Source organism: Paenibacillus sp. FSL M7-1046, assembly GCF_038007405.1.
Classification (GTDB): Bacteria; Bacillota; Bacilli; order Paenibacillales; family Paenibacillaceae; genus Paenibacillus_AQ.
Map to the genome: position 1 here is coordinate 4,670,554 of NZ_JBBOXB010000001.1, position 115,343 is coordinate 4,785,896.

The 115,343-nt window shown below is 49.9% G+C and carries 116 protein-coding genes and 1 pseudogene (2 of these 117 only partly in view); 95 read left to right on the forward strand and 22 right to left on the reverse strand.

Going from position 1 to position 115,343, the window contains the following annotated elements:
• From NYE29_RS20525 to NYE29_RS20535, 3 genes are all read left to right on the forward strand, one after another.
• Window positions 1–895: the 3' portion of an ABC transporter permease gene (locus tag NYE29_RS20525; protein WP_038594959.1), read on the forward strand. It extends 83 nt beyond the left edge of the window; only the last 895 of its 978 coding nucleotides appear in the window; its start codon lies beyond the left edge, outside the window; its stop codon occupies window positions 893–895.
• Between the two features lie 49 nt (window positions 896–944).
• Window positions 945–1,910: a carbohydrate ABC transporter permease gene (locus tag NYE29_RS20530; protein WP_081965903.1), complete on the forward strand. Its 966-nt coding sequence runs from the start codon at window positions 945–947 to the stop codon at window positions 1,908–1,910.
• Between the two features lie 97 nt (window positions 1,911–2,007).
• Window positions 2,008–3,603 carry an ABC transporter substrate-binding protein gene (locus NYE29_RS20535; protein WP_038594958.1) on the forward strand — a complete coding sequence of 532 codons (1,596 nt, stop codon included), beginning with the start codon at window positions 2,008–2,010 and terminating at the stop codon, window positions 3,601–3,603.
• 95 nt (window positions 3,604–3,698) lie between these two features.
• Here the strand turns inward: NYE29_RS20535 and NYE29_RS20540 are convergent, their stop codons facing one another.
• The 3 genes from NYE29_RS20540 to NYE29_RS20550 are packed head-to-tail and all read right to left on the reverse strand — an operon-like array spanning window position 3,699 to window position 8,053.
• Window positions 3,699–4,997, reverse strand: a complete 1,299-nt coding sequence (locus tag NYE29_RS20540) for an ABC transporter substrate-binding protein (RefSeq protein ID WP_052092223.1) — start codon at window positions 4,995–4,997, stop codon at window positions 3,699–3,701.
• A gap of 17 nt (window positions 4,998–5,014) precedes the next feature.
• Window positions 5,015–6,265: a response regulator gene (locus tag NYE29_RS20545; RefSeq protein ID WP_038594957.1), complete on the reverse strand. Its 1,251-nt coding sequence runs from the start codon at window positions 6,263–6,265 to the stop codon at window positions 5,015–5,017.
• Window positions 6,266–8,053 (reverse strand): sensor histidine kinase, encoded by a 1,788-nt coding sequence (locus NYE29_RS20550; protein WP_340897286.1) that lies wholly within the window; start codon window positions 8,051–8,053, stop codon window positions 6,266–6,268.
• A gap of 324 nt (window positions 8,054–8,377) precedes the next feature.
• Here NYE29_RS20550 and NYE29_RS20555 point away from each other — a divergent pair, with 324 nt between their 5' ends.
• The 8 genes from NYE29_RS20555 (at window position 8,378) to NYE29_RS20590 (ending at window position 18,340) form a co-directional block, all read left to right on the forward strand.
• A complete protein-coding gene (locus tag NYE29_RS20555; RefSeq protein WP_340897287.1) occupies window positions 8,378–10,567 on the forward strand; it encodes a copper amine oxidase N-terminal domain-containing protein in 2,190 nt (729 codons plus the stop codon).
• 237 nt (window positions 10,568–10,804) lie between these two features.
• Complete coding sequence (locus tag NYE29_RS20560; protein WP_076109008.1) at window positions 10,805–11,266, forward strand: Fur family transcriptional regulator; 462 nt, start codon at window positions 10,805–10,807, stop codon at window positions 11,264–11,266.
• 2 nt (window positions 11,267–11,268) lie between these two features.
• The gene (gene yidD / locus NYE29_RS20565) at window positions 11,269–11,532 is read left to right on the forward strand and encodes a membrane protein insertion efficiency factor YidD (protein ID WP_076108870.1); all 264 of its coding nucleotides are present in this window, start codon (window positions 11,269–11,271) and stop codon (window positions 11,530–11,532) included.
• Window positions 11,533–11,890: 358 nt separating this feature from the next.
• Window positions 11,891–13,912 (forward strand): methionine--tRNA ligase, encoded by a 2,022-nt coding sequence (gene metG / locus NYE29_RS20570; protein WP_340897288.1) that lies wholly within the window; start codon window positions 11,891–11,893, stop codon window positions 13,910–13,912.
• A gap of 259 nt (window positions 13,913–14,171) precedes the next feature.
• On the forward strand, window positions 14,172–15,179 hold the full coding sequence (locus NYE29_RS20575; RefSeq protein WP_076108872.1) for a metal ABC transporter solute-binding protein, Zn/Mn family: 1,008 nt from the start codon (window positions 14,172–14,174) through the stop codon (window positions 15,177–15,179).
• A 34-nt stretch (window positions 15,180–15,213) separates the two neighbouring features.
• Window positions 15,214–15,963: a metal ABC transporter ATP-binding protein gene (locus NYE29_RS20580; protein WP_076108873.1), complete on the forward strand. Its 750-nt coding sequence runs from the start codon at window positions 15,214–15,216 to the stop codon at window positions 15,961–15,963.
• Window positions 15,964–16,774: 811 nt separating this feature from the next.
• Entirely contained in the window at window positions 16,775–17,578 is an 804-nt protein-coding gene (locus tag NYE29_RS20585; protein WP_038594950.1) for a metal ABC transporter permease, read from the forward strand.
• Window positions 17,579–17,626: 48 nt separating this feature from the next.
• Window positions 17,627–18,340: a cytochrome c biogenesis CcdA family protein gene (locus NYE29_RS20590; protein ID WP_038594949.1), complete on the forward strand. Its 714-nt coding sequence runs from the start codon at window positions 17,627–17,629 to the stop codon at window positions 18,338–18,340.
• A 1-nt stretch (window position 18,341) separates the two neighbouring features.
• Here NYE29_RS20590 and splB read toward each other — a convergent pair whose 3' ends face one another.
• Entirely contained in the window at window positions 18,342–19,418 is a 1,077-nt protein-coding gene (gene splB, locus NYE29_RS20595; protein ID WP_340897289.1) for a spore photoproduct lyase, read from the reverse strand.
• Window positions 19,419–19,609: 191 nt separating this feature from the next.
• Between splB and mntR the strand changes: the two genes are divergently transcribed.
• From mntR to NYE29_RS20610, 3 genes are all read left to right on the forward strand, one after another.
• On the forward strand, window positions 19,610–20,035 hold the full coding sequence (gene mntR, locus NYE29_RS20600) for a transcriptional regulator MntR (RefSeq protein WP_038594947.1): 426 nt from the start codon (window positions 19,610–19,612) through the stop codon (window positions 20,033–20,035).
• 178 nt (window positions 20,036–20,213) lie between these two features.
• On the forward strand, window positions 20,214–21,890 hold the full coding sequence (locus NYE29_RS20605; RefSeq protein ID WP_038594946.1) for a family 10 glycosylhydrolase: 1,677 nt from the start codon (window positions 20,214–20,216) through the stop codon (window positions 21,888–21,890).
• Between the two features lie 94 nt (window positions 21,891–21,984).
• A complete protein-coding gene (locus NYE29_RS20610; RefSeq protein ID WP_038594945.1) occupies window positions 21,985–22,932 on the forward strand; it encodes a patatin-like phospholipase family protein in 948 nt (315 codons plus the stop codon).
• Window positions 22,933–23,058: 126 nt separating this feature from the next.
• Here the strand turns inward: NYE29_RS20610 and NYE29_RS20615 are convergent, their stop codons facing one another.
• A complete protein-coding gene (locus NYE29_RS20615; RefSeq protein WP_340897291.1) occupies window positions 23,059–23,394 on the reverse strand; it encodes a hypothetical protein in 336 nt (111 codons plus the stop codon).
• Window positions 23,395–23,401: 7 nt separating this feature from the next.
• Window positions 23,402–24,352: a DUF1385 domain-containing protein gene (locus NYE29_RS20620; protein WP_144024220.1), complete on the reverse strand. Its 951-nt coding sequence runs from the start codon at window positions 24,350–24,352 to the stop codon at window positions 23,402–23,404.
• Window positions 24,353–24,559: 207 nt separating this feature from the next.
• On the opposite strand from NYE29_RS20620, the gene NYE29_RS20625 reads away from it, so the two are divergent.
• The 4 genes from NYE29_RS20625 (at window position 24,560) to NYE29_RS20640 (ending at window position 28,281) form a co-directional block, all read left to right on the forward strand.
• Window positions 24,560–25,051, forward strand: a complete 492-nt coding sequence (locus tag NYE29_RS20625; RefSeq protein WP_340897292.1) for a YqhR family membrane protein — start codon at window positions 24,560–24,562, stop codon at window positions 25,049–25,051.
• A 74-nt stretch (window positions 25,052–25,125) separates the two neighbouring features.
• Window positions 25,126–26,196: a M24 family metallopeptidase gene (locus tag NYE29_RS20630; RefSeq protein ID WP_340897294.1), complete on the forward strand. Its 1,071-nt coding sequence runs from the start codon at window positions 25,126–25,128 to the stop codon at window positions 26,194–26,196.
• 45 nt (window positions 26,197–26,241) lie between these two features.
• Complete coding sequence (gene efp, locus NYE29_RS20635; RefSeq protein ID WP_076108880.1) at window positions 26,242–26,799, forward strand: elongation factor P; 558 nt, start codon at window positions 26,242–26,244, stop codon at window positions 26,797–26,799.
• 228 nt (window positions 26,800–27,027) lie between these two features.
• Window positions 27,028–28,281: an aspartate kinase gene (locus NYE29_RS20640; protein ID WP_076108881.1), complete on the forward strand. Its 1,254-nt coding sequence runs from the start codon at window positions 27,028–27,030 to the stop codon at window positions 28,279–28,281.
• 96 nt (window positions 28,282–28,377) lie between these two features.
• On the opposite strand, the gene NYE29_RS20645 is transcribed toward NYE29_RS20640, so the two are convergent.
• The gene (locus NYE29_RS20645) at window positions 28,378–29,244 is read right to left on the reverse strand and encodes a YitT family protein (RefSeq protein WP_052092222.1); all 867 of its coding nucleotides are present in this window, start codon (window positions 29,242–29,244) and stop codon (window positions 28,378–28,380) included.
• A 37-nt stretch (window positions 29,245–29,281) separates the two neighbouring features.
• Window positions 29,282–29,467 carry a hypothetical protein gene (locus NYE29_RS20650; protein ID WP_340897295.1) on the reverse strand — a complete coding sequence of 62 codons (186 nt, stop codon included), beginning with the start codon at window positions 29,465–29,467 and terminating at the stop codon, window positions 29,282–29,284.
• Window positions 29,468–29,585: 118 nt separating this feature from the next.
• On the opposite strand from NYE29_RS20650, the gene NYE29_RS20655 reads away from it, so the two are divergent.
• From NYE29_RS20655 to NYE29_RS20830, 36 genes and pseudogenes are all read left to right on the forward strand, one after another.
• Entirely contained in the window at window positions 29,586–29,849 is a 264-nt protein-coding gene (locus NYE29_RS20655) for a YqhV family protein (protein WP_445322178.1), read from the forward strand.
• A gap of 83 nt (window positions 29,850–29,932) precedes the next feature.
• Window positions 29,933–30,934 (forward strand): stage III sporulation protein AA, encoded by a 1,002-nt coding sequence (gene spoIIIAA / locus NYE29_RS20660; RefSeq protein WP_340897296.1) that lies wholly within the window; start codon window positions 29,933–29,935, stop codon window positions 30,932–30,934.
• The gene (gene spoIIIAB, locus NYE29_RS20665) at window positions 30,927–31,445 is read left to right on the forward strand and encodes a stage III sporulation protein SpoIIIAB (RefSeq protein ID WP_038594937.1); all 519 of its coding nucleotides are present in this window, start codon (window positions 30,927–30,929) and stop codon (window positions 31,443–31,445) included. Before spoIIIAA ends, spoIIIAB begins: the two co-directional genes overlap by 8 nt.
• Window positions 31,446–31,458: 13 nt before the next feature.
• The gene (gene spoIIIAC, locus NYE29_RS20670; protein ID WP_020426549.1) at window positions 31,459–31,662 is read left to right on the forward strand and encodes a stage III sporulation protein AC; all 204 of its coding nucleotides are present in this window, start codon (window positions 31,459–31,461) and stop codon (window positions 31,660–31,662) included.
• A gap of 9 nt (window positions 31,663–31,671) precedes the next feature.
• On the forward strand, window positions 31,672–32,061 hold the full coding sequence (spoIIIAD, locus tag NYE29_RS20675) for a stage III sporulation protein AD (RefSeq protein ID WP_038594936.1): 390 nt from the start codon (window positions 31,672–31,674) through the stop codon (window positions 32,059–32,061).
• Between the two features lie 48 nt (window positions 32,062–32,109).
• Window positions 32,110–33,375, forward strand: a complete 1,266-nt coding sequence (gene spoIIIAE / locus NYE29_RS20680) for a stage III sporulation protein AE (protein WP_076108883.1) — start codon at window positions 32,110–32,112, stop codon at window positions 33,373–33,375.
• A 96-nt stretch (window positions 33,376–33,471) separates the two neighbouring features.
• A complete protein-coding gene (spoIIIAF, locus tag NYE29_RS20685; protein ID WP_340897298.1) occupies window positions 33,472–34,239 on the forward strand; it encodes a stage III sporulation protein AF in 768 nt (255 codons plus the stop codon).
• Window positions 34,240–34,290: 51 nt separating this feature from the next.
• Window positions 34,291–34,935 (forward strand): stage III sporulation protein AG, encoded by a 645-nt coding sequence (spoIIIAG, locus tag NYE29_RS20690; RefSeq protein ID WP_038594934.1) that lies wholly within the window; start codon window positions 34,291–34,293, stop codon window positions 34,933–34,935.
• Between the two features lie 37 nt (window positions 34,936–34,972).
• Window positions 34,973–35,806 (forward strand): SpoIIIAH-like family protein, encoded by an 834-nt coding sequence (locus NYE29_RS20695; protein WP_340897299.1) that lies wholly within the window; start codon window positions 34,973–34,975, stop codon window positions 35,804–35,806.
• Window positions 35,807–35,957: 151 nt separating this feature from the next.
• Window positions 35,958–36,467: an acetyl-CoA carboxylase biotin carboxyl carrier protein gene (gene accB / locus NYE29_RS20700; RefSeq protein ID WP_038594932.1), complete on the forward strand. Its 510-nt coding sequence runs from the start codon at window positions 35,958–35,960 to the stop codon at window positions 36,465–36,467.
• Window positions 36,468–36,521: 54 nt separating this feature from the next.
• Window positions 36,522–37,865, forward strand: coding sequence for an acetyl-CoA carboxylase biotin carboxylase subunit (gene accC / locus NYE29_RS20705; protein WP_038594931.1), 1,344 nt, complete (start codon window positions 36,522–36,524; stop codon window positions 37,863–37,865).
• Window positions 37,866–37,982: 117 nt separating this feature from the next.
• Window positions 37,983–38,399 (forward strand): Asp23/Gls24 family envelope stress response protein, encoded by a 417-nt coding sequence (locus NYE29_RS20710; protein WP_038594930.1) that lies wholly within the window; start codon window positions 37,983–37,985, stop codon window positions 38,397–38,399.
• A 74-nt stretch (window positions 38,400–38,473) separates the two neighbouring features.
• The gene (gene amaP / locus NYE29_RS20715; protein ID WP_076108886.1) at window positions 38,474–39,013 is read left to right on the forward strand and encodes an alkaline shock response membrane anchor protein AmaP; all 540 of its coding nucleotides are present in this window, start codon (window positions 38,474–38,476) and stop codon (window positions 39,011–39,013) included.
• Window positions 39,014–39,027: 14 nt separating this feature from the next.
• Entirely contained in the window at window positions 39,028–39,261 is a 234-nt protein-coding gene (locus NYE29_RS20720; protein ID WP_038594928.1) for a DUF2273 domain-containing protein, read from the forward strand.
• 392 nt (window positions 39,262–39,653) lie between these two features.
• A complete protein-coding gene (nusB, locus tag NYE29_RS20725; protein WP_340897300.1) occupies window positions 39,654–40,103 on the forward strand; it encodes a transcription antitermination factor NusB in 450 nt (149 codons plus the stop codon).
• A gap of 45 nt (window positions 40,104–40,148) precedes the next feature.
• Window positions 40,149–41,006 carry a bifunctional methylenetetrahydrofolate dehydrogenase/methenyltetrahydrofolate cyclohydrolase FolD gene (gene folD, locus NYE29_RS20730; protein WP_076108888.1) on the forward strand — a complete coding sequence of 286 codons (858 nt, stop codon included), beginning with the start codon at window positions 40,149–40,151 and terminating at the stop codon, window positions 41,004–41,006.
• 10 nt (window positions 41,007–41,016) lie between these two features.
• Window positions 41,017–42,402: an exodeoxyribonuclease VII large subunit gene (xseA, locus tag NYE29_RS20735; protein WP_038594925.1), complete on the forward strand. Its 1,386-nt coding sequence runs from the start codon at window positions 41,017–41,019 to the stop codon at window positions 42,400–42,402.
• Window positions 42,374–42,631, forward strand: coding sequence for an exodeoxyribonuclease VII small subunit (gene xseB / locus NYE29_RS20740; protein WP_038594924.1), 258 nt, complete (start codon window positions 42,374–42,376; stop codon window positions 42,629–42,631). Before xseA ends, xseB begins: the two co-directional genes overlap by 29 nt.
• Window positions 42,618–43,565 carry a polyprenyl synthetase family protein gene (locus NYE29_RS20745; RefSeq protein WP_340897301.1) on the forward strand — a complete coding sequence of 316 codons (948 nt, stop codon included), beginning with the start codon at window positions 42,618–42,620 and terminating at the stop codon, window positions 43,563–43,565. The genes xseB and NYE29_RS20745 overlap by 14 nt, the downstream gene beginning before the upstream one ends.
• Window positions 43,566–43,661: 96 nt before the next feature.
• Window positions 43,662–45,566 carry a 1-deoxy-D-xylulose-5-phosphate synthase gene (gene dxs, locus NYE29_RS20750; RefSeq protein WP_340897303.1) on the forward strand — a complete coding sequence of 635 codons (1,905 nt, stop codon included), beginning with the start codon at window positions 43,662–43,664 and terminating at the stop codon, window positions 45,564–45,566.
• Between the two features lie 44 nt (window positions 45,567–45,610).
• Window positions 45,611–46,483 carry a TlyA family RNA methyltransferase gene (locus NYE29_RS20755; RefSeq protein ID WP_076108890.1) on the forward strand — a complete coding sequence of 291 codons (873 nt, stop codon included), beginning with the start codon at window positions 45,611–45,613 and terminating at the stop codon, window positions 46,481–46,483.
• A 121-nt stretch (window positions 46,484–46,604) separates the two neighbouring features.
• Window positions 46,605–47,051: a hypothetical protein gene (locus tag NYE29_RS20760; protein ID WP_038600318.1), complete on the forward strand. Its 447-nt coding sequence runs from the start codon at window positions 46,605–46,607 to the stop codon at window positions 47,049–47,051.
• Window positions 47,052–47,080: 29 nt separating this feature from the next.
• Complete coding sequence (gene ahrC, locus NYE29_RS20765) at window positions 47,081–47,530, forward strand: transcriptional regulator AhrC/ArgR (protein ID WP_038594921.1); 450 nt, start codon at window positions 47,081–47,083, stop codon at window positions 47,528–47,530.
• 42 nt (window positions 47,531–47,572) lie between these two features.
• A complete protein-coding gene (gene recN / locus NYE29_RS20770; protein WP_340897304.1) occupies window positions 47,573–49,300 on the forward strand; it encodes a DNA repair protein RecN in 1,728 nt (575 codons plus the stop codon).
• A 171-nt stretch (window positions 49,301–49,471) separates the two neighbouring features.
• Window positions 49,472–50,548 carry a SpoIVB peptidase gene (gene spoIVB, locus NYE29_RS20775; protein WP_340897305.1) on the forward strand — a complete coding sequence of 359 codons (1,077 nt, stop codon included), beginning with the start codon at window positions 49,472–49,474 and terminating at the stop codon, window positions 50,546–50,548.
• A 198-nt stretch (window positions 50,549–50,746) separates the two neighbouring features.
• A complete protein-coding gene (gene spo0A, locus NYE29_RS20780) occupies window positions 50,747–51,565 on the forward strand; it encodes a sporulation transcription factor Spo0A (protein WP_076108893.1) in 819 nt (272 codons plus the stop codon).
• Window positions 51,566–52,278: 713 nt separating this feature from the next.
• On the forward strand, window positions 52,279–53,571 hold the full coding sequence (gene ltrA, locus NYE29_RS20785) for a group II intron reverse transcriptase/maturase (protein ID WP_076108940.1): 1,293 nt from the start codon (window positions 52,279–52,281) through the stop codon (window positions 53,569–53,571).
• A gap of 605 nt (window positions 53,572–54,176) precedes the next feature.
• Window positions 54,177–55,499 carry a group II intron reverse transcriptase/maturase gene (gene ltrA, locus NYE29_RS20790; protein WP_340894771.1) on the forward strand — a complete coding sequence of 441 codons (1,323 nt, stop codon included), beginning with the start codon at window positions 54,177–54,179 and terminating at the stop codon, window positions 55,497–55,499.
• A 230-nt stretch (window positions 55,500–55,729) separates the two neighbouring features.
• Entirely contained in the window at window positions 55,730–56,119 is a 390-nt protein-coding gene (locus NYE29_RS20795) for a DUF6979 family protein (RefSeq protein WP_076108894.1), read from the forward strand.
• A 71-nt stretch (window positions 56,120–56,190) separates the two neighbouring features.
• Window positions 56,191–56,382: a hypothetical protein gene (locus NYE29_RS20800; protein WP_076108895.1), complete on the forward strand. Its 192-nt coding sequence runs from the start codon at window positions 56,191–56,193 to the stop codon at window positions 56,380–56,382.
• A 129-nt stretch (window positions 56,383–56,511) separates the two neighbouring features.
• A complete protein-coding gene (locus tag NYE29_RS20805) occupies window positions 56,512–56,859 on the forward strand; it encodes a hypothetical protein (RefSeq protein WP_076108896.1) in 348 nt (115 codons plus the stop codon).
• Window positions 56,860–57,375: 516 nt separating this feature from the next.
• Entirely contained in the window at window positions 57,376–59,160 is a 1,785-nt protein-coding gene (locus NYE29_RS20810; protein WP_076108897.1) for an AIPR family protein, read from the forward strand.
• A 251-nt stretch (window positions 59,161–59,411) separates the two neighbouring features.
• A pseudogene (locus NYE29_RS20815) lies at window positions 59,412–59,543 on the forward strand (sporulation initiation factor Spo0A C-terminal domain-containing protein); the annotation flags it as partial.
• Window positions 59,544–60,170: 627 nt separating this feature from the next.
• Entirely contained in the window at window positions 60,171–62,849 is a 2,679-nt protein-coding gene (locus tag NYE29_RS20820) for an ABC transporter permease (protein ID WP_340897307.1), read from the forward strand.
• Window positions 62,850–62,955: 106 nt separating this feature from the next.
• The gene (locus NYE29_RS20825; protein WP_340897309.1) at window positions 62,956–63,120 is read left to right on the forward strand and encodes a hypothetical protein; all 165 of its coding nucleotides are present in this window, start codon (window positions 62,956–62,958) and stop codon (window positions 63,118–63,120) included.
• Window positions 63,121–63,182: 62 nt separating this feature from the next.
• Window positions 63,183–63,887 (forward strand): ABC transporter ATP-binding protein, encoded by a 705-nt coding sequence (locus NYE29_RS20830; protein WP_076108899.1) that lies wholly within the window; start codon window positions 63,183–63,185, stop codon window positions 63,885–63,887.
• Between the two features lie 176 nt (window positions 63,888–64,063).
• Here NYE29_RS20830 and NYE29_RS20835 read toward each other — a convergent pair whose 3' ends face one another.
• On the reverse strand, window positions 64,064–65,803 hold the full coding sequence (locus tag NYE29_RS20835; protein WP_340897311.1) for an ABC-F family ATP-binding cassette domain-containing protein: 1,740 nt from the start codon (window positions 65,801–65,803) through the stop codon (window positions 64,064–64,066).
• A 305-nt stretch (window positions 65,804–66,108) separates the two neighbouring features.
• Between NYE29_RS20835 and NYE29_RS20840 the strand changes: the two genes are divergently transcribed.
• Window positions 66,109–66,885, forward strand: coding sequence for an RNA ligase family protein (locus NYE29_RS20840; protein WP_076108901.1), 777 nt, complete (start codon window positions 66,109–66,111; stop codon window positions 66,883–66,885).
• 23 nt (window positions 66,886–66,908) lie between these two features.
• The gene (locus NYE29_RS20845) at window positions 66,909–67,628 is read left to right on the forward strand and encodes a hypothetical protein (protein ID WP_076108902.1); all 720 of its coding nucleotides are present in this window, start codon (window positions 66,909–66,911) and stop codon (window positions 67,626–67,628) included.
• Between the two features lie 98 nt (window positions 67,629–67,726).
• Here the strand turns inward: NYE29_RS20845 and NYE29_RS20850 are convergent, their stop codons facing one another.
• Window positions 67,727–68,518 (reverse strand): FlxA-like family protein, encoded by a 792-nt coding sequence (locus NYE29_RS20850; RefSeq protein WP_340897312.1) that lies wholly within the window; start codon window positions 68,516–68,518, stop codon window positions 67,727–67,729.
• A gap of 171 nt (window positions 68,519–68,689) precedes the next feature.
• Between NYE29_RS20850 and NYE29_RS20855 the strand changes: the two genes are divergently transcribed.
• Both NYE29_RS20855 and NYE29_RS20860 read left to right on the forward strand, forming a co-directional pair.
• Window positions 68,690–69,349 (forward strand): helix-turn-helix domain-containing protein, encoded by a 660-nt coding sequence (locus NYE29_RS20855; RefSeq protein WP_038594913.1) that lies wholly within the window; start codon window positions 68,690–68,692, stop codon window positions 69,347–69,349.
• 120 nt (window positions 69,350–69,469) lie between these two features.
• Window positions 69,470–69,778 carry a hypothetical protein gene (locus NYE29_RS20860; protein WP_038594912.1) on the forward strand — a complete coding sequence of 103 codons (309 nt, stop codon included), beginning with the start codon at window positions 69,470–69,472 and terminating at the stop codon, window positions 69,776–69,778.
• Window positions 69,779–69,932: 154 nt separating this feature from the next.
• Here the strand turns inward: NYE29_RS20860 and NYE29_RS20865 are convergent, their stop codons facing one another.
• The 4 genes from NYE29_RS20865 to NYE29_RS20880 all read right to left on the reverse strand — a co-directional run bounded on the left by NYE29_RS20865 (window position 69,933) and on the right by NYE29_RS20880 (window position 71,986).
• Complete coding sequence (locus NYE29_RS20865; RefSeq protein WP_076108905.1) at window positions 69,933–70,112, reverse strand: sporulation histidine kinase inhibitor Sda; 180 nt, start codon at window positions 70,110–70,112, stop codon at window positions 69,933–69,935.
• Window positions 70,113–70,308: 196 nt separating this feature from the next.
• Window positions 70,309–70,671, reverse strand: a complete 363-nt coding sequence (locus tag NYE29_RS20870) for a LytTR family DNA-binding domain-containing protein (RefSeq protein ID WP_076108906.1) — start codon at window positions 70,669–70,671, stop codon at window positions 70,309–70,311.
• 137 nt (window positions 70,672–70,808) lie between these two features.
• Entirely contained in the window at window positions 70,809–71,324 is a 516-nt protein-coding gene (locus NYE29_RS20875) for an accessory gene regulator ArgB-like protein (protein ID WP_340897315.1), read from the reverse strand.
• A gap of 5 nt (window positions 71,325–71,329) precedes the next feature.
• Entirely contained in the window at window positions 71,330–71,986 is a 657-nt protein-coding gene (locus NYE29_RS20880; protein ID WP_076108908.1) for a hypothetical protein, read from the reverse strand.
• Between the two features lie 137 nt (window positions 71,987–72,123).
• Here NYE29_RS20880 and NYE29_RS20885 point away from each other — a divergent pair, with 137 nt between their 5' ends.
• The gene (locus tag NYE29_RS20885; protein WP_076108909.1) at window positions 72,124–72,642 is read left to right on the forward strand and encodes a DinB family protein; all 519 of its coding nucleotides are present in this window, start codon (window positions 72,124–72,126) and stop codon (window positions 72,640–72,642) included.
• Window positions 72,643–72,693: 51 nt separating this feature from the next.
• A complete protein-coding gene (locus NYE29_RS20890) occupies window positions 72,694–72,960 on the forward strand; it encodes a hypothetical protein (protein ID WP_076108910.1) in 267 nt (88 codons plus the stop codon).
• Window positions 72,961–73,011: 51 nt separating this feature from the next.
• Here the strand turns inward: NYE29_RS20890 and NYE29_RS20895 are convergent, their stop codons facing one another.
• On the reverse strand, window positions 73,012–73,581 hold the full coding sequence (locus NYE29_RS20895; protein ID WP_076108911.1) for a thymidine kinase: 570 nt from the start codon (window positions 73,579–73,581) through the stop codon (window positions 73,012–73,014).
• A 221-nt stretch (window positions 73,582–73,802) separates the two neighbouring features.
• Between NYE29_RS20895 and NYE29_RS20900 the strand changes: the two genes are divergently transcribed.
• The 3 genes from NYE29_RS20900 to NYE29_RS20910 are packed head-to-tail and all read left to right on the forward strand — an operon-like array spanning window position 73,803 to window position 77,646.
• Entirely contained in the window at window positions 73,803–74,012 is a 210-nt protein-coding gene (locus tag NYE29_RS20900; RefSeq protein WP_038594769.1) for a hypothetical protein, read from the forward strand.
• An 18-nt stretch (window positions 74,013–74,030) separates the two neighbouring features.
• Window positions 74,031–75,818 (forward strand): ABC transporter ATP-binding protein, encoded by a 1,788-nt coding sequence (locus NYE29_RS20905; protein ID WP_340897316.1) that lies wholly within the window; start codon window positions 74,031–74,033, stop codon window positions 75,816–75,818.
• Entirely contained in the window at window positions 75,799–77,646 is a 1,848-nt protein-coding gene (locus NYE29_RS20910) for an ABC transporter ATP-binding protein (RefSeq protein WP_340897317.1), read from the forward strand. The genes NYE29_RS20905 and NYE29_RS20910 overlap by 20 nt, the downstream gene beginning before the upstream one ends.
• A 113-nt stretch (window positions 77,647–77,759) precedes the next feature.
• On the opposite strand, the gene NYE29_RS20915 is transcribed toward NYE29_RS20910, so the two are convergent.
• The 3 genes from NYE29_RS20915 to NYE29_RS20925 all read right to left on the reverse strand — a co-directional run bounded on the left by NYE29_RS20915 (window position 77,760) and on the right by NYE29_RS20925 (window position 79,654).
• Window positions 77,760–78,488, reverse strand: coding sequence for a hypothetical protein (locus tag NYE29_RS20915; RefSeq protein WP_076108914.1), 729 nt, complete (start codon window positions 78,486–78,488; stop codon window positions 77,760–77,762).
• Window positions 78,488–79,207 carry an ABC transporter ATP-binding protein gene (locus tag NYE29_RS20920; RefSeq protein ID WP_340897318.1) on the reverse strand — a complete coding sequence of 240 codons (720 nt, stop codon included), beginning with the start codon at window positions 79,205–79,207 and terminating at the stop codon, window positions 78,488–78,490. The genes NYE29_RS20915 and NYE29_RS20920 overlap by 1 nt, the downstream gene beginning before the upstream one ends.
• A 141-nt stretch (window positions 79,208–79,348) precedes the next feature.
• Window positions 79,349–79,654: a DUF2627 domain-containing protein gene (locus NYE29_RS20925; protein ID WP_340897319.1), complete on the reverse strand. Its 306-nt coding sequence runs from the start codon at window positions 79,652–79,654 to the stop codon at window positions 79,349–79,351.
• 167 nt (window positions 79,655–79,821) lie between these two features.
• On the opposite strand from NYE29_RS20925, the gene lpdA reads away from it, so the two are divergent.
• The 5 genes from lpdA to lipB all read left to right on the forward strand — a co-directional run bounded on the left by lpdA (window position 79,822) and on the right by lipB (window position 85,840).
• The gene (lpdA, locus tag NYE29_RS20930; RefSeq protein WP_038594759.1) at window positions 79,822–81,243 is read left to right on the forward strand and encodes a dihydrolipoyl dehydrogenase; all 1,422 of its coding nucleotides are present in this window, start codon (window positions 79,822–79,824) and stop codon (window positions 81,241–81,243) included.
• Window positions 81,244–81,494: 251 nt separating this feature from the next.
• Window positions 81,495–82,526 carry a thiamine pyrophosphate-dependent dehydrogenase E1 component subunit alpha gene (locus NYE29_RS20935; RefSeq protein ID WP_076108917.1) on the forward strand — a complete coding sequence of 344 codons (1,032 nt, stop codon included), beginning with the start codon at window positions 81,495–81,497 and terminating at the stop codon, window positions 82,524–82,526.
• 3 nt (window positions 82,527–82,529) lie between these two features.
• The gene (locus NYE29_RS20940; protein ID WP_076108918.1) at window positions 82,530–83,516 is read left to right on the forward strand and encodes an alpha-ketoacid dehydrogenase subunit beta; all 987 of its coding nucleotides are present in this window, start codon (window positions 82,530–82,532) and stop codon (window positions 83,514–83,516) included.
• Window positions 83,517–83,675: 159 nt separating this feature from the next.
• Window positions 83,676–85,079, forward strand: coding sequence for a dihydrolipoamide acetyltransferase family protein (locus NYE29_RS20945; protein WP_076108919.1), 1,404 nt, complete (start codon window positions 83,676–83,678; stop codon window positions 85,077–85,079).
• 53 nt (window positions 85,080–85,132) lie between these two features.
• Window positions 85,133–85,840 (forward strand): lipoyl(octanoyl) transferase LipB, encoded by a 708-nt coding sequence (gene lipB / locus NYE29_RS20950; protein WP_340897322.1) that lies wholly within the window; start codon window positions 85,133–85,135, stop codon window positions 85,838–85,840.
• Window positions 85,841–85,919: 79 nt separating this feature from the next.
• Here the strand turns inward: lipB and prli42 are convergent, their stop codons facing one another.
• The gene (prli42, locus tag NYE29_RS20955) at window positions 85,920–86,021 is read right to left on the reverse strand and encodes a stressosome-associated protein Prli42 (protein ID WP_340897323.1); all 102 of its coding nucleotides are present in this window, start codon (window positions 86,019–86,021) and stop codon (window positions 85,920–85,922) included.
• Between the two features lie 95 nt (window positions 86,022–86,116).
• On the opposite strand from prli42, the gene NYE29_RS20960 reads away from it, so the two are divergent.
• Window positions 86,117–87,244 (forward strand): M20/M25/M40 family metallo-hydrolase, encoded by a 1,128-nt coding sequence (locus tag NYE29_RS20960; protein ID WP_340897324.1) that lies wholly within the window; start codon window positions 86,117–86,119, stop codon window positions 87,242–87,244.
• Window positions 87,245–87,748: 504 nt separating this feature from the next.
• Here the strand turns inward: NYE29_RS20960 and NYE29_RS20965 are convergent.
• Window positions 87,749–87,922: a hypothetical protein gene (locus NYE29_RS20965; RefSeq protein ID WP_340897325.1), complete on the reverse strand. Its 174-nt coding sequence runs from the start codon at window positions 87,920–87,922 to the stop codon at window positions 87,749–87,751.
• Window positions 87,923–87,998: 76 nt separating this feature from the next.
• Here NYE29_RS20965 and NYE29_RS20970 point away from each other — a divergent pair, with 76 nt between their 5' ends.
• The 11 genes from NYE29_RS20970 to NYE29_RS21020 all read left to right on the forward strand — a co-directional run bounded on the left by NYE29_RS20970 (window position 87,999) and on the right by NYE29_RS21020 (window position 98,514).
• Complete coding sequence (locus NYE29_RS20970) at window positions 87,999–88,571, forward strand: NUDIX hydrolase (RefSeq protein ID WP_076108922.1); 573 nt, start codon at window positions 87,999–88,001, stop codon at window positions 88,569–88,571.
• Entirely contained in the window at window positions 88,562–89,767 is a 1,206-nt protein-coding gene (locus NYE29_RS20975; protein ID WP_340897326.1) for an endonuclease Q family protein, read from the forward strand. The genes NYE29_RS20970 and NYE29_RS20975 overlap by 10 nt, the downstream gene beginning before the upstream one ends.
• Before the next feature lie 98 nt (window positions 89,768–89,865).
• Window positions 89,866–90,498 carry a stage II sporulation protein M gene (gene spoIIM, locus NYE29_RS20980; RefSeq protein WP_076108924.1) on the forward strand — a complete coding sequence of 211 codons (633 nt, stop codon included), beginning with the start codon at window positions 89,866–89,868 and terminating at the stop codon, window positions 90,496–90,498.
• Window positions 90,499–90,644: 146 nt separating this feature from the next.
• Window positions 90,645–91,724, forward strand: coding sequence for a hypothetical protein (locus NYE29_RS20985; protein WP_340897327.1), 1,080 nt, complete (start codon window positions 90,645–90,647; stop codon window positions 91,722–91,724).
• A gap of 152 nt (window positions 91,725–91,876) precedes the next feature.
• Window positions 91,877–92,344: a ferric iron uptake transcriptional regulator gene (fur, locus tag NYE29_RS20990; RefSeq protein ID WP_038594739.1), complete on the forward strand. Its 468-nt coding sequence runs from the start codon at window positions 91,877–91,879 to the stop codon at window positions 92,342–92,344.
• 265 nt (window positions 92,345–92,609) lie between these two features.
• Window positions 92,610–92,843, forward strand: coding sequence for a DUF4227 family protein (locus NYE29_RS20995; RefSeq protein ID WP_038594738.1), 234 nt, complete (start codon window positions 92,610–92,612; stop codon window positions 92,841–92,843).
• A 158-nt stretch (window positions 92,844–93,001) separates the two neighbouring features.
• Window positions 93,002–93,895, forward strand: a complete 894-nt coding sequence (xerD, locus tag NYE29_RS21000) for a site-specific tyrosine recombinase XerD (protein WP_076108926.1) — start codon at window positions 93,002–93,004, stop codon at window positions 93,893–93,895.
• A 285-nt stretch (window positions 93,896–94,180) separates the two neighbouring features.
• On the forward strand, window positions 94,181–95,359 hold the full coding sequence (gene deoB / locus NYE29_RS21005; RefSeq protein WP_038600282.1) for a phosphopentomutase: 1,179 nt from the start codon (window positions 94,181–94,183) through the stop codon (window positions 95,357–95,359).
• A gap of 56 nt (window positions 95,360–95,415) precedes the next feature.
• On the forward strand, window positions 95,416–96,240 hold the full coding sequence (locus NYE29_RS21010; protein WP_340897328.1) for a purine-nucleoside phosphorylase: 825 nt from the start codon (window positions 95,416–95,418) through the stop codon (window positions 96,238–96,240).
• Window positions 96,241–96,322: 82 nt separating this feature from the next.
• On the forward strand, window positions 96,323–97,183 hold the full coding sequence (locus NYE29_RS21015; protein ID WP_076108928.1) for a purine-nucleoside phosphorylase: 861 nt from the start codon (window positions 96,323–96,325) through the stop codon (window positions 97,181–97,183).
• Entirely contained in the window at window positions 97,183–98,514 is a 1,332-nt protein-coding gene (locus NYE29_RS21020; RefSeq protein ID WP_340897329.1) for a pyrimidine-nucleoside phosphorylase, read from the forward strand. The genes NYE29_RS21015 and NYE29_RS21020 overlap by 1 nt, the downstream gene beginning before the upstream one ends.
• A 170-nt stretch (window positions 98,515–98,684) precedes the next feature.
• On the opposite strand, the gene NYE29_RS21025 is transcribed toward NYE29_RS21020, so the two are convergent.
• A complete protein-coding gene (locus tag NYE29_RS21025) occupies window positions 98,685–99,707 on the reverse strand; it encodes a serine hydrolase domain-containing protein (protein ID WP_076108930.1) in 1,023 nt (340 codons plus the stop codon).
• Window positions 99,708–100,051: 344 nt separating this feature from the next.
• Between NYE29_RS21025 and NYE29_RS21030 the strand changes: the two genes are divergently transcribed.
• From NYE29_RS21030 to NYE29_RS21045, 4 genes are all read left to right on the forward strand, one after another.
• Window positions 100,052–101,002, forward strand: coding sequence for a DUF1177 domain-containing protein (locus tag NYE29_RS21030; protein ID WP_340897330.1), 951 nt, complete (start codon window positions 100,052–100,054; stop codon window positions 101,000–101,002).
• 62 nt (window positions 101,003–101,064) lie between these two features.
• On the forward strand, window positions 101,065–101,733 hold the full coding sequence (locus tag NYE29_RS21035) for an AroM family protein (protein WP_340897331.1): 669 nt from the start codon (window positions 101,065–101,067) through the stop codon (window positions 101,731–101,733).
• Between the two features lie 15 nt (window positions 101,734–101,748).
• Window positions 101,749–102,693: an aminopeptidase gene (locus NYE29_RS21040; protein WP_076108933.1), complete on the forward strand. Its 945-nt coding sequence runs from the start codon at window positions 101,749–101,751 to the stop codon at window positions 102,691–102,693.
• Window positions 102,694–102,747: 54 nt separating this feature from the next.
• Entirely contained in the window at window positions 102,748–103,401 is a 654-nt protein-coding gene (locus NYE29_RS21045) for an aspartate/glutamate racemase family protein (RefSeq protein ID WP_340897332.1), read from the forward strand.
• Between the two features lie 8 nt (window positions 103,402–103,409).
• On the opposite strand, the gene NYE29_RS21050 is transcribed toward NYE29_RS21045, so the two are convergent.
• Window positions 103,410–103,757 carry a hypothetical protein gene (locus tag NYE29_RS21050; protein ID WP_340897333.1) on the reverse strand — a complete coding sequence of 116 codons (348 nt, stop codon included), beginning with the start codon at window positions 103,755–103,757 and terminating at the stop codon, window positions 103,410–103,412.
• Window positions 103,758–104,049: 292 nt separating this feature from the next.
• On the opposite strand from NYE29_RS21050, the gene NYE29_RS21055 reads away from it, so the two are divergent.
• The 11 genes from NYE29_RS21055 to sigF form a co-directional block, all read left to right on the forward strand.
• Complete coding sequence (locus tag NYE29_RS21055) at window positions 104,050–105,576, forward strand: PucR family transcriptional regulator (RefSeq protein WP_076108935.1); 1,527 nt, start codon at window positions 104,050–104,052, stop codon at window positions 105,574–105,576.
• A gap of 256 nt (window positions 105,577–105,832) precedes the next feature.
• The gene (locus NYE29_RS21060) at window positions 105,833–106,843 is read left to right on the forward strand and encodes an ABC transporter permease (protein WP_340897335.1); all 1,011 of its coding nucleotides are present in this window, start codon (window positions 105,833–105,835) and stop codon (window positions 106,841–106,843) included.
• A 29-nt stretch (window positions 106,844–106,872) separates the two neighbouring features.
• Window positions 106,873–107,772 carry an ABC transporter permease gene (locus NYE29_RS21065; RefSeq protein WP_076108936.1) on the forward strand — a complete coding sequence of 300 codons (900 nt, stop codon included), beginning with the start codon at window positions 106,873–106,875 and terminating at the stop codon, window positions 107,770–107,772.
• Window positions 107,773–107,963: 191 nt separating this feature from the next.
• Complete coding sequence (locus NYE29_RS21070; RefSeq protein WP_340897337.1) at window positions 107,964–109,565, forward strand: ABC transporter substrate-binding protein; 1,602 nt, start codon at window positions 107,964–107,966, stop codon at window positions 109,563–109,565.
• A gap of 88 nt (window positions 109,566–109,653) precedes the next feature.
• On the forward strand, window positions 109,654–110,937 hold the full coding sequence (locus tag NYE29_RS21075) for a M20 family metallopeptidase (protein ID WP_340897339.1): 1,284 nt from the start codon (window positions 109,654–109,656) through the stop codon (window positions 110,935–110,937).
• Window positions 110,938–111,008: 71 nt separating this feature from the next.
• Complete coding sequence (locus NYE29_RS21080) at window positions 111,009–111,986, forward strand: ABC transporter ATP-binding protein (protein ID WP_038594710.1); 978 nt, start codon at window positions 111,009–111,011, stop codon at window positions 111,984–111,986.
• The gene (locus NYE29_RS21085) at window positions 111,983–112,945 is read left to right on the forward strand and encodes an ABC transporter ATP-binding protein (RefSeq protein WP_076108939.1); all 963 of its coding nucleotides are present in this window, start codon (window positions 111,983–111,985) and stop codon (window positions 112,943–112,945) included. Before NYE29_RS21080 ends, NYE29_RS21085 begins: the two co-directional genes overlap by 4 nt.
• A 163-nt stretch (window positions 112,946–113,108) precedes the next feature.
• A complete protein-coding gene (locus tag NYE29_RS21090; RefSeq protein ID WP_076109011.1) occupies window positions 113,109–114,296 on the forward strand; it encodes a D-alanyl-D-alanine carboxypeptidase family protein in 1,188 nt (395 codons plus the stop codon).
• Window positions 114,297–114,469: 173 nt separating this feature from the next.
• Window positions 114,470–114,823, forward strand: coding sequence for an anti-sigma F factor antagonist (spoIIAA, locus tag NYE29_RS21095; RefSeq protein ID WP_038594706.1), 354 nt, complete (start codon window positions 114,470–114,472; stop codon window positions 114,821–114,823).
• A complete protein-coding gene (gene spoIIAB, locus NYE29_RS21100) occupies window positions 114,820–115,275 on the forward strand; it encodes an anti-sigma F factor (RefSeq protein WP_038594704.1) in 456 nt (151 codons plus the stop codon). Before spoIIAA ends, spoIIAB begins: the two co-directional genes overlap by 4 nt.
• Before the next feature lie 11 nt (window positions 115,276–115,286).
• Window positions 115,287–115,343: the 5' portion of an RNA polymerase sporulation sigma factor SigF gene (sigF, locus tag NYE29_RS21105; RefSeq protein ID WP_038594702.1), read on the forward strand. Its footprint extends 699 nt past the window's final position; the window shows 57 of its 756 coding nt (coding positions 1–57); the start codon lies at window positions 115,287–115,289; the stop codon falls past the right edge of the window.

Below are 115,343 nucleotides of genomic sequence, written 5' to 3' on the forward strand. Positions count from 1 at the left end.
GAGGAAATATTGGGTGTTCTACGTGATGATGCTTCCGGCGATTGTGGTTCTGGTCATTAACAACTACATTCCGATGTTCGGGACGCTGATCGCCTTTAAGGATGTCAATTATCAAAAAGGGATTTGGGGCAGTGATTGGGTTGGTTTTTCCAATTTCAAATATTTGTTCTCTACAGAAACGGCATGGATCATTACAAGAAATACGCTGCTGTACAATACAGCTTTCATTGTGCTGACACTGGTGATTTCAGTCGCCTTTGCCATTATGTTTAACGAAATGCGCAACAGGCTGCTGTCAAAGTTTCATCAGAGTGCAATGTTCCTTCCGTACTTTCTGTCCTGGGTAGTGGTCAGCTATCTGGTGTACGGCTTTCTGAGCAATGAGCATGGATTCATCAATCAGACAGTGCTGCCTTTTCTCGGCCTTAAGCCGATAGAATGGTATTCTCAGTCGCAATATTGGCCAATTATTCTCGTAGTGGTGAAGATATGGAAGGAAATAGGCTATACGACGGTCATATATATGGCCGCCATTATCGGAATCGACCACGAATATTACGAGGCTGCACTTATTGACGGAGCTTCGAAATGGCAGCAGATCCGTAAAATTACGATTCCGCTGATCAGTCCGGTGATCATTGTCATGACGCTGCTGCAGATCGGGAGGATTTTCAACGCGGATTTCGGACTTTTCTTCCAGGTTACGCGGAATGCAGGCGCACTCTACTCCACGACTCAGGTTATCGACACGTATGTGTATCAGACCTTCCTGGCCATTGGAGATATCGGAATGTCATCCGCTGCCGGTCTTGTGCAATCGGTGGTAGGTTTTACACTGATCTACCTGTCTAACCTCGCGGTGCGGCGGATCAGCAAAGACGATGCCTTGTTCTGAGGCGGCCTTCGGCTATGCAGTTTTAAAACAATATTAAGAGGTGGGGAGCATGAGTGTAACAACGGAAACAGCAGATGGGTTAATTCTTAGACCCGGCAAAGTCTTGAAACGGCAAAAAAAGCCCAATGATATCTCCGGGATCTCCAATCTGCTCATAAATATATTCTTCTGGATCTACTCAGCACTTTGTATCATACCGCTCCTGCTGGTCATCATTGTATCGTTCTCGAATGAGGACGCCGTCCTCCGTAATGGATACAGCTTCTTCCCGAAGCAATGGGATACATCATCCTATGAGTTCCTATTGAAGGATTACAAGCAGATTCTTGATGCAGCAGCGGTTTCTTTATTCGTTACAGTGGCTGGAACGATTTTGAGCCTGCTTATTATGGCGCTGTATGCTTATCCAATTTCAAGAAGCGATTTTCCGCACAAAAATTTCTTCGCCTTCTTCATGTTTTTCACGATGCTGTTTAACGGGGGGCTGGTGCCATGGTATCTGGTCTATACACGGATGGTACATCTCAAGGATACTTTGTGGATCCTGATTATGCCGCTGCTGGTTTCTGCATTCTTTGTCATGTTGCTTCGAACGTTCTTTGCGAACACGATACCACCGGCACTAATCGAATCCGCTAAAATTGACGGCGCTTCCGAATTGCGGATATTCATCCGGATTATTCTGCCGTTGTCGTTGCCGGTCCTTGCTACAGTGGGGCTGTTTCAGACTTTGGCCTATTGGAATGACTGGTATCTCAGTCTGATCTTTATATCTCCGGATGGACATGTCAATCTGCAGTACCTCATGTATAAAACAATGCTGAACGTGCAGTTTCTGACGGCAAGCCCGCAGGCGATGGCGGCGCTCGCAGCACAGGGTGTAGAGATCAAGCTGCCTACAGAAACGGTGCGTATGGCAATGGCTGTTATAGGGATTGGCCCGATCGTGTTCGTCTACTCCTTCTTCCAGAAGTATTTCATCCAAGGGCTTACTGTCGGTGCCGTCAAGGGGTGACCGCAACTTGTTCCGGTTTTACCCGGCCGATTTGCGGCACTGCCGTTAAAGCGGCCGGTCCAGCATAAACAAAATAATTGGGGAGGTTATGTTTCAGATGAAGGTTGTGCGAAAAGGCTCCATAGTACTGTTGATGCTCATGGTTGTTTTCACACTTGGTTTATCCGGTTGTGGGGGGAATAACGGCAACAACGCCAATAAAGATACGGCGTCCCAGAAGCCTGCTGAAAATGCAAGCGCTGTCAAAACGGAGGCTAGCGCTGATCCGACGGCGGACCCGGCAAAGGAGCTTAAGCCTTACATTGTGAAGTTAATTTATGTTGGCGCTCCGCAAAAGGATGAAGTGATGGTAGAAGAAGCTATCAACAAAATCCTGGAGCCGAAGATTAATGCGAAGCTGGACATTGCACCGATTGACTGGGGGCAATGGGACAGTGAGACGAATCTCAAGATTGCCAGCCAGGAGAAATTCGATCTGATCTTTACGGCGCAATGGAGATATTATGTTACCAACGCTGCCAAGGGTGCTTACCTTCCGCTGAATGATGATGGCGGACAGAGTGGCAATCTGCTGAAGGATTACGGCCAAGGCATACTGGATACCCTTGATCCGCAGTTCCTTAAGGGTTCAGCGATCAACGGTGTGAACTATGCGGTTCCTACAAATAAGGAGTTGGCGGCACAGGGAGGAATTGTCTACCGGTCGGATATTGCGGATGAACTTGGAATTGATATGGCGAATGTGAAATCCATTCAGGATCTGGATGCTGTACTTAAGGTAGTCAAAGATAAGAGACCGGATATTACACCGCTTTATTTTAAACAGGGAGAAACGTTCAATTCTCAGTATATGGCACAGTATGATACACTCGGCGATGCGGCGATTCCCGGCATCCTGCTGAAGGATAGCCAGGACACCAAGATTACTTCGATGATTGAACTTGACCGCTACAAGGAGATTGTCAAGCTTACCCGTGAATACATGAAGAAAGGGTATATCAATGCCGATGCAGCGATTGCTACCACCTCAACCCAGGATGCGATGAAAGCGGGCAATGTCTTTATGACTGTGCAATCGCTTAAACCGGGAAAAGACAGCGAACTTGCAAATGCTACGGGTCTGGTAGGCAAGTTGAAACAGATTGCCTTCAATGAGCCGACGATTTCCACAAGCGATGCTGCCGGGTCCATGCTGGCCATCTCGGCTTCGTCCGGCGACCCGGCCCGGGCCATGATGGTGCTGAACCTCCTGCACACGGATAAAGAGATCAACAATCTGCTTGTTTTCGGAGTGAAGGGTGTCCATTATGATGTCGTCAGCGGAGATACGATCAAGGCATCGGCCAAATCCGGTGACTATAATACAGCCGCCGCCTGGATGCTGGGCAGCCAATTCCTGAATCCCGTCTGGGAAAGCGAAGCTCCTGACAAATGGGAGCAGTTTAAGGCTTTCAATTCCCAGGGAAAGTCCACTGTGGCGCTTGGCTTCAACTTTGATGCTTCACAGATGAAGACAGAGGTAGCTGCCTGCAAAGCGGTTATGGATGAGTTCGATACCAGCCTGGATACCGGCTCCGTTGACCCGGATACCGTGCTGACGAAATATGCCGAGAAGCTGAAGAAGGCGGGAGTCGAGAAGATTATTGCCGAGAAACAGAACCAGCTGGATGCCTTTTTAGCAGCGCAGAAATAAAATACTGTAACGGTTCAGTTGGATTTACACTATAAGAGGCTTTCTCCGGCAGTTTGATTCCGCTGGAGAAAGCCTCTTTGCCGGTCCGGGTGCTGCTAGCGGAAGCCGGCATCAATCTTCTTCGCATTCTGGACAGCATAGGTCCAGGCAGTGTCAGGATCAAGCTCACGAAGCTCGACACGGGTCAGGAATTCCAGCATGTTTTCTTCAATTGCGGTATGGTGCGGGCCGTAATAGGTTGGCTGGATGCGCAAGGCGGACTCGGAATAGATCAGCCCCGGCTGGGCGTTGCCGAAATAAGGATCGTGCTGATCCTTAATCTCCGGCGCTTCATAAATTTCCGGTGTTGAAGGGAAATTTCCTTGCGCTTTGAAGACGGCAAGCTGCTGCTGGGGGGAGGTCAGCCACTTAATCAGAGCGAAGGCTTCTTCGGGATGTTTGCCGCTCTTCGGTAAGGTCAGCACAGAACCTCCCCGGTTAGCGCTATTTCCTGGAATCAGCGTCATATTCCACAGGCCGCTGGCTGTGGGCGAGCTGCTCTTGATATGTCCGACCATCCAGGCCGGACAGAGCATAACAGCAAAATCCCCGGTCAGCAGCTCTATTCCCCACTGCTGCGTATCTATGGCTGTATGTGCGGATAGATCAAGCCGGTGAGCCTCGATCGCATACTCCCAGGCCCGCTTAATCTGCGGATTGTCCTCAACCAGCAATTCTCCGGAAGGACTGTAATATTGCAGCGGAGATTGGCGCTGAATGGCCAGATACAGATCCTCCAGATTGTTGACGAAGGCTTTGCCCGTCTTTTCTTTGATGATTTTGCCTGTCTCAATAAATTGCTCCCAGGTTCCAATTCTTTCAGCCACTGCCTCCGCTGTGTTCGGAAGTCCGGCAATCGAAAAAATATCCTGACGGTATAACAGGGCGTAGGGGCCAATATCCGTTGGCAGGCCGTAGATGAAAGCTCCGTTCAGTGCTTCCTGCCACTTCCACGCCAGAAACTGCTTCTCCAGCTCTGCTGCACCATATTGACTCAAATCATAGAAATATTCGGGGAATTGCTTAAACTGATCCAGATAGCTGATATCAATAGAAGCAATGTCCGGGGAGCTGTAGCCCGCAGCAAATGAAGTCTGCAGCTTGAGGGGGAGCTGGGTGAAGGTAGAAATCTGGATATGTATATCAAGCTCCGGATGCAGCGCCTGATATTGTCCGATCAGCGGTTCCAGACCCGATCCCGGTATTAGCCAAATATTCAGCTCAACCGGCGGGTCCGGCTCAACAAAACCTTCCTGCTGGGATGCGATGCGGCATCCTCCGGTAGATACAAGCAGCCCCAAGGCCAGTAGGAAGGCCGGCAGTTTGAAGGCCGGTGTTATCGGGTTTGCAGACAAGAAGTTCCACCTCAACTTTATTTATTGTGCTTCTGGTAATCCTGTGGCGTCACACCCATTGTTTTTTTGAAGATAAGGCTGAAATAGGCAGGATCTCTGAATCCGACGAGATCGCTGACTTCATAAACCTTCAAGGTGACATCTTCCAGCAGCTCTGTTGCTTTCTGGATGCGGAGCCGGGTCAGAAAGCTGGAGAAGCATTCACCCATATCCTCCTTAAAGATGCGGCCCAGGTAGGTGGGATTCATGTAAAGCTCATCAGCAATCATCTTCAGGGTGAGATTCTCCTGCAGTCTTGATCTCATCGCCTCAGTCATCAGGGAGATGATTCTGCGTTTGGCTTTAACCTGCAGCTGTTCCTCCAATTGTGCGGAAGATGAACTCCGGCTGCCGTCACTGCGGGAAATATCAGGTGAGGCGTTCTCTTTCTTAACCTGCCGCAAGGCTTCGAGGCTCTCACGGTAAGCAGGTGTAATTTCTTCCAGCGTCCGGTGGAACTTGGATATTCCAGCCCCAAATGAATATTTCAGCAGGTTCTTCAGCTTCTCCAGCCCTTTCAGCGCCAACGCTTCATTCACGTTCTCAAGATCTTCGGATTCCTGTGCATAGAACAACAGGAAGATCGCTTCCTGCTCATCCTGAATCCCAACCGTGTAGGTATGCTGGTTGAACAACTCCTCGAGAATATTGATTGCTGCAGAATACATCGCTTGCTCTGACCAGCTTTGCGGGAGGGTATCTCCGCGGAGCGATATTGTGACGACAACCAGCGAATGGAAGGAGGGGAGGAGATTAGTTTCAAAAAAAGGCAGCGGCAGTCCGTAAAGCAGGTCGGACAGCAGCTTTTTCTGCAAATGCTTATTACGCAGCTGCAGCAGCTGTTCCTGCTGCTTCTTTAGCTGCAGCCGTTCAGATGTTGCCGATACAACGCCCAGAATGCTTTCAACCGAATTCGGTTTCACAAGATACTCTCTTACCCCATAGCGGATCGCCTGGCGGGCGTATGTGAAATCCTGGTAGCCGGTTAAGAGTACCGTCTCGGTATCAGGATAACCTTCGTGAATATGTCTGGCGAGCTCCAAGCCATCCATTCCCGGCATACGGATATCCGAGATCACGAGATCAACCGCATGCTCCTGCAAGATACGGACAGCTTCAATTCCGTTTTCTGCCGAGCTTACCTTGCTGGAGGGTGAATCCTCGCTTTCCAGCAGCTCTAACAAGGAGCGGCGGACAAAACTTTCATCATCGACGATTAGCACATGCATTTACGTGCTTCCCCCTTTGTGGTCCTGATCATATTGCAGAGGAACAGTCACCCTGACAAGCAGACCGCCCAGTTCACTTTCTGACAGCTTGAGGCCATACTCCTGGCCATAAATCAATTTGATGCGGTTATGCAGATTGGAGAGCCCGATCCCGGTATGCAGCAGATTTACCGGGCTGTTATTCTCTGTGGAGAGTGCTTCTATCATCCGCTCCCCGGTCATTCCTTCTCCGTTGTCTTCTACGGTAATGACTAAAGACGAGCCTTCACTGTAGACCAGCACCCGTATCAGCCAATAATCGCGGACTGCAGGCTCCAGGCCATGGGTAATGGCATTCTCAATTAGAGGCTGAAGAGTAAGCTTCATAATCTGGCAAAGCCTGACCTCTGGAATTACGGTGAGCTCAACCCGGAGCTTCTCTTCATAACGCAATTTCTGCAGATAGATAAAGCGGTCAAGCTGCTGCAGGTCTTCCTCGACCGTAACGAATTCAGAGCCCCGGTCGATGCTGTAACGGAGCAGGTCGCTTAACGCCAGCACCATCTGTGCTTCTTCGCGCAGCCGTTTACCCGCCAGAGACCAGTAGATGGTGTTCAATGTGTTGTAGAGAAAATGAGGCCGGAATTGTGCCTTAAGGGCTACGATCTGCGCCTGCTTCTCACTGATCCGCTTATCTGCAAGATCGGCGATGGTATGATCCAGGTTCTGAAGCATGGAATTATAGCTTGAATAGAGAATATCCATCTCCTTGTTCATCGTTCTTTTCAAAAGCGGCAGTGTCGTTCCCCGTTCTACCTTGTTCAGCTTGAAAGCCAGGATTCGGATGGGCCTCGACAGCGTCCAGGAAAAAAAGAAGGTGAAGAGCAAGGCAGCCGCGATGCCGAACAAGCCGATAAGCAGGATATTCCGCCGGATGGAGTTCAAATCTTTCACTGCTTCCTTCGCATCTATATAAGCATAGACACTCCACTGGTTGTAGGCAGAGTGGGCGTAGGAGATAAACATATTCCGTGAGGCTACCTTCTGCTGAATGACTTGCGCTTTCCCGCTGCTGAATTTCTCGACCATTCCGCTCTCCATGTACATCCCGATGTCCTTCGGATCAGTCGAATAGACGATGGTGTTGAACGAATCGGAGATCTGAATCTTCTCGTGGGGGCCGAGCTGAAACTGGTTGACCGCATTGTCTATAACTGCTACTGGAAGAACAAGGAACAGGGTTCCCAGCGGCTGCAGATCATCATAGTTAATGATTTGGCGTGCGCCCATCAGTACCGGAATGTTGCCATTCTGCCAGACATCGGCGCCGAACCAGACCATTTTCCCCCGGTTCTCCCCGATTGCCGGATACCAGTAGGCGCTGTGAATTTCCTGTTCCCGCTCCCAAAGCACCTTAAGCGAGCTGGTATTGGAGTAGACCTGTCTATCGTATAGACTGAAAAGCTTAAGCTGCACATCGTAATTAATGGAACGCGTATGCTGGTCAATGAAATGGTTAATTTCCCGTCCATCTGTCCGCGGTCTGCGGTTGCCTGCGACATCTTTAAGGTTATTCTGGATGACAGGACTGAGCATAATCGTGGAGGATAATCTGTCATGGTCCAGCAGGATGGCGTCCATTTTGCCCTGAAGCTGCTTGACCGATTCCAGAAGGTACTGATTGGAGCGGCTCTGTACAGCTTCTGAGGAGGAGCGGTAGGACCAAAAAATGGTGACAGCAACAATGGCGATAATGATAAGCGAGAAGCCGGAAATCAGTTGGGTCAGAATCGAACTTTTCTTGGACAAAGGCATCACCTGCTGCGTTGATTCTATAATGCAATCATTGTAGCAAAGGTAAATAAAGGAGAATATAACAAAACGCAGCAACCTCGGTTTTTTTATAAAAAAATCATATTTTTACAGGTTGAAAATGGATTTTGATCTTTCTTTACATTTAATGAAACTTTTAAGGGCTTACTGCGTCTAATACTATGTTTTGTAAAAAGCATGTGGCAAAATTTTGCCTGCCGTCCTTTCGGGGCGTCATGCGTTTTTGCGGGGAATATAAGGATTACAGAGAGAGAACTGCAGGCCTTATATACTACAACTGGGAGTAGAAGGAGTCATATCATGAATCTTAAGAAATTATCATTAGCTGCTGTATTGGCCATCACACAGATTGCCGCAGCAGTACCGGCTTTCGCCGCACCCGTCAGCACCTCTTCGACGAGTAACGTGAGTACCGCGGAGGCAACACCAACACCGTCAGCATCATCTGTACCTCTATCTACTGACCCGTTGTCAGGCGGATTGTTGGACGGTACAGCTTCACCGACTCCGTCTGCAGAGCCTACGGCAACACCGCTGCCGCCAGCAACGGTTACCGATCAAACGTACATGCAGACGAACAGTATGGATGCACAGATGCTCTCCGCCACAGGAGATGATCAGCTGGTGCTGATGTTGAACAGCAACAAAATGTACGTAAACGGTGTGTTATATTTGGCCAATCAGCCGATGGCAGTCAAGAACGGCGTATCCTACGTCTCTATCCGGGCGATGGTGGAACGTGTAGGACTGCAGGTTACTTATGATTCCAAGGCTAAGGAAACCGTAGTTACAAAAGGCAGCGATGTAATGCGCTTTAAGCTGAACAGCAAAACCTATACAGTCAATGGCAAGAAGTCCACAATGAAGGGTGCAACCTACCAGTACAAAGGAACGTTTATGATTCCTTTGACCTCCATTACATCGGCACTGAAATTAAATTATGTATTGGATACTGTTCAGAAACGTGTAATTCTTACACTTTCCACAAAGCCTAAGGCTTCTTTTACCGTTCAGCCTACTGAAATTTATGCCGGTCAAACCATGGTCAACTTTGTGACCTCCAGCAGTTCACCGAATGGAACACCTATCGTTAGTGATCTATGGGGTGGAGACAAGCGGGACTACTATGATGAACCCGGTATTTATACCGTTACCTATTCCGTTGTGGATGCCAATGGACGCACGAGTGATCCGTACACTGCGACCATCAATGTTCTGAAGCCGAATGAAGCCCCGGTGGCAAATTTCGTCACAGACAAGGAACAGTACAAAATGGGTGAACCAATCACTTATACGGATAACAGCAGTGATCCAGACGGCGACACGATTACAGTAACATGGACCAATAAAGCCCAGGCGTTCTTTACACCCGGTGCAACAGTCATCAGCCTGACTGCTACGGATTCCCATGGGGCCGTCAATACGTTTGAGAAAACAATTATTATTACGGAAGAACAACTTTACAATGAAGAGGATTTTAACCGCCTGTTCGCAGTACCCGGTACAGCATTCAAATTTGACGGCTCTCCGGTCCCTACTTGGCCGAATCTAAAATACAACACGTCTTCCGAGCCGTTTACCCTGATCCGCAGCAACAGCCCGGAAACGGTGTTCAGCGAGGGTGTTCTGTACCGTGAAACGGCTACAGGTGCAACACGTTTTCTGATTCACCATAAGAATAATTTGTCGATCAACACCAAGGTATATGTGATTGCCACAAATGACAATATGTATCCTGTGACAATTACAACCCAATATTCCGGATTTGGTGGTCCTAGCTCATTTGCAGAGCTAACCGGACAGAAATCTGTAACACGGTACTGGGAATCGATGCTGAACGGCAGCTCGTACAAGCAAACGGTAATCCAGCCAGGACAAAGCGTATCGATTCTTACAGAACTGAATACTATAGCCATGAAGCCAAATGATAACGTCTCGATGCAGGCTGATCTGTACAGTGATTTAGCGGTTACCTATTCCGTGATGATGATTGATGCGAATAAAGAGCCGATTTCTTCACTGCCTTTAACGCCTATCTTGCCGCGTGACGGAGTGCATAATCGGGGTACCTATCCGGATTCTACTCGTCTCATTAACGTTTCGGATTTGGTGGGAACTACTCCAGCCAGACTCGTGATCGGCGACAATAACAATGATCCGAACTTGCTCGGCCTCGATGCCCTGACAGGCCTCCAGGAAACGAACCTGGGGAACTTCGGTGTTCTGTACAAAATCAGGCTGGAGCGGGTAGCGGCCAATACGCTGATTACCTTTAACCCGCGTGGAGGAAACTATATGGGCACCGTTCTTGTTAACGGCAATCAAGTCGTGCAGGTGCCAAACGAGAAAAGTCTGGGAAGTTCCGATTTGAACAGCGTTGTGTACCGGACCGGTGATTATGAAGGTCCAGTAGAGATCCAGTTTACTCCGGCTTCCGGCAGTAACTTGTCAATTAACTTCCTGTTCACACCACTTCCTCCGAAGAAATAAACAGGGAAGTACTTAAGTAATACTGGAAAGCCCGGCAACGGACATTCCAATTTACAAACCCGGCTGCTGCTTCCGTCAAGGAAGGGCAGCCTTTTTTTGTGTCAAATACAGGGGCATTAGGTCTCAAGTCTTCCAGCAAGCGAGTCTTTGGTGGACCGCTTCATTGACGGGGCTTTTGTTTTGGGGCATTATAAAGAGAGTGCAATACAAATGACCTATGTTATGGGAGATGAGCGAATGCTGTCGACAGAACAAATACTGGAAGCCATGTCGGGGCAGGGACTGCGAATCACCGATCAGCGCAAAACGCTTGCCAAGTTATTCGGCGAGAATACGGGATATTTGTCGGCGAAGGATGTTTATGAGCATATGGGCCGCAAGTACAGCGGGCTCAGCTTTGATACAGTTTACCGCAACCTGCGTGTCATGGAGGAACTGGGTGTGCTGGAGCAGGTGGTCTTTGAGGATGGCGTCAAGTTCAAAGGCAGCTGCAATCAGGATCATCACCATCACCATATGATTTGCCTTCAATGCATGAAGACTTACCCGATTCATTTCTGCCCGATGAATTTAACGGATACACCGGATCAGTTCCGGGTGGTCAAGCATAAATTTGAGGTGTTCGGTTACTGCAAGGATTGTGAACAGAACCGTGAAGAAGAGACGGCACTTGCGGCGCACGGCAAAGAAGGGCACTGATTATGCCTATTATACGCAGAACGATCCAGGCCCCAATCCGCGTGTACCGCAAATTTATTTCGCCGCTTAAACCGGCGACCTGCCGCTTTTATCCGACTTGCTCAGCCTACGCGCTGGAAGCAATCGAAATCCATGGCCCGCTCAAGGGTTCGTGGCTTGCCGCGAAGCGTATTGGCAAATGCCATCCCTTCCATCCCGGGGGACTGGACCCGGTACCGCCGCGCAAAGAACACTCTACCGGGGACGAAGCGGCTCCCACGACTTGACATGATGCCTGCATTTTGGGTATATTTTGGATAATAACATCAATTTCCGAGGAACGGATGAGTAGATCGGGACGACCATTACAGAGAGCCGGGAACAGCTGGGAGCCGGTATGGTACGCAGGATTGAATATGGTCCGGGAGGAACTGTCTTCGAGCTGGAGCCGGGTTGTCGCGGCTTAAGTAAGATAACAGCGTGTTCCAGCGTTAATGGACAGTTCCGCAAAGGAACTGGCGAAGCCTGTGTTCTGTGAAGAACCAGGGAACTTTGGGTGGTATCGCGTGAGTATACTCTCGCCCCATAAAGGGGCGGGAGTTTTTTGTGTTTATTGTGTTTGCCAAGATGAAAGGATGACATGAAATGAGCGATAAGAAAACTTTTTACCTGACTACACCGATTTATTATCCGAGTGACAAGCTGCATATCGGGCATGCTTACTCTACGGTAGCTGGAGATGCTATGGCCCGCTACAAGCGCTTGCGCGGCTATGAGGTCCGTTATCTTACCGGTACGGATGAACATGGGCAGAAGATCGAACGAAAGGCTGCTGAAGCCGGCAAGACCCCTCAGCAGTTTGTTGACGATATTGTCGTCGGCATTAAGGATCTGTGGCGCAAGCTGGATATTTCCAACGATGATTTCATCCGCACGACGGAAGAACGGCACAAGAAAGTGGTGCAGGATATCTTTGACCGCCTGCTGAAGCAGGGCGACATCTACAAAGGTGAATATGAAGGCTGGTACAGCATTCCGGATGAAACCTTCTACACCGAAACTCAGCTGGTGGATATCGAGCGGGACGCAAACGGTGCCATCACCGGCGGTAAAAGCCCGGACAGCGGCCACCCTGTCGAATTGGTCAAGGAAGCAAGCTATTTCTTCCGCATGAGCAAGTATGCTGACCGTCTGCTGAAGTATTATGAAGAGAATCCGGAGTTTATCCTGCCGGAATCACGCAAGAACGAAATGATCAACAATTTCATCAAGCCCGGGCTGGAGGACCTTGCGGTCTCCCGTACAACCTTTGATTGGGGCGTTAAGGTCAAGGGCGACGAGAAGCATGTCGTGTATGTATGGATTGATGCATTGACGAACTATATCACAGCGCTTGGCTATGGCTCCGAGGACCGCAGCTTGTATGACAAGTTCTGGCCTGCGGATGTGCACATTGTCGGCAAGGAAATTGTGCGCTTCCATACGATCTACTGGCCGATCATCCTGATGGCGCTAGGCGAGCCGCTTCCAAAGAAAGTATTCGCACACGGCTGGCTGCTGATGAAAGACGGCAAAATGTCCAAATCCAAGGGCAATGTAGTGGATCCGGTTACACTGATCGACCGCTACGGATTGGACGCGCTGCGTTACTATCTGCTGCGTGAAGTGGCATTTGGCTCGGATGGCACCTTTACGCCTGAAAGCTTTGTAGACCGGATCAACTATGATCTGGCCAATGACCTTGGGAATCTGCTGAACCGGACCGGGGCGATGGTGGAGAAATATTTTGGCGGCGAACTCCCGGCTTACGAAGGCAAGGTAACGGCGTTCGACAGCGAGCTTGAAGCGGCTGCGGGCAGCACCTATGCCAAGGTTGAAGAAGCGATGGAAAAAATGGAGTTCTCCGTGGCGCTTACAGCGATCGGGGCATTCATCAGCCGTACGAATAAATACATTGATGAGACCCAGCCTTGGGTGCTCGCGAAGGATGAGAGCAGAACCGGTGAGCTGGCTTCCGTAATGAGACATCTCGTGGAGGGCCTGCGCACCGCTTCGATTCTTTTGCAGCCGTTCCTGACCAGCGCCCCGGCGAAGATCTGGGAGCAGCTTGGTATTCAGCCGGGTGAGCTGACAGCTTGGGACAGCGGCAAAACCTTCGGCCTCATTCCAGCCGGAACGAAGCTGGCCAAAGGCGATCCAATCTTCCCGCGCCTCGATGTTGCTGTAGAGGTTGCCTATATCGCCGAGGCGATGGGTGCCGGCAAACCGGCGGCAGCAGAAGCAGAACCTGCACCTGCAAGCGCTGAAAGCGGCGCAGCAGCTGAGCCGGAGGAAGAGCATAAGGAAGAAATCGGTATCGACGATTTTGCCAAAGCCGAGCTGCGCGTGGCCCAGGTCATCGCCGCTGAGCCGGTGAAGAAGGCAGACAAGCTGCTGAAGCTGCAGCTTGATCTTGGTTATGAGCAGCGCCAGGTTGTGTCCGGGATTGCCAAGTTCTACACTCCAGAGGAGCTGGTGGGACAAAAGGTAATCTGCATCGTCAACCTGAAGCCGGTGAAGCTGCGCGGCGAGTTGTCGCAAGGCATGATCCTGGCCGCCTCCAAAGGCGACAAGCTGACGATCGCAACCGTACCGGACAGCATGCCGAACGGTGCAATTGTGAAGTAAACAGGCTGTACCAGAACAAATAACGGGTCCAAATGGGCAAATTCAATTGACCCGCCAAACGAATGCAAGGGAACGCACGCAAGCCAGCAATGGCTGCGGTGTTCCTTTTTGTTATGGATACAAGGGATACACGAAGCTTTGAAGCTGTTATTGACTCTGGCAGCAGAACGTTCGAGAGAACATGAGAGTTGACTTATCGTAACCATTACTATTATAATTCTCATAGTAAAATTTACGATTTAAGGAGTCGATAGCAATTATGTCTTTAACAAAACCACACAGAGGGCTGCTGCTGGTGCTTGCTCTGCTGGTAATCCTAACACTTGCGGCCTGCGGTCCCAAGAGCAGCGGGAGTATCGTTGAGGGTAAAGTGAATGTAGTCACTACTTTTTATCCTATATATGAATTTGCCAAAGAAATTGGCGGGGAAGATGCCAATGTCATCAATCTGCTTCCGGTTGGTGTGGAGCCTCATGATTGGACCCCGCGCAGCCAGGATATCATCAATACTTCCAAAGCCCAGCTGTTTCTGTACAATGGTGCCGGACTTGAGGGCTGGGTGCCGAACTTCCTCAAAAGCCTCAACAGCGACAGTAAAGCCAAAGCTGTTGAAGTCAGCAAAGGCGTCGATTATATTATGACAGATGAAGAAGACGGGCATGATCATGGAGGCGAGGAGCATGCGCATGAAGGTGAGGAGCATGCGGATGAAGAACATTCCGAAGAAACAGGCACCGACAGCCTGCATACAGATCCCCATACCTGGGTAAGTCCAAAATCCGCGCTTGTGATGGCTGAGAACATTAAAGAGAGCCTTCAGTCTGTCGATCCTGAGCATGAATCCGGTTATGAGGAACGTTATAATAAGCTTGCAGAGCGCTTGCAGGCGCTGGACAGTAAGTTTACGACAGAGCTTGCCAAGCTGCCGAATAAAGAAATCGTCGTGTCCCACCAGGCGTTTGCTTATCTCGCGCGTGATTATGGCTTGAAACAACATGCCATCATGGGCTTGTCCCCGGATGCGGAACCACGCGGGCAGGATTTGCTGGATTTGGCGGCTTTGGTAAAAGAGGAAGGCATCCGTTATATCTTCTTCGAGGAACTGGTTTCCGACAAGCTGGCCAAAACTCTGGCTGGTGAAGCCGGCGTGGAGACTATGGTGCTAAATCCGGTTGAGGGACTTACCACCGAACAGGACAAGAATGGAGACAACTATTTCACATTAATGGAGAAAAATTTGCAAAATCTAATTCTGGCTTTACAATAGTAAGGAAAGTATAAGTGAAAGGCGGTACTTCACAATGCAATCGGTATCCTTGGACTGCCATCAGCATATGATCGAGATACAGGATCTTTCCTTCTCTTACGGAGAGCAGAAGGTGATTTCCAATCTGAATTACACCGTTAAGGAACGGGACTTCCTGGGAATTATCGGTTCCAACGGCGCCGGTAAAACAACCTTACTGAAGATGATCGTCGGGCTCCTGCCCGCAACCAGCGGGGATATTAAATTATTCGGCCAGTCTGTCCGCAAGTTTAAGGATTGGGAGCGCATCGGATATGTCCCGCAAAAAAATGCTTTCAACCCCTTGTTTCCGGCGACGGTCCGTGAAGTCGTGCTGTCCGGCTTGTACAACAATAAGAATCTGATCCGCAGAGTGTCCAAAGCGCAGCAGCGCCAGTGTGAGGACGCCCTTGAGGTAATGCGGATTCAGGATATCGCTGAGAAAAGAGTTGGCCAGCTGTCCGGCGGTCAACAGCAGCGTGTATTCCTGGCCCGTGCGCTGATCAACCATCCGGATTTGCTCATTTTGGACGAACCTACCGTCGGTATTGATGCCGAAACGCAAGCCGGTTTTTTCGATCTCATTATGCATATGCACGCCCATCATCATATGACTTTCCTGATGGTGTCGCATGACATCGACATGATCAAAAATTATCTGGGGCAGGAGCCGGTTCAGAAAAACGGCAAAATCAATTTCTACTGCCGCCACTCTCATGACGTCCAGGATTGCGCCGTGGAGAACCTGCAGCATACACTTACCTGATCCGGGGCTGCCACATAATACACTTAATACTCCAAACCAGTCGCTGACATACAAAATAGCTGCAGTAAATTCAATAATGCCGGATACTGTACCGTTAACCATCAGTCTGCCGCATCAGCAACTCAACCAGAAACTAACTTTAACAAGAAAACGACTGATTTGGCATCTATGTACGGACTAATAACTTGATCTGCTGCATTATGTGCAGCAGAATAGCTACATATTTACTAGTTTTTATATTCTGATGTATTTCCTACACTAGAATTCAGTGAACGCACCATTATTCAGCCATATTGCTGCATTCTGCTGCACATAATGCAACAGAATTCCATATCAGCGCCAAAAGTGAGCAATCTATTGTATCATCTGCAGTAGATTGCTCTTCTCCGCTGAAACAAGCCGGTTTTACCGTTGGTCATCCATTGTACAACATAGGATGACCAGGTTTTTGATCTTAGCCTTTGATCTTAGCCTTTGATCTAGCCTTTGATCTTAGCCTTTGATCTTAGCCTTTGATCTTAGCCTTTGATCTTAGCCTTTGATCTTAGTCTTTGATCTTAGCCTTTGATCTAGCCTTTGATCTTAGTCTTTAATCTTAGCCTTTATTCAGTACCCAGATCCCGCACCGGTAAAGCGTATCCCGTAAGGGAGGAAAAGCGTTTTTTCCTCCGCAGTTACAAGATACCGCAATACACCTCTCCCACGCCAGTTGCACTTAAGCGGGTGTCCAGAGGGCAGAGCCCTTGGGGCCCTCCCTTGGAAGGGAGGGTTTGGGAGGGTTCGAAATTGTTTCAGACGAGGAGAATATATCTTGGAAATTCTATTCAGTGACTTTTTTCAGCGGGCGCTTGCGGGCGGGCTGATGATCGGCATTACCGCGCCGCTTATAGGCGTTTTTCTTGTGCTCAGACGATTGTCGATGATCGGAGACACGTTGGCCCATGTGACCATCGCAGGTGTGGCGCTTGGCTTTCTGACCGGGTTTTATCCGCTGGGGGCAGGTCTGATTTTTGCGGTGGTGGCCTCCTTTGCCATCGAAAAGCTGCGCAAGGCGTACAAGAGCTACGCTGAGCTGTCCATCGCGATTATTATGTCAGGTGGGGTAGCGCTGGCTTCACTCTTTTTCACCTTAGGCAAAGGGTATAATGCGGATGTGATGAGCTATCTGTTCGGGAGTATCTATACGCTCAATAATACAGATCTGATTGTAGTGGGTATCGTGACGATTGCCGTAGTTGTAGTTGTGACGCTGTTTTTCAAGGAGTTTTTTCTGCTCAGCTTTGAGGAGGATGCGGCGAGTGTCAGCGGCCTGCCTGTGAAGCTGCTCAACATGCTCATTACGGTGCTTACGGCGCTTGTGATCAGTACGGCTATTAAGATTGTCGGTTCGCTGCTCGTGTCTGCGCTGCTGACGATTCCGGTGGCGATCAGTCTGCTGCTGTCACGCAGCTTCAAGTCTTCGGTTGTACTGTCGGTTATCATTGCCGAGATTGCTGTTGTGGGAGGTCTGGTAGTTGCGGGGGTGTGGAATCTGGCGCCTGGGGCAACAATCGTTCTGCTGCTGATTGCCCTTCTGACCCTGACACTAATCGGCAAAAAAGGATTGCCCACGTAAGTATGTAACTAGCAAAGTGACCCTGAACCCGGAAGGAGAGCTGCCGCTTTGTCGAACCTGAATGCAGGAATTGCTTTTGCCGCTGGTGTGGCGTCGTTTATATCACCTTGCTGTCTGCCGCTTTACCCTTCGTATTTATCTTATATTACCGGGTTGTCCGTGCAGCAGCTGAAGAGCGGCAGTAACAGCAAAGAGGTACGTTTCCGCACCCTGTCGCATACGCTGGCTTTTATCCTGGGGTTTTCAGTAGTCTTTTATACGCTCGGCTTTGGGGCCGGGCTGTTCGGGCAATTTTTCAACGGGCAGCGTGATCTGATCCGCCAATTGTCGGCTATCCTAATCATTGTGATGGGACTGTTCCTGCTGGGGATTTTTCAGCCACAGTTTCTGCTGCGGGAACGCAAGCTTGATCTGAAATGGAAACCGGCGGGTTATGCCGGCTCCTTTATTTTTGGCATCGGCTTTTCCGCGGGCTGGTCACCTTGTATCGGGCCGATTCTGACGGCAATCATCGCGCTGTCTGCCAGTGATCCGGGAACTTGGTTTACGATGATTACCGCATACAGTATCGGCTTTGCCTTGCCGTTTTTCGCACTGGCCTTCTTCCTGGGCGGGGCGAGAAAAATCCTGAAATATTCCAATGTGCTGATGAAGATCGGCGGCGCACTAATGGTCTTAATGGGGGTTTTGCTGTTTACAGATCAAATGTTCCGGATAACGATCTGGCTGCAGGGAGTCACGCCGGACTGGCTGATCTTCTAGCTTAGGTAAAATAATCAATTCCCGCTTCCGGGAAATGTTCAAAAATCCGCTCTGTGATGAACTCCCGCAGGGCGGTTTGCTGTTCGTCAGGGTACACATATTTATTCTGGCCCCAGCGGCCCCATTTCTTTTTGCGCTTTTCAATATCCATCTCCAGCTTTGATTTGGGGTAACGTTTCTCAATCACGGTTTTGGCCGTTTTGGTGAAACGGTGCTGAATCATCTCAAAAGTCAATCCTTTGCCCACATCCGGCGGAAGGGTTTTGGCCAGTTTCTCCAGCAGTTCCGCATAGCCTTTTTCCCAGCCGTCATGCCAGATAATCGGTGCGATGATAAAGCCCAGCGGATAACCGGCCCGGGCTACTTTTCCCGCAGCCTCAATCCGCTCCTCAAACCGTGAAGTAGCCGGCTCGAAGTTCTTGATGACATAGTCGGCATTCACACTGAAACGGATTCGTGTATGGCCGTTATGCTTCAGTTGAAGCAGCGGCTCAACATGCTGGTATTTGGTTACAAAACGCAGCCGCCCGAGCGGCTCTGCGGCCATGAAGCTGATCAGCTCCGTCAGGGAGCCGGTAATATGCTCCAACCCGAGCGGATCTGAAGTACAGGCGGCTTCAAACGTAGTGATTTCTGGAGCGCGCTCTTCGATACATTTTTTAGCGGCCTCGATGACGTCCCCGGTGTTCACATAGACACGGATATAGGGCTTGGCCCCCAGCGTGGTTTGCAAATAACAATAATGGCAATGTCCCATGCAGCCGGTGGCAATCGGTATCGCATAATCCGCGGACGGCTTGGACTGGTCAAAGGTCAACGTTTTGCGCAGGCCGACCACCAGTGTTCTTTTGGCGATTTTGTATTGCTCAACCTCGGTTTCGCCGGGCAGGTTCGTAATACGGTTATGCGAGGTCGTCATGCGGTAGGGGATGTTCTGGGCTTTGACCCATTCCATAATCCGTACTCCTTTGGGATAATTAAGCGAATCCGGCTCGAAAAAAACCAGCTCTGGAATGAAAAGACCGGTCGGCTTTTTCTGTCTTTTTACCGCGGGACGTTCGGGCGTTACTACAGTCATGGGTTCACGCTCCTTAGGGATGAGGATATCGTTATTGTGCCGGTTAAGGGCGGAATAAAATCATGGTAATCATCGCTATGCAGGGCAACAAGGGGCCGGAGGACTTGCCAAAGAGCGGCAGAAACATGTATCATTGTTAGAGCAAGGTTGGCCCCCGCGCCACGCTCATTATAGAAAAGAGGTAAACTTGAATGCCAACACCCAGCATGGAGGATTATTTGGAGCGCATATACAAGCTCATCGACGAGAAAGGATATGCGCGGGTTTCGGATATTGCCGAGGGACTGGAAGTACACCCCTCCTCTGTAACCAAGATGATCCAAAAACTGGATAAGGACGACTATCTCATCTATGAGAAATATCGTGGGCTTGTCCTAACGAGCAAAGGTAAAAAAGTAGGAAAACGTCTCGTTGACCGTCATCAGCTGCTGGAGGAGTTTCTTGGCCTGATCGGAGTACAGCAGGAGCATATTTATAAGGATGTGGAAGGCATCGAACATCATTTGAGCTGGGATTCTATCACGCGGATTGAAACGCTGGTGGAATATTTCCGGCGCGATGAAGCACGTCTCCAGACCTTATACGATATTCACCATGAGCTGGTCAGCGATTCTTAAACGAAGCAGATTTTTCTTGCTTTGCGCAACTTTTCCAGTTTTTTTACGTCAAAACGGGTAACGTTCTTTTTTTCTATGACCCCGTTTCCAAAGCAAACGGCCGTCTCCCTTATTTAAGGACGAGAGGGCCGTTTCTTTTTGTTTATACACATTTCAGAATGTAAACCTGGGAGGAATTATGAATTACCGAAAATGGATTGTAGGATTGCTGGTTTTTGTCTTGTGCCTGTCTGTAGGGTTACCCGGTGTCCGTGCGGCAGCGGTGCCTATTACGATTGAGCTGGATGGGAAACTACTAAGCAGTGATGTGCCGCCGTACATTACCGCTTCCAACGTAACACTGGTGCCTGTAGCTGTAGTCAGCAGGGGACTTGGCGCGACAGTGGATTGGAACCAGAGCAGCAAGACGGCCACGATCAGCAAAGGGAGCACTGTGCTGAAGCTGACCAGCGGCAGCACAACGGCCCTCGTGGACGGAGCTTCTATCAGCCTTGAAACATCAGTTCAGAGCCGGCAGGGCCGGGTGATGGTGCCGCTTCGTTTTGTAGGCGAACAGCTCGGGCTACAGGTGGCCTGGAATAAGGCAGCAAATAATATTGCCCTATACTCGAATACCGAAATTATCAGTCCTGTGACCCCGTCGGTTCCAACTACACCGGAAGCGCCTGCGGTGCCAACACCTACCGTGCCAACGCCAACGGTGCCGAAGCCAACCGTTCCTGAAATCCCGTCCATTCCGGGAGCAAAAACAGGCAAGGCGATGAAAGGGGCGTGGATCTCCACCGTATTCAATCTGGATTGGCCGTCGACCTCATCGGCAAACAATGCCGACAAACAGAAGAAAGAGTTCAACACCATGCTGGACAAGCTGCAGGCCACCGGCTATAACGCCGTATTTGTCCAGGTCAGACCGTCAGGGGACAGCCTGTATCCTTCGGTGCTTGTTCCCTGGTCCAAGGTGTTAACCGGAACGCAGGGGAAGAATCCCGGTTATGATCCGCTGGAGTACATGGTTAGCAGCACACACGAACGCGGTATGGAGTTTCATGCCTGGTTCAACCCGTTCCGTGCAACCACGGATGCCAGCACTTCAAGCCTTGCCAGCAATCATGTGGCCAAGGCCCATCCGGAGTGGATTGTAAAAGCAGAGAACAAGCTGTACATTAATCCGGGAATTCCTGAGGCGCGCCAGCATATTATCGACACGGTGATGGAGGTTGTCAAAGGCTACGACATTGATGGTGTGCATTTGGATGACTATTTTTATCCCTCCGGCTCTTTCGCCGATGACACGGCGTTCAATACATATAACGCCAAGGCTATCTCGAGTAAAGGGGATTGGCGGCGGGACAACATCAATGAATTTATCCGCCAGCTAGGCCAGGAGATTCATAGCGCCAAGTCAGATGTTTCTTACGGTGTCAGCCCGTTTGGCGTGTGGCGCAACAAGAAGGCCGACAGTACCGGCTCGGACACAACGGCAGGCGTATCAGCCTATGATGACATGTATGCGGATACCCGGACATGGATCAAAAACGGCTGGATCGATTATATTGCACCGCAGATTTACTGGAGTTTATCCTTCTCCGCTGCCCGCTATGACAAGCTGGTAGACTGGTGGGTAAATGAAGTTAAGGGTACCGGAGTGAAGCTGTACATTGGTCAGGCAGCTTATAAGGTTGGAGCAAGTGATCAGAAGGCCGAATGGCAGAGCGGCGAGCAAATCATCAACCAGCTCAAATATAACGAACAGTACGATGAGGTTGCCGGAAGCATTATGTTCCGTGCGAATGATATCGTCGTGCGTGATCCGTTCGGACTCTCCAGCTTATTGACGTTCTATTTCAAATCCTGATGAATTGCCGGCAATTGCAATCATAAGAAGTCATGAAACTACCCCCGTGCTCATAGATAAGCAATAGGATCTATGGAACGGGGGTAAACTCTGTATGGAGATTAATGCTGTGTTTGAAGGCGGTGGGGTAAAGGGAATATCGCTCGCGGGAGCTGTGGAGGCGACGGAACATGCGGGCCGCACCTTTCGTAAAGTAGCCGGAACCTCCTCGGGTTCCATTATCGCCTCGATGCTGGCTGCAGGTTATAACGGTGAAGCCATGAGCCGGATTATAAAAGGAACTTCTTTTTCTTCTTTTTTGAAACGGGGAGCGTTGTACAACACAGCTTTCGTAGGCCCTGCGCTGCGGGTGATGATTAAAAAAGGCCTGTACTCAGGAGAGGCGCTGGAATCCTGGATCCGCGGCATTTTGCGGGAGAAAGGCATTGTTACCTTCAGTGATTTACCGCGCGGAAAGCTGTCCATCATTACTTCGGATATCTCGAACGGACGAATTGTTGTCCTTCCGGACGGACTGGAGGAATACGGCATAACCCCAGGCGGGTTTGAAGTCGCCAAGGCAGTCCGTATGAGCTGCAGCATTCCTTATTTTTTCGACCCGGTTATGCTGCGTTTAAGCGGGCAGGCTGCCCGGGGGAAGTCATTCACTGAACAATTCGTTTATTTCGTGGACGGAGGACTGCTCAGCAATTTTCCGTTATGGCTGTTCGATGAGAAACAAGCAGGCTTTAAAAGTCCGGGGCACAACATCCCTACAGTCGGCTATCAGCTGATCGGGAGGACGGATCCCCAGCCTCACCGGATCACCGGTCCCTTCAGTATGCTGCAGGCGCTGGTTGGGACCATGCTGTCGGCCCATGATGAACGTTATATCGAAACAGAGAAACTTGTGCGGACGGTCAAAATTCCGACACTGGGGATTTCCACAACCAGTTTTCATATTTCCCCGGTGCAGGGTGATGATCTGTACGCGGCGGGATATAAGGCGGGGGAGGAATTCTTCAAAAACTGGAGGCCGCCCGTTCACAAGCTCTCCCAGTGAGTCTCAATAGGGGACTCGCTCCCCGAGGGTCCCCATCTGGTATTAAAAAAGGCATCCCACACGTCAGTTATGCAACGTGGAGATGCCTTTTTGAAAAGATAAGAATTTATATGTTTCACGAACCTGTTAATGATATTTTGGAAGCTGATCGTCGCTTTTACCCTTGCTGCCCTCGATAACCTGGAACGGATAGCTTTTGCGTTTGCCGGGAGCGGTTTGGGCTTTGCGTACCCCTGCCACTTTAGACATGGTTTTCTGTGAAGGCTTTACTTTTGTGCGCGGTCTGCCGGGAGTCCGTGTTTTTCCAGCCGGTGTCATCTTGTAGCCATAATAGAGGAGACCGAATAACACCAAAGGAAAAATGAATACCGACAACGTTCCGAATACATCCCTCAACATTCCTGTAACGAGACCCAGTACCGCGAGCGATACCGAAATCCAAAAAATCAAAGCATGCCTCATAGGCCACTCATCCTTTCGCAGGATCCAATATGCCGCCTGACACTCTCACTTCTGAATATTCCCCTGCTTCAATTGCGGCATCAAGCTCCCGCATCCGGTTGAACGAGGCGATGGATACTTCCACCATATCATCCTTAGGTTCCTTAGTGGTGAGCAGCTGCAGCCACAGCCCCGGATAACCTAAATACTTGAGACCCGGAATGTCGCGTACAGCGTTGGTGCCCTTCAGCACTTCAAACGATACGCCAATGACGACAGGAAGGAGAATAATCCGCTGCAGTACACGCTGTGTAAGGTTATCCCAAGGGACAACGGAGTAAATGATCACACCCAGTACAATGGTCAGCATCATAAAGCTGCTTCCACAACGGTAATGCAGGCGGCTGTACTTCTGTACATTCTGAACAGTCAATTCCTCACCGGCTTCAAAAGCGCTGATGACCTTATGCTCGGCTCCGTGATACTGGAACAACCGCTTGACCACCGGGGTCTGTGAGATTGCCCATAAATAAACGAGCAGAAGAACCAGTTTAATTGCACCTTCTACGAGGTTGTGCAGAACATAGTTATCAAATGCATTGCCGAATAAAAAATCTTCAACGAATACCGGCACCAGTGTAAATATTACCTTACCGAAGAGAAAGGAGAGAATACCCATAACCGCCACGCCAAAAATCATGCCGAGGCTCCAGCCCTCATCCTTCTTCTTTTCTTTTTCTTTCTGCTGCTTGGCAAGCTCTTCCGGCTCTGTTTCATCCTCGGCATACGATTCCGCTGAGTAATTCAGATGTTTGGAGCCTTTGGCGCTGGAATCTATAATACTGACAATGCCGCGAAGCAGCGGAATCTTGCGCAGTTTAACGACCCAGCTCTTATCGCTTCTCGGCACCTCCAAAAATGTGATTTCCTGATTCTTCCTTCTTACGGCTGTTACGTTGATATGCTTGCCGCCGAACATGACGCCTTCAATAACGGCTTGGCCGCCGTAACTTGGAGTTTCTTGGGACAACCAATTCACCTTCCCATGTATTAATATGATTTATATAATACATTGTAACTAATTTATGCCCACATTGCTAGTTGGATTGCCTTTTCCTGTGCATACTAGCATTTAGAGAGCGGAGGGGCCGAAGGGCAACCCATATATTGAAAGTGAGGCAGTAAGATGAATAATGCAGGCAAACAAAAATCGCAGCATACGAACCCTTTTTATTTTGCCATTGAACTGGGCTTTTTTGCGGGAATAATCTGGGGAGGGATCCGCTGGCTGATGTATGCTTTTCATTTCACCAAGGTTCTTCCGGGTTTTTTGGCCGAGCCTTTCTTTAAACATGAATTTCTGATGACAGCGGCCGGGCATTTGGCCGGGTACCTGTCTTTTATCGTGTTCTCGGTAGCAGCATCACTCTTTTATGTGCTGATCTTCCGCAAGCTGAAGGGTCCCTGGCCGGGGATGATTTACGGTGTTCTGTGCTGGTCCGCGCTCTTTCTTGCCGGGTCGTGGCAATTTCTGATGCAGCCTCCGTTCAGGTTGCCTTGGAACTCTGTAATCAGTGAATTTTGCATCTTTTTACTCTGGGGTTTGTTCATCGGCTATACCGCGGCGATCGAGTATACGGATGAGCGGAAACGCGAGCAGCAGACAAGCCTGGCTTAATGGCCCGAAAAAACTTCTCAAGGGCATGACCCTATGTTAAAATACAATGTGGCTATTTCGAGAGGAGAATGAAAATGGGCAACGGGCGCGTCTCCAAGCTGCGTACGGTTTTGCAGGAACAAGGATTGGATGCGATGTTAATAACCAGCGGCTTCAACCGCCGCTATTTGAGCGGATTTACCGGCTCTTCCGGTTATGTACTGGTGACCGGTGATGACAGTTATCTGCTGACCGACTTTAGGTACATGACACAGGCTGCAGAGCAGGTGAACGGACTTAAAGTGGTTCAGCATGGTGCTAAATTCATTGACACTGTACGCGAACTGCTGCCGCAGGGCGGCAATATCCGTGTCGGCTTTGAACAGGATGATGTAACCTTCAGCGCTTACACCGCATATGCTGCGGCTCTGCAGCCGGCGGTACTGGTTCCAGTCTCCAAAGCGGTTGAGAACCTGCGCATGTTTAAGGACAAGGAAGAGCTGGCCGTCATGCAGCGGGCAGCGGATCTGGCGGATGCAACATTCAGCCATATTCTGAATGTGATCAAGCCCGGCATGACCGAGCGGGATGTAGATCTGGAAATGGAATTCTACATGCGTACCCATGGCGCTACTTCTTCATCGTTTGACACCATTGTGGCTTCCGGTGAACGTTCGGCAATGCCTCATGGTGTGGCAAGCAGTAAGGTCATCCAGAACAACGAATTCGTAACCTTCGATTTCGGTGCGCTGCTGGACGGCTACTGTTCGGATGTGACCCGCACCATTGCGCTGGGAACTCCGGATCCGAAGCTGAAAGAAATCTATGATATTGTGCTTGAAGCGCAGCTGCACACGCTGGCTAACATCAAGCCGGGTATGACCGGACGGGAGTGCGACGCTTTGGCGCGTGACATTATTACCCGTTATGGCTATGGGGAATATTTCGGCCACAGCACAGGCCATGGCCTTGGCATGGAAGTCCATGAATGGCCGCGGTTGTCCAAGCTTGCCGATGAAATTATGCAGCCGGGTATGGTAGTAACCGTAGAGCCGGGCATTTATTTAGAAGGCCTCGGCGGTGTGCGCATTGAGGACGACATCGTGATTACAGACAGCGGTATTGCGCTGCTCACGCATTCGTCCAAAGATTATACGGTATTGTAAGGATCGCTTGAACAGGTAAATTATTGATTCCAGGAGGGATTTTTTGTGATTTCAGTTAACGATTTCAAAACAGGCTTGACCGTAGAGGTAGAAGGCGACATCTTTACCGTACTTGATTTCCAGCACGTTAAACCAGGTAAAGGTGCGGCATTTGTCCGCTCCAAACTGAAGAATCTGCGCAACGGCAACACTGTAGAACGTACATTCCGTGCAGGTGAAACTATTGGCCGGGCGATCATCGAGAACCGTGGTGTGCAATATCTGTATGCCAGCGGTGCGGACCATGTATTTATGGACAACGAAACTTATGATCAATTCGAATTGTCTGCCAAGCAATTGGAATGGGAGCTTAATTTCCTTAAAGAAAACATGACTGTGAATATCGTCAGCTACCAGGGCGAAATTCTCGGAATCAACCTGCCTACCAGCGTTGAGTTGAAGGTTGTAGAAACAGAGCCGGGCATCAAGGGTAACACGGCTCAGGGCGCTACTAAATTTGCTAAGGTAGAAACCGGATTGAACGTTCAGGTTCCTCTTTTCATTAATGAAAACGACGTTCTTTTGATTGATACCCGCGAAGGTAAATACATCTCCCGCGCGTAAGATTTGTCCTGCCTTAACTTACATTTATACCAACCGGCCTCCCCCGCATCCTGCGGGGGAGGCTTTTGGCTATCCGGGTAAGGCAGTCTGGTAAATCAGGGAAAGAAACGGAAATTGGGCGCTTTTTTATGAAACCATTAACGCATGATATGGTTTTCGTATTATACTGGTTTAAAGCGTGAAACCAAATATAAGCTACATAGAGCGAAATAGGGAGTGAATGGGACTTTGTCACTTTATGTCATGAAATTCGGAGGCAGCTCCGTCGGCGATATTGAACGCATGCAGCGTGTCGCCAAACGCATCGCAGACAAGCAGGATGAAGGGCACCGCTGTGTTGTGGTTGTATCCGCCATGGGGGACACCACGGATGATCTAATCGATCAGGCGAAGCAGCTGAACGCTCAGCCGCCCACGCGTGAAATGGATATGCTGATGACGACGGGGGAACAAATCTCTGTTGCGCTTCTTTCCATCGCATTGCACGGAATCGGCCGCAATGCCGTATCGTATACAGGCTGGCAGGCGGGCTTCGTCACCGATGAGACTCACGGCCGGGCACGGATCAATGAAATTGATCCCCACCGCGTGCTGGAGTCGCTGGAGCGCGAGCAGATCGTCATTGTAGCCGGATTCCAGGGGATGACCCAGAGCGGCGAAATTACCACGCTGGGCCGCGGAGGTTCGGATACGACAGCTGTAGCGCTGGCAGCCGCCATCAAAGCGGATGTATGCGAAATTTACACGGATGTGGACGGCATCTACTCCACAGATCCTCGCATCGTGAAGAGAGCGCGTAAGCTGAAGGAAATCTCTTATGATGAGATGCTGGAGCTGGCCAACCTGGGAGCGGCAGTACTGCATCCGCGCGCCGTGGAATATGCCAAACGATATCAAGTGAAGCTGGTCGTCAGATCGAGCTTTAACCATAATGAAGGTACTGTTGTGAAGGAGGAAGCGAGCATGGAGCAGGGAGTAGTAGTTAGCGGAATTGCCTATGACAAGAACGTGGCGCGGATCAGTATTCTGGGAGTGCCTGATGTTCCCGGCGTATTGGCCCAAGTGTTCGGCAAGCTGGCTGAAGAAGGCGTTGACGTAGATATTATCGTACAGAGCGGCGTGCAGAATGAGAAAGCGGATTTCTCCTTTACGGTGGCGCTTAGCGAGCTCGCACGGGCCAAGGAAGTGATCGAGGGGCTGCACAGCGCCCTGCCATACCGTGAAGTCACTTCAGAGGATAATCTCGTCAAAGTATCGATCGTAGGCGCAGGCATGGTCAGCCATCCGGGTGTGGCCGCGCAAATGTTCGAGGTCATTTCCCAAGAGGGCGTAAGCATCAAGATGGTCAGCACCTCCGAGATCAAGGTATCTTGCGTGATTGAATCCGGCAATCTGCAGCAGATCATTCAGGCGCTTCATACCGCCTACAATCTTGATACAGAGGAGCAAGCCTTCGTCGGCGGTCCGCAGGACCGCCGCTAAGGAATGCTCTCGACAAGACGATCATAGTAAAAAGTCCTATTCCCGCTATAGAAGTGGAGAATAGGACTTTTTGTTATGGGCAGCTTTCCGCTGCTGCTATCCGAGACGCCGGAACCGGCCGACAATCTCTACGGTCTGCAGAACATTGACGAAGGACTTTGGATCGGTTTCCAGAATTGTTTTTCTCAGTTCGGCAAGCTCATATCGGGTCGTTACAGTCATGAGCATTGTATTGCCTTCATGGCTGTAGCCGCCTTCCGCATTGACGACGGTAACGCCGTGAGGCAGGAGCTTGAGGCGGGTCAGCATCTTTTCCCGTTCCTTCGTGACGATGAAGCAGGTCAGCTTGATGTGGCGGCTGTGGATCATATCGACTACACGGCTCTTGACGAAAATACAAAGCATAGCGTAAAGGGCAGAATCCCAGCTTTTAAAGAAGCCGAGGCTAAGGATTACCAGACCATCCATTACAAAGAGTACGGTGCCCATTGGAATATCGTGTTTGCGCGTAATAATAGAGCCAAGTATATCAAAACCCCCGGAAGAACCCCCTGCACGAAGCGAGAAGCCTACCCCGCCCGCAATTATTACCCCGCCGAAGATACTGGCAAGGATCGGGTCCTTGGTCAGTTTTACCAGCGGGATGACGGTCAGAAACCAGGTAGTGGCTAGTACCGAGAGCATGCTTAAGCAGATATATTTCTTCCCTACGGCAATGAAGCCCCAGATCAGAATTGGAAGATTGATACCAAAATAGAACAGTGAGATGTACTTCGGATTCGTTAAATAACCAAGGATGGATGCCGTCCCTGCTACCCCGCCACTGAGCAGCTGATGAGGAATAAGGAACAGCCGGAGTCCGCTCGCCACCAGAAAGGCCGAGAAAATAATGATGGCCACATCCCTCACCTGTTTGGCTACTGTGTTTGAAACAAGCGGCACTACGAAATTACGAACTTGCATGACATAAATCCCCTCTTTTTCCGATGTCTTTATCCAACTATAACAATGTAACAAGAAGCTTGAAGCGATAAGTCCGGTTGTAGTTTATCCCACAGGCCGCCCTTATATTTTCCAGCTCCTTTTTTTCAGGCACTGCAAAATTTATTTTATCATACTGATGATATTTTTTTATAGAGGGATTCACTATGATTTCTTTCACATCTTCCAATTGATAACCGCCCATTTCTTATTGTCTAAAGTAGGCAAGTCCAGCATATCCATGGATAACAGCAAGTTTTCCCGCGGGTGAAGTCTGGCAGGTTGCAATTCAATTTCCAATTGTAAAAAAGGAGTTGAACAGATTGGACAAGTATGTGAGCTGGATGGCGGCGCTTCGGCTGCTCTCAGGCAGTGTGGAAGTAACGGCTGCGCTGATCATGCTGCGGCTGAATCAGGTGGACAAGGCACTGGCGGTCAATTCCGGGCTGGCTCTGGTCGGACCTACGATACTGATCTTAACGACGGCGGTTGGACTCACAGGGATGGCGCAGGAGCTGTCCTGGGGCAAGCTGGGCTGGATTGGCTGCGGGGTAGCCTTTCTCTTAATCGGGATTCTGAAAAAATGATAGATGATAGTCATAAAGCACAGGTACAAGCATAAATATGGAATAAAGCTATTAAAGTAGAGGACAACTTGGGGGTACTCTGTATGGCTAACGACTGGCTTTTATTGTTTCCCGAAAAAGTAAGGGCGCTGCTGAGAGGACTTCCTGTTCATTTGCTGGACAAGGTGGAGGAAATCCGGGTCCGCGAAGGGCGTCCGCTGGAGATCAACTATTCCGGCAAATATCATTTCCTCACCGGCGACGGCAGTCTGACCCAAAGACCCGAAGAAGCGTACAAGCCAAGCCGAGAGGACACTCACCGGCTGCTTGACCTGATCAGCAATCATTCGCTCTATACGATGGAAGAAGAACTGCGCAAAGGCTTTATCACCATCCCCGGCGGACATCGCATTGGTCTTTCCGGCCGGACCGTCTTAAGCGGCGGCGGCGTGGAGCACTTGCGGGACATCACCGGCTTCAATGTCCGGATCGCCCGTGAGCTGCCCGGCATTGCCGACGGAATTCTGCCCTACCTGCTGGAAAGGGGGAGGCAGCGGGTCATGCACACGCTGATCCTCTCGCCGCCGCAGCATGGCAAGACTACACTGCTGCGCGATCTCGCCAGGCAGATCTCGACGGGGAGCCCAAGAGGGCGGGAGGGCAACCGGCCGGGACTGAAAGTCGGCATTGTCGACGAACGTTCGGAAATCGCCGGCAGCCGCCGCGGCATCCCGGCCTTTGACGTGGGTCCGCGTACGGACATCCTCGACGGCTGTCCCAAGGCGGAAGGCATGATGATGATGATCCGCTCCCTGTCGCCCGATGTGCTGATCGCCGATGAAATCGGCCGCCCTGAGGATGCCGAAGCCGTCACCGAAGCGCTGCACGCCGGCATCACGGTAGTAGCCTCGGCCCACGGCAAGGAGGTGGCCGAGCTGGCCCGGCGGCCCGGCCTTGGCGGATTGCTGGAACATCATATGTTCGAGCGTTATGTCATCCTGCACCGGACGGACGCCGGGCTGTCGTTCCGCATCCTGGACGGGCAGAAACGCGGGCTGCTGCTGGTCTCGCCTGAAGAGCGGCTGGGCGGTGACCGCCATGCTTAAGCTGTTCGGAGCCGTGCTGATCGTGCTGGCGGGTACGCTGGCCGGGTTCAAGCGGGCTGCGCAGTATGCTGACAGGCCCCGGCACATCAGAGGCCTTATCGCAGCGCTGCAGCGGCTGGAGACCGAGATTCTGTATGGCTTCACCCCGCTCCCGGAAGCACTGCGCCGGATTGGGCTGCAGTCCAAGGATCCGCTGAGGGCGTTTTTTATGAGGGCGGCTGAAGAGATGAGCCCGCCACATGACCGCAGCGCCGAGGAAGCCATCCAGCGGGCTATGGATGCCCACTTCAAAACCGCCTCCCTGAAGGGAACGGAGCAGGAGATCCTCCGGCAGCTGAGCTGCACGCTCGGCACCAGCGACAGGTCGAATCAAAGCACGCATATCGCGCTGGCTTTGCAGCAATTGAAGCAGGAGGAGACAGTGGCCAGAGAAGATCAGGGCAAATATGAAAAAATGAGCAAAAGCCTGGGTCTGCTGCTTGGAGCATTGATCGTCATTTTGATCTTTTAGCGAGGTGCCAGGAATGAATATTGAAGTCAACGCGATCTTTCAGATTGCCGGCATCGGCATCATTATCGCCATGATTCACACGGTGCTCAAACAGATGGGTAAAGAGGACATCGCCCATTGGGTGACGATAGTCGGGTTCATCATTGTGCTGTTTATGGTGATCCGCATGCTGGACGGACTGCTCCAGGAAATCAAAACGATTTTTCTTTTTCAATAGGCAGGCCTTATGGAAATCATTCAAGTGGTAGGAATAGGGCTCCTGTCAACGGTTCTGATCCTTGTTCTGAAGGAACAAAAGCCCATGTTCGCCTTTCTGCTGACCACTGCGGCAGGCATTCTGATCTTCCTGTTCCTGATCGGCAAGATCGGCACGATTCTGGGCACGCTGGAGCGGGTGGCGGAGTCCTCCGGGATGGAAATGATCTATCTCAAAACCGTGTTTAAAATCATCGGGATTTCCTATATCGCGGAGTTTGGAGCGCAGATTGTGCGTGATGCCGGACAGGAATCTATCGCCTCCAAAATCGAGCTGACCGGCAAGGTGCTGATCATGGTGCTTGCCGTACCGATCATCAGCATTATTATCGAAACGGTGATGAAGCTCCTGCCCGCCTGATCCGTGACCCTTAGTAAAAAAAGCCAGAGAAAGGCGGGAGGAAAGGATATGCGTCAACGCAGTATTTTTCGTCCGCCAAAACTAAAAATGCTGCTGCTGCTCCTGCCCTGCCTGCTGTTTCTGTGGTGTGCGGATACCGCCCGGGCTACAGCCGCTGCGCCAACCAATGCGCCAACTACCCCACCAACGTCTTCAACCACCCAGGGAGGGTCTTCCTCTCCAGTGGATCAGTGGGTGAAAGGGCAAATGCAAAGTCTGCCGACAGACAAGGTGGAGTCGTACTGGGACCAGCTGATGAAGGATTACGGAGGATTTTTTCCGGACGGGAAGACTCCTTCGCTGATGGATATGCTGCTGCCGGGGGAGAAGGGACTCAGCTTCAAAAGCGTGCTGACCGGACTGACCTCCTACATGTGGCACGAGGTGCTGTACAACGGCAAGCTGCTGGTGACGATCGTTATGGTCAGTGTGCTCAGCATGATTCTGGAGACGCTGCAGACCGCTTTTGAACGGAAATCAGTCAGTAAAATCGCCTATATGCTCTGTTACATGGTTGTGCTGGTCATCGCTGTTAACAGCTTCAATATCGCAATCGGCTATGCCAAGGATGCCATCGACCGGATGATCGATTTCATGATGGCGATGATCCCGCTGCTCTTCGCGCTTCTGGCTTCGATGGGCAACATCGTTACAGTGTCGGTTACCCATCCGCTGATTGTTTTTATGATCCATGCGGTGGGCACGCTCATCCATACCGTCGTGTTCCCGCTGCTGTTCTTCTCGGCGGTGCTGCATCTGGTGAGCGCAATGTCCGAGAAATACAAGCTGACCCAGCTGGCCAATCTGCTGCGTAACATCGGAGCGGGCTTGCTCGGCGTACTGTTGACGGTGTTCCTAGGTGTCATTTCTGTCAGAGGGATTACCAGCTCGGTTACGGACGGAGTGACCATCCGTGCCGCCAAATATATTACGGGGAATTTCGTGCCGGTTATCGGCAAAATGTTCGCGGACGCCACCGATACGGTGATCTCGGCTTCACTCCTGGTGAAGAATGCCATCGGGTTATCGGGCGTCATTATCATCCTCTTCCTTTGTGCTTTTCCGGCGATCAAAATCCTGGTTCTCGCGCTGATCTACAATGTGGCCGCAGCAGTCATGCAGCCGCTGGGCGAGACACCGATTGTAACCTGCCTGCAGACGATCGGCAAAAGCATGATTTATGTATTCGCGGCGCTGGCCGCCGTATCGCTGATGTTCTTCCTTGCCGTCACGATCATGCTGACGGCCGGCAATGTCACCGTCATGATGAGGTGAATAGGGAACAGCTTCAAAGCGGTTTTTTCTCTGAAGTGAGTATTGTCGAAGCGAGTTCTGCGATGCAGTCCTAACAAAACTTGTAGGAGGTAGACAATGACCTGGTTGGGCGGATGGCTGCGGGAGCTCATTCTGGTGGTGCTGATGGCCGCCTTCGTGGAAATGCTGCTTCCGAGCAAGTCGATGGAGCGTTATGCCAGGCTGGTGCTCAGTCTGCTGGTCCTGCTTACTATGCTGAGCCCGATTGTCTCTTTTCTGAAAGGAGATGCTGCAGCAGAGCTGAGTGTGGCGATGGTGCAGCAGGAGAAACACGGCGGTCTTTTGTCCGGTGCAGGTGACGGGGCAGACTCGCTGGAGAAAATCCTGGCGGACGGGCGGATGCTGGCTGCGGGAGCGAAGGAACAAAGTCTGAAGCTGGCCGCCGAAGAGGTGGCTGGGCAGATGAGAGACCAGATTGCCGGCAGCACAGGGGTAGGCGGGGCGAAAGTCACCGTAACACTGGGGATGGGCAAGGCTCCCGGGGAGGGCGGAGGTGAAGATGTTCCGTTAATCTCTTCGGTGACCGTCTCCCTGCCGGCAGCAGCCGGAGCAGTGGAGGCTGGGGGTACAGGTGCGGAATCAGACAATGGCGCAGGTACGGCAGAGCCGATCATCATCCAGCCGGTGGAACCTGTGCAGGTTAGCCTGGGCGGGGAAGAGGGAGAGGCAGCTGAGGTTGGAACAGAAGCCGGGGCATCGGTTGAAGACAGCTCCAGTACAAATACCGATGAGGACTTGATCATCAAGCTGCTGGAGCAGAACTGGAATTTAGACCGCGATGCGATTCATATTCAAGGCGGTAAAAACAGCGCCGAGAAATTATAAATATAGCTCTACCAATACGGCATACGCCGGTAACCGGAGGAGGGATAAGAAGTGGGCAATTGGCTGAAGAAACTGGAGCAATGGGCAGGAGGCGGGTCCGGCAGTCCGAAAAGGAGTCATACCTTCCGCTGGCTGATTATTTTGGGACTGCTGGGTGCGGCAATCATGCTGTTCAACTCCTTCGTGAACGTGAAAAAGCTGGACAGCGAGAACACTGGAAGAGAACCGCCGGTAAGCGAGAGTTCACAGGCGACCCTGCAGCAGGGGGAATTGAGCACTCCCAATTCATTTGATGGCATTGAGCTGGCAATGGAGAACCGCACGAAAGAAATTCTGGAGAAAATCGTTGGTGTAGGCACGGTCGATATTATGGTCACTGTGGATTCTACTGAGGAAATTGTCGTGGTCCGGGATATGAACGATTCCCAGCAGCAGAGCGAAGAGACCGATGCCAACGGAGGCAAACGGCACACCACACAATACACAAGGGATGGCGAGATCGTCACCTACAGCCAATCGGGCGACGAAACCCCGATTATAACCAAGCGGATAAAACCCCAGGTGCGCGGCGTTCTCGTCGTTGCCAAGGGAGCGGAGAACAAAGTCGTCCGGGGATTGATTGAAGAGGCTGTCGAGAAGGGGCTGAACGTGCCTAGCTACCGCATATCCGTAGTGCCGCGCAAGCAGGAGCAGTGATTGATTACATGCTACAAACTTTGAGGAGGAATAAAAAATGAAGGGCAAAAGACAAACGATTTGGTTGGTATCCATGCTCAGCTTAATGGTTGTGCTTTCCGCATACTATTTATTCACAGAGGACTCCGGGGCCTCGGTCCCCCAGGAAACAGCGGGAAGTATTCAAGTGGATAACCTCAAGGAAACTGGCGCGAATTCATCAGTACTGGATAACGGCTTGGTCATCAATGAAGTGGACACAAAGGATGCAGTTACTTCTGATGCCGGAACAACGGGTACAGCGGACGACAGCACAGCTGTCACTGCTGATGACAGCACCCTGCCGGCAAATGCCAAAGGTGAAGACGCCGATAAGACAGCAGCCGCAAAGGACGATAAATCAAGCGATTCGAAAACCGCAGCTGCAGATACCTCTGCAGCAGCCGGTAAAGATACTGCAGCAGCTTCCACAGAGAAAACTCCAGCCAAGGGCGACGATGAAATTCTGGATGAGGTAGCCTCCCAGAGTGTTTCTGCAAGCAGCCTGTTCAACAACTACCTCTATGAACGTGAGCAGCAGAATCTGAAGAATTACAACGATTTGCTGGCCCTGATCAATGACATGGACAAAACCCCTGCCGAAAATGCAGTTGCCCATGAACAGCTGAACAAGCTTGAAGAAAAAGAAACCAAAATCACCGGAATTGAAGAGCAGCTGCAGAAAAAATACGGAGAAGCCATTGTCAAAGAAGAATCCGGAGATGCTTATACCGTGGTGGTACTGAGCGAGAAGCTGGATGTGAAGCAAGCTGTTGGAATCGTGGATCTCGTGATGAAGGAACTAAGCGTTTCCCAGGACAAGATCAGAGTTCAATATGTCAGCGAGCAATAATCAGCCTGTCGAAAACCAAAGAAAATGCCGAAAGAGCCCGGGCGCGCCCCGGGCTCTTTCCATTTCTATCGTTTGTGATATAATACATAAAGTTATCTTGACCGTATCAGAAGAGTGGCTTCGAGAGAAAGCTGAAGGAGTGAACTATTAAATGTTCAAGTTAAGCGAAATTAAGGAATTGATTAAATTGTTGGACCAGACCTCCTCCGTACACGAGTTGGAGATTGAAAGCGAAGGAATGAAGCTGGCTATTCGAAAACCGGATCGCCCTGAAGCTGATGGAACAGCAATACAGGCGACTCCTTATGGCTATCCCTTTACGCAAGCACCGCAGCCGCAAAGTCCGCAGCAAGTTGCACCTACGGCCGTTTATGAGATCCCTGCTGCACAGCAGCCGCCATCTTCACCCGCTGAAGGCGCATTACATAAAATTGTCTCACCGATGGTAGGGACTTTCTATAGTGCCGCTTCACCGGAAACCCCGTCTTTTGTTAATGTCGGCGACCGGGTCAGCGAGAAATCAACGGTCTGCATTATTGAAGCGATGAAGCTGATGAATGAGCTGGAGGCTGAAGTACGCGGAGAGATCGTCTCCGTCCTTGCCGAGAACGGCCAGCTTGTGGAATACGGCCAGCCGCTGTTTCTGGTGAAACCGGAATAAAGCACGCTGAACTTGAGGAGCTTGCAAGCTTCGTTAAACTTTGGGAGGAAACGCATGAACATTCAAAAAGTGTTGATTGCCAACCGCGGCGAAATCGCGGTCCGCATTATCAGGGCCTGCCGTGAACTGGGCATTTCCACCGTGGCGGTCTATTCGGAGCCTGACCGGGATTCACTGCATGTCCGGTTGGCTGACGAAGCTTACTGCATCGGCCCGATGCTGTCGAAGGATAGTTATCTGAATTTTACAAATATTATGAGTGTAGCCACGCTTACTGAATGCGATGCCATTCATCCGGGCTACGGTTTTTTGGCTGAGAATGCCGATTTCGCAGAAATCTGCGGATCCTGCAATATTACCTTCATCGGACCGTCCCCCGACGCGATTACGCGTATGGGCGACAAGGCTGTAGCCAAGGAAACGATGAAGCTGGCTGGCGTGCCGATCATTCCCGGCTCTGACGGGCTGGTGGGTGATGTGGAGGAGGCTATTATGCTGGGCCGCGATATCGGCTATCCGATTATCGTAAAGGCTACCGCAGGCGGCGGAGGCAAGGGCATCCGCATTGCCGAGGATGAGGAATCACTCGTGAAGCAGATTACCGCCGCACAGCAGGAAGCACAGAAGGCTTTCGGCAATGCAGGCGTGTACCTGGAGAAATTCCTGACCGGCATGAAGCATGTGGAGATTCAGATCATTGCCGATAACCACGGCAATGTTGTCCATCTAGGCGAACGGGATTGCTCCGTGCAGCGCCGCCGCCAGAAACTGGTGGAGGAAGCTCCATGCTCCGTACTTACGCCGGAGATCCGCGAAGCTATGGGCCAAGCAGCGGTGCGGGCCGCACTGGCGGTCAATTACTCGGGAGCGGGTACGCTGGAGTTTCTGCTGGGTCCGGACGGACAGTTTTATTTCATGGAGATGAATACACGGATTCAGGTTGAACACCCGGTAACGGAGATGGTTACGGGCGTTGACCTGATCAAGGAAATGATTTCTGTGGCTGAAGGGAATCCGCTGTCCTTTACACAGGAAGATATCGTGATTAACGGCTGGTCCATTGAATGCCGTATTAATGCAGAGGATCCGGAGCGTAACTTCATGCCTTCACCGGGCAAGATTGGCTTTTATCTGCCTCCGGGCGGACTGGGTGTACGTGTAGACAGCGCAGCTTATCCGGGATATACAATCTCACCTTTCTACGACTCGATGATTGCCAAATTGATTGTCTGGGCGCCTACGCGCCAGGAAGCGATTGCGAAGATGAAGCGTGCGCTTGCTGAATTTGCCGTGGAAGGCATACATACTACAATTCCTTTCCATCAGAAACTGCTGGAGCACCCGGTATTTCTGGACGGCAATTTCGATATCAAATTCCTCGAAGAGTATGAAATTTAGGACGGCTTCTCATTGTTTGTCATAAAGTTCGGCAAATGATATAGTATGTTTAATAAGAGACGTGCTTGGCGCTTGAAATTGTGAACAACTTTTTGATTGAAAGGTGTGAAGTCCAAAATGAGTACATTGCCGACAGAATTCGAACGTACGGAGATCGGTGAGATCCAGATCGCTCCTGAAGTGATCGAGGTTATCGCAGGTTTGGCAACCGTAGAAGTTAAAGGTGTGGCTGGCATGAGCGGCGGCTTTGCCGGAGGAATCGTGGAGCTTCTCGGACGCAAGAACCTGTCCAAGGGCGTTAAGGTAGAGGTTGGCCAACGTGAGGCGGCTGTGGATGTGTCCGTCATTATTGAGTACGGCAACCGTCTCCCTGAAGTGGCTGCAGAAATTCAGCGCAACGTGAAACGTTCCATCGAGACAATGACAGGTCTGACCGTTGTGGAAGTAAATGTGCATATTCATGATGTGCAATTCAGAAACAACAACACTGCAGACAAGAGTGAAGATACAGATGCGGTTCTCCGCGTGAAATAAGGGCCTGCGTTCTTCCATAAACCCCCGACAGCACCGTCGAGGGTTTACTCTAATTTAAGGAGGTTATGTGACTCGTGGCAAAAATTTTGGACAGACTTCTGCTGTTTCTGTACAGCTTAAGTATCGGAATATTATCAGTAATTGCCATCCTCCTCTTAAGCGGCGCTATTCCGGATACGCTGGAGATTCCGGATGACCCTGCAGCGTATATAACCGCAATAGCCGTGGCTGTTATCCTGTTCTTGCTCAGCATCCGTTTCTTCTACATTTCTTTGCGCCGGGACCGCGCCTCGATGCCTTCGGTGGATCAGCGCACGGAGTATGGGGATATTCAGATCTCTATAGAGACCATTGAGAACCTGAGCCTCAAGGCTGCCGGTAAAGTAAAAGGGATCAGGGATTTGAAATCGCGCATTCGCGTTTCACAAGCCGGTCTTGAAATTATGATCCGAGCAGTGGTGGACGGCGAGCATTCCCTTCCGCTGCTTACAACAGAAGTGCAGCGCCAGGTGCATGAATTCGTGCAGGAAACGACCGGGATTCCGGTTGCTGACGTTTCTGTATATATTGCCAACCTTACTCAGTCTCCAAGCTTCAAAAGTCGAGTGGAATAGAGGTGAGTTTCCCTATGTTCTGGAGAGAAGTATGGGAAAGTCACGGGGGTAGAATTGCCGGAGTCACCTTCGGCATCGTTCTCGGATTGATTTATTTGATTAGCGGTTTTTGGGATATGCTGTTCTTTGCACTGGTAGTGTTCATCGGATATACGTTCGGCAAAAGAAAGGATACCGCACAGGGTCCCCTGTTTCAGTGGCAGGAGCTCGTAGCGCGGCTGTCCGGACGCTGGCGTCCCTTCAAGTGAACCGCTATAGTCTTTCTCCCGGAGCTGGAACCCGTTCGTTAGAGTTGCCTGTTTTGCCGGAAGAAGGGCTGTGCGGTTTTTTTTCTGGGGCAGGGCGGTAGTCGGCTGGATCGTTGACGTAAAATGAAGTTTTGCGCTTGTTTAATTGCATTTTGTGCATTTAAAATTGCAGTATTGGTCTTCAAAGCTTATTTAACTGTATTTCGTACAATTAAATACAGAAGTAAACACGGAAAAGAACTTTTTTTGATTTTTAATTGTACGAAATACAATTAGGGATAGAATTTGCTTGATTTAGCTTAAAATAATTGTATGAAATGCAACGCGACAGACTGGTGTGGAAACACGGCAGTGTAATATAAAATGCGAGATCAGATTGTAGGAGGAAACACATGAAAAGACGTTTAGCGAGAGAGATTATCGTCCAAAGCTTGTACCAGATGGAAATGAATGACGTAGACAGTGCGGAAGCCGTGGAGATGCTGATTGAGGAAGCTTCGGAAGAGAATGAGACTGAACGTGTCATTACAGACGAAATTGAATTGAAGGCGTATGTCGTTGAGCACGTAAATGGGGTTTGGGAGCATAAGGTTGCGATCGACGATATGCTTGAGCATTATCTTAAAGGCTGGCAAATGAGCCGGCTGTCGCGGGTGGACCGTCAGATTCTGCGCCTGGCCACGTTCGAAATGGTGTTTGGCAATGATGTGCCGGCTAAGGTTGCCGTCAATGAGGCGATTGATCTGGCCAAGCACTTCGGTACGGACGATTCCGGCAAGTTCGTCAATGGCGTACTCGGCAAGATGATTCAGGAGATTGATACGCTCAAAGCAGATCTTTAAAGTATTCTATCTACATCTTAATCAGACAAAAAGGGAGAGACTTACATGACAGCAGCAATCATCAGCGGTAAACAGGTATCCGACGAAATTCGTATCGACATTGCCCGGGAAGTTACCGGACTGGCCGAACGCGGCGTGAAGCCCGGTCTTGCTGTCGTTCTTGTCGGTGAAGATGCGGCTTCTCAGGTGTATGTCCGCAATAAAGAAAAATCCAGCACCCAGCTTGGCTTCCATTCGGAAGTCCACAGGCTGGATGCCTCCACTTCCCAGGAAGAGCTTCTGAAGCTGGTGGCAGAGCTGAACAGCCGTGATGATATTGACGGAATTCTGGTTCAGCTGCCGCTTCCGAAGCATATTGAGGAGAAGGCAGTGATTGACGCCATTTCCGTGGAGAAAGATGTTGACGGCTTCCATCCTATCAATGTCGGCAATCTGGTCATCGGCGATGACAGCCTGCTTCCTTGTACGCCTGCCGGAGTCATCGAGCTGATTAAACGTACCGGTACTGAATTGTCGGGCAAACATGCTGTAGTCATCGGGCGCAGCAATATCGTCGGCAAACCGGTCTCACTGCTGCTGCAGCGTGAGAACGCAACGGTAACAATGTGCCATTCGCGCACCGCGAACATTGCTGAGCTTAGCCGCCAGGCAGACATTTTGGTGGTAGCCATCGGCCGGGCCAACTTCATTGACGGATCTTATGTTAAGCCGGGAGCTGTTGTGATTGACGTCGGGATGAACCGTTTGGATAGCGGTAAGCTTGCCGGTGATGTCGATTATGAGAGCGCCAAGGAAGTTGCCGGATACATTACACCAGTACCGGGCGGAGTGGGGCCAATGACGATCACCATGCTGATGAGCAACACGCTGATAGCGGCCAAACGCCGCCGCGGCCTGGAATAGGTCAGGACTCATGGCGGCAGAACGGCAAGTCTACTCGATAAAGGATCTTAACCGTTACATCCGCATGAAGCTCGATTCCGACAACCTGCTGTCCGATGTGTGGATTCGCGGAGAAATCTCGAATTTCACCCATCACGGCAGCGGACATATGTATTTCACGCTGAAGGATGAGAGCAGCCGGATCAAGGCGATAATGTTCGCTTCGCATAACCAGCGCCTGCCCTTTGTCCCGAAGGAAGGCACCAAGGTTATTGCCAGAGGCAATGTAACCGTATATGAACGGGACGGGCAGTATCAGTTCTATGCTACGCATATGCAGCCTGACGGGATCGGCAGTCTGTACATGGCTTATGAGCAGCTCAAGCGCAAGCTGGAGCAGGAGGGACTGTTCGCGGCAGCACGCAAACGGCCGCTGCCGCGGTTCCCGCGCTGTATCGGGGTCGTGACTTCTCCTACAGGTGCGGCGGTCAGGGATATTGTGATTACGCTGCAGCGGCGTTTTCCGCAGGTGGCGATTGTGCTCTATCCCGTGCTTGTCCAGGGCAAAGGTGCAGGCCCTTCCATTGTGAAGGCCATCGAAACCTTAAATGACATGGGCGAGGCCGACGTACTGATCGTCGGCCGGGGCGGCGGCTCACTGGAGGAGCTATGGGCCTTCAACGAAGAAGCTGTCGCCCGGGCGATCGCGGCGTCAAGCATTCCGGTCATCTCGGCCGTCGGCCACGAGACCGACTTTACGATCGCCGATTTCGCCGCAGATCTGCGGGCGGCGACGCCTACGGCCGCTGCAGAGCTGGCCGTGCCGAGTGCGGCTGAACTGGCCGCGCAGCTGCGCACGGCAGAGCAGCGGCTGCGCCAGGGCCTGCTGCGCCGCTCCCAGCGCGGCGGCGAGCGCCTGGCTTCGCTGCAGCGCTCGCTGGCGCTGGTCGGCCCGCGCCGCCAGCTGGCCCAGCACGCGCAGCGGCTGGATATGCTCCGCACGGCGCTCACGCGCGCAGCGGAGACCCGGAACCGCCGTGCGCGTGAGCGCCAGGCGGTGCTGCACCACAGCCTGCAGCGGTTCCATCCGCTGGGCAGTGTCAGCGCTGCCCGCCAGCAGGCGGAGAGCATGACCCGCCAGCTGGCGGGGGCCATGCAGGCGCGCCTGCAGGACAAGCGCTCGCGGTATGTGTCCGAGCTGCGCCATCTGGATGCGCTCAGCCCGCTCAAGGTCATGTCACGGGGCTACAGCCTCGTCTACGACGAACAGGAACAGCATTTAATCAAATCGCTTAAGGAAGTCGAGCTTGGCGATGTGGTGAATATAAAGCTCAGTGACGGACAGCTAAGCTGCCAGGTATGGGGAATGAAGGAGGATGGCAAAGACGATGACGAAGGAAGCGGAACTGGATTTTGAAGGAGCTATGGAGCGGCTGGAGGAAATCGTACGTGAGCTTGAGCACGGCGACGTTCCCCTAGAGAAAGCTATAGATTTGTTTCAGCAGGGCATGAAGCTCTCGCAGCTATGCGGCAGCAAGCTGGAACAAGTGGAACGCAAGATTGAGATGATTACCCTGGAGGATGGGGAGCTGCGCAAAAAACCGTTCGGTGCCCGCCTGGAAGGGGATGCCGATGAGCCGCTTTGAGCATGACTTGGAGACAGGCACTGCCGGTAAGGCCCAGCAACCGCCGCTGAAGGATTACATTGCCGAAGTCTGCGGACTGGTTGGAGCTGAGATGGAGCGGACGCTTCCGGCAGCCTGGACGGTCCCTGTCCATTTGAAGGAAGCGATGGACTATTCGCTCCAGGCCGGAGGCAAGCGCCTTCGCCCGCTGCTCGTCATCGCTGCCTGTGAAGCGCTGGGAGGCAGCCGCGAGGCGGCTCTGCCGGTAGCAGCGGCCATTGAGATGGTGCATACGTATTCGCTGATTCACGACGATTTACCGGCCATGGATAATGATGATTACCGGCGCGGCAAATTGACGAATCACAAAGTATTCGGTGAAGCGACGGCAATTTTGGCCGGCGATGCGCTTTTGACGCATGCGTTCTACAGCGTGGTACAGGCTTCCCGCCGCCATGGCATTCCTGCGGAGCAGGTGCTGTCCATCGTGGAGGACCTGGCCGAAATGGCCGGTCCGCGCGGCATGGTCGGCGGCCAGGTTGCCGATATGGAGGGTGAGCAGGGGCTGACCGATCTGAAACAGCTGCAGTACATCCATCTTCATAAGACTGGCGATCTTATCGTTTTCTCGCTGCTGGCGGGCGGACGGATCGCCGGAGCCGATAAGAAGCAGCTGGAGGCGCTCCGTGAGTTCGGCACCCATATCGGGCTGGCTTTTCAGGTGCAGGATGATATTCTGGATCTGGTCGGCGACGAAGGCAAACTCGGCAAAAAAACAGGCAGTGACATCAAGCAGCAAAAGGTGACCTACCCGTATTTCATCGGGCTGGAATCCTCGCGCGAAGAGGTGAAACGCCTAACGGACGCTGCCCGGAGCGCGGTGCTGGAGGGCGGATTTCCCGACAATACACGGCTGCTTGAAATCGCGGGGTATTTAATGGCTCGCGATCATTAGAAAAATTTAGGGAGCGGCTGTGTTACGACAGCCGTTTCGTTTGTGTTATAATGGGTTTTATATATTTTACAACATCTAGGAAAGCGGGGAATACTCGTGCTGCTTCCACAAATAAATGATCCGGAGCAACTTAAATCCTTGTCAACCGAGGAGCTGGCTACCCTTGCGGAGGAAATCCGCCGGTTTCTGATCGAGAAGCTTACTGTAACCGGCGGGCACCTCGGATCCAACCTGGGGGTAGTGGAGCTTACACTGGCTTTGCACTATTGCTATGACAGTCCCCGGGACAAAATGATATATGACGTAGGGCATCAGGCTTATGTGCATAAGATACTGACCGGCCGCCAGGACCGGTTTGATACGCTGCGCAAGCGTGATGGGCTATGCGGCTTTGTAAAGCGTTCTGAAAGCGAGCATGACGTATGGGAAGCCGGGCACAGCAGCACCTCTTTGTCAGCTGCGATGGGCATGGCTATGGCCCGCGATTTGAAGGGCGAAGACAACAAGGTAATTGCTGTGATTGGCGATGGCGCGCTCACCGGCGGGATGGCTTTTGAAGCCTTGAACCATATCGGTCATGAGAAACGCAAGCTGATGGTCATCCTGAACGACAACGAAATGTCCATTGCTCCCAACGTCGGGGCGATGCATAATTATTTGAGCAAAATCCGTTCCGACCGCCATTACCTGCGGGCCAAAGATGAAGTTGAAAGATCCCTGAAGAAGATTCCGGCGATCGGCGGCAAGCTGGCCAAGACCGTTGAGAAGATCAAGGACAGTCTTAAATATATGATGGTTCCCGGAGTGCTGTTTGAAGAACTGGGCTTTACCTATCTTGGACCGGTAGACGGGCATGATCTGGAGAAGCTGATTGATACCTTCCATCAGGCGGATAATGTGTCCGGACCTGTTCTGGTGCATGTGCTGACCACTAAGGGCAAAGGTTATAAACCGGCTGAAACCGATTACTATAAATCACATGCCATTTCTCCTTACAAGATTGAGTCTGGACAGTCCCTAAAGGCTGTGGGCAATCCGATGTACACTGAAGTATTCGGGCAGACGCTGATTGAACTAGGTCATGAGGACAAGCGCCTCATTGCTGTTACCCCGGCGATGCCTGGGGGTTCGGGTTTATTCCCGTTTGCCAAGGAATTTCCGGATCGGATGATTGATGTCGGGATCGCCGAGCAGCATGCGGCGACACTCTGTGCGGCACTTGCAATGGAAGGCATGAAGCCGGTATTTGCCGTGTATTCGACCTTTATGCAGCGGGCTTACGATCAGATCGTTCACGATATCTGCCGGCATAACGCCAACGTAATGTTCGCGATTGACCGCGCCGGCTTCGTCGGCGCTGACGGCGAGACGCATCAAGGGGTGTATGACATCGCCTTTATGCGCCATATTCCGAATCTGGTCATGATGATGCCGAAGGATGAGAATGAGCTGCGCCATATGATGAAGACGGCGCTGGAGTACAACGACGGTCCGATTGCCTACCGTTATCCGCGGATTGACGGTACCGGAGTTCAACTGGATGCCGAGCTGCGCAGCCTGCCTATCGGCTCTTGGGAGCGTCTGCGCCCGGGTGATGATTATGCGGTGCTGGCCTGCGGACCAATGGTCCAGGTAGCAGAGGAAGCGGCGGAGATTCTGAAGCGTGAAGGCATCCAGGTAGGCGTTGTAAATGCGCGGTTCCTGAAACCGCTCGACAATTCTATGCTGCTTGAGCTCGCTCATGCTGCAACCAGCATGGTAGTGCTGGAGGAAGCCAGCCAGGCCGGTTCTTTGGGCAGTGCTGTGCTTGAATTTTATGCCCAACATGAAATTTATGATGCCCGCGTTCACTTAATGGGTGTGCCGGATCTGTTTATTGAACACGGCTCGATTAAAGAGCAGCGCCAGGAGACGGGACTTACCGTGGAAGCGCTGTGCGGACGCATTAAGGCAATGAAGGCATTAAGCAAATATACTTACAAGACGACTTCTACTTCCTGAATGAAGGAAGCTGAACTTGGGAGCCCAATGATCGGGAGATGAACATGGAACACCCTAAAGAACGTATAGATGTACTGTTAGTAGAACAAGGTTTTTATGAAAGCCGCGAGAAGGCCAAGGCTGCCATTATGGCCGGCCTGGTGCTTGCGGATGAAGAACGGATCGAGAAGGCGGGCATGAAGGTATCGCGCGGTGCAACCCTAAAGGTTAAGGGAGCTGTGCATCCTTATGTCAGCCGCGGGGGACTGAAGCTGGAGAAGGCGCTCCGCCAGTTTGGTATCGAACTGACCGGGAGAATCATGCTGGATATTGGCGCCTCTACCGGAGGGTTCACCGATTGCGCGCTGCAGAATGGTGCAAGCCATGTCTATGCGATTGATGTCGGTTATAACCAGCTGGATTGGGGTCTGCGCAATGATGAGCGGGTCAGCGTGATGGAACGGACCAACTTCCGCTACATGACGCCGCCTGATCTGATCGGGCCGGTGCCTGATTTTGCAAGCATAGATGTCTCTTTTATCTCGCTCAAAATCATTCTCCCGCCGCTCAAATCGCTGGTTAACCGCCCTGCGGACATCGCCGCACTCATCAAGCCGCAGTTCGAGGCTGGCCGTGAAAAGGTAGGCAAATCAGGAGTGGTGCGTGATCCGGCCGTTCATAAAGAGGTGCTGGTGAATGTGCTGACCATGGCTTCAGAGCTGGGCTACCGGCTGGAAGGTCTGACATTCTCACCGATTACTGGCGGAGAAGGAAATATCGAATTTCTGGCCCATTGGAAGCTGCTGCCGGAAGCTGTGGAAACAGCATCGGCAACGGACCCGGGGACTTCGTTTGCAGAGCTTGCTGATGCCGTAATTAAGGAAGCGGCGGCGACATTTACTGCCAATACCACTGGAAACTCATCGAAGAAACGATGAGTTTCTTTTGCTAGTTCAGCAACAAATAACCACGGGCTCAGTACGACAAGCAGGATTTCAGCGATCCTCAAGCGAATAAATCACCGAGGTGATTGCTTTGGCGAGCTCTGATAAAGTGGTTATGATACTCATTGGAGTGGCGGTATCGATCTTCCTGATTTACCGGATATTTATATGGCTGCAGAGCTCTCCGCGTTCGTTCATCAAGGACCGGCTGCCCCTCAATAAAGACATTCTGCCCCATCCTGCCATAGATCTGCTGGAGGCGGCTGGATATGAGGTGATTGGTGGCAAACTGAAGATTCCGCTATCTTTTCAGGTAGACGGGTCTCCGATGTACAGCAGGCTGTTCATTGACTACGTTGCCAGTAAAGAAGAGGACAATTTTTACCTGGTGATTTTATCCCGCCCGCGCAAAGGGCTGGAGTTTACCGGCAGCGGCCTTCGGGATACCCTGCTGCCTTATCTGCTGATTTATCCCGAATGCAGCGGTGTTCTGTATGTTAACACGTCTGCTTCGGCCATACATCTCATCAAACTTGGCAAAGATGATGGGGAATCGAATTAAAGTTCATTTTTTAAATACGGGAGGCAATAATGAAGGGACACAGGCATATTAAGATACGTGAAATTATTACACAGAGGGATATTGAAACGCAGGATGATCTGGTGGAGGCACTGCGTGGCGCCGGTTTCCAGGTCACTCAGGCTACGGTATCGCGTGACATCAAGGAACTGCTGCTGATCAAGGTTCCCATGGATGACGGCAGATACAAATATTCTCTTCCGACCGACCAGCGCTACAACCCGATTCAGAAGCTAAAGCGCGTGCTGGTGGACAACTTTGTTCATATTGATTTCTCCGCCAACCTCGTGGTGATGAAATGTCTTCCGGGTACTGCCAATTCAGTAGCGGCTCTGATCGACAATATTGACTGGCCGCAAATTATGGGCACCATTTCCGGTGACGACACTATTCTGATTATTTGCCGTCAGCCGGAGGACAGCAAAGATGTTATTTCGCAAATTATGGGTTATATCTCTTAATTTAAAAAACTCAGTGATCATCTTTTCGGAGGTGTTGTATTCGTGTTAGAAACCTTGTCGATCCGCAATCTTGCCGTTGTTGAAGCGGTAGATGTGCATTTTTATCCCGGTTTTCATGTGCTTACAGGGGAAACCGGGGCAGGTAAATCGATTATTATAGATGCGCTTGGACTTATTGCAGGCGGACGCGGGTCAGCGGATTCGATCCGCTACGGCTGTGAGAAGGCAGAAATGGAAGCGTTATTCAGCTTACCCGCCAGCCATCCGGTATGGGAAACCCTAGATCGTCTTGGCATCGGAGCCGACCGGGAGGAGCATCTGGTTATCCGCCGTGAAATCACCTCCCTTGGCAAAAGCACTTCGCGGGTCAACGGGCAAATGGTGAATCTCAGCATGCTGCGTGAGATCGGTGAACAGCTGGTCAATATTCACGGGCAGCATGAGCACCAGAACCTGCTGAAGGCAGATCGTCACCTGGGATTGCTGGATACATACGGAGATGCCGTGATTGGCCCTCTTAAGGCTGATTATCAAGAGAAATATTCCGCTTTTGCCAAAGTAGAGAAAGAACTGCGGGAGCTTCAGGAATCAAGCCAAAAAGCTTACCAAATGCTCGATTTGTACCGCTTTCAATTAGAGGAAATTTCTTCTGCAGGATTAAAACCCGGAGAAGATGAATTACTTGCTGAAGAAAGGGTCAAACTATCCCACAGCGAGAAAATGATGGATTCCGTATCCGGCGCATACGAGCTGCTGTATGACAGGCAGGGATTGGAATCAATTGGTAACGTGATCTCGAAGCTGGAGGACGCGGTGCGTTATGATGAAAAGGGTCTCCGGGCAGTGCTTGATCAGCTGCAGTCTTCTTATTATCAGCTTGAGGATGCTGCGTTCCAGCTGCGTGACTACCGTGAGGAAATCGAGTTCAATCCGGTCCGGCTGGAGGAAATTGAGAACCGTCTGGATCAGATTACCGGCCTGCGGCGCAAATACGGGGAAAGTGTTGAGCAGATTCTGGCTTATTATGAGCAGATTGAGCGGGAGACCGATCTTCTGGAGAATAAAGACGAATATATAGAGAAGCTGACCGTGAAGCGTGATGGATTGCTGAACGTTCTAATGGAGGCAGCCGGGAAGCTCAGTGTTGCGCGCAGCCAGTGTGCAACAGATCTGTCTACCCAGGTTGAAGGTGAACTCAAGGATCTGCAGATGGAACGGACCTCGCTGCAGGTCAAGCTGGAACCTCTGGTGGACCCCCGGGGTATCGAACATCAGGGGCGGCGTTACCGTCTGACCCGACAGGGGATCGACGGCGCCGAATTTATGATCTCACCGAACCCGGGAGAACCGCTGAGACCGCTGGGCAAGATTGCCTCCGGCGGGGAGCTGTCGCGGATTATGCTGGCGATGAAGAGCATATTCGCGCGGACCGATGCGATTCCGGTTCTTATCTTTGATGAAGTGGATACCGGTGTCAGCGGCCGGGCTGCCCAGTCCATAGCGGATAAGCTGTTCAGGTTGTCATCTTCTTGCCAGGTGTTTTCAATTACGCATTTACCGCAGGTGGCCTGCATGGCCGATCATCAGTATTTAATTCGCAAAAAAGTCGAGGACGGACGGACGATGACCGAAGTGGAGTCTCTCTCAGCGGAAGGCCGGGTGATGGAGCTGGCCCGGATGCTGGGCGGTGTGGAAATTACCGAAAAAACATTGCATCACGCACAGGAGATGCTTGGTCTGGCCGAGGCCAGCAAAGCAGCTTTAGGGTAAGCGGGACAATGATTGACAGTAATAAAAGCCTGGGGGCAAGGTTATCTTATAGGTACGCAATTGGCGACCACCTTTTTCGTCAAGCGAAAGAAGCAAAAGGGAGCGTGACAGCCATTGAAGCCGAACCTCAGGAAGTTAATGCCCGGCCTTTTATTTGCCTTCTTTCTCAGCATGTCAGGAATGACGGGATCTCTCCAGGCCTATGCATCACCGCTGGATATTCCGCCTGACAAGCCGGTACAAGGAATTGACGGGGAGCTGAAAGTCATCCCTGGAGGACAGACGATTGGCGTCAAAGTGAAGTCAGCAGGTGTTCTGGTTGTGGGCCATCATCTTATTGAAGTATCCGAGCAGTCCAAGCTTTCACCAGGAGAGAACAGTGGTCTGGTGCCGGGTGATCTGATGATCTCGATTGACGGGAACAAGCTGGACGAGGTATCTAAGGTAACCAAGCTTGTGGAGCGTGCAGGAAAGGCAAATGAGCCGCTGACCATCGTGTACAAACGCGACGGGAAAGAACATACGGCGAAGCTGAAGCCTGCTTATGACCGTAATGACAAGGTATGGAGATTAGGGCTGTACATCCGCGATTCAGCAGCCGGTGTCGGCACCTTAACGTTCTATGCTCCTGAACAGGGCGTATATGGCGCTCTGGGCCATGTCATTACGGACATGAATACCGGAACACCGATTGTCGTCGGCAGCGGTCACATCGTCCAGTCCAGTGTGACCTCAATCTCTAAGAGCCAGGACGGTGATCCCGGCGAGAAACGTGCTGTATTTCTAAAGGAAAGCCAAGTGCTTGGCAATGTTCAAAGCAATACGGACTTCGGGATCTTTGGTAAAATGACCCGCAATCCGGAGCACAGCCTGTATAAGCAGCCGATACCGATTGCCATGAGCAGTGAAGTCAAGGAAGGGCCCGCGCAAATTCTTACAGTGGTTGACGGACAGCAGGTCGAGCGATTCAATGTAGAAATCATCCATGTTGCCCATCAGCAGACCCCGGCAACCAAAGGTCTGGTGCTGCGTATTACCGATCCCCGTCTGATCGACAAAACCGGAGGAATCGTTCAAGGCATGAGCGGCAGTCCGATTGTGCAGAATGGCCGTTTAATCGGCGCAGTGACCCATGTATTCGTTAATGACCCGAAGTCAGGGTATGGCTGCTTCATCGAATGGATGCTGAAAGACTCTGGTGTGGCTCAGCAGAGCAATATTGCTCCCTACAATCTTAAGGCGGTTTAGCCTTAAGATTTTTTTGTCGAAGCTAAGCGAGAAAGATCGAAAAATGAAACAAAATATTTAATTATAATCCAACGCCGAAAAAAAATAAAGAAAAATAATTTTCGACAGAAGGATATTCAAACTGCATGTCGAAAATGTAAGGGAGACAAGATAAATGTTATTTTCGAATAGCAGTTATTAATAAGGAGGAAGCAGCCAGTGCAGAATATTGAAGTGTTGTTGGCCGATGATAACAGGGAATTTACGAACTTGCTTGCCGAATACATTACGGAACAGGAAGACATGACCGTGACGGGCATTGCCTATAATGGTGAAGAAGTGCTTCAAATGCTTAGCGGGGCACGTAAAGTTCCGGATGTGCTAATTCTTGATATCATTATGCCGCATTTAGATGGACTTGGCGTCCTGGAACGCCTGCGTGATATGGATTTGAATCCGCAACCGAAGATCATTATGCTGACTGCTTTTGGGCAGGAGAACATCACTCAAAGAGCTGTGCAGCTTGGCGCGTCCTATTATATTCTTAAGCCGTTTGATATGGAGGTTCTGGCCAATCGTGTGCGTCAGCTTGTCGGTACCCAAGGCAGTATGAGCTCCTCCTCCAGCATGTCCAATTATTCCGGCTCCAGAAATAACAACAATGTTGTGCCGCTCTCCAAAGGCAAAAATCTGGATGCCAACATTACCTCAATCATTCATGAAATCGGCGTTCCGGCCCATATTAAGGGTTACCAGTATTTACGTGAAGCCATTACGATGGTGTACAACAATATCGAAATCCTCGGTGCCATCACCAAGACACTTTATCCGGCCATCGCCGAGAAATTCAAGACCACGCCTTCACGCGTAGAACGCGCGATCCGTCATGCCATTGAAGTGGCTTGGACCCGTGGCAACATCGACAGCATCTCCCACCTGTTCGGCTATACCATTAATATCTCCAAATCCAAGCCGACTAACTCAGAATTTATTGCCATGGTAGCCGACAAGCTGCGGATTGAGCATAAGGTTTCTTGAAAGGGTTAGGATCAGGATATGTGAAGGACTTTGTAGGGATTGTTGCGATGTTTATGGTAAAGCAAGGGTACCGATAAATATCGGGAAATGGTCATTTCAAACCGATAAATATTTTTACAATGAGCTATAAATACCGCTATTTATTGGGTTTCCAAATCCAATGAAGGGCGGTTTTTTATTGATAGCGTGCCCAGAAGCACGCATGATCTAGTTGGTGAAAGTCCAACCCAAGGAGGGACCAAGCCACCTTGGTAGCTAGGATGCTTGCATATGGCGAAATCTGTGTGTAAAAGCGCATCGACAAAAGTCCGGTCAGAGGCAGGGCGAGCAACACCCCAGGCCGCAACATCAAGTGAATCCTGCCGCGTCGTCAAAAAGGCCCTGCAAAGGGGAAGAGAGGGAGCCGAGTCTCGTGTCTTTGGACGAAGGCCAAGGAAGCTGTACAGAACTTGGAGCAGCAGCGAAGAACCCTCCGGCGTATAGGGAACGGCATGGGCTGAAAGATCGTGCAGTGAACTGGGGAGACCCTCCCCTGCACGGGATTTTTTTTTAGGAAACCGTAAAGAGGCATTCTATAAGTCCAAAAGACGAAGTGAATCGTCTGCAGGAAGGGAGTCCGAGGGGCTCATAGTACCGAAGAACCTAAGGACAACATAACCTTAGGGAGGGAAGGAGCCCTGCTTTGTTTATGCTTTTGGAGGAGGTACGAGTGAGTGAATGCCAAACGGCTAACGACACCCAAGGAAAAAGTTCAAGAACTCCAAGAAAAGCTAGGTCATGCGGCCAAGGAGAACAACAAGCGTAAATTCCATGCACTATATGACAAAGTCTACCGGTGGGACATCCTGTGTGAAGCGTGGAAACGAGTAAAAGCCAACAAGGGAGCCGCAGGAGTAGATGCCGTGACGCTAGCAGATATCGAGGAACAAGGAGAAACGAGATTCCTCAAGGACTGTGAGCGAGAATTGAAAGAAGGCACCTACCACCCGCAGCCCGTACGGCGACACTATATCCCGAAGAAGGATGGGAAGCCAAGGCCGCTGGGCATACCCACCGTGCGCGACCGAGTCCTACAGATGGCAACGAAACTCGTGATTGAACCCATCTTTGAAGCGGATTTTGAGGAAGTATCCTTCGGATTTCGCCCGAAGCGAAGTGCAAAAGGAGCGCTGGAACGAATCCGGAAAGCCTGCAACCGCAAAGGAAATTGGGTAGTCGATGTGGATATCCAAGGCTATTTCGACAATATTAATCAAGAGAAGCTTATGAAATTAGTACAGATGCGTATCAATGACAGGCGGACCCTGAAGTTAATACGGAAGTGGCTTCAGGCGGGAGTCATGGAAGAAGGAACCGTAAGGCGTTCCGATTTAGGAACACCGCAGGGTGGAGTCATTTCACCGCTTTTGGCGAATATCTATCTGAACTATTTCGACCGACTGTGGGAGAAACACGGGAGCGGAATAGGTGAACTCACGAGGTATGCAGATGATCTTGTGGTGGTCTGCAAAACCAAGAAGGACGCCGACCATGCGTATGAACTTATACGTAAAATTATGGAGCGTCTGGAGTTGACCCTACACCCGACCAAAACCCGCATTGTAGGACTGTGGACAGGAGACGAAGGATTCGACTTCTTAGGGATGCATCACCGGAAAACCAAAGCAGAAACCTCCCAAGGCAAGGTGTACACCACCACGCAGCAGTGGCTAACGAAAAAGGCGGAGGAGCGTATTCGAGGGGTAGTCAAGGAAAGACTGTCACCACCCAGCATGCGTTCGAGATCGTTCGCGGAACATGTAGAATGGCTCAATCCAAAGATTCAAGGATGGAGAAACTATTACTACACGAACTACAGTCAAAAGAGGTTAGCCAAGTTGGATTGGTATACTTTGCAGCGATTAAACCGGTGGTACGCCAAGAAAAGACAACGCAGAAGATGGAGGGGATCACGGTCGGAGGTCAAATACTTAGCCATGCAATATGGACTAAAAACGCTGTTGTAACCTGCATGCCCATGAATGACGAACATCGGAAAGCCGTATGAGGGAAAACCTCACGTACGGTTTGATGAGGATTGCGCCTTGCAAGTTCAAGAAACACGTATCGCCTGAAATGGTGATCAGGACAAAGCCTAGCCAGCAGTCCTGTACCGAGTCTTGCGTGGTGCATGGTAACATGTACGGCGAAGCGTAGACAGGGAGACAGTAGGCCGGAATCAAGTGAAGAGGATAATTAGCCCCGAAATCAAACGTGGTTGAAGCAGCCGATCCTATTTCTCTGTGGAGAAGGCAGAACCGGCATCATCGATAGGGCAAGAGGGTGACCGGGGCTTCCGGGGTTCGTACCTACAGCATGCTGTCCAAGGGTTTCTTGGGAACAAGGGAGATCCGGCAGTTCCAATTTTTTTTTTTGGTAGAGCCGAACAAGCCTACAAAGCAAGGGAGGCTCAAAGACTTGCCGGAAGTCTTACTGACGGATAGTACTCCGAGGCAGGGAGAGCCTGCTACATGGGGAAGCGGTCAGCAGAAATGGAATCTTTCTAAGGCAACATGGGCTCCATACAACGGGAGGACACAGGCCTTCATACAACGGAAGGAAGAACCTAGCCATGACAACAGGATTGGAAAGAATAGCAGCAAAAGCACGAGAAGATACGAAACTTCAGTTCACTTCGCTTACCCACCACATCTCTAAAGAACGGCTACAAGACTGTCTGCAGCATATTCCCAGACGAACGGCTCCCGGTGTGGATGGGGTTACCCGAGACGAGGCTGTGAAAAGCTTCGAGGTGTGGGCAGAAGAAATGCTCACGTCCATACACCGGAAAGGCTACCAACCGCCAGCCGTAAGAAGAGTCTGGATACCGAAGCCTGGAAAGAAGGAGAAACGTCCGTTAGGTGTCCCGGCCGTGGCAGACCGAGCTTTACAACGGTGCACAGCAGAGATACTAACCGCTATCTATGAGCAAGATTTTCTAAATTGTTCATTTGGAGGCAGACCGGGCAGAGGGCAGCACAACGCGTTAGCAACACTGAATGAGATCATAGCCGGAGAAAAGGTGGGTTGGGTATTCGAAGCCGATTTAAAGAATTTCTTCGGCAGCCTGGATCATGAGTGGATGATGAAATTTGTGGAACATCGCATGGGTGATCCGCGAATCCTCCGGCTGATCCAGCGCTGGCTCAAAGTTGGCGTATTGGAAGACGGGAAAGTCCACGCCAGTGAAGAAGGTACGCCGCAGGGCGGCTCCATTAGTGTGCTTTTAAGCAATGTGTACCTGCACTATGTGCTGGACTTATGGTTTGAGAAGGCAGTTAAGCCGCGGCTTAGAGGCGAAGCCTATCTAATTCGGTATATCGACGACTTTATCGTATGTTTTCAATACCGAAGCGACGCCATCCGTTTTCAGGAAGCGCTGGTAAATCGGCTTCATAAGTTCAAGCTGGAGTTGGAACCGAGCAAAACCAGATTAATCGAGTTTGGGAGATTTGCGAGCAAACATAGCCAAAGAAAAGGGAAGAAGAAGCCGGATACGCTCTACTTTCTAGGGTTTACGCATTACTGTACGCGAAACCGGCAAGGGAATTTCATGGTGGGCAGAAAGACAGAGAAGAAGCGACTGAAGCGAAGTATGGGAAACGTGCAGGAAACCATGAGAAGAATGCAGCATGAACCGCTGGAGGTACAGGCAAAGAAGATTAACCAAATGTTGCAAGGACATTACGCTTACTATGGAATGGCAGGCAACATGAGGTGTCTGAGTAAAGTGTACGCCACAGCCGTCACCTATTGGCGGAAGGTACTCAGTAGACGAAGCCGGAAGAGCTACGTGACTTGGGAGGAATACCAGCGACTACGTTCATTGTTTCCACTGATGCGACCGAAAATCTTCATCCCATATCAACGGTTGAAGACATACGCGATGCTGTAAAACCAGTTCTGAAGAGCCCGGTGCGGGAAATCCGCACGCCGGGTTCTGTGGGGGTTCGGGTCACCAGTTGGGTGGCCCTTCTACCCGGAGGGGCTGGTTTTGAACCCAGCCCTTTACTCTAGAATCGGTCAGAGTTGATAGAGATGCCAGGGAATGCTTCAAATACCGCAGTTACATCTTGATTAGGTTTTGCTAATCCGATACGAAAAGTGATGGGAGCGTGAAAATTAATGAATAAGTATGGAACGGCAGCAGTGAATGCTACTCAAATATTAAATAACAGAGCAGTCCAAACTCCTCTAGATGCGTGGAATCAAACTACAATTGAATTATTTGGAGCGAACACACCTGCACAGCGTAAAGGATGTCCAAAGAATGCTTTTCTTGGTTTATGTGAAGAAGGCTTAGTCAGAGGTATTTCTAAGGGGAATTATACCTATAAATCGGATAGCCTAAACAAGACCTATGCTGTTGAAGCTGTGAGGTTGTTGAGAGGGAATCCAGAATTAGCTAATGATAGGAATAGCTTGTGGAAAGAAGTTATGCAGGGCGTTAAGAAATCTCACAACTCTCAAATGGATGTTGTACTTGCGTTGTGGGCGAGCGGACAAATTATTTAAGGAAACCTAAATGATTTTACCCCGTATATTTACTATTACAATATTATCCAAAGGAAAGAGAGGACGAACGTATGATAGAAGAATTGAAAAAAGCTTTTTACATTGTGATAGAGACAAAAAACAATCCAGATGAGCATGGGTATCTAGGCTACATAGTTGCAAGAACAAACAACTATAATGAGGCAATCAGAGTCTATGAAGAAAACATAAAGGATAGAGTTGTACAAAAGTGGGAAAATGACCAAGGTCAGTGGATTCGCTGATAACTTTAAAATGATACACTGATCTATAAATAGCGGAGCACATATTCAGTAAAGATTATCTAGTAGTATCGTTAATTGTTGTTTGTAAAGTGAAAAAATAATATTGCATTAAAGCGGAGGCTAATATTAATGGGGATGTTTAGTTGGAAATGTGCGGTAAGTGGCATGAGCATTGCTAATGTTAATGTAGGTCTTAATCCTGAACAATCAAAATGCTATTTGGTTACTCCAGATAAAGTTTATTATGAACCTGCTTACCAAGGATATGGGGAATTTGGAGGGGTTGATGTTTTTGGATTGTTGGGAAATGGGAATAGAAATAAAGGAATTAAATTACATGATAAGGGTAAAGGGGATTTCGAAATTAAAATTATCCTCAAAAAGTTCTATAGTGGGCAAACATATAATGAATTAAAAGTTTCGGAAAATTGCGAATATCAAGGCTCTTCTTACCCTAGAGACTATCAAGGTATTTAGAGAAAAACAACAGTAACATTCAATTTATTAAACTTATACATTTTAGCTTTAAGCTTCGAAGGACTAACTTTTTAAGTTGGTTCTTTGTTTTTGCTTCTTTTCACAGAGCAGTCCCCTTTTAGGGAAACTTTGAAGAGGAGACGAGTCGTCCTAGTACGTTATGAAATGTATTTTAGACACCTACTTTCCTGAAATCCTTAGCTAGCCTCGATCCATTGAAGGCATTCTTGGCTTTACTAATGTTACAGTTTCGTTAAAAAATTTTAAAAAATGAAAAAGTCATACTGAGTTATATGCACTTTTTAAGGATTGTTGAGAACTGATGAAAATGCTTGAAGATGATAGGATATATACGTTAAAAATCCGAAAATCATCATAAAGATGAGAATTTAAGTAATAGGTAATGTTAGCATTAACGAGTTATGGATTCAATCATAGATGAAATTCGAGTTTTATCTACAAGAATTAGGTATAATATGTATTGGAATAAATTCTAATAATTAGGATGTGGGGTTCATGGGTGAAAGTCTTTTAGGTGGATACGAGGGAATGTATCAAACATATTATCAGAGAATTCTGGAAGAGGTAGAGGCAATAAAGACAGAAAATGATTACGAAAGAAAAAGCCATGCCTTTGCTCATTGGTATTTAATGAATATACGTGGTTTAAGCGATGATGATATTTCGGAGTATATAACAGATGGATTTAACGATTGGGGAATCGATGCAGTTATAATAGATGAAGCAAAAGAAATAATCGAATTGTATCAGTTTAAACTACCGGATAAAGTGAGTAATATTGATAAACTGATAGGTAAAGATGAGATTGAAACATTTTTAAGAGGTTACAAGATCTGTTCAAGCGGAAAGGCTCCTGGAAATGCAAACGATGAGCTGAAAGAAAAAATAAAAGAGATTTTAGATTCTGATATCTTTACTTTCAAAATGGTGTTTGTTGGATATAGTGGAGGGTTAAGTGAAACGGCGCAAATTATTCTCGATGGGGAACTAAAATATATTAAAGATACTGGTAACAAAATATATTGGGAGTTGTTTGATAAAGAAAGGATAGCAAATGTTATATATTCCAGTAAAAAGACATTTGAAGACTTTGAAATCGAATTAAAACAATCTGGTTCAAGTACTGGCATTTTAACTTCTGAAAATTCTGCATCCTATACTATTTATTGTTCATTGGAGGAACTGGCGGATATTTGTGAGAAGCATAAAGAAATTATTTTCGACGAAAACGTAAGACTATTTCATGGAGCAGGTAATAAATTTAATAAAGGTATTATTGAAACAGCGGCTTCTCCTGATGAAGTTATTAATTTCCAGTTGTATAATAATGGAATAGTTATGGTTTCGCCAAATGTAAAGTATATTGATACAAGGAAAAAATTAAAGATTAGAAATCCCATGGTCGTTAACGGCTGTCAAACAATGAATAGTTTGTTAGAAACCAAGAGTCAAGGTAAGTTATTGGAAGGTTATGTTCAAGTAAAAGTCATAGAAGTTAACGATCCTCAAATAAGACAGAATATATCAATCTTTTTAAATTCTCAAACTGAAATTAAAGATAGTTATCTAATTTCAAATTTACCTATTATTAGACAATTGGAAATAGATTTATCAGAAAAGGGTTACTTTTTGGAGAGACAAGCTAATAAAGTACAGACTCTTAAAAAGTTGCTTTCTAAAAAGGAAAAAGCGAATGTTTTTGGTTTAAATCAAAATAAAACTATATCCCTGGAATTAGCAATTCAGTTATATGCAACATTTTATGAAAATATGGGGCCAATTGCCAAAAAGGATAAATCGCTTCTTTTTACAAATGAGAATCTTTCTATTATTTTCAAAAATATAAATGCAGAAAGGGTTATTTGCTGTTTTGAGCTATACCAAAGAATATTGGAAGTAATAAAAAGCTATCGACAATATATTCGTAATTCGAGAAAAAGGGCTATACTAGAGTATTTAAGTATAAGAGGAATGAAGGAAGCCAGAGAGTATACATTTCTTAATACAGCTGATATTTATTTATTATCTTTATTTTCACAGTTCTCCCAAAAAGATGTTTGCTCGTTTGACAAGATAGGTAAGATAGTCAGCAATCACAGTGAATGGACTTTTCAAGTAAATGAAAAATTTGATGAAATACTATTGAAATCTATCGGAATTATGAAAGAAACAATAAAAGAGCAATCAGATAACAAAAGTATTGCAACTTTGACTAAAAGTCAATTCTTTCATAAAACGTTATTGGAGAAAGTTGGGATGTCATATTTTGTATCGAGTTAAATTAATTCTAAAAACTTAAAACTTGATAAATGTATTGAAAAACTATATTAGGGAAATTACATACCACTTTGGTAAAAGTGAAACCCGGGACATTTATTCCATTAGGATTGTTAGCTACTTTGAATCGAAGGTGAGGACTGGAATTAAGACTTGGGGTATTATAACCCGGGTGTGAAAGTGCTAAAGGCAATAAATGTTACAAAAGAAACCCAATAAATAGTGACTATAGCTCATAATAAAATCGGTCTATAACCCGTGGCAACATCGACAGCATCTCCCACCTGTTCGGCTATACCATTAATATCTCCAAATCCAAGCCGACTAACTCAGAATTTATTGCTATGGTAGCCGACAAGCTGCGGATTGAGCATAAGGTTTCTTGAAAGGGTTAGAATCAGGATATGTGAAGGACTTTGTGGGGATTAGAATAATTGTTTGGCTAAATGAATTTTGCCTATAAACTTTTTTTTGGGCAATTTAAAGCCAATCAATTTGAATTTCAAATTGAGAACTTTATGTTTTATTGTACAACAAGAAATCTGGCAAAGAAGACATTAGCTAGTTACTAGCAAACTTTAAAATTGTTGTAGCCCTCATCTTGATGTCAAGGTGTGGGCTATTTGACGCTTACGATACTATTTATTATGGCAAAATAATCATAAACCATCTTTTTGTTAATGTTAATTAGTGCAGAGATCCTAAATACATAGCCCAATCGATTCTTTTAGAAAATCGCATTCCATTTAATAGGGTTTATGCTATACTTTTCCTAACGTGAGTGGTGCCTTGTGATGACACTCAGCATCGAAGAAACTGCTCTTATTCCCAGATTGAATGCACATGTAACTGATTAATCCATGTTTCTGGATGGTCGATGATTAGGAGCGCTCCTGATGTCATTCGTTCTTGAACGACTGAATATAAGGCAACTTTAAATTTACTATTTGTGTCTGTATTAAGGGGGCAAAGGCTATAAGCGCCCGTAAGAGAAAGTTGGTGCTACAATGGGCATGTTTTGGAAAATGGGAGCCAGAAATTTCATAGCCCAGATACGGCAAACGCTACTCACCGTATGCATAGGGTCAATCGGTGTCATCCTGATTTTTTCATGTTATTTTGTCATTTCTTCTATTACATACAGTAAATCACTATGGGAAGAAAAACACTTTGGTGTAATTGGTTCAGAGATTTATCCGCGTCTCGGACTTGAATTAACCGAGGCTCAGATTAAAAATGTTAAGACGAAACTTCAAGCCAGAAATATTACCAGTCTTCCCTACGTGTCTCAGGTGGTTTCCGCGCACAGCGGGAATAATGATGAAGCTGGGGAAGATAGCATCATTGCATTAGGATTTGATTTTCAAAATGCCCGGGAACTGGAACCGCAGCAACCGTTGTGGTCTACTGATCCTCTGACAGCAGAAGAAGCGATTGTATCGGTTCCGCTGGCACGGCAGTTGGGACTTAGTGTCGGTGAAACAATGATAATCTCGTTTGACGGGCAAGAAGTGCCTGTAACGATTCGTGATTTAGCAGAGGAAAGCGGATTAACGGGTTTTCGTGGAACAATGCGGGCACAAGGGACAGTTATTCTCTCGGACAGGCTTGCGCATCAGATATTCGGCGTTCCAGAAGCAAGCGCACACAGTATTTTACTGGCGACGGACAAGATGTATTCATCATTACCAGGCAGTTCCTTCTTTACTGATCTCATTGAGAAACCAGTCAAAAAAGAAGCGCTATCTCATATGTCGATGGTGCAGAGTATTTTCACGCCTCCATTTTTGTTTTTTGTCGCAGTTTCTTTGTTCGCTGGAATTTTGCTGTTGACCCAGTTGTTTAATATCCTGAAAGAAAGGCGCAAATATTATCTTGGCGTGCTTCGATCGCTTGGACTCAGTAACCGCAACTGCTTTGTCATCTACGTGAGTGAGTGCACGTTATTGTGTGCGGTCATTACCATATCGGGAGTTGTTCTCGGGAATGTACTCGGTTTCGGATTGCTGTCTATTAATGTATTTTATATCGAACAATTACTGGATCGGTATTCCGCTTACGCCTATCCAATCCAACCCCATGTGGATGTGACGGCAACGTGCTGGATTGCGCTTTCCATGTTTATCGTTTTCTTACTGCTGGCATGTTTTGTCGGGCGTTTCATTAAGCGCACATCCATTCTGCACCTGATGGGCAAGGAGGATAATCGTGTTAATCCGTCACGGAAGCGTCTGTTCAAAGTCTTATGTTGTCTCCTTGTCACAGTGGCATTTATTTATTTCAATTATTTCGCCACAGAGGGGGTTACAGATGCCGATAGGCTTAATGCAAGAGTATTCGGTTCGATTATAAGCTGGCTTGCTGGAATTATAACAACTGCCTATCTTATGTTTCTCATTGTACCTTGGATGAAACGGGCATCCTCCATTTTGCCACATCGGTGGGTGGATCGTTTGTCTGTTACGTTAGGCACGCAGTACCCGAATATGCGGTTTAGTCGTTCATTAGGCATCGTTTTATTGTTCACGGTATTATCCTGCTGTTTGATCGTGATGATAAGTTTCGCTTCCAATGTTGAAGATTATGCCGCTATAAACAAGAAAGATTCTTTTATGGCTGCTGACGCCTATATCTCTTATGTCGATGAGCGGGAAAAAGATAAGCTGACAGCCAATATGAATGAAGTGCAAGAAATCGTCCAAAGTGCTGCCTACATGGATACGTACAGAATACTCGTTTCATCTCCCGATGATGCACTTGATCTTACAGAAGTAACCCCTTCTAAAAATGGTAGCAAATGGGCATATTCACAAGTTGTGTGGGGAAAGTGGCTAGGGGAAGGTTACCAATTACCGCTCACCTCCCGCGCGCCGCAATTTCAGAGTGATGCAGAAGTATATCAGGCCATGAGCGATCAAGCGTCTGTCGTTCTCGTGGATGATAAATTGGAAGGCACGTACCAAGCAGGCGATCAAATTCCACTCCGCTTACTGAAAGGTGGGGGCAAAGAGGAAAACCTGATTGGAGAGGAAGTGGTCACGGTAGCTGGAACGTTCGCCATTGGTGATGATAACCGCTTCAATGGCAGGGTATTTATAGTGGCTGACGAACCCTACAACAAATATAATACAAACGGCGCTTATAAGTGGCCTAGAGAACCCAAAGGCTATGCGCTGTTGCAGTTGAATAATACAGATGGGACGGCGGCAGATTCCATAAAGACACTGAAATACCATTTTACAAAAACAGCTGGTGTTACGATGACTACGCCTGGTGAGGACCACGCCATCATTACGATGATTGTTAAAGCTGAATTGACGCTGTTCTCTATCATTATGTCATTCATGATGCTTATGGCTTTACTCGGCATGTATGTGATTCAGATTCGATCCGTACAGGAGCGGGTTCCCCATATGGTTATGTTACGGCAGATGGGGGTAAGCCAAAAGTCGTTGAAACAGATTTTTATCGTAGAGGGTTGTCTGATTGGTATCGTTGGGTTAGTTAGCGGTATTGTGGTCGGAAGGCTCGGTTCGGAGATGCTGCTGCGTCTGGCGTGGATGGGTGTTCAGTTTTCGTTCCCTTATCTGAAAGTGACAGGTCTCATCATCGGATTGCTGATCTTCATCTGGTTGTTTAACCGGTTCAGCACAGCCGGATTAAGACGTATACAGAACAGTCGGACAGAGTAACAAGGGGTCACTTGGGTGAAGTGCCGATGTTTGCTGGGCGAACACACTATGCAACTCCACTTTAATTGTATTCGATAGGTAGATTGTTCTTGTAAGCGATGGTGACGTGGATGAAGCACTAGTAATCCAGCAGCATTTTGACTTTTCCTTCGACGTACTGTCTGCTTCCGCTGAGGAATTCCATTACGTGTACCGTCTGGAATTTTCCCATATGCCTATGTGCTTAACGCTGACCGTACGATTGCCTACATGGGGCATGTGGGAGAGGTAACGACGACGAGGGAACGATTGCCCAATTAGGTCTTATACCCGTGTAGAGGAGGTTTCTAGGTCATGATTGCAGCCAAAGCTGTCCGTAAGAACTACGGCATGGCAGCGACTCCACAAACAGTCGCATTATCAGGGGTGGATTTACACATCCATAGGGGTGAGATGGTGAGCATTATGGGGCCATCTGGTTGTGGTAAATCCACGTTGCTTTATACGCTGTCAGGTATTGAGTCAGCTGACAGTGGCGAGATTTGGTTCGACAAGCAAGCATTGCACCAAATGAGCGAAAAAGATGTCTCCGCGCTCAGGCTGACGTCGATGGGTTTTGTCTATCAGCAATACAATCTGATTCCTGTATTGAATGTCATTGATAACGTTGCATTGCCGCTTATCAGTCAGGGCGCTAAGATGTCAGTTGCCCACAAAGCTGCAAAGGCGGCACTTAAAGATGTCATGCTATCGGATAAGTTGAAGGCCATGCCGCATGAACTGTCCGGAGGACAAGCCCAGCGGGTTGCAATTGCCCGCGCTATTGTGCATAATCCTTGCGTCATCTGGGCTGATGAGCCTACTGGAGCTTTAGATACTGTGACATCGGAGGCGATAGTAACCTTGCTGCGTAAGATAAATACGGACAAGCAAGTGACCGTGGTTATCGTCACGCATGACCCGTTAGTTGCATCAGCAACAGATCGTGTAATCCGTATGAAAGACGGAAGACTCACTGATTCTGTTGAGCACGACAGGGGAGAAGGAACAGACGGGTGATATCATGATATGGCAGTCTTGCCACACGGCAGTGACTATCCATTCATTCTTAATATAAGGGGATTTATATTTTCTAGCGGCAAGAGCTATTCAGAAATGAATGCAGTAAAAAGACACTGAGATCTATTCATCAGTGTCTTTCTTGTTGTAATCATTTCAATCCAGAAGGTTGTAGTTTAAAGCAACTTAATCAGCTCTTCCAGCTCATCAACCAATACTTTTGCAAGTTCAAAATCAGTATCCTTTAAAGCCAATTCTATTTTCATTTCAACTGATTTTTTCTTTTGTTCAGTTTCTAAATAGTCTCTGTCAAAATGACTAGCATAAATCATCTTTCTGAATTTTCGCATACTCATTTTTCTAATCGTCTTATCGGCAATGATTAAAACATAATCCATACCATTTACCACAGAATAGAAATCATGAGAAATCATGAGAATCGCACCTTTATAGTCTTCAATGGCTTTCTCCAGTGCTATTTGTGTATAGGTGTCTAAATGGCTTGTCGGCTCATCAAGAAGCAATACGTTTGCTTTACTGGCAGAAACTTTAGCCAATTGAAGCATATTTTTTTCTCCACCAGATAAAGATTCTATCTTTTGATTAACGATTTCTCCTTCAAAGCCATAGTTTGAAATATACGATCTTATCTCTTCATAAGTTTTAAACCCAGCATCGATGAATTCTTCCAGTATTGTATTAGAATCCTTTAGCATTTCGCCTTGAAGCTGAGATAAATAAGCCATTTTAACATCAGTGTTTATTTCAATTGAATCATGATTATTTTTAAAGATTTCTCGGAGTAAAGTCGTTTTCCCAGTACCGTTTGAACCGATAAGGGCTACTTTATCAGTAGATTTTATCTCAAAGTTAACATTTTCTAAAAGCAATTCATCAAAGGAAACACTATAATTATTGACATTTACAACAACGGTGTCTTCAATTTCATAATCAATACCTAAACTGATATCCGGTTGCTTAATATCTACGAATGGCGCTTTAATTCTACGCGCTTCCAATCTTTCTTGAAATTTAACTCTAGCTTTCAGCGCTTTCCCTCTAGATGCTTCTGAATTGTAAGTTGCGATATTTCTAAGATTAATGATTATGCTCTCGTTTCTCTCAATTTCTTCATCCTCAGCGATTGTGAGTTCTTGTAACTCAATTTTAGTTTGAAGTAATGAGAAGTTATAATCAATATATCGCCCATTAAACTCTTGGATCTCCATGTTTTCAAGGTGCATAATTTTGTTAAAACAATGATTCAATAGATATCGGTTGTGCGTAACAACTAGCAGTATTCCTTTGTGGGAATTAATAAGATTTTTAAGCGCATTTAGGTTTTCGAAGTCTAAAAATACATCTGGTTCGTCCATAATCATTAAGTCTGGACTACTAAGCATTTCCTTCATCACTTGAATAAGTTTGAATTCTCCGCCACTCAGGTCGGATACCCTAAGATCTTTTAGCTTCATGAGGTTTGCTAGATTTAGTTTCTTATTAATATTGCTTTCAAAATCATCCCCGCCAATTGAATCAAATGCGTCTAAAGCTAATTGATACTTTTCTAGTAACGAATCAATATCCGATGATGTTTCCATTTCAGTGCAAATAGATTTTATTTCATTTTGGATCTTAATAAATTCTTCTCCTATATATTCAAAAACTGTTGTTTCTTTAGATTTGTCCAGTTGCGAGAACTGACTTACATACCCGATTGTGCAAGTTGGGTCGATCTCTAACATGCCATCGAAAATATATCTTTCTGGATCCATCAGTATATCTATCAGTGTACTTTTCCCACTGCCACTTGTTCCTATAAAAGCGCAATGTTGAGCCTCTTCTAACGTAAATGAAATATTTTTATATAGTTCTTTTTGCGGAAACGAGAAGGATAAGTTATCAACTTTTATCATAGTATTACCTTTCTTTATAACTAAAATAGTGACGATTAATAGATGTATTGAAGATCATAGATTTTGAGTTTACCGTTGATAGAGTAACACTGTTTACAACCAACTTCAATCATTTCGCATTAAAGTTGTTCGTGAAATTGAAAAATACAACTTAGAACATCATGATCTCGCCTGTTGAGATGGCGTTTGGCAGCGGATAAGCTGTGGATCAGGATAGGTGAAGGGTTTTTGAAATCTATACTTTTTTCCCATCTCACCCGATAAACTATTTGAATAATACTTTCATTGAGAGAGGAAGATATATTTTGAATTTGAAGAAATTTAATTCTTTAACAAAGTACCCAAGCATTCTTACCTATCATCAATTAGGTGAACGGGGTCGCTTGAATGATGTATTAACTGAGTCCAAAGGCTTCTCAGAATCAGACGATGTTTTTGTTTACGAAAAAGTAGATGGTGAAAATTCAAGAATCATTCTATTTAAAAATGATTATAACGAAGTTGATTATCTGATTGGTTCCAGAGAAGAATTGTTATATGCAAAAGGAGACAGAATCGGTAATCCTTACGGGAACATTGCGGAATTCCTTAAACCGTTTGCAGAGAAAGTAACAGCAGATATCTTTTCACAGGGTGACTGGGCATTAACCGTAATTTATCAGGAATCTTATGGAGGAAAAACTAAAGCTTCCAAGAACTATTCTGACAGAAGAACTCAAGGGTATCGTGTATTTGATGTGTTTTCCTTGGATAAGGATGAATTAGATAGACTTCTAGAGTTATCGCAGGAGAAAATTGCGGAGTGGCGAGATCATGGTAATCAGCCATTTTATAATGAGATTGAGAAGAAGAGATTTGTAGAGCGCATGGATTTGCAGTCCGCCCCCCTTCTGGAAACCATCAAGGGTTCCCAATTTCCAACTTCTCTTGAGAATACATATTCTTACTTAACAAGGTTCGAAAATACGCAAGTAGGGATCGAGGCAACAGGCAAATCAGAAGGAATCATTGTTAGAACAACTGACCGTAAACAAATTAGAAAGATCCGTTTCGAAGATTATGAACGAACGTTTAGAAAATAACTGTGCAAAGTAAGGGAGTTATTATGGAGACTCATTATACAAGAGCCGTAAATCGAATTAACAATATTGATGCTAAGTATTATATAGATATCTCTAATAAAAGGTATGAAGATGTAAGGTCCAAAGGTGAATATACTGCAGACGCTACACTTATCGCTGAATACTATCGTAGAGTTGGTGTTTTATTACAATTTATGTCTATTGAAGGCGTTAGTATTTATGCAGGCATGGCGAAAATCATTAATAATGAAATGGAGCTTCTCGATTTTGATAATCTGTTCAAAATTTGTCCTAATCTTGAGCCGATAAATTTAACGGTTTTAAAAATGATTTGCTCCAATTATATTCAATGGTGCAGTCTGCTTGATGCCGGCGACCCGATTGCTGTTAAATTTCATGATACATATGAGCCAATCATCAAGTTATTTGAAAGAGGTGGAGGACGGATTAGTACGCATCATCACGAATTGGTTGGAGGGTTTGGTGCGTTTGGCCGGTCTATACATGCTAGTAGAGGAGACATGAAAGAATTCGACATCAGTGACCAGGCACTTAGACAAGAAATCAAAGAGGTAGAACATGCCGAAGAATATGTTAAAGAGTATAAGTTAGATAGCAGCGTAACAAAGAATTGCCTACGATGCGGAAATAGACTGGTTGTACAAGAAAACGAGGGCTATGGTGGTAAATGGTACAAAATTAAATGTGAAACTAATACATGTTTTGATCAGAATTTTAGTTGAAAGCTTCAATGAAATAAATCTTAGTCTAGCTGAACCGCTATTCATTTGATTAACCAATCGAAGTGAATAGCGGTTTTTGTTAATCTCCTCGAAAGCCTTCACACCCGTACGTCAATTGATTTTACCGCCCCGGAAGCTCCAGCATCATCCCCAGTTTTTTCGTCTCCCGGGAGCGATTTATCTTTCGAAGTGCTGTCTTTGGTATCCTTCTTATCACTATCCGTATCTTCCTCAAGTCCGGAAATTTCCGGTACGGCTTTATTTGCTTGTGACAAGCGGGAGTTATCCTCTTTGAGCTCGGAAACCAACTCGCCAATTTTTTGATCGACATTATGTATGGTAGAGCGGATATCCAGTATCCGTTCCCGTTTGGTCTGCAGGACGGTATATTCTGCATTCTCCAGCATTTCGTATCTGCCGATATCTTTGGTAGGGTTGTTAGCCAGTCTGTCGTGCTCCATCTTGGATTCGCTCTTTAACGGATCTATAGAGCCTTCCAGCTTCTTGCTCAGGCCCACCAGCTTGCCCAGGCGGTCATAAGTCGTGCTGTGCTTTAAAACAACGTCCAGCACTGCTGCAGAGCTGTCTGTTGACGTTGGTTTGCTGTCCTGCTGCTCGGGCCGGTTGCGTTCAGCTTTTTCTTGCATTTCTTGGGCTTTGAGCTCGGCAATTTGGGCATCAATGTTTTGGATTGAGGTCCTCAGGGACTGAACCCGTTCGGCCTTCATCTTCGTGTCCAAATCTTTATCGGCCTTAACCGCGCTGATTTCTTCATTTAATTTGCTTTTTTGGCTGATTAAGCTTTGGATCTCCTTGCCACGGGGGGAAGCAATGGTTTGGTTTGCGTTATTAGTGTTAACGTTACTTGAGATTGAGGGGATGGACTTCATGGGTATTTCCTCCAAATCAAAGAATTATTTACCATATAAATGTTTTATCGGTAAAGCAGGGCGCTAAAATAAGAATAATGCTTAAATAAGCAGCAAGTATTTTAGGGATTAATTGTTATATTGAAACACAAAGTGTTATCTTGTGTTATGATATAGGTAGAGGTGACTCCCATGAACGATTTCGATAACTATCCTGATGAGCTGGGGGATTTTATCCGGCACTTCAGAAAAGCACGCGGGTTGACCTTAAGAGGACTGGAAGAGAAGAGCGGCATCAGTTACTCTCAGCTCAGCAAGATTGAACGCGGGGAAAGTATTCCTCTCAAAGATAACCTGGATAAGATCATTGAAGCGCTTGGAGCGGATCTTAAGAACCGCATGTATCATCTGGCCGACTATATGCCGGATATTGAATACATCAAGACACTTAAGCAGGGCTACAAGCTGCCTGTCCTTAATCAGTCCCAGGATTATATATATGAGACGGCATTTAACAAGCTGAAGGAGTTTCGGTCCAAGGAAGGGAAAGAAACTTCGTACGTTTCGTTTGATTCCGATGAGGTCATCGTTTATGAAACGGAATATGGGGCAGGAATGGTAATAGAAAAAATTGAGAAATATAACCTTACTGATGTGCTCAACGACAAATTTGAAGGCAATCTGGATTCACTCCGCAAGCAGCCCCGAAAAGGCCGACAGGCCTATATCTTCGGCGAGTGGCTGCGGGAATGCATCTATGAGCTGAAGGATGAGGAGCAGGACGAGGTTATCCAGGCACTTAAGGAGTTTACCCAATTTAAGGTGCAGCAGGTTAAGGGCGCGTTTAAATGAGCGTGCGTCCGTTCTATTGTTTTCAAAAATGAATAATGTTGCCCTTTCTTGCAGCCATCTATTCATCTTGATCCATAAACCAACAACAAAAATGGTTACACAGAAAAGGGGATATCTCAAATGAGAGTTAACATGAAATTTACCAGCAAGGGAAAAGCGGCAATCGAAAATTTCAACAACGAAGAGCTGCTGGAGATCTTTGCGAGATACATCAAAACATTGACCAAGAAATATGATATCGAAGTGGACGTGCCTCTCGAAGTGAACCAGAATATCGTGGGGGACGGAACCATAATCGCCATGGCACAGAATGTGAAGTGTGATATCGAAACCTTCTTCAAAGAACTGGGCCGGGATATCAAGGTACCTCTCAAAAAAAGACTGGGCGGAAAGCTCGACAACGTCTTCAAGACAGAATTCATCGAGTAGTCCAGAAGTACTCTCCTTTATCTAATCATTAATCATTCCAATAAAAGAAGCCATCCTGCACATTAAAGTGAGGATGGCTTCTTTGCTGTTTATCGGGCAAGCTCTATTCCAAAAAGCAGGAACTATGTAAGAATATGCTGAGATTATAGCAGCATCAAGCATCCAGGTGCTCTGAGCCCATTAATTTTCTCCCGGTCAATACATTTTTAATAATTTCAATAAAATCAGGCGAAGCCTTCGCCTCCACCGCCAATTCATAGATGTTCAATAACTGTTCGTCAGATAACATTTCAAGGGATGAGGGGCGCGGAGAAGGATGAAAGTAATAATCCATTAGATTCCTCCATCGGTTATTTAGAATGACTTAAATTATAGTAATATCTAAATGGTACCATTTGGAAAGAAATCCGTCTCCTGGTATTCGCAGGGTGAATTCCCCTTTACAAAAAATGAATGATATGGGAAAATGAAGGATTGGGTCGAAGAATGTTGAATAAAAGCAACGATCCCAGTGCTAATGTGCACCGGGATCACTGCTTATTGATGCTGTCTTTGTTCTCTTGCGAGGAATCTTTCTTGCGTCCTGCCAAATGTTTTTTGAGGCGGGCTTCATTGGACTCAGATACAGTGGCAAATTGTTCTCCTTGATTAAAAAGTACGATCTTCCGCTCCGCATCATAACTGTCCACATTGCTGAGACTCACGACATTGCTGCGGTCAAGACGCTCAAATCCTTTACCCTTATAAGCAACCCATAGATCGGAAAGAGTAGTGGGGAGAACAAATTCGCCTTCTTTCGTATGGACGAATATTGCATTTTTGTAGCTGGAAAAATACAATATCTCTTCTTCCTGGATGTCCAGGGAGGAGCCGTCGTTTTGTAAGACACGCATGTTTTCCCCATCCTTGTTTAATTACTTCCGCAATTCTTTTGGTGCTTCAGGGCTGTGTAAACCAATTTTCATAACAGAGACAAAGAATCGTGCGGAAGCCTCAAGAGCTGAGGATGCTTGTTTCGCAATGTATGACTTCATAACTTCAACCTTCCTTTCCATGGAATTACTGTTAAGGACTGAATCAGAAAAGCCAGTCCGATGACAGACGAACCAATAATAAAATTAAAACCAACAAGTGCTATAGAAGCCATCTTCAGACCGGGAAACCATCTGAGCGGAATTTGGGCATTTTTATCCGGGTTTGGGGCAAATAAAAACATAATGATTAAACTAAAAGCATTTATTATCCAAAGTGAAGATCCAGTGAAATTCAAAAGAAATGGGGTGAGAACACAAATTAATGTAGTAACAATATTGCAGGCAGTCGCCGTCCGTAAATGAAAACCGCCTGAACATATGCGCAGTATGCTAAAACATATATAAAAAATCAAGGTTTCAGTGAAATTATTTAACAACCCGCCAATGACAAGGGAAGCTGTGATGGTTAGAAGAGTGTTTAAAATAATATTCAAGGCATACTGCATTATTTCTTCAGAACAAGTTTCCTCTGGATTGGCCCGCTTTATTGCGGCTGAAATTTTAATAGCCAAACTGTTCAAAATTCATCACCACGGTTCTTCTTGATCGAAAAATTTAAATATCCGAACAAAAGCACAGCGTAAGCGAGAGGAATGAGAATAAATAACTGAAAGGAATTCTCAGAAACATAAATCATTAAATAAACAATAAGAATAGAAGGTAGACTTAATGTAAAGAGGACTTTTTCCTGATGTCCTAAAACGATTCTCTCTTCGGGCTTGTCCGGAACAAAATCAAAGCCTTTCCTTTTCCTCCCAATATAGTGTCCGATAGAGAATGCTGTCAAGGCAGATAGCGTCTGCATTAAATATACTCCTATCGATATTGAGTGAAGTTTAAAATCTGTAATTCCTGAAGTGCTCATTAACAAATATAGTATAGATTGGATAAGCATGTAGAGCTGGTAGGACATACCTGTCATAATAGCTGCGTAAAAAACATGAATTCGAAATAGCAGCCATAAAAAGAGAAAAACAAGCAGGTATTGGGTAAATACATCAATCCCTGCAAAACCGTTATTCACTCGAATGACATAAGAGAAGAAAGCCATAATCAAACCAGCAAAAACTATCTCTTTCGGATAAAGATCAATCTTGAATATCTTAAATGCCAGATAAAATAATGCGGTACTTTCGAGTACCGAAAACACAATAAAAAGTACAGAATCCAGCATACCGACACTCCCGAAGGTCAGATTAACTCAACCTTTAATCTTGCAAATATTATACCTAATGAACTAAAATACAACAATAAGATTTTGTTCTTTTCACCAAATTTTTCTTAATATTGTTGGAAAAGAGGCGTTATTTGATGAATCAGCGTCTGGAAAAAAATGAGTATCTTGAGGTTCAGGAGCGATATATCGCTCTAGTGCCAGCTGAGGGAGATTTGGCAGCCATTCTGAGGGAGCAATCCGGAAGCTTTTTTGATTTGCTGGGAGCCTTAAGCGAAGAGCAGGGGAACTATCGTTATGCACCGGAGAAGTGGAGCATTAAGCAGATGATTGGCCACCTGACCGACAATGACCGGATTATGTCTTACCGCTTGCTTTGTTTTGCCAGAGGAGAACAAGCGCCGCTGCCCGGTTACGAGGAAAATGATTATGTGGCCGCAGGTGATTTTGACCGCTTCACTCTTCAGGAACTGGTCAGCCAGTACAAACTGGTCCGCGAGTCTACGCTGGCCCTGCTGGACAGTCTGCCGGAAGACGCCTGGACCCGTAGAGGAATGTTCCATTCGACAGCAATGTCGGTCAGAGCACAGGCCTGCCTCATTATCGGACATGAACTTCATCATTTGAATGTGTTGAACGAGCGTTACTTGAATTAGTTGCGGCTGCAGTTGATGGCAGTGAGGGATGGGGACAGGAGGAGGACGCAAATGAGCTTTTTAACGGGCATCTTGCATTTCTTTGTTCCACGGGAGAGAACACTGCTCTTCACTACATTTGATCAGGCCCAGTATTTCAGGGTGAAGAGCCGTCTTACCGCAGCGGGCATCCGCCACCGTTCCAAGATTAATGGAGGCATGCGGGCTGCAACCAACCGCGCAAATTATGGAGGGAACGTGGCAGCGCAGCATGAGCTGTTTGTGAGCAGGGAAGACGAACATAGAGCGCTGAAGGAGATACAATCGTCTTCGGTCTAAACCAAAAAAAGCATTCCGGCTCTTTATGAAGAGGCTGGAATGCTTTTATATTTACAAGGGCGGATTCTTGTGGCATTTGCGGCAGACCGGATAATAAGCTTCATTGCCGCCGATCTGGATTTGCTTGCCGCTGTATACGGGTTGGCCGTTCTCTACACGCAGCGCCATTGTGGCTTTCCGTTCACAGAACCAGCAGATCGTCTTCATTTCTTCAATTTTATCCGCGTAGATCAGCATATATTTACTGCCTTCGAATAAGTTGTTCTGAAAATCATTTTTTAGTCCAAAAGCCATTACCGGTATGTTCAGCTCATCCACAATACGCACAAGCTGGAGAATGCAGTCCTTGGTCAGAAACTGGCATTCGTCGATCAGCACGCAGTGGGGCTTCGGCAGATTGCTGCTGACTATGCTGTATATATCTGTGTTCTCATCGATAGCTATGGCCTGCTTGCGCAGTCCGATGCGGGAGGAAATATACCCGACCTCGTCCCGATCGTCCAGGGATGGAGTGAAGATGAGCACCGACTTGCCCTGCTCCTCGTAATTATGGGCTACCTTGAGAATCTCAATGGATTTGCCGCTGTTCATTGCTCCATACTTGAAAAACAACTGTGCCACGTCCATCTATCCTTTCGTTCTTCAACCTGTGTAATAGTGTACCGAAAAATGCGACTTTATTAGAGTATCATACTCGTGGCTGAACTTGCCAGTGAAATCATTGCTATCGTGTTTTTAAATTTCAGCAACCGCTTTAAAGTGTGCTTCCCTGGTGATATGTTATAATATACGCAATTATGGACTTCCACAGGAGAAGCCTTGACAGAAAGGAAGTTTGGCAGTTGACGGAGAAAATGGAGCATTATAAAGAGAGAATGGCAGCACTTCAGGAGAGCGGGGAACTGTCCCCGGAAACGCAAAGTTTATTGACGGAAATGCTTGATGAATTAGCAGAAATGAACCGGAGCAACAAGGCGCTGCGGCGGGTGATACTCAAGACGGGACAGGGCTCTGCTATGTCCACCCGCCTGCGGGATGCGCTCTACGAATAAACAAATGGGGTAACGTCGATGAACTTAATTTTTTCTTATCTCAAAAGATACCGGGTGGCGGCGATCGCCGCCCTGGTAATGATGCTTATCGAGCTTTCGGTGGAACTTTCGCAGCCTTTGCTGATCTCCAAAATTATCGATAATGGGATCAGGGAGAAGGATAATTCAGTAGTCTGGCTGTGGGGCGGTGTACTTGCAGTAAGCGCGATTATAGCGTTTGCGGCGGGTGTGCTCAGCTCTTTTTTTGCGTCCCATGCCAGTCAGGGATTTGCTTTTGATCTCAGGGACAAGCTGTATGAGAAGGTGCAGTCCTTCACCTATGAAGTGTTCAGCCGTTTTCCGACCTCGTCGCTGATTACGCGTCTTACCGGAGATGTGACCCAACTGCAGGATACAATATTTATGGGGCTGCGGTTTATGACCCGGGTGCCGCTTGTTGTCTTGGGCAGTGTGATCATGGCTTTGGTCGTGCATGTGAAGCTGGGGCTGCTGCTGACGGTGACATTGCCGGTGCTGATTCTGTTCCTGGCGTGGGTGATACGCAGGTCATCAGATTTGTTTCGCAGCGTGCAAGTCCGGCTTGATGGGGTAAACGGCGTTATTCAGGAGAATCTGACCGGCATCCGTTTAATTCGTGTGTTTGTACGTATGGGCCATGAGATTGGCCGGTTCGCTTCATTCAGTGGAGAGCTGATGAAGTCGACTGTAGCTGCACTCCGATTGACGGAAACAACTGCTCCGCTGATTATGCTGATCGTCAACGCGGGGATTATGGCGGTTTTATGGTTTGGAAGGATTGAGATTTCTGCAGGGGAAGCAACCCTGGGACAGACCGTGGCCGTTATTAACTACTCGTTGCGCACGATAGGTGCTATGTCAGCCTTGTCCTCGATCATGGCGACGTTCTCCCGTGCAATAGCTTCTTCGCAGCGGGTGGCGGAAGTGATGTCGGCAGATGCAGCTACGGACGTAACTGCGGAGCAAGCCGAACAGGCCAATGAGCGTAAACGTGGCGTTTCTGGAATCAGTGACTATACCGGACCGGATGCTATACAGGGTGAGGTTGAATTTGAGAATGTCAGCTTCAGTTATCCGGGTAGCGAGATCGCAGTGCTGGAAGAGATCTCCTTTAAGGTGAAACCTGGAGAACGCGTGGCGATTATGGGGGCTACCGGCTCCGGGAAATCCTCACTGGTTGGACTGATTCCCCGGTTATATGAACAGAACCATGGGGTGATCTCAATTGACGGTGTGGACAGCTCGGAGCTGGACATTGCCAAGCTGAGGGGAGCGATAGGTTATGTGCCACAGGAGGTACTGCTCTTCACCGGCTCGGTACGTGACAATATTGCCTGGGGGAATGAACACGCAACCCGGGAAGAGATCGAGCGGGCAGCTGCTGCGGCGCAAATCCATGAAACGGTGACAGGTCTTCCTCAAGGCTATGACACCAAGCTGGGGCAGCGGGGGGTCAATCTGTCCGGCGGGCAAAAGCAGCGGCTGACTATCGCCCGGGCGCTTGCGCGAAAGCCGGCGATACTCATTCTGGATGACAGCACCAGTGCGCTAGATGCAGTAACGGAAGGTCTTTTGCTGGAGGAACTGAAGCATATGTCCTGCACAACCATTCTTATTACCCAGAAGATCAGCTCCACGGTATCGGCAGACCTGATCCTGCTGCTGGATGAAGGCCGGTTAATCGCCAAAGGTACCCATGGAGAGCTTATGACCGGCTCTTCCCTCTACCGGAAAATTTATGAATCCCAGGGCAAGGAGGCGGTGCATCATGTTCAAAGCATTAATTGAACCTTTCAAGCATCCGAAGCTGGATCTGGGACTTGGAGAGGGTAGAAGCTTCGGGGCGGCCTCGAGCCGAAAGCCCCAAGCGAAAGCGAAAAATTGGTCGGCTACGCTGAAACGGATCTGGAGTTATCTTGCCGAGCGCAAAGCCAAGCTGTTCCTCGTGCTTCTGATGGTGCTGTTCAGCTCCGGTCTGGCGCTGCTTGGACCTTATCTGATCAGCCGGGCGGTCGATCATTACTTAGAGGGATCGGGGGGCAGAACCTGGGGGACCTTCCTCATTACCCTTGCACTTGTATATGTGCTCAATTCATTAACTTCCTGGCTGCAAAATATTTGGATGATCGAAATTGCCCAGGAGACAATCTACCGGATACGCACCGATTTGTTCGCGCACCTGCACCGTTTGTCGATTTCCTTCTTCAACCGCAGGCAGCAGGGCGAAATTATGAGCCGCCTGACCAATGACATCGAGAATATCAGCTCCACCCTGAACAGCTCGGCGATCCAGATTTTCTCCAGTGTCCTCACGCTGCTGGGCACCGTGGGTGTTATGCTATGGCTCAGTCCGCTGCTTACGCTCCTGACGTTTATTGTAGTGCCGCTGCTTACGCTGGGGATGCGCTGGATTACGCGGCGTACCGGGCCGCTGTTCAAGGAGCGGCAGCGCAGCATGGGCGAGCTCAACGGCTATATAGAAGAAACATTGTCGGGACAGCGGATTATCAAGGCGTTCTCGCAGGAGGAACGGGTCATTTCCGGTTTCCGTGAACGTAATACGCGGATTATGCTGTCCGGGTATTGGGCGCAGTCCATTTCCGGCTTCATTCCCAAGCTGATGAATGGGCTGAACAATCTGAGCTTTGCCATCGTTGCCGGTGTCGGGGGCCTGCTGGCGATCCGCGGCCTGGTCACTGTCGGTGTAATCATCGCCTTTGTGGAGTATACACGTCAATTTACACGGCCGCTTAATGATCTGGCGAATCAGTGGAACACACTGCTGTCGGCGATTGCCGGGGCGGAGCGGGTGTTTGAGGTTATGGACGAAGAGACTGAAGCCAAGGATGAAGGCGCGGCGGTATCGCTGGATCAGGTAGAGGGGGCGGTGACGTTCAAGGACGTCTCTTTCTCTTATGACGGCGGTGCCGACACATTGCAGAATATCAGCTTTGAAGCGAAGCCGGGCGAGATGATCGCCCTCGTCGGGCCTACAGGGGCTGGCAAGACAACACTGATAGGCCTCTTGTCGCGGTTCTACGATCCGAGCAAAGGAAGCATTACGCTGGACGGCATGGTTCTTTCGTCCATCCGCAGGGAAAGTTTGCGCAGCCAGATGGCTTTTGTGCTGCAGGATTCCTTCTTGTTCAAAGGCACAATCCGCGACAATATCCGCTACGGCAGGCTGGACGCCACGGACGAGGAAGTGGAGCAGGCGGCGAAGCTGGCGAATGCCCATTCCTTCATCATGCGGATGCGCGGCGGCTACGAGCGGATGCTCTCCGTGGACGGTAGCGGGATCAGCCAGGGGCAGAAGCAGCTGCTGGCGATCGCAAGAGCGATTCTCGCCAATCCTTCCATGCTGGTGCTGGATGAGGCGACCAGCAGCATTGATACGGTGACTGAAATCAAGATTCAGGAAGGGCTGCAGGCGCTGATGAAAGGCCGGACCAGCTTCGTGATCGCCCACAGACTGGGCACCATCCGCGCGGCGGACCGTATCCTGGTATTGCAGGGCGGACGTTTGCTGCAGCAGGGCACGCATGACGAACTGCTGCAGCAAGGCGGATTGTACAGCGAACTGGTTCGGGGTGCCAAGGATGAGGCAGCGATGTAAGGGGACAGTCCAGAATCAGAACGGCTAACGAGAAGCAGCAAGATACGCCATCCCGGCAGGCAGTGGGACTGGGGCGGGCTTGCTGCTTTTTTGGCCTTTCCCGAAAAATGGAGCTACTGTTTGTAGGATAATATAATGCTCTCATTGCTCAGCTTCCCGTTTAGAGAAGAGCGCACAGCGGTGCAGAGTGCAGCCAGGAGAAGCAGCATGCAGCCGGTAATCCAAAGGATGGCGTTACCATCCGGTGTAATCCCGAGCTTGCGGATAAATGTGCCGGGCAGTGAGGCGGCAAACACAAACAGCACGGCACTGACCGAAAGGAAAGTTCTTACCCGCTCGGGGGACTTGGAGAGCATGGAGATCAGCGTCAATGTTCCGGTGGCGGCATAGGTAAACAGGAGATAAGCCGCAGCAAACATCACAAAAGCAACATTCCGGAACAGATGGAGAAGCACCGCTTCCCGGGCAGCCAGGGCATATCCGAACACGAGGGCATTAAAAAGCAGGATAGGAGCAATGCTTAGCACAAAGGCGGAGCGGCTGTATAAAGAGGTTAGCTGGCGGATATCGACCTTGTTGGCAAGATAATATTCGCAGCGCCCCGAGGTTTTTTCGGAAATAACTATCAGACTGAGGGCAATCATATTAAGAAAGAGATAGATCGAGATGTTGAGAACAAGGTAAATATAGACCGGGATAAATGCCATCGGGCCGGTGCTGGTTCTCAGAATTTGCAGCAGGGAGTTAAACGGCAAGATCATCACGATCAGGAGCATGGCAATATACGAGGGGGTTCTCAGGACATCCTTGATATTCAATTTGTTCACCGGATGCAGCCTCATTATCTAGCCTCCTTAAGTACAGTGAAGAACCGTTGCTCCAAATCACCGCAAAATTCTTGATTATGGATAATATCAACAATGGAACCGCCGATCAGGATGGTGATCCAATCGCTGATTTTTTGAACCTCCGCCAGATCGTGAGAGGTAAGGATAAGTGTTTTGCCTTCATCCTTCAAACCGCGCAGGACACTGCGCATGACCAGTCTTGATTCGGGATCGACACCGGAGGTAGGCTCGTCCAGCAGCAGAATGGGGGAATCCTTCAGCAGTGTAATCAGCAGCGACAGCTTTCGTTTCATGCCTTTGGAATAGGTAGCCACTTTATTATCAAGTGCGGTTTCGAGCTGCAGAAGAGCAGCGTATCGTTCGATCATCGTAGAAGCCAACGCCGGACTTACGTCCAAATAGATGCAGAAATCACGGATGTTTTCACGCCCGGTTTTGGTCTCGAATAAGTAATCATTCTCCAGCAATACCGAGATTTGCCGCGGATCACTGGAATAAGTAATCGTTCCTTCATCCAGAGTCAAGAGACCCATGATGAGACGCAGCAGGGTTGTTTTGCCCGCTCCGTTCGGGCCGATGATGGCGAAAATGCTGTTATGAGGCACAGCGAAAGAAACGCTGCGGATGATCTTTGTCTGATTTAATGTTTTGCCTGCGCCGGATACGATAATCGCATTGCTGTCCAGTGCCGGGGCCTGTTGTTGATGCAGCAAGACATACCACTCCCTGATTGAAATAAGTTACAGGGAAAATATACCTTATTTCCTATGAGATTCATAGAATCAAAAAAAAAGAAAAAGGCATCTCCGATTGTCTTCGGAAATGCCTGGTTAAGTGATCTAAGTTATTTAAAGTTAAGGATTACTTTTCGTAGTAGGCGGCTGCTGGATTTTTTGCTTCTCTCTGAACCGCGGGCCGACATAGTTCTTTTTACGGTCACGCGTCAGAATCCAGCCTCCGAGAAAGCTCATCCCGGCCAAGAAGAGCAGCAGCCCCCCGCCAAAATGCAGCCAGGCAAAATCCGGTGTCACAGCATCGTCGCCATGCATGGAGATATAGTTGAAAATATCATCTTTCATCATCAGGAAGCCCGTCATGGCCAGCAGGCCGGGAATAACCAGAATAAGGATGGCAATGAAGCGTGAAATCAGCAGTTTCATGAGGGTTCCATCTCCTTCGCAGCCCTTTGGATTCTCCCATATGATAACGCTTCACCAGGAAAAAGTCCATGAATACATGACGATTATAAGTTTGTAATGGGCATAAAAGAGAGTACAATGTAATAGGTTATGCAGAACTTATAAGTAATGACTGGAGGATACATATCATGACAATATCCTGTGACGTGGCGATACTGGGCGGTGGAACCGGAGGTTATGTGGCGGCGATCCGCGCGGCCCAGCTGGGAAAGTCGGTTGTCGTCATCGAAATGGACAAACTGGGCGGCACCTGCCTGCACCGCGGCTGTATTCCAAGCAAGTCGCTGCTGCGCAGCGCAGAAGTCTATGCTGAGATAAATGAGAGCGAAAGTTATGGCATCGAAACAACAGGTGTGCAGCTGGTATTCCCGAAGGTGCAGCGCCGCAAGGAAGCTGTGGTGGAACAGCTGCATGAGGGTGTGCAATTTTTGATGCGCAAGAATAAAATCCAGGTCCTCAAAGGGAAAGGCCGGATCATCGGGCCTTCGATTTTCTCCCCGCGCAGCGGTGCTGTGGCGGTGGAACTGGAGAATGGCGAGATGGAGACTGTGGTCTCATCCAATCTTATTGTCGCTACAGGCTCACGCCCCCGCGTGCTGCCGGGACTTAAACCGGATGGCAAGGTTATTCTGAGCAGTGAAGAAGCGCTGACGCTTGAAGAACTGCCGTCTTCGATCATTATTGTGGGCGGCGGAGTAATCGGTGTGGAGTGGGCTTCAATGCTGGTTGATTTCGGTGTACAGGTGACTGTGGTCGAGGCCGCTGGCCAGCTGCTGCCGCTGGAAGACGAGGAAATTGCCCGGGAGCTGCTGCGTCTGCTCAAAAAACGCGGGGTCAAAGTTCTAACGGGGACAACTGTGGATGCTGAGACTTGTGTGGTAACGGAGGACGGCGTAACCATTGAAGCCCGCAAGGGGGAACAGAGCCAGAGCTTGTCCGCAGAGAAGCTGCTGGTGTCTGTCGGCAGAGTAGCCAATATCGAAAATATTGGATTGGAAAATACCGATATCCACTTCGATAAAGGTGTGATTGAGGTTAATGCTAACATGCAGACAAATGAGCCGCATATCTACGGTATCGGCGACTGCATCGGCGGTCTGCAGCTGGCCCATGCCGCCAGCCATGAAGGTATTCGCGCGGTGAACCATCTGGCAGGTGAGAAGCTCTATCCCTATCATATCCATCAGGTTCCCCGCTGTGTCTACACACGGCCGGAAGTGGCCAGTGTCGGATATACGGAGAAAGAGGCCAAGAATCTCGGCCATGATGTCGTGACAGGGAAATTTCCATTCTCGGCTATCGGCAAAGCTATCGTCTACGGGATGAAGGACGGTTTTGTCAAAGTCGTTGCCGACCGCAGCAGCGGAGATATTCTCGGTGTTCAAATGATCGGACCGCATGTGACCGATCTCATCGGCGAAGCGGCGCTGGCGCAGCTGCTGGACGCTACCCCTTGGGAGATCGGCGAAGCCATCCACGCCCATCCGACCCTTTCCGAGATTATTGGAGAAGCCATGCTGGCGGTAGATGGCAAATCAATCGGTTTTTAGTATACGAGAAAAGTCCCCAAGAGAATGCCGGATAGAGCTGGAGAAGCGTTATGCGCCGAAATAGCTCTATTCCGGCTTTTCCTCTCTTTTCTTTTTGTACAAAAAGGGATTATAATGAACTCAAGTCAAGTCTTAGTACCAGGTTATAAGATCAGGCACAGGTTGTTATAATTTTAAGCATCTAATCCAAGTTTGTACGAAACCAATTTAGTGGGATTAGGCTCACAAAACATTTAGGAGGTACCTCTCATATGGAATCTCAAGGTACTGTAGGAACAGTCAACAGACATCAGGAGCTTGGACTCAGCGACGGCCAGGTCATCGATATGTACAAATATATGCAGATGGGACGGAAGTACGATGAGCGCAGTCTGCTGCTGCAGCGCGCCGGGAAGATTAACTTCCATGTTTCCGGTATCGGCCAGGAGGCAGCTCAGGTTGCGGCGGCTTTTGCACTGGACCGGCAGAACGATTATTTCCTTCCGTATTACCGCGATTATGCCTTTGTGCTTACCGTGGGCATGACCATGCGCGAGCTGATGCTCTCCGTGTTCGCCAAGGCTGAGGATCCCAACAGCGGTGGACGGCAGATGCCGGGCCACTTTGGAAGCAAACGTCTGCGCATCGTAACCGGCTCAAGTCCGGTGACTACACAAGTACCGCATGCGGTAGGTTTCGCGCTTGCGGCCAAGATGCAGAAGAAAAAGTTTGTTTCTTTTGTTACGTTCGGTGAAGGCTCCAGCAACCAGGGGGATTTTCATGAAGCGTGCAATTTTGCCGGTGTGAACAAGCTGCCGGTCATTATTTTTTGCCAGAACAACCAGTACGCCATCTCCATCCCTGCCCATAAGCAGCTCGCCGGCAAAGTCAGTGACCGTGCGCTGGGCTACGGCTTCCCGGGCATCCAGGTAGACGGCAATGATCCGCTTGAAGTGTACCGAGTCGTTAAGGAAGCGCGGGAGAGAGCTCTTAGAGGAGAAGGACCAACGCTGATCGAAGCGATGATGTACCGCCTGTCACCGCATTCCACCTCGGACAACGATCTGGCTTACCGGACCAAGGAAGAGGTTGACGAGAACTGGAAAAAGGACGGCGTCGCCGCCTTCCGCAACTATCTGATAGAGCTGGGCCTGTGGAGTGACGAACAGGAACGCGATCTGACTGCACAGTACAATCTTGAACTGAAAGAGGCTATTGAATATGCTGACAATGCACCTTTCCCGAAACCGGAAGATACGCTGCTGCATGTATACAGTGAATCAGACCTCAAAGGAGGAGCATAATTCATGGCAATGATGGAATATATCGATGCGATCCGGCTGGCGATGAAGGAAGAAATGGAACGCGATGAATCCGTGTTCGTGCTAGGCGAGGATGTTGGCGTAAAGGGCGGTGTGTTCACCACTACCAAAGGGCTGCAGGAGCAGTTCGGGGAAGAACGCGTGATGGATACCCCGCTGGCGGAGTCGGCGATTGCCGGAGTGGCCATCGGAGCGGCCATGTATGGCATGAAGCCTATTGCCGAAATGCAATATTCGGATTTCATGCTTCCGGCAACCAATCAGATTATTAGCGAAGCGGCCAAAATCCGTTACCGCTCCAATAACGACTGGAACTGCCCGGTCGTTATCCGCGCGCCTATCGGCGGCGGTATATTTGGCGGGCTGTATCATTCCCAGTGTCCCGAATCAATTTTCTTCGGTACACCGGGACTGAAGATTGTAGCGCCTTATTCGGCTTATGACGCCAAAGGTCTGCTGAAGGCAGCGGTCCGTGACCCGGATCCGGTCTTATTCTTCGAGAACAAGAAATGCTACAAGCTGATTAAGGAAGATGTGCCGGAAGATGATTATACCGTGCCGATCGGAGAGGCGAACCTGCTGCGCGCAGGCAGCGATATTACGGTGATCGGATACAGCCTGCCGCTGCATTTTGCGATGCAGGCTGCGGAGGAGCTGGAGCGCGAGGAAGGCATAACCGCACACATACTGGATCTTCGCACGCTGCAGCCGCTGGACCGTGAAGCCATTATTGCCGCTGCCCGCCAGACCGGCAAGGTGCTGATTGTCCATGAGGACAACAAGACAGGCGGAATCGGCGGCGAGGTGGCGGCCATTATTGCCGAGCACTGCCTGTTCGAGCTGGACGCGCCGATCTTCCGGCTCTGCGGCCCTGATGTGCCCGCGATGCCGATCAGCCCGCCGATGGAGAAATTCTTCATGCTGAGCAAAGATAAAGTGAAAGCGGAGATGCTCCGGCTGGCGCAATACTAAACATTCTGATTCTGCGGGTACATGCTTCCGAAGTGAATTTTGTACGAAGATGCTTCAGGAAGTATTGCTTACAAAACTTTAAGCGTATGCTTCCGAAATCAGTTTTGTACGAAGACATTTCTAGGAAGTATCGCTTACAAAACTTTAAGGAGTGACAATATGTCTGACAATACAAAGCTGATCGACGTGATTCTGCCGCAGCTGGCGGAGTCGCTGGTATCGGCGACGATCGGCAAATGGCTGAAGCAGCCGGGCGATCAAGTGGATCAATATGAGCCCATCTGCGATTTGATTACGGATAAAGTCAATGCAGAGCTGCCTTCCACCGTGGAAGGAACGCTGGTGGAGCTGCTCGCGGAAGAGGGCCAGACCGTCAACGTTGGCGAAGTCATCGCCCGTATCGCTGTAGCCGTGGCTGCCCCCGCAGCTCCAACGGTTCCGGCAGCTCCATCCGCCGGAGCTGGCCAGGTTAATTCCGCTCCGCAGGCGCCTGCAGCAGCCAGACCGCCGGTACCAGCTGCCGGGGGTTCAGCTGACGCTCCAATGCGCTCCCGCTACTCACCGGCAGTACAGACACTCGCCGCCGAGCACGGTATTAATCTTGCCGCTGTGCCGGGAACCGGTATGGGCGGCCGTATCACCCGGAAGGATGTGCTGACGTTCCTGGAAAGCGGCGGGGCCGCAGCCGTCCATGCCTCCAATGGCGCAGCTTCAGCAGCCGGACATCAGGCGCAAGAAGCTGCGCAGCAACCTGTACTGCAGGCTGTTCAAACCGAAGTGCAGGAGCCCGTTCGCCATTCCGGACTGCACCTGAGCGAATCTCCACGTATTCCGACGATTGAGGTGGAAGGCGGCCGGGGCAGCAGTTCAGAATTTTTGATCGACGTCACCCCGATCCGCAACACGATCGCCACGAGAATGCGCCAGAGTGTCTCGGAGATTCCCCATGCGTGGACAATGATTGAAGTGGATGTGACGAATCTCGTCGTGCTGCGCAATAAGCTTAAAGATGAGTTCAAGCGCAAGGAAGGCATAAACCTGACTTACCTAGCTTTTATGATGAAGGCTGTAGTCAGTGCGATCAAGGATTATCCGATTATGAACTCCGTCTGGGCGGTTGATAAAATCATTGTCAAACGCGACATCAATATTACACTTGCTGTAGGCACCGAAGATTCCGTTATGACACCGGTAATCAAGAAGGCTGATCAGAAGAACATCGCCGGACTTGCCCGGGAGATCGACGAATTAGCGCAAAAGACCCGCGACGGCAAGCTGCGCCTGGAAGATATGCAGGGTGGTACCTTTACCGTCAACAACACCGGTTCTTTCGGTTCTATTCTGTCCTACCCGATTATCAACTACCCGCAGGCGGCAATATTGACCTTTGAATCCATCGTGAAGAAGCCTGTGGTCATCAACGATATGATCGCCGTACGCTCCATGGCCAATATTTGTCTGTCTCTGGATCACCGGATTCTGGATGGAGTCATTTGCGGCCGCTTCCTGCAGCGCGTAAAGGATAACCTGGAAAGCTATACACCGGATACCAAGCTGTATTAATATTTTGCAACATTCAGTGACTGGCGACTCTAATTCAAAGGGGACCTGACGTTATGAATAACCCGCAACCTGGCAAGCTGGAAATTTCATATCACCCCCTGATGGAATATGGTGCGGCCTGGGAGCTGCAAAAGGAACATGTGCAGGCCATTGATGCCGGAACAGGCCTGGAACAGCTGATCCTTTTGCAGCATCCGCCCACCTATACCATCGGTTCTCAGAATCACCCGGAGCATCTTCTCCTCAGCGGTGAACAGCTCAAGGAGCAAGGAATTGCGCTGTTTGAAATCGACCGCGGGGGGGACATTACATATCACGGGCCGGGCCAGCTTGTCGGCTACCCGCTGCTGAAGCTTGGGGAGGACGGAAGGGTCGACCTTCACGGGTATCTCCGCCGGTTGGAGGCTGTAATTATTGATTATTTGGCTTCGTGCGGAATAGAGGGTGACCGAAAGCCCGGGTATACCGGCGTTTGGGTTGGCGACCAGAAGATTTGTGCGATTGGCGTCAAGTTTAACAGAAGCAAATCTCGCAGAGGCTTTATTACCAGCCACGGCTTTGCTTTCAACATCTCTGCGGGGATTGGCGGGCGCGGGTTTCAGGGGATTATCCCCTGCGGCATTGCGGAATATGGGGTAACTTCGCTGGAGGAATGCACCGGCCGGCCTATGGAGCCTGAGCAGGTATCAGAGGAGCTGATTCCTTATTTCCTGCAGCACTTTCCGTATAAGGTAATCAACCCGGCGAATCCACATGCTTAGGCCGATTTGACGGTAGTCCGGGATGTCAAATAGCGCCCGGGGAGCCCGGACGCTATTATTAACGTTCTACTTTCTGCTGTTAACCGGCCAGGAAAGGCTCGATGACCATCAGCAAGGTAGAGCCGACCATGGCGATCAGCATGACATAAATGAAGACACGGAACCATTTTTGACGTTGCATGAGTGACTCCTTTGGAATTAGTTTAAGTTAAGAGCGTACAGATATTTAAGGCAGTACCACTATTGTAACGCAATCGTGAAAGAGAGGGAAGTCCAATGATATCACAAGACCGATTGATTCAGGAATTTATGGAGCTTGTCCGTATTGACAGTGAAACAAGAAACGAACGGCAAATTGCCGATGTGCTAAAAGAAAAATTCAGCGCCTTGGGTCTTACTGCAATCGAGGACGATTCCCAGGAGCGCACTGGACATGGGGCAGGCAATCTGTTCGTTACCTGGCCTGCCGATAACGGAGCAGCAGCTCCCAAGCTGCTGTTCACCTGCCATATGGATACAGTAGTTCCCGGACAGAACATCAAGCCTACCCTTGGAGAAGACGGCTGGATTACGAGCGACGGCAGCACAATTCTCGGGGCGGATGACAAAGCGGGGTTAGCTGCTCTGTTCGAAGCGATCCGTGTCATTCAGGAACAGGGCGTTGCTCACGGGCAGATTCAGTTTGTCATTACAGCCGGTGAAGAATCCGGGCTGCTTGGCGCCCGGGCCATGGACCCCAAACTGCTGGATGCTGACATGGGCTTTGCGCTGGATTCCAACGGCGAGGTTGGAGCGATTGCAGTTGCTGCGCCTTCCCAGGCTAAAGTAACGATGCAGATCTTCGGCAAATCCGCCCATGCCGGCGTGAATCCGGAAGATGGCATCAGCGCCATTCAGGTAGCAAGCAAAGCCATCTCGGCGATGAAGCTGGGACGCATCGACAATGAGACTACGGCCAATATTGGCAAATTCGCAGGCGGCGGACCAACGAATGTGGTCTGCGACCATGTGCAGCTGGATGCTGAAGCGCGCAGTATTGTGCAGGAGAAGGTAGACCGGCAAGTGGCTTCCATGCGCGAAGCATTGGAGACTACAGTGCGTGAGCATGGTGCAGAATGTGAATTCCGCAGTGAGATTATTTATCCGGCCTTCAGCTTTAATGAGCATGATCCGGTTGTAGTACTTGCGGACCGCGCCATAACCTCACTCGGTCTGAAGACACGCTTGTTCCCGTCCGGCGGCGGCAGCGACGCCAATGTGTTCAATGGTCTAAAGGTACCAACGGTAAATCTGGCCATCGGTTACGAGCATATCCATACCACCAAGGAACGAATCAAAGCCGAGGACATCGTCAAAGCGGCTGAGCTGGTTGTAGCCATCGTTAAGGAAAGTGTAAAAGGTTAAAATATCATGTGCAGCAGCTGAGGCTGGGTATATGCAGTGAAGGAGCTGTTTCCGGGCGATTCCCGGGAGCAGCTCCTTATGGTTTTCCTGGACAGTACCATTAGTAGCGTTTAATGGAACAGCTTTGCCGAATGGAACCTTACGGAAAATGCTGCTGTCTAGCTAAATCTACGTATTTGTTGGGAACGTTCCTTCAAGCGAATGGGGAGGACTCTCGGTGACTTAGAAGGTGGCCTAGAAGCTGGGGAGAACTCTCCGTGACTTGAGGATGAGGACTAGAAGCTGCCGGACTCCATGGACGTTATTTCTAATAATCGCCGGTTTTTGACAAGGGAACGGACTCCAGAGACACTATTGTTCTGTTTTGAAGCCAATTTCCCTCCTTGTAGAGGAAATAACGCCTTTCCGGTCCGGATGATCGGGAAAAAGGATTTTCCAGGTGTAATAACGTCTTTCCGGTCCGGATACATTCAGAAACGGAAAGGGGAAAATGCTGCAAGCGGGTTACCCCGCTTTAGGTGGACTCAGCCGTGACTCAGCTTTCAGCCGCAGGATGTAGGACAGTGGCATATCACGTCTGTACTGCAGGGTCCACCCGGCGATTACTGCTTTAATCTGCTCCGGTGTACCTACCATTGTGACTGCAGTTGAGCTTGTACGGATAAGGATGTCATTCATGTCTACATTCCTTCTTTCCCCTTAAGTTTGCTATAATACACCCTATGCAGAACTGAGCTAAAGGAGACCATAAACTATGAAAAAAGTTGAAACTCACCGCAATCCCGCACTGGATGAAGAGACGTTGTCTACACAGCCGATTTTTGAAGGCAAAATTATTACCCTGCAGGTGGATACGGTTAAGCTGCCGGATGGCAATACCGCAACCCGCGAGGTCGTGAAGCATCCCGGAGCTGTAGCTGTGCTTGCTCTGAATCAGGGTAAGATGCTTGTAGTGGAGCAATACCGCCAGCCGATGCACCGCACCGAGGTGGAGATCCCCGCAGGTAAGCTGGATAAGGGCGAAGATCCCTTGGCCGCTGCCGGCCGGGAGCTTCAGGAGGAGACGGGCTTTCACAGCGGCGACCTTAAGCTGCTGAAATCCTTTTATACCTCGCCCGGATTCGCGGATGAAATTATTCATTTGTATGTGACAGACAACGCCCAGGCGGGAGATATGGCACTGGATGAGGACGAATTCCTGGAGGTTTCCGAACTTACGCTGGAGGAAGCCTACCAGTACATTGCGGACGGCCGTATTGCCGACGCCAAAACGATGATGGCGGTGTATGCATGGCATCTCTATACGCTGACAGGCCAATGGCACTAGAAGAGGAAAACAAGCTGCACAGCTTCTACTGTGACCTGCATGTTCATATCGGCCGCACTACGGAAGGACAAGCTGTCAAAATCAGCGGCAGCAAGAATCTCACCTTTGCCGGAATCGCCAAGGAGGCCGCAGAGCGCAAGGGGATCGGGCTAATAGGGATTATTGACAGCCACTCCCCCGGCGTGCAACGCGATATCCGCCACTCGCTGGAATCCGGAGAGATGACAGTGGCAGACGGTGGAGGTATTGCTTACAGGGGCACCACCATCCTGCTGGGGTCAGAGATTGAAATCCGCGAGCCTGGCCGGAAGGAATGCCATGTGTTAGCCTTTATGCCGGACCTGGAGACAATGGCGGATTTCAGCAGCTGGATGAGCAAGCATATGCGCAACGTAAATCTCAGTTCCCAGCGGCTGTATGCACCATCCAGGGAACTGCAGGATGAGATTTGCGGACGCGGGGGTATTCTAATTCCGGCGCATATTTTTACGCCGCATAAAGGTCTTTATGGTTGTGCTGCAGAGCGTATGGCCGAGCTGTTTGACCTGGAGCGCATCGCAGCAGTTGAGCTTGGCCTTAGCGCGGATTCAGAGATGGCAGGATACATTTCTGAGCTGGACAGCTATACCTTCCTGACCAACTCTGACGCCCACTCCCTCGGCAAAATCGGCCGTGAATACAATGTCATCGAGCTGGCTAAGCCGTCCTTCAGCGAACTGAAGCTGGCACTGAAGCGTAAGGCAGGCCGTAGAGTCAGCGCTAATTTTGGACTGAACCCGCGCCTGGGCAAGTATCACCGCACTTATTGCGCCGGATGCGGCAGCATCATTGATGAAGCGTATGCCACTTCGGAACGCTGTCCTTATTGCGGCAGTCCCAAGCTGGTGCAGGGGGTGTTTGACCGGATTCTGTCCATCGCCGACCGCGGGCAGCCCCTCGTGCCGGACCATCGTCCGCCGTATCATTATCAGGTGCCGCTTGAGTTTATTCCGGGACTTGGCCCGGCTAAGATGAACGCGCTGCTGGGGGCTTTTGGCACAGAGATGAACATTCTGCATGGTGCCGGCGAGGCGGAGATTGCTGCAGTAGCGGGAACAGAGCTGGCTGCGCAGATTGTTCTTGCCCGCACGGGGGAACTTGCACTGTCGGCTGGTGGCGGAGGGACGTACGGCAAAGTAATGGTGAACAAAAAGTAGAATTGCTGTGCATAACAGCGACCTGTCCAAAGGACAAGTCATAGAGCGGGATGTCTCCTCATATGGTGTAATATGTGACCGGAAAGGAGAACGTCCCGATGCGCAGTTTAAGGCTGATGATGAAGGAACAGACGCCTCTTTATATTTTTGTTGCCGTATTATTTCTCGTTGGTGTCGTTTTCGGGGCTCTGATTGTCAGTGCGTTAACGCTGGACCAGCAGCAGGAGCTGGGAGATTACATGGGGAATTTCTTCGTCACCGTTGATCAGCAGGGCCTGCCGGCTGCGCCCGACTCTTTCTGGAGTATCGCCGCGCTCAATCTGAAGTGGGTGGGACTCATTTGGATTCTTGGGTTGTCGGTCATTGGGCTTCCGGGTATTCTGATCTTAGATTTTCTCAAAGGCGTGCTGATCGGTTTTACCGTCGGTTGCCTCGTCAGCCAGTATTCCTGGCACGGCATGCTGTTTGCCCTCGTCTCGGTTGCTCCGCACAATCTTGTGCTGATCCCGGTTCTGCTCGTATGCAGCGCAGCGGCTATTGCCTTCTCACTGCTGATGATCCGCAGCCGGGTGCTGGGGAAGCGGCGTACGCCGGTGACAAGGCCTTTTGCAATGTACACGGTATTATCGCTTGGAATGGCCGTACTCGTCTTGGGCATTTCCGGTTTTGAGGCCTGGGTGACGCCGGTGATGATGAGATGGGTGACACCCATGCTCGTATCTATAGGGTGATTTAAAGAATGCTGCCGGGTGGAATTTTCACTGGGGCAGCATTTTTTTTATCCCTTTGATTGCAAAAAGTTATGAATAGTAGATATTTGCAAATATAGGAATTAAAATGGTGTTGGGTGAGCAGCCGAGGAAGGAGGATATAGCAGGTGGAAAAAATAGGGATTCTGATGATTTTTTTGTTTATGGTGACTACGAATGTTTTCGCAGAACCCGTCCAACAGAGGTCATTAGAAGGCTTTCTTAACAATGATTTGCAATTGCTTACACTTTCAGCCCAAGAGAAAGTTGTTATTAACAGGATGGATAACTCGATATCTGTCTTTAACTTGGCTTCAGGCGAAGAAGCTTGGACGAAAAGTTATTCCAAGCTCTATGATGTTGATGTACTCAGCTCTCCGGAGAAAATCATTGTGATCGCCAAAGACAAAGATAAAGACAACAAGCTGCAAAAGATCGTCCTGAGTAAAGAAGGAACGACACTCTCCACTACGGTCTTTAACAGCGCTCCAATCACTAAATCAATAACAAGCAATGAGGAGATGATCAACTGGTACGCACCAGAAGGGAGCAATAAAGAAAGACTCTCTGTGTACAGTAACAACGTTCTTGCTGCATATCAAGCCCCTTGGAACAATCCTGTTTTTAAAATGAATTTAGGCGGAATGTCAAGCAGCAAGTACGAAGATATCACGCTTAAGGATATTAAATTGAACGGCCCTTATGCGGTTGTCAAATATACAGGATACAGTCTAATGCAGAGCCAGGATTTTTTTCGTGTGATTAATACCTCAAATAAGAAGAAAACATACACTATAGCTTCTGATTGGAACACACGCAGTGATTCTTCATTTGCCGGCAATGAGCTTGTTATTAACAGTTCCTTCAACGTGGGCAATCCGCTGGGCGTGAATGTTGGGCAGCCTTATTCACTATCCGGCATGTATAATCTCTCGACAGGAAAAAAGACAGCAGGCATCTCTGAAACGTTTACGGAACGGGAAATGGGTTGGAAGTCTGAACGTATAGGCAATCATATTCTAATCTATCTCCCGGAGAAAGGACGAATTGATATATATAATCTCTCTGGCCGGAAGGTGTCGGAGGCTTCGATTACTCTTCCCAATAGCTTCCGCGTGCTGGATTATTCCAAGGGTGAGCTTTCTTTACTTATCCGGGAAGAAACCGGAGCAACAATTCAAGTGATCCACACCACTGCTATTAACTAGACCATAGAACCGTTGGCGGAGCTGTATTGCCATCACGGAATACCACTATTGAACACACTCTAAAAGCGTTTGACTTCTCAAAGCGACTCCCCCTATAATGGAAGAAGTGGTTTTATGCCCGGTGCGGTAATTTTCCAAGGGGGAGGGATACTATGGAAGCCCGGATAGACAAGATAAAGCAACAGCTACAATCCCAAGGATATAAGCTTACACCCCAACGGGAAGCAACCTTAAGAGTGCTGCTGGAGAACGAAGACGATCATTTAAGTGCAGAAGATGTATTTATGCTTGTGAAAGAAAAGGCTCCCGAGATCGGTCTCGCCACTGTATACCGGACCCTGGAACTGCTCAGCGAGCTTCATGTCGTGGAGAAGATTAATTTCGGAGACGGAGTTGCCCGTTATGACCTGCGGACAGATACGGCGAAACACCATCATCATCATTTAATCTGTGTGCAATGCGGCACAATGGATGAAATCCGTGAGGATTGGCTCGGACCGCTGGAAGAGCGGCTGGAGAACGATTATAATTTCACGGTGCTTGATCATAGACTTGATTTTCACGGGATTTGCCACCGCTGCAAGGACAAGAATACTACGGATGGCAATACGCCCGAATAGGCTTATAGATGATAAATTACCGCACAAGCTCTCCCCGGTGTACTGCCGGAGGGGGCTTTTTAAATGATTTCATCAGGCCGACATACATATCACCGCCCGCCTGCGCATAAAGTGAAGGACGAGTTATGCTTCTGAAGCGAGTTTTGTACGAAGCAATTCCTGGAAGATAGAGGCTCACAAAACATAAGTTTTTGCTTCCGAAGTGAGTTTTGTACGAAGCAACCCTGGGAAGTATAAGCTCACAAAACTTTTAGGAGGAATCCTAATGATTATTTCTGTGCCTGGAACGGTGCGCCGGCTGTATTTTTTGACCCTGCTTGTTGCATTGAGCTGTTTCTTGTATTACGCCCTGAGCTGGCTAAGCGGATGGATCAGTCCGATAGATCATTATGAAATCCCGGAAGGTACGGCAGTCCGGGCCTTTAAGGATGCCCCGGTCAGTGTGGACAGTCTGAATGCAGGGGAACGTCTGCGGCTATATTACTGGTATGGCGAGTGATTGCCCGGCCCGAAGCAGGAAGAAGCCGGAACACTGTCGAATGAACCTTAGGTGAGTTCATGCATCTGGCTTGCCGCTGTGCAGCCGGATGCTGAACTCCATGCCTAAATGCTGCATAGCCGCGAAGAGCAGCCTGAGCAGACAGGAGCGTGAATGAAATGAAGTCACACTTGCAGCCTTTTATGCAATATTTAACCGTAGAGAAAGGTTTATCTTCCAGCACTCTCGAGTCCTATGGACGCGATGTGTCGCAGTTTCTGGAGTTTGCCGAAGGCCGTGGTGCCGTTACACCGGAGGAGATTAGAAGATCGCATATCATGCAGTATCTCGCTGAGCTCCGCACCGCAGGGCGGGCAACCGCAACAGTGAACCGGAATACGGTGTCGCTGCGCGCGTTTTTTCACTATCTGCTGAAAGAACGGCTGATCGTGCAGGACCCAACGCTGGATATGGAAATGATCAAACCGAGCAAAAAACCGCCGATGATCTTAAGTATCGAAGAAATCGAACGGCTGCTGGCGGCCCCTGATGAAGCTACCCCCCAGGGAATGCGCGACAAGGCGATGCTAGAGCTGCTGTACGCCACCGGCATCCGGGTTACAGAGCTGATTACCCTGAATGTAGAGGACGTGCATACGGACCTGAAGTTCGCCCGCTGTAGCGGGGCTTCCGGGAAGGAGCGGGTAGTGCCGATCGGCGCTATTGCAGCGGAGTGCGTGGCGGTGTATACATCCGGTATGCGGGACAAGCTGCTGCGGGGAAATCAGGAGGAGCCAGCCCTGTTTCTGAACAGTCTGGGCGGACGGCTGACCCGTCAGGGCTTCTGGAAAATTATTAAAAAGTATGCGCGTGAAGCCCGGATTGAGCAGGATATCACTCCGCATACCCTTAGACATTCGTTCGCTGCTCATTTGCTGGAAGGCGGTGCGGATCTGCGTTCCGTGCAGCAGATGCTTGGTCATGCGGATATTTCCACAACGCAGATCTACAGCGGGATTGCCCGCAAAAATATGAAGGAAGTCTACGAAAGCCACCATCCCCGGGCGAGGTAACTGCTGCTGCGGAATGGGTATAAGACCTGAATCGCGGCTAATCCCCGAGGGTAGGGTAAAAAGATGCTTTTTGTGAGTAAGATCGTTATGATGGAAATATACTGAAAGGATAGACCGGAGCGTGTGAACCCCGGGAGTTACTTTCAGCAGAAACGGGTACCTAAAAAGCGGGGCAATGGGCCGCTGGCTTCGGAAGGGCTGTCCCTTCGGAAGAAGGTAGAGCCGTTTCTTCTTGTTTTGATAAAACCTAAAGAATATGCATACTACGAAGGAGTGAAGACGGACATGTCCTCATTTAAACGAATTGGATTTATCGTTCTTGATAGTGTTGGTATCGGTGAAGCGCCGGATGCGGAAAGTTTCGGTGATAAAGGGTCCCATACGCTGGGACATATTTTGGAGCGGGTGCCGGGTCTTAAGCTGCCTAATCTGCAAAAGCTTGGTCTCGCCAATATTGCACCACTGCCGCCGCTGGAGCCTGTAGCAGCACCGGCCGGATATTACGGCAAAATGCAGGAGGTATCGGTAGGCAAGGATACAATGACCGGCCATTGGGAGCTGATGGGGCTGAAGATTGAAGTTCCGTTCAACACCTATTTTGACGGATTCCCGGCAGAGCTGATTGAGAAGTTCGAAGCGGCAACCGGACGCAAGGTGATCGGCAATAAGCCGGCTTCCGGTACGGAGATTCTGGTCGAATATGGCGAAGAGCAAATGAAGACCGGGGCCTGGATTGTGTACACTTCCGCCGACAGCGTATTCCAGCTTGCTGCTCATGAAGATATTATCCCGCTGGAAGAGCTGTACAGCGCCTGCAAAATCGCCCGCGAGCTGACGATGGCTCCCGAATTCTCGGTAGGCCGCGTAATCGCCCGCCCCTATGTCGGCGAACCGGGGAACTTTGTACGTACTCCTAACCGCCATGACTATGCGGTCAAACCGCCGGAGCCGACGGTAATGAACGCGCTGGAGGATATCGGTAAAGACGTTATCGCTGTGGGCAAGATCAACGATATTTTTACAGGTGAAGGCGTAACAGCCACGTATCCGACAAAAAGCAATGAGCATGGCATCGAGATTACGATCCGAGAGCTGCGCAAGCCGTTTGACGGCTTCCTGTTCACGAATCTGGTAGATTTCGATTCCCTGTATGGCCACCGCCGCGATCCGGAAGGTTACGGACATGCTCTTGAGGTATTCGATCAGGCGCTTCCGGAACTGCTCTCTACACTCGGCGAAGATGATCTGCTCATTATCTCGGCAGACCACGGCAATGATCCGATCCATAGCGGAACTGATCACACACGTGAGTATGTGCCACTCTTGATTTACAGTCCAAGATTCAAGACTCCGGGCAACCTGGGCATCCGCCAGACGTTCTCGGATGTGGCAGCGACAATTGCCGACAACTTCGGGGCCAAAGCGCCGCAATATGGGACAAGCTTTTTGGCGGAACTCAAATAATACGAAATCCTATGAAGCATCAATACTATAGACAACCCTCAAGGAGGCAATAAACTATGGAAGCAGTTAGCCAAAAGCATATTCAGGAAGCAGCGGTTTATATCAAGGATAAATGTACAGTCGCCCCGGAAATCGGGCTAATTCTCGGTTCGGGTCTGGGCGTTCTGGCAGACCTCATTACGGATGAGGTTGTAATTCCCTACAACGAAATCCCCCATTTTCCTGTATCCACAGTAGAAGGACATGAAGGCGAACTGCTGATCGGGATGATTGAAGGACGACGAGTTGTAATGATGAAGGGCCGGTTCCACATGTATGAAGGTTACGGCCCGGAGACGACGGCTTTTCCGGTGCGCGTCATGAAAGAGCTTGGCGTAACCAGCCTGCTCGTTACCAATGCCGCAGGTGGCGTGAACACGGACTTTACACCCGGCGATCTGATGCTGATTACCGATCATCTGAACCTGACCGGGCGCAATCCGCTGACCGGCCCGAATGACAATGCTCTGGGCGTGCGGTTCCCGGATATGTCAACTGCCTACAGCCCCCGCCTGATTGCAGCGGCGAAGGAAGCTGCGGCAGAGCAGGATTTTGAATTCAAGCAAGGCGTTTATGCCGGATTGCTCGGCCCTTGCTATGAAACTCCGGCTGAAATTGTCATGCTGCGCCGTCAAGGTGCGGATGCTGTAGGCATGTCCACCGTCTCCGAGACGATTGTGGCCCGCCATGCCGGTATCGAGGTGCTTGGCATTTCCTGCATCACTAACATGGCTGCCGGCATTCTTGACCAGCCGCTGAACCATGCGGAGGTTATGGAGACGGCTGAACGTGTGCGTGAGCGCTTTTTGAAGCTGGTACTGGCCTTTATTCCGAAGATGTAGGCTCTATAGATCAGATTCAATGGCATCGGAATTATGCCAATATTATTCATCCACAACAATTCATACCCGGGAGGTTCAATTCATGACACAAACCAATATTTCTTACGGTAATCAGGTGAAAGAAGCAGCGGAATACGTAAAATCCAAATTCGGAGCGTATTCACCGTCCATCGGGCTGATTCTGGGCTCAGGTCTTGGCGATCTGGGCGACCAAATCGAAGATGCAGTGTATCTTCCTTATGAAGAAATTCCTCATTTTCCGCGTTCTACGGTAGAGGGCCATGCTGGCCGGTTCGTTATCGGGAAGCTGGAAGGCAAGGATGTTATCATCATGCAGGGCCGCTTCCACTTCTACGAAGGCTACGAGATGCGCAAAGTTGTGCTTCCGGTCTATGTGATGGCAAAGCTTGGCGTGGGTACGCTGGTGATCACTAACGCGGGCGGCGGAATGAACCGGGCGTTCAAAGCAGGCGACCTGATGCTGATTACCGACCACCTCAATATGACTGGCGACAACCCGCTGATCGGACCCAATGATCCGGAGCTGGGAGTGCGTTTCCCGGATATGTCCCGAGCTTATGATCCTGAGTACATGGCTTTGGCCAAAAAGCTTGCAGCTGACGTTAAAGGTGTAGACGGTGAACCGCTTGTGCTGCAGGAAGGTGTATATGCCGGCATCAGTGGTCCAACTTATGAGACACCGGCGGAGCTGAAAATGCTGGCGTACCTCGGCGGCGATGCTGTCGGGATGTCTACTGTACCTGAAGTGATCGTGGCTAGTCACAGCAAGCTGCGTGTGCTTGGCATTACCTGTATCACCGATATGGCGATCGGGGATGAGCTGGAGCCGCTGACGCATGAGCAGGTGGTGAAAGTTGCCAATCTGACTAAACCGAAGTTTATCGGCCTTGTGCGCGCCTTTGTGCGTGAGGTACAGGTGTAATGCGAGCGGTTGATCTTATTCAGAAAAAAAGAGACGGCGGGGAGCTTAGCCGTGAAGAAATAGCTTATCTGATCCAAGGCTACAGCAAGGGTGCAATTCCCGATTACCAAATCTCGGCTTGGGCCATGGCGGTGTATTTCCGCGGGATGAACGCACGGGAAACCGGCGATCTGACGCTGGAAATGGCCATGTCCGGTGATCAGGTCGATCTCAGTCCGATTGCCGGCATCAAGGTGGACAAGCATTCCACCGGCGGCGTGGGCGATAAGACGACTGTGGTTCTGGCACCGCTTGTTGCCGCAGCCGGAGTACCGGTGGCCAAAATGTCCGGCCGCGGGCTGGGACATACTGGAGGCACCCTCGACAAGCTGGAGTCGATCAGCGGCTTCTCTATCGAGATGGGCCGGGAACAATTTTTCGCCCAGGTAGGGGAGATCGGCGCTGCCGTAATCGGCCAGTCGGGCAACATTACACCTGCAGACAAGAAGCTCTACGCACTGCGTGATGTGACAGCGACAGTGGAATCCATTCCGCTGATCGCCAGCTCCGTCATGAGCAAAAAAATCGCCGCAGGTGCCGATGCCATCGTGCTTGATGTCAAGACCGGCAGCGGCGCGTTCATGAAGACGCTTGACGATTCCATTGCCTTGGCGCAAGCCATGGTGGATATCGGGACCCATCTGGGCCGCAACACGGTTGCGGTCATCAGCGACATGGACCAGCCGCTTGGCTACGGCATCGGCAACGCCCTGGAAATCAAGGAAGGCATCGAAACCTTGAAGGGCCACGGGCCGAAGGATCTGCAGGAGGTCTGCCTTATTCTGGGCAGCCAAATGCTGGTGCTTGGCGGCAAGGCGAAGGACGAAGCCGAAGCCCGCTCCATCCTGATGTCTCATATCGAGGATGGTAGTGCTCTGGAGAAGTTCAAGCAAATCGTATCTGCGCAGGGTGGAAAGGTGTCGCAGGTCGAAGCGCCGGAGACGCTGCCGGCAGCACGGAGATTTATCGAAGTGAAAGCAGCAACCGCTGGTTATGTGGAGAGCATCCAAGCCGAAGAGATTGGTGTAGCTGCCATGCTGCTTGGCGCAGGCCGCGAGACCAAGGAATCGGTCATTGATCTCGCCGTTGGCATTCAGCTGTCGCTGAAAGTCGGCGATGCCGTAGCCGCAGGAGATACGCTTGCCGTATTGCATGTGAACGATGCCAGCGAGAACAAAGTGCAGGAAGCGGAAGCTAAAGTGCTGGAAGCTTACCGCATTTCCGCTCAGCCCGTTCCGCCTCAGCCGCTGGTGTTTGCGCTTGTGACCAAAGATGGCGTAACCCGGTACTAGGATTCAGCGCAGGATGTAAAGGTTCTTGATATTTCTGTGATAGATCAGCATCATGTAAACGAAAAGCCGTACAGAACAGTCAAATGTTCTGTACGGCTTTTTGCAATTTGAAGTAACCCTCCAGGAGTTTGACGTTAAATATCATCAAACTTGCGCCTTGGAAAGAAGAATTACTGCAGCAGCCATTCCTCTACCACCTTCAGGATAGGGTAGGCTCCCCGGCTTTTGTTGCACAGGACAACAACGGTTGCTCCGATTGCAGGGTAGAAGGCGGAGTGGAAGGACACCCCGGGATCGTACCCCATCAGATGATATTTCAGTGCCTCGCCATTTTGCTTCGTGATCCATACTCCGTAACCGTAGTACTCCTCATTGTCATCATGAATATGCGGAGTGAGCAGGAGGGCCGTCAGCTCCGGATTTAGCAGCGTATGATCGAGCAGTCCCTGCCATAGCCGCTGCATATCCGGCGCGGTGACGAAAGCGCCGCCGTCAGCGCCTCCTTTTACAGGAATGGAATAGATGTTGGTGACCCAGTTTCCATCCGCTTCTTCGATATATCCCATGGCGGTATTGGCTGGAAGCGCATCCAGTGCAAAATAGCCGGAATGCTTCATTCCGCAAGGCGCAAAAATATGCTGCTCCACGTAATCCGTAAAGGGCATCCCGCTAATCTTCTCAACCAGCAGGCCAAGCATGATGTATCCGGCATTGTTGTAGTGAAATCTTTCTCCCGGTGTGAATTTCATCGGATGCTGCGAGAACATCGGCACGAAATCCTGGAGCTTCCGCAGCAGGTACATGGGCTGGTTCAGCCACAACGCCGCGTAATCATCCATGATTTCTTCATCAAAGTAATCTGCAATACCCGAGCTATGCGTCAGCAGGTGATGAACGGTCATGTCATGGCTGAATCGGGCAAACTCTTTTCCATTCAGCACATCCAGCACCTTGCTGCTGAAAGCAAGCTTGCCCTGTTCCACCAACTGGCAGACAGCAATCGCCGTAAACAGCTTGCAGCCGGAGGCGATGCCAAAGCGTGTGTCCGGATGATTTAGCCGCTCCTCTGAAATGTTGGCACTGCCGTAAGAAGCGGCCAAGGTGTGGGTCTGTTTTTTGACCAAAACTGCTCCAGAGAATCTTTCGGTCTCAGCTTCCTCGCTGAGCTTATGCTGCAGATATTCAAGCTTCATGGTGGCTCCTCCGATTCAGTTCATTTATAGTAGCTTAGCTAAGAAATTCGCCTGAAAGATACAAGTTTCCTTCATTTGATCCTTATTTATGAGGCAAGAATTGGAATAACGACTGAAGACTGTACGTGCTGCGTAAGGTTTATCTGCAAAGGACAAGAAAAGCACATCAGTTTTGGCAGGGCGGTACATTGTGGACGTTTTGGAATTTAAGATACTATAAACTCTAACCTTACAATAATAGTTTTGTACAGACTGGCAGCGGTTGGCTGCTTTTTCATGAAATGTCGTTAGCGTTTCTACAGATTAACAAATCCGTGAGTTAGCACATCCGAGGAGGAATTATAATGGCACTTCATCAAACGATAACGGTATTGAACACACTGGACAGCGCTTATGCTAACGGTGAACAGGTCAGGCAGCTGTTTGCAGCTTATCCGGCAGTGAAGGTAGACGTCCATAAGGTTGAGGGTGAAAAGGGCAGCACGGAATTCGTCAAAATCTCAATCCCGGGCAGCAACGGAAAGCTGGCGGGCGGCACGGCGCCGACCTTCGGGATTGTGGGCAGACTTGGCGGAATCGGCGCCCGTCCCAGCCGGATCGGGATTGTCTCCGATGCGGACGGCGCAGTTGCTGCTATTGCTTCAGCACTTAAATTGGCTCATATGCAGACCCAAGGCGATGTGCTCAAAGGGGATGTGCTGGTAACGACCCATATTTGCCCGGATGCTCCGACGCTGCCGCATGAACCGGTGGATTTCATGGATTCACCGGTCGATATCCTGCAGATGAATGAACATGAGGTGCTGCCGGAAATGGAAGCGGTTCTGTCCATTGATACCACTAAAGGTAACCGGGTGGTCAACCACAAAGGCATTGCAATTTCGCCAACGGTCAAGGAAGGCTATATTCTGCGGGTGAGCGAGGACCTGCTGCGCATTCTGGAAATGACGACAGGCCAGTTTCCGGTTACTTTTCCGGTGACGACCCAGGATATTACACCTTACGGGAACGGCCTCTATCATATTAACTCGATTCTTCAGCCTGCCGTTGCAACGAATGCTCCGGTTGTGGGCCTGGCGATAACTGCACAGTCCATGGTGCCCGGCTGTGGCACCGGAGCAAGCCACGAGGTTGATATTGCTTCCGCAGTACGTTTTGCGATTGAAACCGCCAAAGAAGTGACCGGGGGATCATGCTCATTCTATAACGAAGCGGAATTTGACCGCATTACAGAATTGTACGGCACGATGAGTGTATTGCAGACACTGGGCAAACCGGCGGTAACCTCCCGCTAAATCCGGGTTTATAGAAATTGTACTGCGAAGGGTAACTCCATGAACATCTAGGAGGAAGCAAATTGAAAAAAATTGGGTTGATCACGATTGGACAGTCCCCCAGATCCGATGTGGCGCCGATTATTGAGAAATATTTGGAGGGCCGTGCGGAGCTGCTGCAGTCAGGGGTATTGGATGGATTCACCCCGGCGCAGGTTCGCGAATACTACAGTCCGCAAGAAGGAGAATATGTTCTGACGACCCGGATGGCGGATGGTACTGCGGCGATTATCTCCCGCGAAAGGATAAAGACAGTGCTTCAGGGAAAAATTGATGCCATGGAGGCTGCTGGAATCCGACTGATTCTGCTGCTCTGCACCGGTGTGTTTCCTGAGCTGCGCACGAACAGCGCCCATTTGCTTGAGCCGGACCGGATTATACCACCGGTAGTGCAGGCCATGATCGGCAAGCGCCGGTTGGGGCTGATCGGTCCCTTGCCTGAGCAGGAAGTGAGTATGGTCGAGAAATTCGCCGGGCCGGGGACCTCTCTTCCTTTTGCCGCTGTCTCTCCATATACCGGCACTGAAGCGGAATTCCGCGCTGCAGCGAGCCGGTTGAAAGACGTGGCGGATGTGATTGTGCTTGACTGCATGGGTTATGTGGAGCAGCATAGAATATGGGCGGCCTCAGAAGGAGTGCCAGCCGTACTGTCAAATGCCCTCATAGGGAAGCTGATGGCGGAAATGGTGTAATCAGGAGGAACGAATATGAGTGAAGAGCGGATAATAATCAGTATGAATGTCCTGAAGGACTGCCTGGGACTCTGCAGCGGTGAACTGCTGGCCGTAGTGGCGGACGATGACAAGCGGGAGCTTGCCGAATCCGTCTATGAGGCCGGCAAAAGACTCGGAGCGGAGTCGGTGCTGCTGATCATGCAGGAACGGAGCAAGTCCGGTGAAGAACCGCCTGCTCCGATTGCGGAGGCGATGGCCAAGGCGGATGTGGCGGTGTGTATTACGAAACACTCCATGACACATACAGCGGCCCGCAAGCAGGCTGCTGCAGCGGGAACCCGGGTAGCGACCATGCCGGGTATGACGGATGACATGTTCAGCCATGGAGCCATTACGGCAGACTATGGGCAAGTGAAGTCGTTGACGGAGCAAGTTGCCCTGCTTCTGTCCGCAGGCCGTGAGGTACGTGTGGAGAAGGACGGGCTAAGCCTCTCCTTTTCCATAGAAGGGCGGGACGGAGTACTGAGTACTGGGCTATACCTGAATCCTGGGGAATCCGGGAATTTGCCTTCGGGCGAAGCGTATATAGCACCGCTTGAAGGCACTGCCGCAGGACGGATTAAAGTAGACGGGTCCATAGCCGGTATTGGCGCCTTGGCCAGTCCAATGGTGCTGGCGGTGGAGCAGGGCAGGCTTACAGCAGTTGAAGGTGAAGGCGGAGACAAGCTGCTGGAGATGCTGGGGGCAGGCGATGGCCGGCTCTTGGGTGAGTTCGGCATAGGCACGAATAACAAGGCGAGAATAACCGGTGTGGTGCTTGAGGATGAGAAGGTCTACGGGACTATTCATGTAGCCTTTGGCAGCAATAACACCTTTGGCGGCGTTGTAGCGGCAGGTGTACATATAGATGCTGTAGTGATGAAGCCGGATGTGTATATTGATGACAAAATCATTATGCGTGCCGGGGAATTGCTCTAGTCCTGCCAAGTACCTAAGCGGTCGTTACAAGCAACCTAAAAGGGAGGGATACGGATGCTGGGAATCATACGTGTAATAACACTTCAAGAAGAGAGCTCCATCCATCTGCACGGCGAGCTGATAGAACGCCGCTATGGCCTGCCGGTCATGAGCCGCTGCATTCAGGATCAGCCTCAAGGCGTCTACGATGACCTAACGGAAGCAGAATCCGTACCGAAAATCATTGAACTCGCACGGGAGCTTGAAGCAAGCGGATGTACGGCGATCGGCATCAGCTGCGCGGCCGATCCGGCGCTGCTGGAAGCGAGGGCTGCGGTACGGATTCCTGTACTCGGTGCCGGGTCCTGCGCAGCCCATATGGCGCTGGCCTTCAGCAGCCGAGTCGGCGTTCTGACGATCCTGACCGAGGTGCCTCCCTTCATTCGAAGCATCCTCGGGGACGCCTATCTCGGGATGGATCGTCCCGACGGTGTAACAACGACGCTTGATCTGAACACGCCTGCGGGACGTGCCGGAGCTATGGCTGGAGCGGCAAGGCTCGTTGAGCGCGGAGCAGAGGCCATTGTGCTGGCCTGTACCGGATTTGCAACGATCGGTTTGGCTGCTGAGCTGGAAGAGAAGCTTGGAATCCGCGCACTCGACCCTATTCTCTCACTGGGTGCCGCAGCCGCTTCGGCTGCCTCTCTGCCCGGGCTTGTCCGCCGCTAAACCGTTGTCTATGGCTGATTTGCTGGGCAGAAAGCTATAAAGATTTCAAGTGAAACGTTCTCCCGGACCATCGGTCCGGCGAGGACGTTTTTTTGTGGATCACTCGAAAGCTCGAGAAGCAAAGGTGCATCTGATATTGCCGCAAACGCGATGGATGGCGGGATGAGAAGCAAAGGTGCATCTGATTTCGCCGCAAGCAGGCTATATGGTGGAATGAGAGGTAAAGGTGCATTTGATATTGCCGCAAAAGCACAATATGGCTTAATGAGAGGTGAAAGTGCATCCGGTTTCCACACTACATGCGGACCGCAGTCGCGTAATTCCTTGGAGAAACGGCAAAGTGCCAGCAATTTCATACAAATTGCAATAGCGACTGTGATGTCCGCAGATTGCCGGAATTGTGGATTTAAACGAACTAACAGCTCTGGTGCCCGGATAAGTCACCGCTACAATGTAGCTTGCGGGATGTTCCCATTTCAGCGATCTCCTCCAGAAGGTTTTACTGTAGGATGCAGTTGTTATCTGCAATTTGAAATATTTGCCCTGTGGTTTGCGGGCGAATTCTGATAAACTATCGGGAACGCCAGACTATGGCATATCTCAGGAGAAAACTTGAAATACTGTAGACAGCGGAGGGAGGAAGGAATATTGAACACACGAGGAATTACGTTGAGAGAGCTGCTGCAGCTGCCGATTCTTGGCACAGCCACTGTAGTCAGCGGTGAACAGGGACTGGACCGGATTGTCCGCTTTGTAGATATTATGGAGGTTCCCGACCTGAAGGGTTGGATCAGTGAAGGCGTCATGCTGCTCACTACGGCCTATTCGATCCGCCATGACCCTTCACTGCTGACCGAGCTGGTATACACACTGGACAAGCTGGGGGCAGCTGCGCTGGCGATAAAACCTGCCCGGTTCCTAAAGGAAATTCCCCAAGCGGCGATCGAAGCGAGCAATGCCTGCGGGCTGCCGATCGTCGAGATTCCGCCTGAAATCCCTTATACGAACATTACCCAGCCGGTGATGGAGCTGCTGCTGGGCCGTCAGGCTATGCTGCTGCGCCGGGCAGAAGAGGTCTACCGCACACTCACAACGATGGTGCTGGAGAACAGCGGAATTCAGGCGGTGAGCGATAATGTGGCCGATTTTCTAAAAGCGCCTGTCGCACTGGTGGATACGCAGCGCAGTATTATAGTTTCCTCACCCTCCAATTTTGACTGGTCACAGAAGACTTCGCCGCTGAACTGGAACATTAATGTGGACAAGCGGACGGTAGCCAGGCTTCTGGTAGACAAGGAGAAGCTGGATGATATGGAGGAAGTGGGGATCGAGCAGGCCAGGCTGGTGTTTGCCCTTGAGCTGATGCGGAAAAAGGTAGCCGAGGATACCGAGTTTCGTCTGCGCGGCAATTTCATCGACGAGCTGCTGACACCTCCGCTGCCTTCACGGCATGAAGTGGAGCGGCGGGCACGTCAGCTTGGTATGAATCCTGAACATAAATGGGAGGTCGCCGTCATTGAAGGCGATACCGCTCCTAGTGAGGAAACCGTGAACCGGCTGCTGGACCGGGAAGCGCGCAAGCGCGGAGTGACTCCCCATGTGGAATACCGCTCAAGCCGAGCCGTGTTGTTCTTGCCGACACCGGAAGGCCGTAAATTTACGGGAGCTGCAGGCGGGGAGGAACCATGGGCGTCAACGCTGGAAAGCTGGCTGCATGACAAAAGCGAAGGTCTTGGCGCCTACCGGACCGGTATCGGTACCCCGGAGGACCTGTGGAATATCCACACCAGCTATAATGAAGCGCGCAAAGCACTGTCGGTCTCCAAACGTCTGGGCCAGGGGGCTGGTGCAGTCACTCAATACGAGGAGATGGAGGTCTACCATCTGCTGGAGGGGTTAAGCAGGCAGGGCTTCGAGGTGCTGTTCGAGCGCAAGCTGGGCAAGCTGCTGCGATATGACCAGGAGCATGACAGCAACATGCTGTTGACGTTTTATCATTATCTGGAGCACCGGGGGAGTCTGATTGATACGGCCAGCAGTCTCTACATACACCGCAATTCAGTGAAGTACCGGCTGGAGCGGATCCGTGATATTACAGGGTTCGATCTCAATGATCCGCGTGAGCAATTTGTCTGCCATTTGTGCCTGATTTACTACTACCTGCAGGAAAAATAGGGCGTGCTGGAATTTTTACGGAAGTTAATGTTAGAAAACGTGACATTAAGAGGCGGTAATAGTGCACAACCGACAAACGGTTGTGCTTTTTTTTAGCTAAACGGGACGTAGAGTGGACATGAAATTGTATGTAGAATTAGCTCAACTACTAAAGAGAATAAAGAAACAGCACAGTACCTGACATGGAACCGCAGGTTCCGTCAAAGAAAGGGCTCACAGCCTGGATTGCAACAGAAGCCGTAAGGGGGTTGATTCATTGTTTGCTTACACATTAAAAAGACTAACGCAGATGATTCCGGCCTTGCTTGGTATCATCGTCATCACATTCATTCTATCTAGGGTACTGCCGGGCGATCCCGCAATTATGCTGGCCGGTGAACAGGCCCCGGAGGAAATCGTGAACAAGATCCGCCAGGACATGGGGCTGGACAAGCCGCTTTATGTTCAGTTCTTCAGCTATTTCGGGCAGCTGTTTCAAGGAAACATCGGCTATGCCTATCATACGGGGCATTCGGTAGCCAGTGATTTGTCCTCAAGGTTTCCGGCCACCCTTGAGTTGACCTTGACCAGCATACTGATCGCGATTCTGGTGGCGATTCCCGTCGGAATTGTTGCTGCGACCCGCAAGGAATCTATCCTCGACCATATTTCGCGTGTATTCTCGCTGATAGGCGCATGCGTGCCGATCTTCTGGCTCGGTCTAATGTTCATTTATATTTTTTACTCGATCCTTGGCTGGGCTCCGGCACCGATGGGGCGAATCAGCGGTGATCTGAATCCGCCGGTCCACATTACGGGTTTGTACGTGCTGGACAGTCTTCTGTCGGGTGATACCGCTGCTTTGAAAAGCAGCCTGGCCCACCTGCTGCTTCCGGCAATCTGCCTGAGCACAGGCACCATGGCCATTGTGGCCCGCATGACCCGTTCGAGCATGCTGGAGGTAGTCGATCAGGATTTCGTGCGCACCGCCCGGGCTAAAGGGCTGCGGGAGTCCGCCGTAATTTACAAGCATGCACTTGTGAATGCCCTCATTCCTACACTTACCGTGCTCGGCCTGCAGTTTGGCTATCTGATGGGCGGGGCGGTCATCACCGAGACGATCTTCTCCTGGCCGGGCATCGGCGGGTATGTCACAGATTCCATTCTGGCCGCGGATTATGCGCCAATTCAGGCGTTTACCCTAGTAAGTGCGATTCTCTATTGCGGCATTAACCTGGCGGTAGATCTGATATACGGTCTGATTGATCCGCGTATCCGCTATGAATAAACAGCTTTTTGGAGAGGAGGAGATTTCTGTTGAGCACTGCAGCACATTCAGCACAGGGCAACCCTGCCAAACCCGCAGCTGCGCCGAAACCCAAAACATTACTGACGCTGCTTCTGCATAACCGTCTGGCTGCCATCGGCCTCATCTTTATTCTGATCTGGACGGTGATTGCCATCATTGCACCCTGGATTGCTCCGCATGATCCTTACATTACAGATATGGCGAATAAATTGCAGGCCCCTTCAGGAAGCCACTGGTTCGGAACGGACAACTTCGGCCGGGATATTCTCAGCCGGGTGCTGTACGGAGCAAGGATCAGTATCTGGACTGGTCTGATCGCCGTGGCGATTTCTTTTCTTATCGGCGTACCGCTGGGCGGAATTGCTGCCTACTACGGCGGGAAGACCGGAACGGTCATAATGCGCTTGATGGATGTCCTGTTATCCTTCCCTTCACTGGTGTTGTCCATGGCAATTGCCGCTTCTATCGGGGCAGGCTTAACTAGTGCAATGATCGCTGTAGGAATCGTCGGTATTCCGGAGTTCGCGCGGCTGATGTTCGGCCAGACTGTCTCCCTCCGCGAGAAGGAGTATGTTGAAGCCAGCCGGGCAATCGGTGTAAAAAATTCAGTGATCCTATACCGTCACATTCTGCCCAATGCACTGGCCCCGCTGATGGTGCAGGCCACTCTCGGAATGGGCTTCGCCATCCTGACGGCATCCAGTCTCAGCTTTCTCGGCCTTGGGGTCAAACCTCCGATTGCCGAGTGGGGGGCGATGATCTCAGAGGGCAGGGAATACATCATTTCCGGTCAATGGTGGTTGGTCACTTTTCCTGGATTGTCCATCGCCACTTCGATTCTGGGCTTTAATCTGCTCGGCGACGGTTTACGAGATGTTCTTGATCCACGGTTGCGGTCGGGCAAATAGAGCGGAGCGCAGGCAGGGAAGTCCCGCTGCATATCCGCAGGTTGCCCGATAAATATAGATTAGTGTCTGCCGGAAGGGCTGCTGCAGACAGGAGAGACCCTCGGAAGCAGATCCAGCCCCTCACGGAGCATGATCACAAGCAGCAATATGTTTTTTTAGCAGGCAGGATATAGAAAAGGGAGGAATTACTGATGAAAAGAGTCAAGCTGCTGTCCACATTCATCGCTTTTTCAATCATGCTGGCTGGTTGCGCAACCAGCGCCAATCCGCAAACACCGGCTGCCTCACCAGCGACATCGGGAACTACAGGAGAGACGGCGGCTGCCAAACCATTCCTGACCGTAGCTTATTCCGAGGGCGGCACAACACTGGACCCGGCAGAGGCGAATGACCTGACCTCCGATACACTGGTACTTGCCGCGTACGATCAGCTGGTTACCTACGGAATTAAGACCGAAAATGGCGCAAATATCGCCAACACCGAAGATATTCAGCCCATGCTTGCCGAGAGCTGGGAAGCCTCAAGCGACAATACCGTCTATACTTTTAAACTAACGCCCGGAGTGAAATTCCAGAGCGGCAATCCCGTGGATGCAGCATCGGTTGTATATTCCTTTGACCGTGTTGCCAAGTCCAGTTCCGGCAGTTTTCTCTATGGTATGGCTGCGATCAAAACCGTAACCGCCGTAGATGATGCTACAGTTGAAATCACCCTGACTAATGCCAATCATAATTTCCTGCAAATATTGGCCATGTACACCTTCTCGATCGTCGATCAGAAGACGGTGGAAGCGCAAGGTGCCGATTACCTCAAGACTCATGCCGCCGGCTCCGGTCCGTTCAAGCTGGAGAAATGGGACCCGGCTACGGAAGCAGTGTTCACACCTAACGAAGACTACTGGCAGGGTGCTGCGAAACTTGGCAAGGTGACCCTGAAGTTCACCAAGGAAGCCTCCAACCGGGTGCTGCTGCTGGATAAAGGTGATGTAGACATGGCGATTGAGATTCCGCCTAAGGATGTATCCTCCCTGAAGAGCAACACCGACCTGACCGTAGCCTCCAACGCCAGCAACCGGATTCTCTACTTTGCGATGAACAGCAAAGTGAAGCCTTTTGACAACGAGAAGGTCCGCCAGGCGATCAATTATGCCATCCCTTATGATGAACTGCTGAGCGGCGTCATGTACGGCCAGGCGAATCAGATGAAGAGTGCCGTGGCCAGCAATACTCCGGGCTTCACCGATGCAGGTTACGTCTACGAGCATAACCTGGACAAAGCCAAGGAATTGCTGAAGGAAGCTGGTTATGAGAACGGGTTTAAATTTGACTTCACCCTGGGCTCCGGCTTTGATGACTGGGAAGATGATGCCGTACTGATTCAGGCTGAGCTTGCCAAAATCGGCGTCACTATGAACATCAACAAGCTGGCACGCGCCCAGTTCCTGGAACAGCAGAAAACAAAGAACCTGACCGCTTATATATCCAAATGGACTTCTTTTGTCAATGATCCCGGCTATCATCTTGGTTTCCTGATGTATGGCAAAGGTTCCTCCAACTACAACAACTATCAGAATGCCGAAGTAGACAAGCTGTGGGAACAAGCTAATACGGAGACTGATCAAGCCAAACGCAGTGAGCTGTACCAGCAGGCACAGGAAATTATTACAACAGAAGCGCCATGGGCGTACCTCTACGAATACAACCGCATCGTTGGTATGAGCAACAAGATCAGCGGATATGCGTTCTACCCGGATGAGGTCATCCGATTCTATCCATTGTCAGTGCAGGAATAAAATTCGACTTACAAAGAGCGGACGGGCCATGAGGCTGCGGTCCCTCTTTTTTCACAAATTCATGGGAGCTATAGGGAGGCCACTACCAATGACTGACTGGACAAGCAAGGTGCTGAATGCAATTGATGAAGGGCAGGATCAGCTGCTGGAGCTGTGCTCGCAGTTGATCCGTTATCCATCGGAGAATCCCCCGGGCGATTCGCGTGAGATCAGCGCTTTTATTATTGATTATCTGAAGCAGGCGGGAGTGAACACGACCATTTATCCGGCCACTGAAAAGATGCTGAATCTCGTATCCACATTGACAACAGCAGCTGAACAGCCTTCCGATAAAAAGTTGATTTTCTGCGGACATACCGATGTGGTTCCGGCTGGTGATCTGTCCCGCTGGGATTTTGATCCCTTCTGCGGGGATATTGTTGATGGATACATGCTCGGCAGAGGCGCTTCCGATATGAAGGCGGGGCTTGCCGGACTGATCTATGCCGTGGCCCTGCTGTCGAAACTAGGCGTGCCGCTCAAAGGCGATCTGTCGCTGCTTATCGTGCCGGATGAAGAAACAGGCGGCCACCTGGGTGTGCCCTGGGTGCTGGAGCGCGGGCTAATTACCGGGACTGCAGCAGTTATCGCGGAGCCCTCCGGACCGCTGAATCCGACGATCGGCCAGAAGGGCAGCTGCTGGTTTGAATTCACAGTGGAAGGCACGCCGGGACATGGCAGTCTGTCTCCAGTGGTTGGTGAAAGTGCAATCGTCAAAGCGGCCAAAGGTATTGATGCCTTGCAGCGCCTATGGGATATCAAGCCGGATATTCCGGAGGAGGTCAAAGAAATTATCCGTATCTCCCAGGATTATGTGAAGCAGCGTGAAGAGTACGGTACGGTCGCCTATCAGGTGTTCGACCATGTTACCGTAAATATCGGAACCATTCAGGGCGGTACGAAGGTCAACGTGGTTGCCGACCGCTGCACTATTCAGGTGGATTCGCGGGTGCCGTTCGGCGTTGATTACCGCGATGTGCTTGACCGCGCCCGTTCCTTGCTGCTTGAGGCGGGAATCGAGTCAGAGGTCAAGGGCTTCGGCTTCCAGGGGAATGCGAATTGGACCTCCCCGGAGGAGCCGGTCGTCAGCGATCTCGTTGAGAGCATTTGCGAAGTGAGTGGAGAAGAGGCTTACGGTGTGCTTCAATGGGCATCCAGTGATGCGCGCCATTTCCGCACTCATAACATTCCGGTGCTGCAATACGGCCCGGCCGAGCTGTCCACCATTCATAATTTCAATGAAAAAGCACCAGTCTGGCAGATCATTCAATGCGCCAAGGTTTATGCCTTGACTGCGCTTAAATACCTGGGTGTGGAAGAAGACGCGAAATAATGACGTTACATTGCTTGGTACTAAGATAACTGAAAAAGGTATGCAAAGATAAACGTAACGGAGGGGAAACGATGACAGAACTGCTGGAAGTATCGGGTTTATGCACCGAATTCGTAAGCGCTGCGGGCACAGTCCGCGCGGTGGACGGCATCAGTCTGTCAGTGCGCAAAGGCGAGACGCTGGGTATTGTCGGTGAATCCGGCTGCGGCAAAAGCATAACCTCGCTGTCGATTATGCAGCTCCTGCCAAAGCGGATTAGCCGGATCGCCGCCGGGCAAATCCGTTTTGAAGGCAAGAATATGCTGGAAATGCCGGCGAAGGAAGTACGCAATATCCGGGGCAACCGGATTGCGATGATTTTTCAGGAGCCGATGACCTCGCTCAATCCGGTATTCAAGATCGGCCGGCAGATTTCCGAGTCTGCCCGCTTTCACCTGAAGCTGGGTAAGAAGGAAGCGAATGAGCGTGCGGTTGAGATGCTGCGAAAGGTCGGCATTCCCCGTCCGGAGAAGATTGCCGAGCAGTATGCACACCAGCTCTCCGGCGGTATGCGCCAGCGCGTGATGATCGCCATGGCGATGGTCTGTAACCCTCAACTGCTGATTGCAGATGAGCCGACCACGGCACTGGACGTCACGATCCAGGCGCAGATTCTCGATCTTATGCGTGATTTACAGAAGAACGAGGGCATGTCCATCCTGATGATTACCCATGATCTTGGGGTGGTTGCAGAGATGTGCGACAGAGTGGTCATTATGTATGCAGGACAGATTGTGGAAGAAACAGATGTGGCGACGCTCTATAACAATCCGCTGCATCCGTATACCCAAGGGCTGCTGGCTTCGCTGCCTCAGCTCGCGGGAGACAATGACCGTCTGAGCTCGATTCCGGGTCAGGTGCCGAACCCGGCCAACCTGCCGCCCGGCTGCCGGTTCGCTCCCCGTTGCCCGATGGTGGTTCAGCGCTGTTGGGAAGAACGCCCGGAGCTGCTTGAGATTCAGCCGGGACACACTTGCCGGTGTCTGCTGCAGCAGGAGGGAATATCATGAGTACAATTCTGGAAGTCCGCAATCTTAAGAAACATTATCCGATCCGCAAAGGGTTCTTCTCCAAGCAAGTAGGTGCCGTGAAAGCCGTTGACGGCATTACGTTATCGGTAGAACAAGGAGAGACCCTAGCCGTAGTGGGGGAGTCCGGCTGCGGTAAGTCCACTACAGGGCGGGCCATCCTGCGCCTGATCGAACCGAGTGAGGGCGAGATCCTCTTCAACGGCACAGATGTGCGCAGCCTGGGTACCGAGCAGCTGCGCCGCTTCCGCACCGATATGCAGATGGTGTTCCAGGACCCGTATGCTTCGCTGGACCCGCGCTGGACCGTGCAGCGTATTCTGGAGGAGCCCATGCGCACGCATGAACAGGCAGCAGGAAATGAACTGAAGAGCCGGGTTGAACACTTGATGGAGGTTGTGGGACTTTCCCCTTATCAGGCGCACCGTTTTCCGCATGAATTCTCCGGAGGCCAGCGGCAGCGGATCGGAATCGCCCGGGCGCTGGCACTGAACCCCAAGTTCATCGTCTGCGACGAGCCGGTATCTGCATTGGATGTATCGATCCAGGCCCAGGTGCTGAATCTGATGCAGGATCTGCAGGAGCAGTTTGGCCTGACCTATATGTTCATCTCCCATGACCTGTCGGTCGTGAAATTTATCAGCGACCGTGTGGCCGTCATGTACCTGGGGCGGATCGTTGAGCTTGCGCCCACAAAGACGTTATTCGCGAAGCCGCTCCATCCGTATACACAAGCGCTGATGTCCGCAGTGCCGGTGCCGAATCCGGCGCTGAAGAAGCAGCGGATTGTCCTGAGCGGCGATGTGCCGAACCCGGAAACTCCGCCAAGCGGCTGTGCCTTCCATCCCCGCTGTCCGCATGCAACGGACAGATGCCGGACCGAAGAACCAGTGCTGCGCGAGCTGGAATCAGGGCACCAGGTTTCCTGCCACTTGTATTAACCGCATAGAGCAAGATAGTGAGGCCATCCGGAAGCGGGTGGTCTTTATTTTATAGAGCATTTTTGCGGATAAATGGAATAATTTTCAGCCTTTCTGACCAAACTGGAACACAGTACCTATGAATTGAAGGTTAATGTTCAGGAGGGGAACCATTGTGAGAAGAATGCGTTATGTTATGTTAGTGCTGTGTATTGCTGTATCGGTTCTGGGAGCGTCCTCGGGGGCGTATGCAGAGGAAAAAGCCAAAGGTACCGGCAGCACTGCCGCCGCTATTGACCTTGCGCCGGGTGCACGTTCCGCCATCCTGATGGATGCGGGCACCGGCACGGTAATCTATGAGAAGAACAGCCATGATAAGCTGCCTCCGGCAAGCATTACGAAAATTATGACAATGCTGCTCACCGTCGAGGCACTTGACGAAGGAAGACTGCAATTGACCGATAAGGTACGGACCAGTGAATACGCGGCATCCATGGGCGGTTCGCAGATATTTCTGGAGCCTGGTGAAGAAATGACGGTAGACGAGATGCTGAAAGGCATCGCAATGGCCTCAGGCAATGACGCATCGGTGGCAATGGCGGAGAAAATCGCCGGTTCGGAGAGTGCATTTGTGGATCTGATGAACAGCAAAGCTGAAGAGCTGGGCCTGAAGGACACACATTTTGCCAACTGCAACGGTCTGCCGGCGCAGAACCATTATTCTTCAGCGAATGACATTGCCGTGATCAGCCGGGAGCTGCTGAAGCATGAGCGGATCATCAAATATACCGGCTCCTATCAGGATTATCTGCGCAAGGATTCGGCGAAGCCGTTCTGGCTGGTAAATACGAACAAGCTGGTCCGTTTCTATACAGGAGCCGACGGACTGAAAACGGGTTATACCTCCGAAGCCAAGTTCTGCCTGTCCGCGACTGCGGCCAGAGACGGACTGCGTGCTGTTGCGGTCGTGCTGGGCGAACCGAACACCAAGACGCGCAACAGCGAAGTATCGGGGATGTTCGATTATCTCTTTTCTCAATATAAAATGCACACCATTCACAAAAAGGGCGACGCTATCGGTACCCTAAAGATTGAGAAGGGTGTGAAAACGGAGCTGCCGCTGACCGCGGAGGAAACCTACAGTGTCCTGCTGAAGAAAGGCATCACCCAGGAAGGCATCCGCCATGAGCTGGTACTGCCGGCAAACCTCAAAGCTCCTGTAGCTGCAGATCAGATCATAGGTAAGCTGGTAGTTTATCAAGGGACGAATGTAATTAAGGAATACGAGCTCAAGGCAGGCGAAGATGTGGCGAAGGCGGGCTGGTGGAAGCTGTTCAAGCGGACGACGGGTTCGCTGTTCACGATTGATTAATTTCTGGTATTTTGTAGATTGCTCATGAGTCTCCTGTAGATTCATAGGGGTTTTCTTCTAGTTTTGTCGTGGGGCAGGAATCCTCAATTGCCATGTAGAAAACCTTGTCCTTGAAGGGGAAAAAATTTAGTTTCAGGGCGGTTTTGAAAGCAACGAAGAGGAGAGTGGCAGGCATGAATTCTCATGTGGAGATGGAGCATCACCGGGGTGTGCTGATTGTCCGTTTATTTGGAGAGCTGGACCATCACGCAGCCGATTATGTACGTATGGAAATGGATGAAGCGATTATGCGCGGCCAGGTCGAGCATATGATCCTCAGCCTGAAGGACCTGCAGTTTATGGACAGCTCGGGCTTAGGAGTCATTCTCGGGAGGTACAAGCTGATTCGCAGCAAAGGCGGCAAAATGGCAGTCTGCGATGCCACCGCACCTGTGAAGCGGCTGCTGGAAATGTCGGGCCTGTTCAAAATCATGTCCCTATATGACGACGAGAGCGCTGCACTCTCGGATTTGGAGGTTGCGTTATGACAAAGAGTGAAGCTGGTAACTTCATGAGTGTGCAGTTTGCTGCCCTGTCGGAGAACGAATCGTTCGCACGTGTGGTGGTGGCAGCCTTCGTCTCCCGGCTCGATCCCACAATGGAAGAGCTGAATGATCTGAAGACAGTCGTTTCGGAGGCAGTGACGAACTGCATTATTCATGGATATGACAGTGACCCTGAAGGGATTGTCAGCATCTCCGCATCGATTGAGAACGAAACCGTGCGTCTGACCATAGAGGATCAGGGACGCGGGATTGAGGATTTGGAGCTGGCGCAGCAGCCGCTGTACACCTCCAAGCCAGAGCTGGAGCGGTCAGGTATGGGTTTTACGATTATGGAGAATTTTATGGACGAATTCGAAGTTACAAGTGAACCGGGACGCGGTACTTCCATCGCAATGAAGAAAACCATCGTCTCGAAAAAAGCTTTATACAATTAGGGGTTGGAGCCATGGATGCAGAGTCAAAAAAAGCTCCGCCGACCTATTTGGACGATGCGGAGGTCAAA

Excerpts from the sequence above, each read along its gene's own strand:
- NYE29_RS20710 (WP_038594930.1), top strand. The coding sequence starts at position 37,983 with ATGAGTACATTGCCGACAGAATTCGAACGTACGGAGATCGGTGAGATC.
- NYE29_RS21010 (WP_340897328.1), top strand. The coding sequence starts at position 95,416 with ATGGAAGCAGTTAGCCAAAAGCATATTCAGGAAGCAGCGGTTTATATC.
- NYE29_RS20630 (WP_340897294.1), top strand. The coding sequence starts at position 25,126 with ATGGGCAACGGGCGCGTCTCCAAGCTGCGTACGGTTTTGCAGGAACAA.
- yidD (WP_076108870.1), top strand. The coding sequence starts at position 11,269 with ATGCCTATTATACGCAGAACGATCCAGGCCCCAATCCGCGTGTACCGC.
- spoIIIAF (WP_340897298.1), top strand. The coding sequence starts at position 33,472 with ATGACCTGGTTGGGCGGATGGCTGCGGGAGCTCATTCTGGTGGTGCTG.
- spoIIIAD (WP_038594936.1), top strand. The coding sequence starts at position 31,672 with ATGGAAATCATTCAAGTGGTAGGAATAGGGCTCCTGTCAACGGTTCTG.
- NYE29_RS21020 (WP_340897329.1), top strand. The coding sequence starts at position 97,183 with ATGCGAGCGGTTGATCTTATTCAGAAAAAAAGAGACGGCGGGGAGCTT.
- xseA (WP_038594925.1), top strand. The coding sequence starts at position 41,017 with ATGGCGGCAGAACGGCAAGTCTACTCGATAAAGGATCTTAACCGTTAC.
- deoB (WP_038600282.1), top strand. The coding sequence starts at position 94,181 with ATGTCCTCATTTAAACGAATTGGATTTATCGTTCTTGATAGTGTTGGT.
- NYE29_RS21090 (WP_076109011.1), top strand. The coding sequence starts at position 113,109 with ATGCGTTATGTTATGTTAGTGCTGTGTATTGCTGTATCGGTTCTGGGA.
- NYE29_RS20850 (WP_340897312.1), bottom strand. The coding sequence starts at position 68,518 with ATGAAGTCCATCCCCTCAATCTCAAGTAACGTTAACACTAATAACGCA.
- spoIVB (WP_340897305.1), top strand. The coding sequence starts at position 49,472 with ATGTCAGGAATGACGGGATCTCTCCAGGCCTATGCATCACCGCTGGAT.
- NYE29_RS20810 (WP_076108897.1), top strand. The coding sequence starts at position 57,376 with ATGGGTGAAAGTCTTTTAGGTGGATACGAGGGAATGTATCAAACATAT.
- NYE29_RS20615 (WP_340897291.1), bottom strand. The coding sequence starts at position 23,394 with ATGAGGCATGCTTTGATTTTTTGGATTTCGGTATCGCTCGCGGTACTG.
- spoIIAA (WP_038594706.1), top strand. The coding sequence starts at position 114,470 with ATGAATTCTCATGTGGAGATGGAGCATCACCGGGGTGTGCTGATTGTC.
- spoIIIAE (WP_076108883.1), top strand. The coding sequence starts at position 32,110 with ATGCGTCAACGCAGTATTTTTCGTCCGCCAAAACTAAAAATGCTGCTG.
- NYE29_RS20580 (WP_076108873.1), top strand. The coding sequence starts at position 15,214 with ATGCAATCGGTATCCTTGGACTGCCATCAGCATATGATCGAGATACAG.
- NYE29_RS20575 (WP_076108872.1), top strand. The coding sequence starts at position 14,172 with ATGTCTTTAACAAAACCACACAGAGGGCTGCTGCTGGTGCTTGCTCTG.
- NYE29_RS20970 (WP_076108922.1), top strand. The coding sequence starts at position 87,999 with ATGAAAAAAGTTGAAACTCACCGCAATCCCGCACTGGATGAAGAGACG.
- NYE29_RS20975 (WP_340897326.1), top strand. The coding sequence starts at position 88,562 with ATGGCACTAGAAGAGGAAAACAAGCTGCACAGCTTCTACTGTGACCTG.
- NYE29_RS20890 (WP_076108910.1), top strand. The coding sequence starts at position 72,694 with ATGAGCTTTTTAACGGGCATCTTGCATTTCTTTGTTCCACGGGAGAGA.
- nusB (WP_340897300.1), top strand. The coding sequence starts at position 39,654 with ATGAAAAGACGTTTAGCGAGAGAGATTATCGTCCAAAGCTTGTACCAG.
- ltrA (WP_340894771.1), top strand. The coding sequence starts at position 54,177 with ATGACAACAGGATTGGAAAGAATAGCAGCAAAAGCACGAGAAGATACG.
- NYE29_RS20625 (WP_340897292.1), top strand. The coding sequence starts at position 24,560 with ATGAATAATGCAGGCAAACAAAAATCGCAGCATACGAACCCTTTTTAT.
- NYE29_RS20835 (WP_340897311.1), bottom strand. The coding sequence starts at position 65,803 with ATGATAAAAGTTGATAACTTATCCTTCTCGTTTCCGCAAAAAGAACTA.
- NYE29_RS20535 (WP_038594958.1), top strand. The coding sequence starts at position 2,008 with ATGAAGGTTGTGCGAAAAGGCTCCATAGTACTGTTGATGCTCATGGTT.
- splB (WP_340897289.1), bottom strand. The coding sequence starts at position 19,418 with ATGACTGTAGTAACGCCCGAACGTCCCGCGGTAAAAAGACAGAAAAAG.
- NYE29_RS21070 (WP_340897337.1), top strand. The coding sequence starts at position 107,964 with ATGAAAAGAGTCAAGCTGCTGTCCACATTCATCGCTTTTTCAATCATG.
- NYE29_RS20940 (WP_076108918.1), top strand. The coding sequence starts at position 82,530 with ATGGCAATGATGGAATATATCGATGCGATCCGGCTGGCGATGAAGGAA.
- NYE29_RS21045 (WP_340897332.1), top strand. The coding sequence starts at position 102,748 with ATGCTGGGAATCATACGTGTAATAACACTTCAAGAAGAGAGCTCCATC.
- NYE29_RS20845 (WP_076108902.1), top strand. The coding sequence starts at position 66,909 with ATGGAGACTCATTATACAAGAGCCGTAAATCGAATTAACAATATTGAT.
- NYE29_RS20935 (WP_076108917.1), top strand. The coding sequence starts at position 81,495 with ATGGAATCTCAAGGTACTGTAGGAACAGTCAACAGACATCAGGAGCTT.
- NYE29_RS20905 (WP_340897316.1), top strand. The coding sequence starts at position 74,031 with ATGAACTTAATTTTTTCTTATCTCAAAAGATACCGGGTGGCGGCGATC.
- NYE29_RS20855 (WP_038594913.1), top strand. The coding sequence starts at position 68,690 with ATGAACGATTTCGATAACTATCCTGATGAGCTGGGGGATTTTATCCGG.
- NYE29_RS20995 (WP_038594738.1), top strand. The coding sequence starts at position 92,610 with ATGATTATTTCTGTGCCTGGAACGGTGCGCCGGCTGTATTTTTTGACC.
- NYE29_RS20760 (WP_038600318.1), top strand. The coding sequence starts at position 46,605 with ATGATACTCATTGGAGTGGCGGTATCGATCTTCCTGATTTACCGGATA.
- NYE29_RS20605 (WP_038594946.1), top strand. The coding sequence starts at position 20,214 with ATGAATTACCGAAAATGGATTGTAGGATTGCTGGTTTTTGTCTTGTGC.
- xerD (WP_076108926.1), top strand. The coding sequence starts at position 93,002 with ATGAAGTCACACTTGCAGCCTTTTATGCAATATTTAACCGTAGAGAAA.
- NYE29_RS20650 (WP_340897295.1), bottom strand. The coding sequence starts at position 29,467 with ATGGGCGGTTATCAATTGGAAGATGTGAAAGAAATCATAGTGAATCCC.
- NYE29_RS20545 (WP_038594957.1), bottom strand. The coding sequence starts at position 6,265 with ATGCATGTGCTAATCGTCGATGATGAAAGTTTTGTCCGCCGCTCCTTG.
- spoIIIAA (WP_340897296.1), top strand. The coding sequence starts at position 29,933 with ATGGCTAACGACTGGCTTTTATTGTTTCCCGAAAAAGTAAGGGCGCTG.
- NYE29_RS20610 (WP_038594945.1), top strand. The coding sequence starts at position 21,985 with ATGGAGATTAATGCTGTGTTTGAAGGCGGTGGGGTAAAGGGAATATCG.
- spoIIM (WP_076108924.1), top strand. The coding sequence starts at position 89,866 with ATGCGCAGTTTAAGGCTGATGATGAAGGAACAGACGCCTCTTTATATT.
- NYE29_RS21030 (WP_340897330.1), top strand. The coding sequence starts at position 100,052 with ATGGCACTTCATCAAACGATAACGGTATTGAACACACTGGACAGCGCT.
- NYE29_RS20945 (WP_076108919.1), top strand. The coding sequence starts at position 83,676 with ATGTCTGACAATACAAAGCTGATCGACGTGATTCTGCCGCAGCTGGCG.
- prli42 (WP_340897323.1), bottom strand. The coding sequence starts at position 86,021 with ATGCAACGTCAAAAATGGTTCCGTGTCTTCATTTATGTCATGCTGATC.
- NYE29_RS21085 (WP_076108939.1), top strand. The coding sequence starts at position 111,983 with ATGAGTACAATTCTGGAAGTCCGCAATCTTAAGAAACATTATCCGATC.
- fur (WP_038594739.1), top strand. The coding sequence starts at position 91,877 with ATGGAAGCCCGGATAGACAAGATAAAGCAACAGCTACAATCCCAAGGA.
- NYE29_RS20830 (WP_076108899.1), top strand. The coding sequence starts at position 63,183 with ATGATTGCAGCCAAAGCTGTCCGTAAGAACTACGGCATGGCAGCGACT.
- NYE29_RS21050 (WP_340897333.1), bottom strand. The coding sequence starts at position 103,757 with ATGAAATTGCTGGCACTTTGCCGTTTCTCCAAGGAATTACGCGACTGC.
- mntR (WP_038594947.1), top strand. The coding sequence starts at position 19,610 with ATGCCAACACCCAGCATGGAGGATTATTTGGAGCGCATATACAAGCTC.
- xseB (WP_038594924.1), top strand. The coding sequence starts at position 42,374 with ATGACGAAGGAAGCGGAACTGGATTTTGAAGGAGCTATGGAGCGGCTG.
- accB (WP_038594932.1), top strand. The coding sequence starts at position 35,958 with ATGTTCAAGTTAAGCGAAATTAAGGAATTGATTAAATTGTTGGACCAG.
- spoIIAB (WP_038594704.1), top strand. The coding sequence starts at position 114,820 with ATGACAAAGAGTGAAGCTGGTAACTTCATGAGTGTGCAGTTTGCTGCC.
- NYE29_RS20910 (WP_340897317.1), top strand. The coding sequence starts at position 75,799 with ATGTTCAAAGCATTAATTGAACCTTTCAAGCATCCGAAGCTGGATCTG.
- NYE29_RS21040 (WP_076108933.1), top strand. The coding sequence starts at position 101,749 with ATGAGTGAAGAGCGGATAATAATCAGTATGAATGTCCTGAAGGACTGC.
- metG (WP_340897288.1), top strand. The coding sequence starts at position 11,891 with ATGAGCGATAAGAAAACTTTTTACCTGACTACACCGATTTATTATCCG.
- NYE29_RS21015 (WP_076108928.1), top strand. The coding sequence starts at position 96,323 with ATGACACAAACCAATATTTCTTACGGTAATCAGGTGAAAGAAGCAGCG.
- NYE29_RS20555 (WP_340897287.1), top strand. The coding sequence starts at position 8,378 with ATGAATCTTAAGAAATTATCATTAGCTGCTGTATTGGCCATCACACAG.
- NYE29_RS20745 (WP_340897301.1), top strand. The coding sequence starts at position 42,618 with ATGAGCCGCTTTGAGCATGACTTGGAGACAGGCACTGCCGGTAAGGCC.
- NYE29_RS20865 (WP_076108905.1), bottom strand. The coding sequence starts at position 70,112 with ATGGATTATTACTTTCATCCTTCTCCGCGCCCCTCATCCCTTGAAATG.
- NYE29_RS21080 (WP_038594710.1), top strand. The coding sequence starts at position 111,009 with ATGACAGAACTGCTGGAAGTATCGGGTTTATGCACCGAATTCGTAAGC.
- NYE29_RS20965 (WP_340897325.1), bottom strand. The coding sequence starts at position 87,922 with ATGAATGACATCCTTATCCGTACAAGCTCAACTGCAGTCACAATGGTA.
- NYE29_RS21075 (WP_340897339.1), top strand. The coding sequence starts at position 109,654 with ATGACTGACTGGACAAGCAAGGTGCTGAATGCAATTGATGAAGGGCAG.
- lpdA (WP_038594759.1), top strand. The coding sequence starts at position 79,822 with ATGACAATATCCTGTGACGTGGCGATACTGGGCGGTGGAACCGGAGGT.
- NYE29_RS20805 (WP_076108896.1), top strand. The coding sequence starts at position 56,512 with ATGGGGATGTTTAGTTGGAAATGTGCGGTAAGTGGCATGAGCATTGCT.
- ahrC (WP_038594921.1), top strand. The coding sequence starts at position 47,081 with ATGAAGGGACACAGGCATATTAAGATACGTGAAATTATTACACAGAGG.
- NYE29_RS20885 (WP_076108909.1), top strand. The coding sequence starts at position 72,124 with ATGAATCAGCGTCTGGAAAAAAATGAGTATCTTGAGGTTCAGGAGCGA.
- lipB (WP_340897322.1), top strand. The coding sequence starts at position 85,133 with ATGAATAACCCGCAACCTGGCAAGCTGGAAATTTCATATCACCCCCTG.
- NYE29_RS20800 (WP_076108895.1), top strand. The coding sequence starts at position 56,191 with ATGATAGAAGAATTGAAAAAAGCTTTTTACATTGTGATAGAGACAAAA.
- NYE29_RS20530 (WP_081965903.1), top strand. The coding sequence starts at position 945 with ATGAGTGTAACAACGGAAACAGCAGATGGGTTAATTCTTAGACCCGGC.
- spoIIIAB (WP_038594937.1), top strand. The coding sequence starts at position 30,927 with ATGCTTAAGCTGTTCGGAGCCGTGCTGATCGTGCTGGCGGGTACGCTG.
- NYE29_RS20915 (WP_076108914.1), bottom strand. The coding sequence starts at position 78,488 with ATGAGGCTGCATCCGGTGAACAAATTGAATATCAAGGATGTCCTGAGA.
- accC (WP_038594931.1), top strand. The coding sequence starts at position 36,522 with ATGAACATTCAAAAAGTGTTGATTGCCAACCGCGGCGAAATCGCGGTC.
- NYE29_RS20755 (WP_076108890.1), top strand. The coding sequence starts at position 45,611 with ATGGAACACCCTAAAGAACGTATAGATGTACTGTTAGTAGAACAAGGT.
- folD (WP_076108888.1), top strand. The coding sequence starts at position 40,149 with ATGACAGCAGCAATCATCAGCGGTAAACAGGTATCCGACGAAATTCGT.
- NYE29_RS20860 (WP_038594912.1), top strand. The coding sequence starts at position 69,470 with ATGAGAGTTAACATGAAATTTACCAGCAAGGGAAAAGCGGCAATCGAA.
- NYE29_RS20870 (WP_076108906.1), bottom strand. The coding sequence starts at position 70,671 with ATGCGTGTCTTACAAAACGACGGCTCCTCCCTGGACATCCAGGAAGAA.
- NYE29_RS20960 (WP_340897324.1), top strand. The coding sequence starts at position 86,117 with ATGATATCACAAGACCGATTGATTCAGGAATTTATGGAGCTTGTCCGT.
- spoIIIAC (WP_020426549.1), top strand. The coding sequence starts at position 31,459 with ATGAATATTGAAGTCAACGCGATCTTTCAGATTGCCGGCATCGGCATC.
- NYE29_RS20925 (WP_340897319.1), bottom strand. The coding sequence starts at position 79,654 with ATGAAACTGCTGATTTCACGCTTCATTGCCATCCTTATTCTGGTTATT.
- NYE29_RS20880 (WP_076108908.1), bottom strand. The coding sequence starts at position 71,986 with ATGCTGGATTCTGTACTTTTTATTGTGTTTTCGGTACTCGAAAGTACC.
- NYE29_RS21025 (WP_076108930.1), bottom strand. The coding sequence starts at position 99,707 with ATGAAGCTTGAATATCTGCAGCATAAGCTCAGCGAGGAAGCTGAGACC.
- NYE29_RS20560 (WP_076109008.1), top strand. The coding sequence starts at position 10,805 with ATGCTGTCGACAGAACAAATACTGGAAGCCATGTCGGGGCAGGGACTG.
- NYE29_RS20720 (WP_038594928.1), top strand. The coding sequence starts at position 39,028 with ATGTTCTGGAGAGAAGTATGGGAAAGTCACGGGGGTAGAATTGCCGGA.
- NYE29_RS20795 (WP_076108894.1), top strand. The coding sequence starts at position 55,730 with ATGAATAAGTATGGAACGGCAGCAGTGAATGCTACTCAAATATTAAAT.
- NYE29_RS20820 (WP_340897307.1), top strand. The coding sequence starts at position 60,171 with ATGTTTTGGAAAATGGGAGCCAGAAATTTCATAGCCCAGATACGGCAA.
- NYE29_RS20695 (WP_340897299.1), top strand. The coding sequence starts at position 34,973 with ATGAAGGGCAAAAGACAAACGATTTGGTTGGTATCCATGCTCAGCTTA.
- NYE29_RS20645 (WP_052092222.1), bottom strand. The coding sequence starts at position 29,244 with ATGCAAGTTCGTAATTTCGTAGTGCCGCTTGTTTCAAACACAGTAGCC.
- NYE29_RS20620 (WP_144024220.1), bottom strand. The coding sequence starts at position 24,352 with ATGTTCGGCGGCAAGCATATCAACGTAACAGCCGTAAGAAGGAAGAAT.